Origin of the sequence: Streptomyces sp. NPDC058307 (assembly GCF_042880295.1) — a bacterium.
Taxonomy (GTDB): domain Bacteria; phylum Actinomycetota; class Actinomycetes; order Streptomycetales; family Streptomycetaceae; genus Streptomyces.
Genome location: NZ_JBHVYZ010000002.1, coordinates 87,359 through 202,701, shown reverse-complemented (window position 1 = coordinate 202,701; position 115,343 = coordinate 87,359). Strand labels below are relative to the sequence as shown.

The 115,343-nt window shown below is 70.5% G+C and carries 93 protein-coding genes, 4 tRNA genes and 1 pseudogene (1 of these 98 cut by a window edge); 30 read left to right on the top strand and 68 right to left on the bottom strand.

The window, feature by feature from the left end:
• On the bottom strand, positions 1–777 hold the 5' portion of the coding sequence (gene leuS / locus ACFVYN_RS02755; protein ID WP_389991454.1) for a leucine--tRNA ligase. It extends 2,100 nt beyond the left edge of the window; only the first 777 of its 2,877 coding nucleotides appear in the window; its start codon is at positions 775–777; the stop codon falls past the left edge of the window.
• A gap of 445 nt (positions 778–1,222) precedes the next feature.
• Here leuS and ACFVYN_RS02750 point away from each other — a divergent pair, with 445 nt between their 5' ends.
• Both ACFVYN_RS02750 and ACFVYN_RS02745 read left to right on the top strand, forming a co-directional pair.
• Complete coding sequence (locus ACFVYN_RS02750; protein ID WP_389991451.1) at positions 1,223–2,545, top strand: cytochrome b/b6 domain-containing protein; 1,323 nt, start codon at positions 1,223–1,225, stop codon at positions 2,543–2,545.
• Entirely contained in the window at positions 2,542–4,155 is a 1,614-nt protein-coding gene (locus ACFVYN_RS02745) for an NADH-ubiquinone oxidoreductase-F iron-sulfur binding region domain-containing protein (protein WP_389991449.1), read from the top strand. The genes ACFVYN_RS02750 and ACFVYN_RS02745 overlap by 4 nt, the downstream gene beginning before the upstream one ends.
• Before the next feature lie 126 nt (positions 4,156–4,281).
• Here the strand turns inward: ACFVYN_RS02745 and ACFVYN_RS02740 are convergent.
• From ACFVYN_RS02740 to ACFVYN_RS02725, 4 genes are all read right to left on the bottom strand, one after another.
• A tRNA-Ala gene (locus ACFVYN_RS02740) sits at positions 4,282–4,354 on the bottom strand.
• A 99-nt stretch (positions 4,355–4,453) separates the two neighbouring features.
• Positions 4,454–4,687, bottom strand: a complete 234-nt coding sequence (locus ACFVYN_RS02735) for a hypothetical protein (RefSeq protein ID WP_003976229.1) — start codon at positions 4,685–4,687, stop codon at positions 4,454–4,456.
• 3 nt (positions 4,688–4,690) lie between these two features.
• The gene (locus tag ACFVYN_RS02730) at positions 4,691–4,864 is read right to left on the bottom strand and encodes a hypothetical protein (protein ID WP_352383877.1); all 174 of its coding nucleotides are present in this window, start codon (positions 4,862–4,864) and stop codon (positions 4,691–4,693) included.
• A 69-nt stretch (positions 4,865–4,933) separates the two neighbouring features.
• The gene (locus tag ACFVYN_RS02725; RefSeq protein WP_389991446.1) at positions 4,934–6,301 is read right to left on the bottom strand and encodes an MFS transporter; all 1,368 of its coding nucleotides are present in this window, start codon (positions 6,299–6,301) and stop codon (positions 4,934–4,936) included.
• 237 nt (positions 6,302–6,538) lie between these two features.
• Between ACFVYN_RS02725 and ACFVYN_RS02720 the strand changes: the two genes are divergently transcribed.
• On the top strand, positions 6,539–7,432 hold the full coding sequence (locus ACFVYN_RS02720) for a helix-turn-helix transcriptional regulator (RefSeq protein ID WP_389991443.1): 894 nt from the start codon (positions 6,539–6,541) through the stop codon (positions 7,430–7,432).
• A gap of 55 nt (positions 7,433–7,487) precedes the next feature.
• On the opposite strand, the gene ACFVYN_RS02715 is transcribed toward ACFVYN_RS02720, so the two are convergent.
• The 7 genes from ACFVYN_RS02715 to ACFVYN_RS02685 all read right to left on the bottom strand — a co-directional run bounded on the left by ACFVYN_RS02715 (position 7,488) and on the right by ACFVYN_RS02685 (position 11,864).
• Positions 7,488–7,560: transfer RNA gene (locus tag ACFVYN_RS02715), tRNA-Ala, on the bottom strand.
• An 81-nt stretch (positions 7,561–7,641) separates the two neighbouring features.
• Positions 7,642–8,301 (bottom strand): histidine phosphatase family protein, encoded by a 660-nt coding sequence (locus ACFVYN_RS02710; RefSeq protein WP_389991440.1) that lies wholly within the window; start codon positions 8,299–8,301, stop codon positions 7,642–7,644.
• Complete coding sequence (gene rsfS / locus ACFVYN_RS02705) at positions 8,298–8,741, bottom strand: ribosome silencing factor (protein ID WP_389991437.1); 444 nt, start codon at positions 8,739–8,741, stop codon at positions 8,298–8,300. Before rsfS ends, ACFVYN_RS02710 begins: the two co-directional genes overlap by 4 nt.
• A 113-nt stretch (positions 8,742–8,854) precedes the next feature.
• On the bottom strand, positions 8,855–10,678 hold the full coding sequence (locus ACFVYN_RS02700) for an LCP family protein (RefSeq protein WP_389991435.1): 1,824 nt from the start codon (positions 10,676–10,678) through the stop codon (positions 8,855–8,857).
• Between the two features lie 16 nt (positions 10,679–10,694).
• Positions 10,695–11,333: a nicotinate-nucleotide adenylyltransferase gene (gene nadD, locus ACFVYN_RS02695; protein ID WP_389991432.1), complete on the bottom strand. Its 639-nt coding sequence runs from the start codon at positions 11,331–11,333 to the stop codon at positions 10,695–10,697.
• Positions 11,334–11,411: 78 nt separating this feature from the next.
• Complete coding sequence (locus tag ACFVYN_RS02690; protein WP_389991429.1) at positions 11,412–11,576, bottom strand: hypothetical protein; 165 nt, start codon at positions 11,574–11,576, stop codon at positions 11,412–11,414.
• Positions 11,577–11,705: 129 nt separating this feature from the next.
• Positions 11,706–11,864, bottom strand: coding sequence for a hypothetical protein (locus ACFVYN_RS02685; RefSeq protein WP_088245276.1), 159 nt, complete (start codon positions 11,862–11,864; stop codon positions 11,706–11,708).
• A gap of 146 nt (positions 11,865–12,010) precedes the next feature.
• On the opposite strand from ACFVYN_RS02685, the gene ACFVYN_RS02680 reads away from it, so the two are divergent.
• Positions 12,011–13,111 carry a M48 family metallopeptidase gene (locus ACFVYN_RS02680; RefSeq protein WP_389991426.1) on the top strand — a complete coding sequence of 367 codons (1,101 nt, stop codon included), beginning with the start codon at positions 12,011–12,013 and terminating at the stop codon, positions 13,109–13,111.
• A 102-nt stretch (positions 13,112–13,213) separates the two neighbouring features.
• Here the strand turns inward: ACFVYN_RS02680 and ACFVYN_RS02675 are convergent, their stop codons facing one another.
• From ACFVYN_RS02675 to proB, 5 genes are all read right to left on the bottom strand, one after another.
• Positions 13,214–14,290, bottom strand: coding sequence for a hypothetical protein (locus tag ACFVYN_RS02675; RefSeq protein WP_389991423.1), 1,077 nt, complete (start codon positions 14,288–14,290; stop codon positions 13,214–13,216).
• A gap of 78 nt (positions 14,291–14,368) precedes the next feature.
• Positions 14,369–14,962, bottom strand: a complete 594-nt coding sequence (locus ACFVYN_RS02670; RefSeq protein ID WP_389991420.1) for a hypothetical protein — start codon at positions 14,960–14,962, stop codon at positions 14,369–14,371.
• A gap of 68 nt (positions 14,963–15,030) precedes the next feature.
• Positions 15,031–16,317 (bottom strand): glutamate-5-semialdehyde dehydrogenase, encoded by a 1,287-nt coding sequence (locus ACFVYN_RS02665; RefSeq protein ID WP_389991417.1) that lies wholly within the window; start codon positions 16,315–16,317, stop codon positions 15,031–15,033.
• An 86-nt stretch (positions 16,318–16,403) separates the two neighbouring features.
• The gene (locus tag ACFVYN_RS02660) at positions 16,404–16,958 is read right to left on the bottom strand and encodes a hypothetical protein (protein WP_389991414.1); all 555 of its coding nucleotides are present in this window, start codon (positions 16,956–16,958) and stop codon (positions 16,404–16,406) included.
• Positions 16,959–17,167: 209 nt separating this feature from the next.
• Positions 17,168–18,274: a glutamate 5-kinase gene (proB, locus tag ACFVYN_RS02655; protein ID WP_389991644.1), complete on the bottom strand. Its 1,107-nt coding sequence runs from the start codon at positions 18,272–18,274 to the stop codon at positions 17,168–17,170.
• 330 nt (positions 18,275–18,604) lie between these two features.
• On the opposite strand from proB, the gene ACFVYN_RS02650 reads away from it, so the two are divergent.
• Entirely contained in the window at positions 18,605–20,623 is a 2,019-nt protein-coding gene (locus tag ACFVYN_RS02650; protein ID WP_389991641.1) for a hypothetical protein, read from the top strand.
• Here the strand turns inward: ACFVYN_RS02650 and ACFVYN_RS02645 are convergent.
• The 16 genes from ACFVYN_RS02645 to ACFVYN_RS02570 form a co-directional block, all read right to left on the bottom strand.
• Entirely contained in the window at positions 20,607–21,800 is a 1,194-nt protein-coding gene (locus ACFVYN_RS02645) for a glycosyltransferase family 2 protein (protein ID WP_389991411.1), read from the bottom strand. The two genes, ACFVYN_RS02650 and ACFVYN_RS02645, sit on opposite strands and share 17 nt — an antisense overlap.
• 118 nt (positions 21,801–21,918) lie before the next feature.
• Entirely contained in the window at positions 21,919–23,976 is a 2,058-nt protein-coding gene (locus tag ACFVYN_RS02640; protein WP_389991638.1) for a hypothetical protein, read from the bottom strand.
• Between the two features lie 179 nt (positions 23,977–24,155).
• Positions 24,156–25,655, bottom strand: a complete 1,500-nt coding sequence (locus ACFVYN_RS02635; protein ID WP_389991408.1) for an SDR family NAD(P)-dependent oxidoreductase — start codon at positions 25,653–25,655, stop codon at positions 24,156–24,158.
• Positions 25,656–26,079: 424 nt separating this feature from the next.
• Positions 26,080–27,630: an alkaline phosphatase D family protein gene (locus ACFVYN_RS02630; protein WP_389991405.1), complete on the bottom strand. Its 1,551-nt coding sequence runs from the start codon at positions 27,628–27,630 to the stop codon at positions 26,080–26,082.
• 202 nt (positions 27,631–27,832) lie between these two features.
• A complete protein-coding gene (locus ACFVYN_RS02625) occupies positions 27,833–29,344 on the bottom strand; it encodes an FG-GAP-like repeat-containing protein (protein WP_389991402.1) in 1,512 nt (503 codons plus the stop codon).
• A 103-nt stretch (positions 29,345–29,447) separates the two neighbouring features.
• Positions 29,448–30,884 (bottom strand): GTPase ObgE, encoded by a 1,437-nt coding sequence (obgE, locus tag ACFVYN_RS02620; RefSeq protein ID WP_389991400.1) that lies wholly within the window; start codon positions 30,882–30,884, stop codon positions 29,448–29,450.
• Positions 30,885–30,992: 108 nt separating this feature from the next.
• On the bottom strand, positions 30,993–31,247 hold the full coding sequence (gene rpmA / locus ACFVYN_RS02615; protein ID WP_030961848.1) for a 50S ribosomal protein L27: 255 nt from the start codon (positions 31,245–31,247) through the stop codon (positions 30,993–30,995).
• A 14-nt stretch (positions 31,248–31,261) separates the two neighbouring features.
• Positions 31,262–31,582, bottom strand: a complete 321-nt coding sequence (gene rplU / locus ACFVYN_RS02610) for a 50S ribosomal protein L21 (protein ID WP_030601628.1) — start codon at positions 31,580–31,582, stop codon at positions 31,262–31,264.
• A 208-nt stretch (positions 31,583–31,790) separates the two neighbouring features.
• A complete protein-coding gene (gene rfbC / locus ACFVYN_RS02605) occupies positions 31,791–32,393 on the bottom strand; it encodes a dTDP-4-dehydrorhamnose 3,5-epimerase (RefSeq protein ID WP_389991396.1) in 603 nt (200 codons plus the stop codon).
• An 8-nt stretch (positions 32,394–32,401) separates the two neighbouring features.
• Positions 32,402–34,399 carry a glycosyltransferase family 2 protein gene (locus tag ACFVYN_RS02600; RefSeq protein ID WP_389991393.1) on the bottom strand — a complete coding sequence of 666 codons (1,998 nt, stop codon included), beginning with the start codon at positions 34,397–34,399 and terminating at the stop codon, positions 32,402–32,404.
• The gene (rfbD, locus tag ACFVYN_RS02595) at positions 34,396–35,292 is read right to left on the bottom strand and encodes a dTDP-4-dehydrorhamnose reductase (protein WP_389991390.1); all 897 of its coding nucleotides are present in this window, start codon (positions 35,290–35,292) and stop codon (positions 34,396–34,398) included. Before rfbD ends, ACFVYN_RS02600 begins: the two co-directional genes overlap by 4 nt.
• A complete protein-coding gene (gene rfbB, locus ACFVYN_RS02590; protein ID WP_330266958.1) occupies positions 35,289–36,275 on the bottom strand; it encodes a dTDP-glucose 4,6-dehydratase in 987 nt (328 codons plus the stop codon). Before rfbB ends, rfbD begins: the two co-directional genes overlap by 4 nt.
• The gene (locus ACFVYN_RS02585) at positions 36,272–37,339 is read right to left on the bottom strand and encodes a glucose-1-phosphate thymidylyltransferase (protein ID WP_389991387.1); all 1,068 of its coding nucleotides are present in this window, start codon (positions 37,337–37,339) and stop codon (positions 36,272–36,274) included. The genes rfbB and ACFVYN_RS02585 overlap by 4 nt, the downstream gene beginning before the upstream one ends.
• A gap of 245 nt (positions 37,340–37,584) precedes the next feature.
• On the bottom strand, positions 37,585–41,676 hold the full coding sequence (locus ACFVYN_RS02580; protein ID WP_389991384.1) for an Rne/Rng family ribonuclease: 4,092 nt from the start codon (positions 41,674–41,676) through the stop codon (positions 37,585–37,587).
• A gap of 262 nt (positions 41,677–41,938) precedes the next feature.
• Positions 41,939–42,703, bottom strand: a complete 765-nt coding sequence (locus tag ACFVYN_RS02575; RefSeq protein ID WP_389991381.1) for a TIGR03936 family radical SAM-associated protein — start codon at positions 42,701–42,703, stop codon at positions 41,939–41,941.
• A gap of 48 nt (positions 42,704–42,751) precedes the next feature.
• On the bottom strand, positions 42,752–43,972 hold the full coding sequence (locus ACFVYN_RS02570) for a hypothetical protein (RefSeq protein WP_389991378.1): 1,221 nt from the start codon (positions 43,970–43,972) through the stop codon (positions 42,752–42,754).
• Between the two features lie 135 nt (positions 43,973–44,107).
• Here ACFVYN_RS02570 and ACFVYN_RS02565 point away from each other — a divergent pair, with 135 nt between their 5' ends.
• On the top strand, positions 44,108–44,692 hold the full coding sequence (locus ACFVYN_RS02565) for a TerD family protein (RefSeq protein ID WP_389991375.1): 585 nt from the start codon (positions 44,108–44,110) through the stop codon (positions 44,690–44,692).
• Positions 44,693–44,855: 163 nt separating this feature from the next.
• Positions 44,856–45,548 (top strand): DUF899 domain-containing protein, encoded by a 693-nt coding sequence (locus tag ACFVYN_RS02560; RefSeq protein ID WP_389991372.1) that lies wholly within the window; start codon positions 44,856–44,858, stop codon positions 45,546–45,548.
• Positions 45,549–45,608: 60 nt separating this feature from the next.
• Here ACFVYN_RS02560 and ACFVYN_RS02555 read toward each other — a convergent pair whose 3' ends face one another.
• The 11 genes from ACFVYN_RS02555 to ACFVYN_RS02505 form a co-directional block, all read right to left on the bottom strand.
• Positions 45,609–47,576 carry a TIGR03960 family B12-binding radical SAM protein gene (locus ACFVYN_RS02555; RefSeq protein WP_389991369.1) on the bottom strand — a complete coding sequence of 656 codons (1,968 nt, stop codon included), beginning with the start codon at positions 47,574–47,576 and terminating at the stop codon, positions 45,609–45,611.
• Between the two features lie 76 nt (positions 47,577–47,652).
• The gene (locus tag ACFVYN_RS02550; protein WP_389991366.1) at positions 47,653–49,152 is read right to left on the bottom strand and encodes a CHAD domain-containing protein; all 1,500 of its coding nucleotides are present in this window, start codon (positions 49,150–49,152) and stop codon (positions 47,653–47,655) included.
• A 64-nt stretch (positions 49,153–49,216) separates the two neighbouring features.
• Positions 49,217–50,416: a rod shape-determining protein RodA gene (gene rodA / locus ACFVYN_RS02545; protein WP_389991363.1), complete on the bottom strand. Its 1,200-nt coding sequence runs from the start codon at positions 50,414–50,416 to the stop codon at positions 49,217–49,219.
• Positions 50,413–52,662, bottom strand: a complete 2,250-nt coding sequence (gene mrdA, locus ACFVYN_RS02540) for a penicillin-binding protein 2 (RefSeq protein WP_389991360.1) — start codon at positions 52,660–52,662, stop codon at positions 50,413–50,415. The genes rodA and mrdA overlap by 4 nt, the downstream gene beginning before the upstream one ends.
• Before the next feature lie 80 nt (positions 52,663–52,742).
• Entirely contained in the window at positions 52,743–53,420 is a 678-nt protein-coding gene (mreD, locus tag ACFVYN_RS02535) for a rod shape-determining protein MreD (RefSeq protein WP_389991357.1), read from the bottom strand.
• An 11-nt stretch (positions 53,421–53,431) separates the two neighbouring features.
• Positions 53,432–54,379, bottom strand: coding sequence for a rod shape-determining protein MreC (gene mreC, locus ACFVYN_RS02530; RefSeq protein ID WP_389991354.1), 948 nt, complete (start codon positions 54,377–54,379; stop codon positions 53,432–53,434).
• Between the two features lie 115 nt (positions 54,380–54,494).
• A complete protein-coding gene (locus ACFVYN_RS02525) occupies positions 54,495–55,514 on the bottom strand; it encodes a rod shape-determining protein (RefSeq protein ID WP_352383933.1) in 1,020 nt (339 codons plus the stop codon).
• 320 nt (positions 55,515–55,834) lie between these two features.
• Positions 55,835–56,248: a nucleoside-diphosphate kinase gene (ndk, locus tag ACFVYN_RS02520; protein WP_059205347.1), complete on the bottom strand. Its 414-nt coding sequence runs from the start codon at positions 56,246–56,248 to the stop codon at positions 55,835–55,837.
• Positions 56,249–56,312: 64 nt separating this feature from the next.
• The gene (locus tag ACFVYN_RS02515; protein ID WP_389991350.1) at positions 56,313–56,723 is read right to left on the bottom strand and encodes a DUF4233 domain-containing protein; all 411 of its coding nucleotides are present in this window, start codon (positions 56,721–56,723) and stop codon (positions 56,313–56,315) included.
• Positions 56,724–56,732: 9 nt separating this feature from the next.
• Positions 56,733–58,217 carry a bifunctional folylpolyglutamate synthase/dihydrofolate synthase gene (locus ACFVYN_RS02510; RefSeq protein ID WP_389991347.1) on the bottom strand — a complete coding sequence of 495 codons (1,485 nt, stop codon included), beginning with the start codon at positions 58,215–58,217 and terminating at the stop codon, positions 56,733–56,735.
• Positions 58,218–58,310: 93 nt separating this feature from the next.
• The gene (locus tag ACFVYN_RS02505; protein WP_389991344.1) at positions 58,311–60,935 is read right to left on the bottom strand and encodes a valine--tRNA ligase; all 2,625 of its coding nucleotides are present in this window, start codon (positions 60,933–60,935) and stop codon (positions 58,311–58,313) included.
• 136 nt (positions 60,936–61,071) lie between these two features.
• Here ACFVYN_RS02505 and ACFVYN_RS02500 point away from each other — a divergent pair, with 136 nt between their 5' ends.
• Positions 61,072–62,115 carry a hypothetical protein gene (locus ACFVYN_RS02500; protein ID WP_389991341.1) on the top strand — a complete coding sequence of 348 codons (1,044 nt, stop codon included), beginning with the start codon at positions 61,072–61,074 and terminating at the stop codon, positions 62,113–62,115.
• A 73-nt stretch (positions 62,116–62,188) separates the two neighbouring features.
• Here ACFVYN_RS02500 and clpX read toward each other — a convergent pair whose 3' ends face one another.
• The 5 genes from clpX to ACFVYN_RS02475 all read right to left on the bottom strand — a co-directional run bounded on the left by clpX (position 62,189) and on the right by ACFVYN_RS02475 (position 66,991).
• Positions 62,189–63,475: an ATP-dependent Clp protease ATP-binding subunit ClpX gene (gene clpX, locus ACFVYN_RS02495; RefSeq protein WP_389991338.1), complete on the bottom strand. Its 1,287-nt coding sequence runs from the start codon at positions 63,473–63,475 to the stop codon at positions 62,189–62,191.
• Between the two features lie 160 nt (positions 63,476–63,635).
• Complete coding sequence (locus ACFVYN_RS02490; protein ID WP_389991335.1) at positions 63,636–64,316, bottom strand: ATP-dependent Clp protease proteolytic subunit; 681 nt, start codon at positions 64,314–64,316, stop codon at positions 63,636–63,638.
• A 70-nt stretch (positions 64,317–64,386) separates the two neighbouring features.
• On the bottom strand, positions 64,387–64,992 hold the full coding sequence (locus ACFVYN_RS02485; protein ID WP_389991635.1) for an ATP-dependent Clp protease proteolytic subunit: 606 nt from the start codon (positions 64,990–64,992) through the stop codon (positions 64,387–64,389).
• Positions 64,993–65,321: 329 nt separating this feature from the next.
• On the bottom strand, positions 65,322–66,719 hold the full coding sequence (gene tig, locus ACFVYN_RS02480; protein WP_389991332.1) for a trigger factor: 1,398 nt from the start codon (positions 66,717–66,719) through the stop codon (positions 65,322–65,324).
• 195 nt (positions 66,720–66,914) lie between these two features.
• Positions 66,915–66,991: transfer RNA gene (locus ACFVYN_RS02475), tRNA-Pro, on the bottom strand.
• A 418-nt stretch (positions 66,992–67,409) separates the two neighbouring features.
• Here ACFVYN_RS02475 and ACFVYN_RS02470 point away from each other — a divergent pair.
• Positions 67,410–67,480 (top strand) — tRNA-Gly (locus ACFVYN_RS02470).
• Between the two features lie 245 nt (positions 67,481–67,725).
• Here the strand turns inward: ACFVYN_RS02470 and ACFVYN_RS02465 are convergent.
• Positions 67,726–67,920 (bottom strand): hypothetical protein, encoded by a 195-nt coding sequence (locus ACFVYN_RS02465; RefSeq protein ID WP_381331885.1) that lies wholly within the window; start codon positions 67,918–67,920, stop codon positions 67,726–67,728.
• Between the two features lie 364 nt (positions 67,921–68,284).
• Between ACFVYN_RS02465 and ACFVYN_RS02460 the strand changes: the two are divergent.
• Positions 68,285–69,405 (top strand): annotated as a pseudogene (locus tag ACFVYN_RS02460) (acyltransferase family protein).
• On the opposite strand, the gene ACFVYN_RS02455 reads toward ACFVYN_RS02460, so the two are convergent.
• Together ACFVYN_RS02455 and ACFVYN_RS02450 are read right to left on the bottom strand one after the other, a co-directional pair.
• Positions 69,402–69,857, bottom strand: coding sequence for an HD domain-containing protein (locus ACFVYN_RS02455; protein ID WP_389991329.1), 456 nt, complete (start codon positions 69,855–69,857; stop codon positions 69,402–69,404). The pseudogene ACFVYN_RS02460 and the gene ACFVYN_RS02455 sit on opposite strands and share 4 nt — an antisense overlap.
• A gap of 37 nt (positions 69,858–69,894) precedes the next feature.
• Positions 69,895–71,076, bottom strand: coding sequence for a PP2C family protein-serine/threonine phosphatase (locus ACFVYN_RS02450; RefSeq protein ID WP_389991326.1), 1,182 nt, complete (start codon positions 71,074–71,076; stop codon positions 69,895–69,897).
• Positions 71,077–71,245: 169 nt separating this feature from the next.
• Between ACFVYN_RS02450 and ACFVYN_RS02445 the strand changes: the two genes are divergently transcribed.
• Positions 71,246–72,475: a GNAT family N-acetyltransferase gene (locus tag ACFVYN_RS02445; protein WP_389991323.1), complete on the top strand. Its 1,230-nt coding sequence runs from the start codon at positions 71,246–71,248 to the stop codon at positions 72,473–72,475.
• A 27-nt stretch (positions 72,476–72,502) separates the two neighbouring features.
• Here the strand turns inward: ACFVYN_RS02445 and ACFVYN_RS02440 are convergent, their stop codons facing one another.
• Both ACFVYN_RS02440 and ACFVYN_RS02435 read right to left on the bottom strand, forming a co-directional pair.
• A complete protein-coding gene (locus ACFVYN_RS02440) occupies positions 72,503–73,312 on the bottom strand; it encodes an Fpg/Nei family DNA glycosylase (RefSeq protein WP_389991320.1) in 810 nt (269 codons plus the stop codon).
• Between the two features lie 123 nt (positions 73,313–73,435).
• Positions 73,436–73,921: a ribose-5-phosphate isomerase gene (locus ACFVYN_RS02435; RefSeq protein WP_389991317.1), complete on the bottom strand. Its 486-nt coding sequence runs from the start codon at positions 73,919–73,921 to the stop codon at positions 73,436–73,438.
• 205 nt (positions 73,922–74,126) lie between these two features.
• Between ACFVYN_RS02435 and ACFVYN_RS02430 the strand changes: the two genes are divergently transcribed.
• Positions 74,127–75,539 (top strand): amino acid permease, encoded by a 1,413-nt coding sequence (locus tag ACFVYN_RS02430; protein WP_389991314.1) that lies wholly within the window; start codon positions 74,127–74,129, stop codon positions 75,537–75,539.
• Between the two features lie 77 nt (positions 75,540–75,616).
• On the opposite strand, the gene ACFVYN_RS02425 is transcribed toward ACFVYN_RS02430, so the two are convergent.
• Positions 75,617–78,544: a protein kinase gene (locus tag ACFVYN_RS02425; RefSeq protein ID WP_389991632.1), complete on the bottom strand. Its 2,928-nt coding sequence runs from the start codon at positions 78,542–78,544 to the stop codon at positions 75,617–75,619.
• A gap of 239 nt (positions 78,545–78,783) precedes the next feature.
• On the opposite strand from ACFVYN_RS02425, the gene ACFVYN_RS02420 reads away from it, so the two are divergent.
• Positions 78,784–79,509, top strand: a complete 726-nt coding sequence (locus ACFVYN_RS02420) for a hypothetical protein (protein WP_389991629.1) — start codon at positions 78,784–78,786, stop codon at positions 79,507–79,509.
• A gap of 106 nt (positions 79,510–79,615) precedes the next feature.
• Here ACFVYN_RS02420 and ACFVYN_RS02415 read toward each other — a convergent pair whose 3' ends face one another.
• Entirely contained in the window at positions 79,616–80,206 is a 591-nt protein-coding gene (locus ACFVYN_RS02415) for a biotin transporter BioY (protein WP_389991311.1), read from the bottom strand.
• 441 nt (positions 80,207–80,647) lie between these two features.
• Between ACFVYN_RS02415 and ACFVYN_RS02410 the strand changes: the two genes are divergently transcribed.
• The 8 genes from ACFVYN_RS02410 (at position 80,648) to ACFVYN_RS02375 (ending at position 89,562) form a co-directional block, all read left to right on the top strand.
• Complete coding sequence (locus ACFVYN_RS02410; RefSeq protein ID WP_389991308.1) at positions 80,648–81,892, top strand: ROK family protein; 1,245 nt, start codon at positions 80,648–80,650, stop codon at positions 81,890–81,892.
• 180 nt (positions 81,893–82,072) lie between these two features.
• Positions 82,073–83,185 (top strand): ABC transporter substrate-binding protein, encoded by a 1,113-nt coding sequence (locus ACFVYN_RS02405; RefSeq protein ID WP_389991305.1) that lies wholly within the window; start codon positions 82,073–82,075, stop codon positions 83,183–83,185.
• Positions 83,182–84,027, top strand: coding sequence for an ABC transporter permease (locus ACFVYN_RS02400; protein WP_389991302.1), 846 nt, complete (start codon positions 83,182–83,184; stop codon positions 84,025–84,027). The genes ACFVYN_RS02405 and ACFVYN_RS02400 overlap by 4 nt, the downstream gene beginning before the upstream one ends.
• Positions 84,003–84,707 carry an ABC transporter ATP-binding protein gene (locus tag ACFVYN_RS02395; RefSeq protein WP_389991299.1) on the top strand — a complete coding sequence of 235 codons (705 nt, stop codon included), beginning with the start codon at positions 84,003–84,005 and terminating at the stop codon, positions 84,705–84,707. Before ACFVYN_RS02400 ends, ACFVYN_RS02395 begins: the two co-directional genes overlap by 25 nt.
• 318 nt (positions 84,708–85,025) lie before the next feature.
• The gene (locus ACFVYN_RS02390) at positions 85,026–86,360 is read left to right on the top strand and encodes an LLM class flavin-dependent oxidoreductase (RefSeq protein ID WP_389991296.1); all 1,335 of its coding nucleotides are present in this window, start codon (positions 85,026–85,028) and stop codon (positions 86,358–86,360) included.
• Positions 86,361–86,375: 15 nt separating this feature from the next.
• On the top strand, positions 86,376–87,281 hold the full coding sequence (locus tag ACFVYN_RS02385; protein ID WP_389991293.1) for a TauD/TfdA dioxygenase family protein: 906 nt from the start codon (positions 86,376–86,378) through the stop codon (positions 87,279–87,281).
• A gap of 124 nt (positions 87,282–87,405) precedes the next feature.
• The gene (locus ACFVYN_RS02380; protein WP_389991290.1) at positions 87,406–88,791 is read left to right on the top strand and encodes an amino acid permease; all 1,386 of its coding nucleotides are present in this window, start codon (positions 87,406–87,408) and stop codon (positions 88,789–88,791) included.
• Between the two features lie 129 nt (positions 88,792–88,920).
• Positions 88,921–89,562 (top strand): superoxide dismutase, encoded by a 642-nt coding sequence (locus ACFVYN_RS02375; RefSeq protein WP_389991287.1) that lies wholly within the window; start codon positions 88,921–88,923, stop codon positions 89,560–89,562.
• A 114-nt stretch (positions 89,563–89,676) separates the two neighbouring features.
• Here the strand turns inward: ACFVYN_RS02375 and ACFVYN_RS02370 are convergent, their stop codons facing one another.
• Genes ACFVYN_RS02370 through ACFVYN_RS02360 form a run of 3 tightly spaced genes read right to left on the bottom strand, consistent with a single transcriptional unit; the run spans position 89,677 to position 92,591 of the window.
• Positions 89,677–90,453, bottom strand: a complete 777-nt coding sequence (locus ACFVYN_RS02370; RefSeq protein ID WP_389991284.1) for an SAM-dependent methyltransferase — start codon at positions 90,451–90,453, stop codon at positions 89,677–89,679.
• A 12-nt stretch (positions 90,454–90,465) separates the two neighbouring features.
• On the bottom strand, positions 90,466–91,095 hold the full coding sequence (locus ACFVYN_RS02365; RefSeq protein WP_389991281.1) for a histidine phosphatase family protein: 630 nt from the start codon (positions 91,093–91,095) through the stop codon (positions 90,466–90,468).
• On the bottom strand, positions 91,092–92,591 hold the full coding sequence (locus ACFVYN_RS02360) for an FGGY-family carbohydrate kinase (protein WP_389991626.1): 1,500 nt from the start codon (positions 92,589–92,591) through the stop codon (positions 91,092–91,094). The genes ACFVYN_RS02365 and ACFVYN_RS02360 overlap by 4 nt, the downstream gene beginning before the upstream one ends.
• Before the next feature lie 97 nt (positions 92,592–92,688).
• Here ACFVYN_RS02360 and ACFVYN_RS02355 point away from each other — a divergent pair, with 97 nt between their 5' ends.
• The 3 genes from ACFVYN_RS02355 (at position 92,689) to ACFVYN_RS02345 (ending at position 95,549) form a co-directional block, all read left to right on the top strand.
• Positions 92,689–93,732: a 2-hydroxyacid dehydrogenase gene (locus ACFVYN_RS02355; RefSeq protein WP_389991278.1), complete on the top strand. Its 1,044-nt coding sequence runs from the start codon at positions 92,689–92,691 to the stop codon at positions 93,730–93,732.
• An 18-nt stretch (positions 93,733–93,750) separates the two neighbouring features.
• Positions 93,751–95,178 (top strand): FGGY family carbohydrate kinase, encoded by a 1,428-nt coding sequence (locus ACFVYN_RS02350; protein ID WP_389991275.1) that lies wholly within the window; start codon positions 93,751–93,753, stop codon positions 95,176–95,178.
• Between the two features lie 164 nt (positions 95,179–95,342).
• Positions 95,343–95,549, top strand: coding sequence for a hypothetical protein (locus tag ACFVYN_RS02345; RefSeq protein WP_389991272.1), 207 nt, complete (start codon positions 95,343–95,345; stop codon positions 95,547–95,549).
• Here the strand turns inward: ACFVYN_RS02345 and ACFVYN_RS02340 are convergent, their stop codons facing one another.
• On the bottom strand, positions 95,550–96,212 hold the full coding sequence (locus tag ACFVYN_RS02340) for a DsbA family protein (protein WP_389991269.1): 663 nt from the start codon (positions 96,210–96,212) through the stop codon (positions 95,550–95,552).
• Between the two features lie 137 nt (positions 96,213–96,349).
• Here ACFVYN_RS02340 and pepN (ACFVYN_RS02335) point away from each other — a divergent pair, with 137 nt between their 5' ends.
• Both pepN (ACFVYN_RS02335) and ACFVYN_RS02330 read left to right on the top strand, forming a co-directional pair.
• The gene (gene pepN / locus ACFVYN_RS02335; protein WP_389991267.1) at positions 96,350–98,947 is read left to right on the top strand and encodes an aminopeptidase N; all 2,598 of its coding nucleotides are present in this window, start codon (positions 96,350–96,352) and stop codon (positions 98,945–98,947) included.
• A 206-nt stretch (positions 98,948–99,153) separates the two neighbouring features.
• Complete coding sequence (locus tag ACFVYN_RS02330) at positions 99,154–100,215, top strand: hypothetical protein (protein ID WP_389991264.1); 1,062 nt, start codon at positions 99,154–99,156, stop codon at positions 100,213–100,215.
• An 88-nt stretch (positions 100,216–100,303) separates the two neighbouring features.
• On the opposite strand, the gene ACFVYN_RS02325 is transcribed toward ACFVYN_RS02330, so the two are convergent.
• The 5 genes from ACFVYN_RS02325 to ACFVYN_RS02305 all read right to left on the bottom strand — a co-directional run bounded on the left by ACFVYN_RS02325 (position 100,304) and on the right by ACFVYN_RS02305 (position 105,353).
• Positions 100,304–101,443 (bottom strand): serine hydrolase domain-containing protein, encoded by a 1,140-nt coding sequence (locus ACFVYN_RS02325; RefSeq protein ID WP_389991261.1) that lies wholly within the window; start codon positions 101,441–101,443, stop codon positions 100,304–100,306.
• Between the two features lie 98 nt (positions 101,444–101,541).
• Positions 101,542–103,311, bottom strand: coding sequence for a TIGR03767 family metallophosphoesterase (locus ACFVYN_RS02320; RefSeq protein ID WP_389991258.1), 1,770 nt, complete (start codon positions 103,309–103,311; stop codon positions 101,542–101,544).
• Positions 103,312–103,521: 210 nt separating this feature from the next.
• Positions 103,522–103,989 carry an NUDIX domain-containing protein gene (locus ACFVYN_RS02315; RefSeq protein WP_389991256.1) on the bottom strand — a complete coding sequence of 156 codons (468 nt, stop codon included), beginning with the start codon at positions 103,987–103,989 and terminating at the stop codon, positions 103,522–103,524.
• Positions 103,990–103,998: 9 nt separating this feature from the next.
• Positions 103,999–104,898 carry a pyridoxamine 5'-phosphate oxidase family protein gene (locus ACFVYN_RS02310; RefSeq protein ID WP_389991253.1) on the bottom strand — a complete coding sequence of 300 codons (900 nt, stop codon included), beginning with the start codon at positions 104,896–104,898 and terminating at the stop codon, positions 103,999–104,001.
• Between the two features lie 11 nt (positions 104,899–104,909).
• Complete coding sequence (locus ACFVYN_RS02305; RefSeq protein WP_389991250.1) at positions 104,910–105,353, bottom strand: VOC family protein; 444 nt, start codon at positions 105,351–105,353, stop codon at positions 104,910–104,912.
• Positions 105,354–105,475: 122 nt separating this feature from the next.
• Here ACFVYN_RS02305 and ACFVYN_RS02300 point away from each other — a divergent pair, with 122 nt between their 5' ends.
• Entirely contained in the window at positions 105,476–106,018 is a 543-nt protein-coding gene (locus ACFVYN_RS02300; RefSeq protein WP_389991247.1) for a CGNR zinc finger domain-containing protein, read from the top strand.
• Positions 106,019–106,247: 229 nt separating this feature from the next.
• Positions 106,248–109,541: a S8 family serine peptidase gene (locus tag ACFVYN_RS02295; RefSeq protein WP_389991244.1), complete on the top strand. Its 3,294-nt coding sequence runs from the start codon at positions 106,248–106,250 to the stop codon at positions 109,539–109,541.
• Positions 109,542–109,602: 61 nt separating this feature from the next.
• Here ACFVYN_RS02295 and ACFVYN_RS02290 read toward each other — a convergent pair whose 3' ends face one another.
• Both ACFVYN_RS02290 and ACFVYN_RS02285 read right to left on the bottom strand, forming a co-directional pair.
• The gene (locus tag ACFVYN_RS02290; protein WP_389991241.1) at positions 109,603–110,307 is read right to left on the bottom strand and encodes a hypothetical protein; all 705 of its coding nucleotides are present in this window, start codon (positions 110,305–110,307) and stop codon (positions 109,603–109,605) included.
• A gap of 1 nt (position 110,308) precedes the next feature.
• A complete protein-coding gene (locus ACFVYN_RS02285) occupies positions 110,309–110,836 on the bottom strand; it encodes a sigma-70 family RNA polymerase sigma factor (protein WP_389991623.1) in 528 nt (175 codons plus the stop codon).
• Between the two features lie 208 nt (positions 110,837–111,044).
• Here ACFVYN_RS02285 and ACFVYN_RS02280 point away from each other — a divergent pair, with 208 nt between their 5' ends.
• On the top strand, positions 111,045–112,061 hold the full coding sequence (locus tag ACFVYN_RS02280; protein ID WP_389991238.1) for an aspartate-semialdehyde dehydrogenase: 1,017 nt from the start codon (positions 111,045–111,047) through the stop codon (positions 112,059–112,061).
• Here ACFVYN_RS02280 and ACFVYN_RS02275 read toward each other — a convergent pair.
• The gene (locus ACFVYN_RS02275; RefSeq protein WP_389991235.1) at positions 112,058–112,549 is read right to left on the bottom strand and encodes a DUF1203 domain-containing protein; all 492 of its coding nucleotides are present in this window, start codon (positions 112,547–112,549) and stop codon (positions 112,058–112,060) included. The two genes, ACFVYN_RS02280 and ACFVYN_RS02275, sit on opposite strands and share 4 nt — an antisense overlap.
• Before the next feature lie 150 nt (positions 112,550–112,699).
• Between ACFVYN_RS02275 and pepN (ACFVYN_RS02270) the strand changes: the two genes are divergently transcribed.
• Positions 112,700–115,276, top strand: a complete 2,577-nt coding sequence (gene pepN, locus ACFVYN_RS02270) for an aminopeptidase N (RefSeq protein WP_389991232.1) — start codon at positions 112,700–112,702, stop codon at positions 115,274–115,276.
• Positions 115,277–115,343 lie beyond the last annotated feature (67 nt).

The following is a 115,343-nucleotide window of genomic DNA, read 5'->3' as shown; positions in this document are numbered from 1 at the left end:
GAAGACCGGGAAGTTGCCGCGCTCGGAGCGGCCGTCCGCGGTAACCTCCTCGTTGGCCAGCACGGTGCCCAGGCCCGGGCACCAGTTGACGGGCGCGTCGGAGGCGTACGCCAGGCGGTACTCGCCCAGGACGTCGGCACGCTCGGCGGCGGACAGGGCGTCCCAGGAACGGCCACCGGGAACCGCGCGCTCACCGGACTCGAAGGCGGCGACCAGCTCGGAGATCGGGCGGGCCTTCTTCGCCTCGTCGTCGTACCAGGAGTTGAAGATCTGCAGGAAGATCCACTGGGTCCACTTGTAGTAGTCCGGGTCGATCGTGGCGAACGACCGGCGCTTGTCGTGGCCCAGGCCCAGCCGGCGCAGCTGGGACTTCATGTTGTTGATGGCGGCCTCGGTGGTGACCCGGGGGTGCTCGCCGGTCTGCACGGCGTGCTGCTCGGCGGGCAGGCCGAAGGCGTCGAAGCCCAGGGTGTGCAGGACGTTGTGGCCGGTCATCCGCTGGAAGCGGGCGAAGACGTCGGTGGCGATGTAGCCCAGCGGGTGGCCGACGTGCAGGCCCGCACCGGAGGGGTACGGGAACATGTCCATGATGTACTTCTTGGGCCGCGCGACCAGCTCGGGGTCACCCGCCAGGTCACCCTTGGGGTTGGGCGCCGCGTAGGTGCCGTCGGCGTCCCAGAAGTCCTGCCAGCGTGCCTCGATCTCGGCCGCGACGGCGGCCGTGTAGCGGTGCGGCGCGGCCACCTCGGCGGGGGCAGCGGGGTTCGTCTCGCTCATGGTCCTCAAAGCTCCATCGATCGTCTCTGCCAGCGGCTGTGTCGTCCGGAAACGAAAAATCCCCTCGCACAGGAGGGGACGCCGCGCCGATTCCGACCACGTCTTCACCGGTGGTCGGGACTGATCAGCGCGGCTCACTAAGCAGAAGGCGTACGGCACGCATGGCGTCAGAGTACCGCAGCCGTTGAGCAAGCCGCGACGAGCTTACGTATGCCTCTTTGGCACCGGGTGCCGCACTCGCCGCCGCAGTCGAGAGCACCGTCCGATCCGACAGGAACTGAACCAAGGCCAATGATTACTTCGCGTAACAGCCACTAAGGGGCATCGCACCAGCCCCAAGGCCGTTTGATAACAACGCAATAACTCAAACGCCGTACCCACCGGTATGGCGCCACTTAGAGTGCGGCAGCGGGACCGCCTTCCCGAACCGCTCGGAGTTGCCCCCATGAACCCTCGTAGTAGCAACAGCACGCTCCCCAGGACGGGCCGGTCGGCCTATGGGGTGGCGACGGCTGTCTTTCTGCTGGCCATCCCTCTGGTCGTGGTGTACGGAGGTGTCTGGCTCCAGGACTTCCTCAACTTCGGGGCGGGCGTGGTGACGCTTGTCCTCCTCACCTGCTCCGTGATCTGGGGACTGGTCGCGCAGGACCGGTTGGTCCTCAACACCCGGCAGCGGATCGTCGCCCAGGGCGTGCACCGGATCACCGCCGTGGGCTCGATCGCCTTCCTTCTGCTGCACATCGGGATCAAACTCACCCTCGAGCACACGACGTGGATCGCCGCCTTCATCCCGTTCGGGCTCGGCTTCAGCAGCAGCGGAGGCCTCATAGGCCTCGGCACCCTGGCCGGCCAGCTCATGATCTTCGTCGGCATCACCGGCGCCCTGCGCAACCGGTTCGCGTCCCCGGCCCCGGTCGCGGCCCGCTGGCGGGCGATGCACATGCTGGCCTATCCGGCCTGGTGCGCCGGGCTGATCCACGGCCTGTACGCGGGGCGCGCGGTGAAGGCCCCGATCTTCACCTACATGTACGCGCTCTGCGTGCTCGGCGTCATAGCGGCCCTCGCCCTGCGCGCGGCTCCGCGCCCGTTCAAGCGCAAGGTCACCGACCGGGTCGCCATGCTCCTCGGCGCCGAGGAGCGGCCGGGCCGCGAGGAGCTGGAGGCCAGCCGTGCCAGGAGGGCCGCGGAGAGCGCCGGACCGGGTCGCGAGAGCCGCAGGGCACCCGAGTCCGCCGGCCGCCGCTCGGAGTCCTCCCTGCCCGGCTACGAGGGCCTGACACAGACCGGCTCCATACCCGCCTACCAGGCCCCGGAGCCCGCGGGCAGCGGGTTCGCGGCCGCCTACCGCGCCATGTCGCCGGGCGGACAGCAGCCCTTCGACACCGGCCAGACCGCACGCATGGACCTGCCGATGGACATGCAGGCCGCCACCGACCCCATCGCGCGCGTGGACGGCGGCGGCAGCACCTCCGGCAGCTGGCCGATCCCGTCCCCGCCGCCGGTCGGCGAGGCGCCTCCCTCGGTCTACGACCCACTTCAGGACACGGGGTACAACATCCCGACCTATGGCGGCAATTCGGGCACGGCCAGTTATCTCACTGGTGATGTACGCGACACCGGTGAGACGAACACCCTGTACGGCACGTACAACTCGAATGACACATACAACACCGGTCCCGCCGCTGATCCAACCCCCGGTCAGTCGTACGACTTCGACTCACCGGGTCCGGGCGAACCTTGGAACACGCCTTCCGGAGGCTATAGGTGAACGAGGCCCTGCCCGACGTACCAGAAGTCCGCGTGGTCGGTCTTCCCCAGCTCACGTCGGGCTTCGACCTTGTCGAACGTCTTGACCTGCCCATGCACCTGAAGGTGCACGGGCCGCTCGAACCCATGGGCGGCGAGCAACTCGCGAAGCTCTCCGAGGCCATCAACCTGAAGGGGCGCGGCGGTGCCGGCTTCCCCTTCCACAAGAAGCTGCGCTCGGTCGCCGAAGCGGCGATCAAGCGCGGTGTCCGGCCGGTGGTCGTCGTCAACGGCAGTGAGGACGAACCCGCCTGCCGCAAGGACACGGTCCTCATCAACCGTGCCCCGCACCTCATCCTGGACGGCGCCCTCCTGGCCGCCGAGGCCCTGGGTGCCCGCACGCTCGTGATAGGTGTCACCCGGGAGTCCACACAGCGCTCCATGGAGGCCGCCCTCGCCGAACGCGGCCTCAGCAACGGCCGCCGATCGGTACTACGCGCACGCGTGCAGCGCAATCCCGTCCGTATGGTCACCGGAGCGGCGGCGTCGCTGATCCGTTCCATCGACGGCGGCCCGGCCATCCCGCCCGGCCGCAAGGTCAGCGCCTCGCAGAACGGCGTCGGCGGCGCACCCACCCTTCTGTCCAACGCCGAGACCTTCGCGCAGCTGGCGATCGCCGCGCGCATCGGTCCGGAGCGCTACGGCAACACCGGGCTGTACGACGAGCCGGGCACCGTCCTGCTCACGGTCTCCGGCGCCGTCGCGCGCCCCATGGTGATCGAGGTCCCGACCGGCGTACCCCTGCGCTACGTCCTGCAGTTGGCCGGCGCCCCGCCGGTCCCCCAGGGTGTGCTGACCGGCGGCTACCACGGCAAGTGGATCGACGCGGCGACGGTCAACGAGGCGATCGTCTCCCGCAACTCCCTGGACGCCGTGGGCGGCGCGCTCGGCGCCGGCGCGATCCTGCCGATCACTCAGGAGACCTGCCCGCTGGGTGAGTCGCTGCGGGTGGCGCAGTGGCTGGCCGAGGAGAGCGCGGGCCAGTGCGGCCCCTGCTACCTCGGTCTGCCGGCCGCCGCGCGCGGCATGGAGGACATCCTCAACGGCGGCGGTCCCGCCGCCCTGGAGGCGCTCAAGCAGGTCGCCAAGAACGTGAAGCGGCGCGGCGCGTGCTCGCACCCGGACGGCTCCGCGATGTTCCTGGAGTCGACCATCAAGGCGTTCACGGACGACCTGGCCGCCCATGTCCTCGGAAACGGCTGCGGACGGCCCGTGGAGGGCGTTCTGCCGCTCTTCGAGGGTGGAAGGATGCCCACGGGCATCGCGGGCGGCGGCGAGTCCGAGGAGACCGGCCCCAGCCGTCAGAAGATCTACGTCGACTGGACGCTGTGCCGGGGCCACGGCCTGTGCGCCGACATCCTCCCCGAGGTCTTCGAACTCGGCGCCGACGGTTTCCCGACCGTCGCCCAGGCACAGGTGCCGCGCTACGCCGAGGCGAAGGCTCTACGCGCGGTGCGTCGCTGCCCCGCGCTCGCGCTGCGGCTGGAGGACGAGAGCCCGCGCGACAAGGGCCCCACCCGCAACCTGCCAGTGCTGTCCCAGGGCCGCGGGAGGCGTGCGCTGGGCCGCTGAGCCGACGTCACGAAGGGGGCCGCCCGGAATCGGACGGCCCCCTTCGTCGTATGCGAAGTCTGCGAGCAACTCCCCCTGCAAACGCAGCAATCCCGCCGGACCGAGTGATCTGGCGGGATCTTTCTGTGGAGCTAAGGAGATTTGAACTCCTGACCCCCTGCATGCCATGCAGGTGCTCTACCAACTGAGCTATAGCCCCGTGCTGCGTTCCGCCCGGCTTCCCTGGCGGCGACGCCAACATTACACGGTCCACCGGGTGGAACACCAAATCGTTTCCCTGCGGACAGGAGGGACGACGTCAAGCGGTCACGAACGAGTAGAACCGCTTCAGCGTGCAGTGTTCTTCGAGGAGACGGCCGTAGATCGGCTCACCCTCGAGTTCGCGGTACGTCTCGATGGGGTCGCCTTTTATGATCAGCGCCCGCGCGCACTCCTCGCACCAGTACTGGTAGTCGGGATTGACCGGCTCCATGTCGCGCACGATCGGCGTCCCACTCCCGCACCAGTCGCACTTTCGCCTGTGTGCACCCATCGTTCAGCTCCAGCTGTGGCCGCAGGCCGTGCACACGTAGGAGATTCCGCCGTTGTCGCCGAGTACTTGGGCCACGTGGACAGAACCGCAGGAAGGGCAGATGAGGCGGACCGTCGTGTCCTTCGTCGACGCCGCTTCGCGGAGGTGGCCGCCCTCCACGAGGATGCTCGCAGGCATCACTACTCCCTCCCGTCGGGCCGCGCCCCCTTCCGGCCGTTTGATTCTGCCACGGCCGGACCAATACGGTCAGCGACGCCTGAGTACCAGTCCGGACACGGCGCCCACCGCGGCGGTCGCGGCCAGCGCGAACGTGCACGTCCACAGCGCCTCCGCAGAGGTATACGCCTCGGAGGGGCCGAGTGACTCAAGCCGGTTCAAGAACAGTGTGCCGAAGCCCGCGACACCGATCAGCTGACCGAGCTGGGTGACCGTGGCGAGCAGACCACTGGCATCCGCGGCGTGCCGGGGCTCCACCGTGGCCAGGGCCCCGGTGAGCGTGGGGCTGAAGGCGAGCGCGAGCCCGACGCCCATGCCGACGTACGCCGCGTACAGCGCGACGCCGCCGTCGCCGCCGTCCTTGAGCGCCAGGCCCACGCCCAGCGCGCCCAGCGCGGTGATCAGGAACCCGGCGGGTGCCAGCAGCCGCTGCCAGGACACGGGCCAGCGGCGCCAGGTCAGTCCGACGATGCCGAAGACCACCGCGGTCGGCGCGAAGGAGAGCCCGGCCCGCAGCGCGCTGTAGCCGAGGCTGCCCTGCACGTACAGGGTGAGCACGAAGAGGAAGCCGCCGTTGACGGCCATGACGGCCATGATCCGGAAGACGGCGAGCCCCATGCCGGGATGACGCAGCACGCTCGGTGTGATCAGCGGGGCACCGCCGCGCCGGGCCAGCCGGGACTCGTAGCCGCAGAAGGCGGCGAACAGGATCGCGGCGGCGCCCAGGGACAGCCAGGACCACTGCGGCCAGTCCTCCTCCTGCCCGAGCACCAGCGGCACGGTGCACAGCGACACGGCCGCGCCGAGCAGCACCAGGCCGGGCAGGTCGAAGCCGCGCGCCCGGTCCCGGGGTGTCGGACGGTCCCCGGGCAGCAGGACACGCGCGCCCACGACCAGCAGGACGAGGCCCACCGGTACGTTCACGAGGAACACCGGCCGCCAACTCGTGCCGAACAGGTCGGCACTGACCAGGACTCCGCCGACGACCTGCCCGGCGGCGGCGCCGACCGCGAGGACCGCCGAGTACGCGCCGAGCGCCTTCATCCGGGCCTCGCCGGTGAAGTTGCGCTGGAGCAGGCTGAGCACCTGCGGGATCATCACCGCCGAACCGGCGCCCTGCACCAGCCGGAAGACGATCAGCTCGGTGGCGCCCTGGGCCAGCCCGCAGGCGAGTGAGGCCGCCGTGAACAGGGCGAGCCCGGCGAGGTGGACCCGGCTGTGGCCGAACCGCTCGCCGAGCCGGGCTCCGGTGATCAGCAGCACCGAGTACGTGATGGTGTATCCGGCGACGACCAGCTGGAGTTGGGCGCCCGAGGCGTGCAGCTCGGTGCCGATCGTGGGGGCCGCGACGTTCACGATGAACACGTCGAGCAGCGCCATGAACTGGGCGGCGAGCACGAGCGCGAGCAGCGGCCTGGGCCGGGGGTGCGGTCGGTTGTCAGTGGCGGGTGCTTCACTTTTGGCAGGTGGGAAAACGGACGCGGGATTCGGTCCCGTCCGGGGCGTTGTCGTCATGCCGTCGAGCATGAGGATCTCCCGGTACGAGTGCCGAGAGCCCGCCGATGCTGGTACTGCCAGCACCTGGCAAGCGCCGGGTGCGGCACCGAGGATGGTCGTGACGAGGGGGACGTGACGATGAGGACGACACAGCGACGACGGCCCGAGCTGGCCACGTTCCTGCGCAGCAGGCGGGCCCGGGTGACCCCGGCCGACGTGGGCATGCCGCCGGGTCTCAGGCGCCGCACTCCGGGACTGCGCCGCGAGGAGGTCGCCCAGCTCTCCGGTGTGGGCGTGACCTGGTACACCTGGCTGGAGCAGGGCCGGCCGATCAACGCGTCCGCGCAGGTCCTGGACGCCGTGGCCCGCACCCTGCGGCTCGACCCGCCGGAGCGGGAGCATCTGTACCGCCTGGCGCAGGTTCCGTTCGCCCCGGCGCCGGAGGGTCTGACGCGGTCGGCGGGCCCGGAGGTGCAGGGCATCATCGACGCCCTCGACCCGCTCCCGGCGGTCGTCTACAACTCGCGCTACGACATCCTGGCCACCAACACGGGCTACCGCGACCTGTTCCTGATACCGGAGATCATCGACATCGGGGTGGCCAACGTGCTGTGGACGCTGTTCACGGTGTCCGAAGAGGCCTGCCCCGTGTTGCACCGGGAGCGCGAGCTGCCGGTGATGGTGGCGACGCTGCGGTCCGCGTACGGCAGACATGTGGGCGAGCCGGCCTGGGAGGGGTACATCCGCGGACTGTCGGCGGCCAGCCCGTACTTCGCCGAGCTCTGGGCGAGCGGCCAGGTGGTGCCGCCGGGGCGCCGGGTGAAGACCTTCCGCCACCGGGCGGTGGGCGAGCTGCGGATGACCTCCCAGTCGCTGTCGATCGACGGGATGCCCGAGTGCCGGATCGTGGTCTACACACCGGTGGACGAGGAGACACGGGAGAAAGCGGCACGACTGCGAAAGCAAACGGAACAGGAGCACACAGCGCAAGAACGCACAGCGCAGAGGCACACAGAAAATCCCGCCTCCTGAAGGAGGCGGGACCCTGATGATCACCGATCTTTGACAACTCAACAGAGTGTCGATGTGGAGCTAAGGAGAATTGAACTCCTGACCTCCTGCATGCCATGCAGGCGCTCTACCAACTGAGCTATAGCCCCTTGCGTTCTTCCCGCTCGGCGGGCGAACAAGAAGAACTTTAGCCTGCGACCTGCCGGAAAGTGAAATCCGGTCCGGGGCCCTCAGTCGTCGTCGCCGAGCACCGGCTCGGGGAGGGTTCCGGCGTTGTGCTCCAGGAGGCGCCAGCCTCGGGCGCCCTGGCCGAGGACGGACCAGCAGCAGTTGGAGAGGCCGCCGAGGCTCTCCCAGTGCCGGGAGTCCAGTCCGAGGAGCCGGCCGATGGTGGTGCGGATCGTGCCGCCGTGGCTGACCACGACGAGCGTGCCGTCCTCGGGGAGTTTCTCGGCGTGCCGGAGCACGACGGGGGCGGCGCGGTCGGCCACCTCGGTCTCCAGTTCACCGCCGCCGCGGCGGACCGGCTCACCGCGCTTCCACGCGGCGTACTCCTCGCCGTGCCGGGCGATGATCTCCTCGTGCGTCAGCCCCTGCCAGACGCCCGCGTAGGTCTCCCGCAGGCCCTCGTCATAGGTCACGTCCAGGCCGGTGAGCGCGGCCAGCTCGGCGGCGGTGTTCGCGGCCCGCTGGAGGTCGGAGGCGACGATCGCGTCGGGCTCCAGGGAGGCCAGCAGCCGGGCGGCACGGCGGGCCTGGCCGACACCGGTCTCGGTGAGCTCGACGTCGGTGGTGCCCTGGAAGCGACGCTCCACGTTCCAGGAGGTCTGGCCGTGCCGCCACAGGATGACGCGGCGGCCCCGGCCCTTGCGGTCGGCGGGAGCGGTCACCGCGGCTCCCCGTACTCGGCGTCGTCCTCCTCGTTCCGGAGCGCGGCGTGCTCCTGCGCCTTGCCGCGGGTCGCCTTGGCGTCGGCGGGCAGCTCCAGCTCCGGACAGTCCTTCCACAGCCGCTCCAGGGCGTAGAAGACCCGCTCCTCGCTGTGCTGGACATGGACGACGATGTCCACGTAGTCGAGCAGGACCCAGCGGGCCTCGCGGTCGCCCTCGCGGCGCACCGGCTTGGCGCCGAGCTCCTTCGAGAGCCGCTCCTCGATCTCGTCGACGATGGACTTGACCTGGCGGTCGTTGGGTGCGGACGCCAGCAGGAAGGCGTCGGTGATCGACAGGACGTCGCTGACGTCGTAGGCGATCACGTCATGGGCGAGCTTGTCGGCGGCCGCCTGCGCGGCGGTGTGGACGAGCTCGATGGAACGGTCAGTCGCGGTCACTACAAGGCTTTCGGTCGGCGGTCACTTGACACCAAGGGTCTCACGGACCGCCGACGGCACCCCACGCGATGGCGGAGATCACGCGGGGTGCCGCTGGGGGCCCGGAGCCGGGCCTAGGAAGAGGAGTCGGGTTTGTAGTCCTGGCCGAGGATCACGGAGACGTTCGCGCTCGAGGAGATCGTGCCCTTGCCGACGGCGCTGGTGGGCAGGCCCAGGGTCTTGGCGACCTCGGTGGCGTTCGCCTTGTCGGCGGCGTCGGCGTAGACGACCTTGGAGGTGGCCCGGGCCGAGGAGGGTGTGCCGCCGTCGATGAAGGTGAAGCCGCCGTTGAGGAGGACGACGCGGGCCTTCTCGGTGTTGTCCCTGGTGCCGGTGGCGTTCTGGACCGAGACGCTCACGGCAGCGTCCTTGTCGGGGCTCTTCGCCTTGCCGCCGAGGACGTCCTTGACCACGCTCGCACTGGCCTCCGCACTCAGGGTGCCGTCCTGCTGGACGGGCAGCAGCGCGGTCTTGTAGTCGCCGCTCTTGGCGAGGTCCGCGAGCTTGGCGAGGAAGGTGCCGAGGTCCTTGTCCGTCAGGGACGGGTCGAGGATCTGGGCCAGCGTCTGCACGGTGGTGGTCGCGGCCGTCGGGTCGGAGGACAGCTTGCGCAGGACGCCCTGCAGGACCTGGCCGAACCGCTCCAGCTGGGCGTTCTGGGCCTCGCCGGAGGCACGGTAGGTGGCGTAGGCGACGGCCGTCTTGCCGCTGAGGGTCTGGTCCTTCCCCTTGCTCACCAGGGGCGCCTGGCCCTTCTTCCTGGCGTCCGGATCGGGCACGGCGACGTTGGTGTCGACGTCGATGTTCCCGACGAGGTCGACCAGGTTCTGCAGATAGGGGGTGTCCAGGCGCCAGGTGCCCTCGATGTCGGTGCCGAGGACGGTGTCGAGGGAGTCGACGGTCCCGGAGGAGCCGTCGTCGTCGACGGACTTGGCGAGGGTCGTCGTGGAGCCGTCGTCGGCCGTCAGGGTGAGAGAGTTGGGGATCAGGACGGTGGTGCCCTGCTTGGTGGTGGTGTTGTCGACGAGCAGCGCCGTGGAGGTGCCGCCCTTCGTGGTGTTGTGCAGATGGACGACGATCACGTCGCGGTTCTGGGCGCTCGCCGCGATCGTGGTGCCCTTCTTGCTCTCCGGGTCCGAGAGGCCGGGCAGCTTCCCGGCGTACCAGAGATAACCGACTCCGCCCACCGCGACCAGGGCGAGGACGACAACCAGGGCGACGAGCCGGCTGCGGGCACGGCGCTTGGCCTCCTCGCGGCGCTCGGTGCGGTTCTCGGTGAAGTTGAGCCAGTCGATGACGTCCTCGGAGTCGGTGTCGGGCTCCTCGACGAACGCGAACTGCGCGGTGTGGTACTGCCGTTCGTCCCCGTCGGCGGACTCCGCGCCGGCATGAACCCGCCCCTGACCGACCGGCGCTCCCGCGCCGTGGCCCTGGCCGGGCTGCGTCCCCCCGGCGTACCCCTGGCCGGTCTGTGTCCCCGCGGCCGGTCCGCCCTGCTGCGGGATGTAGGCGGTCTGCTCGGCGACGCGCGGCTGCCGGCCGCTCGCGGCGGCCCGGCCGGAGGGGTCGTACGCCGTCGCCGGACCGCCGCCCTGCCCGCCGCCGTTGGCGTAGGGGTCGTAGGACGGCACGGGCGCCTGCTGACCGGTGTCCGCCGCGTAGGGGTCGTAGGGCGGGACGGGGTTCTGGGTGCCCGTGTCGTACGGCGTGGCCTGCTGCCCCCCGGTGGCGTACGGGTCGTAGCCGTAGCCCTGCTGGGCGTAGGGGTGGTACTGCTGCTGCGGGGCCTGTTGCGGCGGGACCTGCTGGTACACCGGCCGGCCGTACTCGTCGTAGCCGACGAGCTGGTACTGGTTTTCCTGTTCGTCGCCGTAGTCCGCGTCGTATCGGTCGTTCACCGGTGCCCCTCTCGGCTCACTCGCCGCGGTACAGCTCGCGCTTGTCGATGTACCGCACGACTCCGTCCGGCACCAGGTACCAGACGGGGTCGCCCTTGGCGACTCTCGCCCGGCAGTCGGTGGAGGAGATGGCGAGGGCGGGAACCTCGACGAGCGAGACGCCGCCCTCGGGAAGTCCCGGGTCGGCCAGGGTGTGGCCGGGCCGGGTGACCCCGATGAAGTGTGCCAGGGCGAACAGCTCTTCCGTGTCCCGCCAGGTGAGGATCTGGCCGAGGGCGTCGGCGCCGGTGATGAAGAAGAGGTCGGTGTCGGGGTTGAGGGCCTTGAGGTCGCGCAGGGTGTCCGTGGTGTAGGTCGCGCCACCGCGGTCGATGTCGATGCGGCTGACCGAGAACTGCGGGTTCTCGGCGGTCGCGATGACCGTCATCAGATAGCGGTCCTCGGCCGGGGAGACCGCGCGGTGGGTCTTCTGCCACGGCTGGCCCGTCGGTACGAACATCACCTCGTCCAGGTGGAACTGCGCGGCGACCTCGCTGGCCGCCACGAGGTGTCCGTGGTGGATCGGGTCGAACGTTCCGCCCATGACGCCCAGTCGGCGCTTGCCGCGGCTCGACGGGCCGTTGCCCGGGCCGGTAGGCATGTCCTGCTCTCCCATGCGGCAGACCCTACCGGCCCGGTCTGAGGAACCGGGCAGGCGGAGGCCCGCAGTGCCCCGCTTCGGGCACCCGGTGCCTCAGCGGTCGCGGTTGAAACGAGTGGTGATCCACAGCAGGAGCAGCAGGACGAAGAGCGCGCCACCGCCGGTCAGCAGGGGGCTGAGGCTCTCGTGGTTGCCGCCGTGCTCCTCGCCCTCAGCGGCGAGGGTGACCAACTGGGCAGCGGTGCTGTGGAAGCTCATCTTCGGCAGGACCTATCCGGTGGGCGGGATAAAGATGTCGGCTCATGGTAAGGGGGCGCGGTGAGGGCGCTCACGCCGACTCCACCATTGGAGGCCGCGCTCAGGAGGTCGGGGAACCTTCGCCCTTCCTCAGTCGTCCTTCCGCTTGTACCCCCGCAGCAGGAACCACGCGGTGAACGCACAGCCCAGGAACATCACGACCAGTACGACCCGGAGCAGATTTCCGGACCCTTGCTGCTCGGCGGCGCTCGCGGCCTCGGTGAGCCAGGCGGCCCGGGTGTGCTCCATGATGTGGACTCCTTCGCTGTACTGCCCGTCCACGCTATCTCCGCCTAGGCTGGGCTCTGCTTCGGGGGCGCAAAGGGCCGCACAAGGGTCCGCAAAGGATCACATCGGCCGAAGAGGCACAGCCAAAGACGCACATGGGGGAAGACATGTCCGACGACGGCCATCAGCACAACGGACACGAGAACGTGCCGAGCAGGCAGCGCAGGCGTTTCCCGGGTATCTCCTCGCGTGCGTACGAGCACCCCGCCGACCGCTCCGCCCTGGTGGCGCTGCGCAAGCTGAGCGGCTTCGACACGGTGTTCAAGGCGCTCAGCGGCCTGCTCCCCGAGCGGAGCCTGCGGCTGCTGTTCCTGTCCGACTCGGTGCGCGTCTCCGACCAGCAGTTCGCGTATCTCAACGACATGCTGCGGGACGCGTGTTACATCCTGGACCTGGAGAAGGTCCCGCCGATGTACGTCAGCCAGGACCCGCAGCCGAACGCGATGTGCATCGGCCTGGACGAGCCGATCATCGTCGTCACCACGGGGCTGGTCGACCTGCTCGACGAGGAGGAGATGCGGGCGGTCGTCGGCCACGAGGTGGGTCACGCCCTGTCCGGTCACTCGGTCTACCGGACCATCCTGCTGTTCCTGACCAGCCTCGCCCTGAGGGTGGCGTGGATCCCGCTGGGCAACCTCGCGATCATGGCGATCGTGACCGCGCTGCGGGAGTGGTTCCGCAAGTCGGAGCTGTCGGCGGACCGGGCGGGACTCCTGGTCGGCCAGGACCTGAAGGCCTCGATGCGCGGTCTGATGAAGCTGGCGGGCGGTCACCATCTGCACGAGATGAACGTGGACGCGTTCCTGAAGCAGGCCGAGGAGTACGAGGCCGGCGGTGACCTGCGCGACTCCGTGCTGAAGATCCTGAACGTCCTGCCGCGCTCCCACCCCTTCACCACCGTGCGGGCGGCCGAGCTGAAGAAGTGGGCCGAGTCCCGCGACCACCAGCGGATCATGGACGGGCACTACCCACGCCGCACCGAGGACAAGGACACCTCGGTCACGGACTCCTTCCGCGAGTCGGCGGCGAGCTACGCGACCAACGTCAAGAGCTCCAAGGACCCGCTGATGAAGCTGGTCAGCGACATCGCGGGCGGAGCGGGCGACCTGGGTGGCAGGGTGCGCAGGGGCTTCGGCGGCTTCTCGAACCCGACCCCGAGGGACGACGGACGGCCGGCCGAAGGGAACGGACCGGCCCAGGACGACTGACCCCACCCCCGACCGAAGCACCCGACCCCACCGAACCCGCTGCCCCACCGAACCCGCTGCCCCACCGGACCCGCAGCCGGCGAACGACCTCGTGCCCCCCGGTCACACCTTCGGCTGCGCGCTGGTGGCCAGCGACCCGCAGAGCGCCGTCGCGCTTCCCGTCGCATACGGGTCCGTCCCGGCCGGCCCGCCCGCCTTCGCGGTCTGTCCGGCCAGCAACGGATGCAAGCGGTTCGTGGAGTCCTCCGCACACGACAGCGGCCCGGCCTGGACGTAGGACACGACCAGCTGGGCCGTGTGCATCCGCAGATCGTCCCGGTCGAACCGGAAGTGCAGCTCACGCCGGACGGTGAACAGCGACACCTCACCCTGGGCGACCGCGGCCGCGCCGGCCGCCCTCAGCGCGTACACGAACGTGTGGTCCGCCGTGACCTCCAGCGTCGAGGAGTCGGTCTCGGCGGCCTGGAGGCTGCCCTGCACCCGGATCCCGCCGTCGGCCAGCCGCACCTGCGTGGGGTCGAAGCGAACCAGCCACCCGGTCGGCGCGTGCCGTCCGTCGGCGGCGGGGTGGGAGAAACTCTGGTCGAACTGGTCGAGTTGGTCCGTGTCGAGGAGCACCCGTACGGCACGGACCTGGGCGCCGACGAGGACGTCCGGGTCGAGCGAGGACCGCACGATGTAGTCCTTGGCGGTGGTCAGCGCGGACACGACCTGGCTGTCGGAGAAGTGCGCGGTGCGGCGGGAGGCCGGCAGCGGGATGCCCTCGGCGCCGTGCCGGTACTGCGCGGCGGGGCTGTGCGCGTAGAGGTACTCGGCGTCGGGGTGCCCCGGGACCTTGCCTGCGGGGGCGAGCGGGATGACGGTCATCCGCAGGGGTTCGACGGGCTGCCGGATCGCGGCGTTCTGGTAGGGGTGCCGTACGCCCATGTAGATCGCGGTGCCGAAGGCGACGGCGATCAGCAGGACCAGGATCAGCACCTGCCGGGACAGTCCCCGGCGCAGCGGCGGACGGCGGCGGACAGCGGGCGCGTGGTCGGCGATGCGCTCCTGTGCGGAGTACTCCTGGAGGCGGGCAGCACGGACGAACGACTCGTCGAAGACGACGGATCGGTACTCGTCCTCACCACCCACGGGGCCGCCCTCGGGTGTCCCCTCTGGTGGGTCTGCCGGCCCTCCCATATCTTCAGGGTAGGTCTCGGGGAGCTCAGGTAAACGCCGCGCTGTGCGACAAGTTCTGACAGGTTCTCACCAGGAGCGTCAGGGCGTGCGCGGGAACGCGGAGACGGCTGGCTGGGAGTATTCGGCCGACGCCGAGGGCGTCACCGCGCTTCCCTGTTCCAGACCGGTCGAGGCGGGCGGCGGAACCCGGTCGCGGCTGCCGGTGGAGGAACCCCGGTAGACCGCCGTGAAGGCCAGCGCGACCATGCCGATGCCCATGACGAGGGCGAGCATCCAGGCGACGGGGCGGTGCCAGCGGACCTGCCTGCCGTACGTCCCGGGGGCGCCGTAGCGGCCCTCGAGGATGTCGGGGTCGTCCAGGTCGTCGAGTTCGGGATCATGGCCGAAACCGCCGGGTCCGTAGCCGTCGTCGTACCGCTCGGCTCTGGGACGGGCGCGGCGGGCCTCGGCCTCGGAGGCCTCCGCTCTCGCCCGGGCCGCGGCCAGGAGACGCTCGACGGCGGTCGGCTCGTGCACCACGGCCGCCCGTACGAAGGCCTCGTCGAAGACCACGGAGGCGAACTCTTCGTCCGACACCCCGCGGTCGTGGTCGTCGTCGGGCTCCCAGCCGTCAGGGAACGGCGTGCCCCCCACGTCCTCCGGCACGAATCCAGAGTAGACCTGGGGGGTCAATTTGGGCAGACGGTATGGAAATTCATCCACCGTATGAGACACCTCTCGCCCGCCCGGGGCGCCCCGGCTCAGCGGCGGATGTGGCCGTCGCCGGTGACGATGTACTTCGTGCTCGTCAGCTCCGGCAGGCCCATCGGGCCCCGGGCGTGCAGCTTCTGGGTGGAGATGCCGATCTCCGCGCCGAAGCCGAACTGGCCGCCGTCCGTGAAGCGGGTGGAGGCGTTGACCGCGACGGTCGTGGAGTCGACCAGCTGGGTGAAGCGTCGGGCGGCCTGCTGGGAGGTGGTGACGATGGCCTCGGTGTGGCCGGAGCTCCACAGCCGGATGTGCTCGACGGCCTTGTCGAGGGAGTCGACGACGGCGGCGGCGATGTCGTAGGAGAGGTACTCGGTGTCCCAGTCCTCCGGCGTGGCCTCGACGACGGTCACCTTGGTGTCCTTGGCGTACGCCAGCACCCGCTGGTCGGCGTGGACGGTCACCCCGGCCTCGGCGAGGGCGTCCAGGGCGCGCGGCAGGAACTCGGGGGCGATGTCCTGGTGGACCAGGAGGGTCTCGGCGGCGTTGCAGACGCTGACCCGGTGGGCCTTGGAGTTGATCAGGATGTCGATCGCCATGTCGAGGTCGGCCTGGGCGTCGACGTAGACGTGGCAGTTTCCGGTGCCGGTCTCGATGACGGGGACGATCGACTCGGTGACCACGGTCCGGATCAGCGAGGCGCCGCCGCGCGGGATGAGCACGTCGACCAGGCCGCGGGCGCGCATCAGCTCGCGCACGCTCTCGCGGGACTCGCCGGGCACGAGCTGGATGGCGTCGGCGGGCAGTCCGGCGCCGCCCACGGCGTCGCGCAGGACCCGTACGAGGGCGGTGTTCGACTCGTATGCGGAGCCCGAGCCGCGCAGCAGGACGGCGTTGCCGGACTTCAGGCAGAGGGCGGCGGCGTCGACCGTGACGTTCGGGCGGGCCTCGTAGATGATGCCGACCACGCCGAGCGGGACGCGGACCTGGCGCAGGTCGATGCCGTTCGGCAGGGTCGAGCCGCGCACGACCTCGCCAACCGGGTCGGGCAGCGCGACGACGTCCCGGACGTCGGAGGCGATGGCACGCACCCGCTCGGGGGTGAGGGTCAGCCGGTCGATGATCGCCTCGCTGGTGCCGGCCTCGCGGGCCTTGGCGATGTCCTTGGCGTTGGCCTCGACGATCTCGCTCGTGCGGACCTCCAGGGCGTCCGCGATGGCGAGCAGCGCGTCGTCCTTCTCGGCCCTGGGCAGCGGGGCGAGGTCGGCGGCGGCGGCCTTGGCCCGGTAGGCGGCCTGGGTGACCGGGGTCATGGAGTCGTACGGCGAGAGCGAGGTCATACCGGAAGGGTAGTGCGCCGGGCGAGGCCGTCCACCCGTTGTTCCACAGCGCGAGACGGGATCAAAGGGACACCGCCGGGACGTGATCAGAACGGGTGGGCCCCGACCGGCGTGGCCGGCGGCGGGCCGTACCCCTCGGCGATGCGCTGGTGGTAGGTCTGGCGGTCGATGACCTCCAGGCCGACGATCTCCCACGGCGGCAGTCCCGCGGTCTGCCGGTGCTCGCCCCACAGGCGCAGGGCGACGGCGGCCGCGTCGTGCAGGTCGCGGGCCTCCTCCCAGTAGCGGATCTCGGCGTGATCGTTGGCGTAGCGGCTGGTCAGCAGGAAGGGGTGGTCGTGGGCGAGCTGTTCGAGGGCGCGCCGGACCTCTTTCAGCGGGGCCTCGTCACCGGAGACGCTGAGGGTGACATGCCACAGGCGCGGCAGGTCCTGGGGCTCCTCGCCCTGGTAGCGGTCCCCGGCCGCGACGCTGGTCAGGGTCCGCTCCTCACCGGCCGCCCGCTTGGCCGGGCCACCGGTCTCGCCCCCGGCCGGGGCGGAGGAACCGCCGGCCGCCCGCGCCACGGTTCCTGCGGGGCGACCGGACGGAGCCGCCGTACCAGCGCGGGACGCCGCCGCCCCAGGGCGCACTCGTCTCACGACGGCCTCCTTCATGCACAGGTCGACCCCACGGGCCGGGCGGAATGTTGTCCCCGGGACAAAGTTGAGCAGGCCGCAAGGGCTCGTGGGGCGGTTTTGCGGAACGTCCACCTCAGGGCGACGCCCTTGGCAGGGCGTTCACCCCGTTTTCGGGCAGTACCCCGGGCATCCGGGGCCCCGTTCGGCGCCGGGCGGTCCTCGGACGGTCCTCAGGGGTGCAGGATCACCAGATCGTCCCGGTGGACGACCTCCCGCTCGTAGGCCGGCCCCAGCTCGCGTGCCAGCTCCCGGGTGGAGCGGCCGATCAGCCGCGGGATCTCCCTGGCGTCGAAGTTGACGAGCCCGCGGGCCACGGCGTGCCCGGTGCCGTCGCGCAGTTCGACGGGGTCGCCCGCGACGAACTCGCCCTCGACGGAGGCGATCCCGGCCGGCAGCAGCGACGTGCGACGGTCGACGACCGCCTTCACCGCGCCGTCGTCCAGGGTCAGCGCACCCTGCGGGGTGGACGCGTGCTGGAGCCACAGCAGCCGGTCGGCGGAGCGCTTGCCGGCGGGGTGGAAGTAGGTGCCGGTGTCACCGCCGGACAGCGCCTCGGCCGCGTGGACCGTGCTGGTCAGCACCACCGGGATGCCGGCGGCGGCAGCGATCCGGGCGGCCTCGACCTTGGTGACCATGCCGCCGGTGCCGACGCCCGCCTTGCCGGCGCTGCCGATGTCGACGCCCGCCAGGTCCTCGGGTCCGCGCACCTGAGCTATCCGCGAGGTGCCGGGCCTGCTGGGGTCGCCGTCGTAGACGCCGTCGATGTCGGAGAGGAGGACGAGCAGGTCGGCGTGGACCAGGTGGGCCACCAGGGCCGCCAGGCGGTCGTTGTCGCCGAAGCGGATCTCGTCGGTGGCGACGGTGTCGTTCTCGTTGACGATCGGCAGGGCGCCCATCGCGAGGAGCTTGTCGAGGGTACGGGATGCGTTGCGGTGGTGGGCGCGGCGGCTCATGTCGTCGCTGGTCAGCAGCACCTGGCCGACGCGGACGCCGTAGCGCGCGAAGGAGGCGGTGTAGCGGGCGACGAGCAGGCCCTGGCCGACGCTGGCGGCGGCCTGCTGGCGGGCGAGGTCGCGGGGGCGGCGGCGCAGGCCCAGCGGGGCGAGGCCGGCGGCGATGGCTCCGGAGGAGACGAGGACGACCTCCCTCTCACCTCCGCTGCGGCTCTTGGCGAGGACGTCGACGAGCGCGTCGACCCGGTCGGCGTCGAGGCCGCCGGCAGCGGTGGTCAGCGACGAGGAACCGACCTTGACGACGATCCTGCGGGCCTCGCCCACGGCCTGCCTTGCCCCTGCCACCTTGTGTCCTGTCCCCTCGCGCCACCTATGGGTCCTCGTCCGCAATGTACGCGAACGGGACGCGCCGACGCGCATCCGTCCACGTCCCGGACCGTCCGTCCCGCCCCCGAGGATCCCCTGGCCCAGCTCGTCGCCCAGCCGGTCGGCAGCTCGGTCGGATAGGACCGGCACATAGCACCTGGCCGTCCCGGAGGGCAGGGGACACGCGCGTGTCGTCCGGAGGTCGGCACCCGTTAACCAGGGCGTCCGTCTCGCGACGACCTTGGAGTGTCCCCTGTGCGAAAACGCCTCCCCCGCCTCCGGTCCGCGCTGCGGCTGCCGGGACGGCAGACCGCGACGAGAGCGCTCGTCGCCGCCGTCCTGGCAGCCGCCGTCGTCGCCCAGGCCGTCGCCGCCCTGCGTCCGCACGTCCCGCTGCTGCTCGCCGCGACGGCCGCCTCCCTGGCCGTCGAAGGCGTGCTGCACCGCTGGCAGCGCGGCATGGTGTCGCTGTTCGCCAAGTCCCACGCGGACATCACCGTGCGGCACGTCCTGCGCGACCTGCTGCTGGTGCTCGGCCTGCTGCGGCTGACCCCGGAGGACGAGGAGACGGCGTACACCGCGCTGGTGGCCGGGCTGCTCGCCTGCTACGCGCTGCACTGCGCGCTCCAGGCGGCCTCCGTCCTCGTCCGCCGCACCCGCACCCTCCCGGTGGTCACCCGCAACATCGACGCCTCCGCGCTCCGCCTGACCCCGGCCCCGCCCGCCCTGCTGCGCCGACCGGGGCCCCGCCTGCTGGCCCACGGCCTGCCCGCCACGACGGGTCTGCTGGTCACGGCGGCCACCGGCGAGCCCCGCTGCGCGGCCTTCGGCATCGCGATGTCCCTCGGGCTCGCCCTCATGGGCCTGTACGACCTGCTCGTACGGCTGCTGCCGAGCCGGCGTCCGGCGGGCGAGCAGGAGGTGCTGGACTGGTTCGACGCGTGGCTCGCCGCGTACCGGCCGACCGTCGGCCTGTACTTCTCCGGCGGAGTGTCCTCCGCCTACCAGGCCAACATGTGGCTGGAGCCGCTAGCGAAGCTCGACGGGAAGCCGGTCATCATCCTGCGCGAGCGGTTCATGATGCAGAAGATCGCCGCGACCGACCTGCCGATCGTCTGCCTGCCGAAGGTGTCCACGCTGCTGCGCCTGGAGCAGTCCACCCTCCAGGTCCTCGTCCACCCGTCGAACTCCGGCAAGACCTCCCAGGTCCTGCGCATCCCCACGATCAAGCACACCTTCGTCAACCACGGCGAGAGCGACAAGCTGTCCTCCTGCAACCCGTACGCGAAGGCCTACGACGAGGTGTGGGTGGCCGGTCCCGCGGCCCGCGAGCGGTACGCGGCGGCCCAGGTGGGCGTCGAGGACAAGGACGTGGTGGAGATCGGCCGCCCGCAGCTGGAGGCGGTACGGCCGTACGAGGGACCGCCGGCCGGGGCGTACACGACCGTGCTGTACGCGCCGACCTGGGAGGGCTGGGACGGCAACCCCGGCAACACCTCGGTGATCGAGGCGGGCGAGAACATCGTGCGGGCGCTGCTCGCGGATCCGGGGGTGCGGCTGCTGTACAAACCGCACCCGCTGACCGGTTCGGTGGACGCGCGGGCGGGCGCGGCGGACCTGAGGATCCGTGAGCTGGTGCGGGCGGCGAACCGGGAGCGGACCGGGGAACGGCCCGCCGACGACGGTGAACTCTCCCGAAGGACACGGGAGTTGGACCGGCTCACCACCGCGTCCTTCCGGGCCGCCGCGGACTCGGTCGAGCGGATGCTGCTGCAGTCCACGCCGGAGCCGGGCCGGGCCGAGGCGGTGGCCCGGGCGACGGCGGCCTGGGAGCGGGCGTACTGGGCCTCGCTGCCGGAGTGGGAGCACCAGGTCGTCACCGATGCCCGGCCCACCCTGTACGCCTGCTTCAACCGGGCCGACCTGCTGATCAGCGATGTGTCCAGCGTGGCCAGCGACTTCCTGGCGAGCGGGAAGCCGTACGCGGTCGCCAACACCAGCGGGTTGAGCGAGGCCGAGTTCCGCGCGGCGTTCCCCACGGCGGGGGCGGCGACGGTGCTGACTCCGGACGCGGAGGGGGTGCGGGCACTGCTGGATGCCGTACGCCACCCCGAGCTGGACGAACTCGCCGGGGCGCGGGCCAAGTTGAAGCGGCGGCTGCTGGGTCCGGACGAGCCGTCCTCGCAGGAACGGTTCGACAGGGCCGTACAGGCTCTGGGGGCGGCGGCTCGGGCGCGGCGGCTGCCGTGGCAGCGGCGGGAGGAGGAGACCGGGTCGGCCTCCGGGAGGCTCACCCTGTCGGGGTGAGGACCCTGCGTGCCTTGCGTACCGCCCGGCGCAGCAGCTGGTCCATCCCGACCTCCCGGTAGCCCGGCACCTCCCGGGCCTCCCGTGGCTCGGCGAGGTAGACGGAGTCGGGCAGGCCCGTCGAGCGGTCCCGGAAGAACGGGTAGGCGAGATACACCCGGCGGCCGCCCTTCTCCAGCACCGCCTCCGGGGTCTTCTTCGCCCTCTGGAACTCCAGGACCTCCACCAGGAGATCGGGGCGGCCCATCGCCACCAGCTGGAGCCGCAGACGTTCGTGGACGCGGAGGCGGTGGGCCACCTCACCGGTCCAGTAGGCGTCCACCAGGGGCTTCGCCAGCTCCAGCTTCTCCTGGCGGACCGCCTCGCCGTCCTTCAGGAACTTCGGGCCGAACTGCGGGAGCAGGGTGACGAGGAAGGGGCGCACCATCAGCGCGTCACGCCTCGCGCCCGCCGGGACCATGTCGGCGATCAGGTTCATCAGGGCCCGCGCGGAGTCGAAGCGCAGGGTGTGGCTGCCGGTTCTGGTGACGTGCTTGCCGTCCGCGCGGCCCACCAGGTAGTAGCAGGTGTGGTCGGCGATCACGGAGACGCCGTCGGCCCGCAGATAGGCCTCCATGGTGAACAGCGCGTCCTCTCCGGTCCACAGGGACTCGTCGAAGCGCATGCTGTGCCGTTCGAGGAACGTGCGGCGGAACAACTTCTGCGCGCTCAGCGTGAACTTGATGTTGGAGGAGAAGACGTCGGTGCGCTCCAGGGTCTGCCCCCACATCGACGTCGGCGGCTTGCGGTTGACGCCCTCGACCCGGCCGAGGACGACGTCCGTGCCGTTGCGGTCGGCCATCACGACCATCCGCTCCAGGGCCTCGGGGCCGAGCCGGTCGTCGGCGTCGAGGAAGAAGACGTACCGCCCGGTCGCCTTGCCCAGACCGACGTTGCGCGGGCCGCTGGGGCCGCCGGAGTTGTCCTGCCGGATCACCGTGACGTCGAGGGAGGTCCGCTCGGCGAACTCCTCCAGGTACTCCCCGGTGCCGTCCGCCGAACCGTCGTCGACCGCGATGACCTCGACGCGCGCGTGGCCGATGGTCTGTGCCTCCACGGAGGCCAGACAGTCGACCAGATACGGCATCGCCTCATAGGCCCCGATGACCACGGTCACATCAGGCTGCGCAACGGTCACTTCTCCCCCAGCCACGGTCTGTTTCCCGAATCGCTTCCGGCACTGGGACATACGCAGGAAGGGCCCGGATTTTCGGGATCACCCCCGAAAACCGGGCCCTTTCTTTACGAAGGGGAGGTCAGGCCTTGGTCGTGGCCTCCGCCGCCGAGGCCTCCGCCGCCGAGACCGCGGGCCGCGACTCCTGGCCGACATTGCGCGCCTCGGCCTTGATCGCGAGGTTCGCCACCGCGGTGTTGAACTGCTCGATGGAGGGGGGCTCGTCCGGTCCGAGCAGGTACTGCTTGAGCTCCACCCGGTCCTCGGCCAGCGGGTCGGCCGCCGGGTCGCGGACCGCGTCGAGCAGCTCGCCCAGCTCGGTGGCCTTGTTGGACAGGACCGTGGCCGCCCGCACCGCCGTGTTCTGCCGCTTGAACTCCTCCACGCCCAGCTCCGCGGAGTCCGTGACCGCGTACGGCTTGCCGCTCGCGATGAAGTCGGAGACCACGCTGGAGATGTCGGAGACCATCGCGTCGGAGACGTTGAAGCAGTCGTACAGCCGCGGTTCGGCGCCCGTGACCACCCGGTGCTGCCACTGGGGGAAGGAGCGCCAGTACACGTCGTTCCACTCGCCGCGCAGCCGGGCGATCTCCTCGTACTTGGCCACGTCGACCACGCCGTCACGGCTGGCCTCGGCCTCGTCGCCCTTCTCGCCGCCGCTGCCGACCAGGACGGCGAGCCGCGCCTCGATGCGGGCGAGCTCGGCCGTGGCGGCGGCCAGCGCGGCCGCGTCGGTCGGGAAGCGGGGGTCCGTGGCGCGCTCGGCGGCGGCCTGCACGATCAGCGCGGTGACCTTCTCGTGCGCGGCGGCCGCCTTGGGCAGGACCGTGCCGGTGAAGGGGTGCGGCTTGTACAGGACGCGGACCGGCGGGTCCGCCTTCAGCAGCTTCTTCACGATGTTCTCGCCGGCCAGCATCAGCGAGGTGTTGCCCGGGTCGCCGTCCCAGCCCTCCCAGGTGGGCGCGTAGAGCACGGTCGGGCAGTATCCATCAGCGGCTCCGCCGCGGGGGTCCGGCGTCCCCTGCCGCTTCTGGATCGGCGCCAGCTGCGGGCGGCCCACCTCGACGATGTCCTCGTCGCGGACCCCGACGTCGGCGATGGCGTAGCGGTCGCGGCCCGCCCGGCCGGCCACCCACACCTCGTCGTACGCCTTGCTGAACGGGTTGACGCTCGCCAGCTTGTCGCTGTCGCCGTGGCCGATGAAGACGTGCTTCATGGTGGGCACACGCAGCAGGTGGATGTTCTTGCCGACGTTCGCCGCGTACAGCGCGACCCGCACCGTGGACAGGTCCATGTTCATCAGGTGCACCCCTCCGGGCACGCAGATGACGGGGACCGTGGTGGGCGCGAGGTTCTGCAGGATGACGCGCTCACGCAGGATGATCAGCGGCCTGGAGTCCAGCTGCTCCATGGTCTCCAGCCACATGTTGACCTGGTAGACGGAGTCCTTGGAGCCGGAGAAGTAGAGCACCGTCTCCGGCTTGTAGTCGCGCAGCCACTCGTCGACCTTGGCGAGGACCTTCTCGGCGTTCGGCGGGACCTTCTTGCCGCGCACGTACGGCGTCAGCGCCAGGACGTACAGGGAGCCGAGCGCTATCGTCACGCCGATGCCGATGAAGCCCGGCAGCGACGAGTCCAGTGCGGCGGCGACGAGTATGCCGACCACGGCCGCGAGGTCGAGGTGGAGCATCTTCTCGGCCGACCGGTTCAGCATGCCCCACCGTGGGGCGTCCGGGATGCGGAGGCGGGAGGCCAGGTCGACGTTGCGGGTGGCGACCGGGAGCCGGCGGCGGTTGCGGATCAGGGTGACCAGCGCGCCGTGCGGGGCCTGGAGGCCGTAGAACGCGATGAAGCAGGCGGTGGCGCCGTAGAAGATCAGGTTGTTGGAGAGGTCGAGCCGGGCCAGCAGCAGGATCAGCAGGAGCTGCCTGATCAGGAAGCGGATCGACAGTCCGGCGCGCACCTTGCTGAGGCGGTTGATCAGATAACTGCCCTGGCGGTGCAGATAGTGGTCCGCAAGGTACGTGACGGCGGTCGCGGCCGCGAAGGCGGGGACGCTCGGGATGAGCGCGGCCACCATTATGGCGGGGAAGCCCGCCAGCATGAGGACCGCCGCGGCCAGCTCGGCCGCGCTGCCCACCCGGGCGACGCGAATAGCAGTGCTTATCACTGAAAACCTGCTCTGGGAGGGATGCCGGTTGTTTACCAATTAACGCTGCTTGAGGCTTCAGGTGTTGCTTAAGGCTTCAGGCCCCTGTGAATGCACCAGGAACGGGCAGCCACAGAGGCCTGAATTTACCGAAGACTAATTGTTCCTGATTATGCCACGCCGTCCTGACGGTCCAGGACACTGGCCAGCGCGGCCTCGAAGCCGGAGGCCTGGCCCGCGGAGGCCGTCGGGTCCTGCTGGCGGACGTCGATGACATGCCCGGTCAGCTCGGAGAGCAGCACGTCGAGCGAGGTGCGGGCCACCGCCTCGGAGGACAGCAGGCTGCCCGCGGGCTCCTGGCCGAAGGCCTTGGTGCGCATGGGGGTGGCGGTGCGCTCGGGGTTGATGCAGTTCACCCGGACACCGTCACCCGCCCATTCGTCGGACAGGGCCTGCGTCAGGTTGACCATCGCCGCCTTGGTCGAGGAGTACAGGCTGTACTCGGCGCGACCGCGGGTGTAGCTGCTGGAGGTGTACAGCAGCAGCTGGCCCTTGGTCTCCGCCAGGTACTTGTACGAGGAGCGCGCGATCTGCACCGGCGCCAGGTAGTTCACCTTCAGCGCCTCCTCGATGGTGGCGTTGTCGGTCTCCGCCAGCTTTCCGATGCGCAGCACGCCCGCGGTGTTGACGACGTAGTCGATCCGCCCGGTCTCGGCGTACGCCTTGGACAGCGCGTCGTCGACCTCCTCCGGGTTCTCGACGTGGGTGCCGGTGGTGGAGCGGCCCAGCGCGTACACCTTGGCGCCGTAGGACTCGGCGAGCTCGCCGATGTCCTTGCCGATGCCGTAGGAGCCGCCGAAGACGACGACGGTCTTGCCGGTGAGCAGCTCGCGGTAGGCCTCGTCGCTCACCTGCTCGGGGGCCGCGCTCGAGGCGAGCTGGAAGAGCTTGTCGGCGATGAAGACGTCGACGGGCTGGGTGACCTTCATGTTGTACTCGTCGCCCGCGACGACGTGGATCGGCACGTCCGGCAGGTACTTGAGCACGACCGAACAGTCGTCCGTGGCCTGGAAGTTGGGGTCCCCGGCGGCGACCTCGTAGGCGCGCTTGATGGTGGACAGCTTGAAGGCCTGCGGGGTCTGGCCGCGGCGCAGCCGGGAGCGGTCCGGGATCTCGGTGATGAACTCGCCGTCGTCGCCGTGCTTGCGGGTGACGATGATGGTGTCCGCGGACGGGATGGCGACGTCGACGGCCTGGAAGCGCTCCAGGGCGACCACGCAGTCGTCGATGACGCGCCGCGACAGCAGCGGGCGCACCGCGTCGTGGAACAGGACGTTCAGGTCCTCGCCCTCGGCCAGGCCCTCGCCGAGGGCCGCGATGGCGCGCTCGGTGGTCTCGTTCCGGGTGGCACCACCCTCGATGATCTTCTTGACCTTCGTGAACCCGGCCTTGGCGACGATCTTCTCTATGTCCGGAACGTAGCCCGGCGCCATCAGGACGATGATGTCGTCGATGGAGTCGGCCTTCTCAAAGGTGGTCAGGGTGTGCTCGATGACTGCCTTGCCGGCGATCTTCAGCAGCTGCTTGGGGATCGAGAGACCCACACGCTGACCGGTACCACCGGCCAGGATCACTGCGGTGGTACGGGGCTTGGCGATGTGCTGGGACACAGAAGACCTACCTCGGGGCGACAGGGAACGGGGAAATGGTCCCACTTGCGGTTACCGCTGTGCAAGGCGACCGCCGTTCACCGCATATGTGCGCGCCATCTGTCGTTCATCTTGCACTGGAGGTGACGGCGAGCGCCCCGTACAGCGCCCGGGCCGCGGCCTCGGCGGACCGGAGCCTGGGGGGCGCCCATGATCCGCACGCCCATCGGGAGTGAGGATCTTCACGTCGTCGGGTACCGGACCGCACGCGTTCTTCCTATGCATGACGGCCCCGTTGCGGATCGGCTTGGAATACAACTCGTCCGGCAGTCCATTGCCGCGGAATTCCTTGTCAAGATTCCGCAGCTTTTCGGTCTCGGCAAGGGTAAGAGAACGATTCGCGCTGTCCGGAACGGGCTGGAGGAGATTCCCGGGCCACCCGCGCTCACACGGGCCGTACCCCCGGCTTGCCCGCGTCCACCCGCAGCTGTGCCAGCGTGATCGCCGTGGCCTGCGGCCTGAGCACCGTGTCCACGGCCCGGACCTGCGCGTCGATGCCGTGCCGGTCGATGTCGAAGAGGTGGTAGCCGCGGTGGGCGTCGATGAACTTCCAGTGCGGGTTGTCGGCCCGCAGCGGGTCCCACTGGGCGTGGAAGGCGGCCTGGTCCTGGTCGCCGTTGCTGGAGACGGAGGTACCGACGAACTCGGCGCCGACGACCCGGGAGGACGGGTCGGCGTAGTCCTCCTTGAGGTCGCTGATCATCGTGAGGTGGCGGTCGCCGGAGAGCACGACGGGGTTGCGCACGCTCTTGAACTCCTCCAGGAGGGCGTTGCGTTCGACCTGGTAGCCGTCCCAGGCGTCGTAGTACCAGAGCTTGCCCTCGCCGGGCAGGATGTCGGTCTCGGCCATCATGATCTGCGAGGCGATGAGGTTCCAGCGGGCCGGTGAGCCGTGCAGCGAGTCGAGGAGCCACCGCTTCTGCTCGGCGCCGAGCATGGTGAGCGAGGGGTCCTGGGCGGCGGCCTGGCTGGTGACCTGGTCGCTGCGGAACTGCCGGGTGTCGAGCACGTTCAGCCGGACCAGACGGCCGAACTCCAGCCGCCGGTACATCTGGATGTGCGGGCCGTTCGGCACGGCGGTGGCACGCACCGGCATGTGCTCGTAGTACGCCTGGAAGGCCGCCGTGATCCGGGCCACGAACGCGTCGTGCGGCTGCTTCTCCGGGTCCTGCGGGACCTCGCCGGCCCAGTCGTTGTCGACCTCGTGGTCGTCGAAGGTGACCACCCAGGGGGCATTCGCGTGGATCTCGGCGAGGTCCGGGTCGGTGCGGTACTGGGCGTACCGGTTGCGGTACTGGACGAGGGTGTACGGCTCCCCCGTGCCCTCGTGCCGGCGCGGACCGGCCGACGACGGCGCCGACTCGTAGATGTAGTCGCCGACGAACAGCACGACGTCGGGGTCCTGGTCCAGCATGTCGGCGTACGGCGTGAAGTAGCCGTTCTGCCAGTTCTGGCAGGAGGCGAGCGCGAGACGCAGGGTGCCCCGGGAGGTGTGCGGGGCGGGGGCGGTGCGGGTGCGGCCGGTGCGCGAGAGCTGGCCGTCGGCGCGGAAGCGGTACCAGTACGCGCGGCCCGCGCGCAGGCCCCGTACATCGACGTGGACGCTGTGTCCGAGCGTGGGCAGGGCCTGGGCGGTGCCCCGGCGGACCACCTTTTGGAAGCGCTCGTCCTCGGCGAGCTCCCACTCGACCGGCACCACTCTGTCGGGCATGCCTCCCCCGTTCAGCGGATCGGGGGCGAGCCGCGTCCACAGCACGATGCCGTCCGGCAGCGGGTCGCCGGAGGACACCCCGAGGCTGAACACCCCGTCGGGCAGCGGGGTCTCCGCGGCTCGCGCGGTGCCCGGCAGCCACAGCTGCGCGGAGGCGGCGGCGCCGAGCACGGCGGCGCCTGCGGTCAGAAAGCGGCGTCGGCCGGGTGATGCTGCTCCGTACATGGGCGAACTCCCTTGCGTCGCTGACCTCTTGGGCACCCTGGAAGCTCACGCTTCGGGGTGATCCGTGCGTTGAACCAGAGTGTTCGCGTGCATGACAAATAGGTAGACAACAGAAGAGCCGTTGCGACTCGGGTATCACATGATGAACGTGATCCCGGCGCAACGGCCTTCAGGACACTGCCGACTGACGATCTTTTGGGTTCTAGTTGGTGAAGCCCGAGCCCAGACGGGCCTTCGCGGCCGTGGTGCCGAGCAGGGTGTGGCCGAAGGTGAGCGTGCCGTCCGGCCCCAGGACGGTGGCCGGAATCGGCAGGCCGCCGGGCGAGACGACGTACTGGGCCCGGGAGCGGAAGGACCACACGGACCCGGCGCCCGCGTTCTCGCCGGGCGCGCCGACCGCGACGTCGGCCAGTCCGTCACCGTTGGTGTCACCCGCATGGACGGCCCCGCCGAAGGCGTCGCCCTTCTCGGCGGCCCCCGGCACACCCGTGCTGTTCTGCGTGACCACCTGGTGGGAGCCGGCGCCGGTCAGCCCGTCGGCCCGCCCGCTCAGCACGACGACGGATCCCGCGTCGGGCCAGGCGTCCGGGTCGGTGGGGGTGCCCAGGTCCTCGCCGGGCACGCCGGTGACCACGTCGAGGTAGCCGTCCCCGTCGACGTCGGCGAGCTGGACGTCGGTGCCGAAGCGGTCGCCCTTCTCGGCGGTGCCGGGCACGCCGGGGCTGTCCTGGTTGACGAACTGGGCCGACACACCGTCAGGAGCGCCCGAGGTGCCGGGTATCCAGGTGATACGGCCGCCCTTGGCGCGGTAGGTGTCCCCGTCGCTCTCGTAGCCTTCGACGGTCCGGCCCACCACGATGTCGGCGTAGCCGTCCCGGTTCACGTCCCCGACCGCGAGGTTCTCGCCGCCCTGGAGCGCGGCGCCGTCGATGTCGTAGACCAGGGTCCACGGCGTGAGGCCGTCCTTGGTGCCCCACCAGTACGCGATCCGCCGGGAGTCGAATGTGTCGGTGCCGTTCTCGGCGGCCACGACGTCCGTGATCCCGTCGCCGTTGAGGTCGCCGACGGCCAGGTCGAGGACGCGGCTGTCGTATCTGTCCTTCACCACCTGGCGCTCCCCGCCGGCGGAGCCACCGCGGGTGAAGGGGCCGCCGGTCGCCACGAGGTCGTGCTGGTTCACCACGGTCAGCAGGTCGCTCGCGCCGTCCCCGTCGACGTCGCCCGCCGCGAGCCGGCCCTCGGCGCCCAGCCGGTCGTGGGCCGCACCGGAGGCGAGGGTGGCACCGCCCGACAGTCCGCGGGGACCGCCCCAGACGACCTGCACCCGGCCGGACCCGCTGTTCTCGCCCCCCACGCCCACGACCAGGTCGGTGTACCCGTCCCGGTCGAGGTCGGCGGTGGTGAGCGCGCTGCCGAACCGGTCGCCCGCCTCGGCGGTGCCCGGCATCCCGGCGCTGTTCTGGCTGAACACCCGCTTCGTGGAGGCCTTCGGGCCGCTCGCCGAGCCGTACAGCACGCCGACGAACCCGGCCTTCGCCTTCCCGGCGACGGTCCCGTCGGGGGCGGCCACCGCTAGATCCGCGTAGCCGTCCCCGTTGAAGTCGTCCCGCACCGGGTGCGGCGCCGCACCCGCGGTGGCGGGCAGGACCACGGCCCCGCCGACCGCCAGGACGACGGCGAGCCCCGTGCGCCACCCTCTTCGTTGTCCGCGCATGCCGCGTCCCCCTCCTGTGACGGTCGTACGGATTGCTCCGTACGACTCACAGGAAGGGCGGTTGGTTGTCCTGCGGTAGGCCGGGGCGCCGCCCGGTGTTCGCTCAGAAGGGCTCGAAGTCGTCGAACTCCTGGCTCGCCTCGTCCCGTTCGGCCTGCTTGTCGCGGCGGCGCTGGGCGGCGGGCCGGGGCTCCTCGAAGCGGTGGTCCTCACCCCGTCGGCCGAGCATCTCGGCGCCGGCCATGACGGTCGGCTCCCAGTCGAAGACGACCGCGTTGTCCTCGGGGCCGATCGCGACGCCGTCGCCGGAGCGGGCGCCCGCCTTCATCAACGCCTCTTCCACACCGAGGCGGTTGAGGCGGTCGGCGAGGTAGCCGACGGCCTCGTCGTTGCTGAAGTCGGTCTGGCGCACCCAGCGCTCCGGCTTCTCGCCGCGCACCCGGAAGAGGCCGTCCTCCTCGCGGGTAACGGTGAAGCCGGTGTCGTCCACGGCCTTGGGCCGGATGACGATCCGGGTCGCCTCCTCCTTGGGCTTCGCGGCCCGCGCCCTGCCGACCAGGTCGGCGAGTGCGAAGGACAGCTCCTTCAGCCCCGTGTGGGCGACCGCGGACACCTCGAAGACGCGGTAGCCGCGCGCCTCCAGGTCCGGCCGCACCATCTCGGCGAGGTCCTTGCCGTCCGGTACGTCGATCTTGTTCAGGACGACGATGCGGGGACGGTTGCCGAGGCCGCCGTACTCCCTGAGTTCCGCCTCGATGATGTCGAGGTCGGAGATCGGGTCGCGGTCGGACTCCAGCGTGGCGGTGTCCAGGACGTGCACGAGGACACTGCAGCGCTCGACGTGCCGCAGGAACTCGAGGCCCAGGCCCTTGCCCTGGCTGGCGCCCGGGATCAGGCCCGGTACGTCGGCGATGGTGTAGACGGTCTCGCCGGCGGTCACCACACCGAGGTTGGGGACCAGCGTGGTGAAGGGGTAGTCGGCGATCTTCGGCTTGGCCGCGCTCAGTACCGAGATCAGCGAGGACTTGCCCGCGCTCGGGTAGCCGACCAGCGCCACGTCGGCGACGGTCTTGAGCTCCAGGACGATGTCCTGCAGGTCGCCGGGCACGCCGAGCAGCGCGAAGCCGGGGGCCTTGCGGCGGGCGGAGGCCAGCGCCGCGTTGCCGAGGCCGCCGCGGCCGCCCTGGGCGGCGACGAACGAGGTGCCGTGTCCGACCAGGTCGGCGAGGACGTTGCCCGCCCTGTCGAGGACGACGGTGCCGTCCGGGACCGGCAGGACGAGGTCCTGGCCGTCCTTGCCGGAGCGGTTGCCGCCCTCGCCGGGCTTGCCGTTGGTGGCCTTGCGGTGCGGGGAGTGGTGGTAGTCGAGCAGCGTGGTGACGGACTGGTCGACGGTCAGGATGACGTCGCCGCCCCGCCCGCCGTTTCCGCCGTCGGGACCGCCGAGCGGCTTGAACTTCTCCCGGTGGACGGAGGCACAGCCGTGACCTCCGTTACCCGCGGCGACATGCAGTTCGACGCGGTCCACGAAGGTGGTCATGGTTCAGTGCCTCCAGAAAAACGTACGGAATACCTACGGGTACAACACGCGAAAGGCGGACCCGCTTCCCACCAGGGAAGTGAGGTCCGCCTCGCGAAAAGCTTCCGATCAGGCGACCGGAACGATGTTCACGACCTTGCGGCCACGGTGGGTGCCGAACTGCACCGCACCGGCGTTCAGCGCGAACAGCGTGTCGTCGCCGCCGCGGCCGACGCCCGCACCCGGGTGGAAGTGGGTGCCGCGCTGGCGGACCAGGATCTCGCCCGCGTTGACGACCTGACCGCCGAAGCGCTTGACGCCGAGGCGCTGAGCGTTGGAGTCACGACCGTTACGGGTGGACGATGCGCCCTTCTTGTGTGCCATCTCTCCTCAGTCCCTTACTTCGCAGCCGCGGGGATCTCAGTGACCTTGATCGCCGTGTACTGCTGGCGGTGGCCCTGACGACGGCGGTAGCCGGTCTTGTTCTTGTAGCGAAGGATGTCGATCTTGACGCCCTTGTGGTGGTCCACGACCTCGGCCTGGACCTTGATGCCGGCCAGCACCCACGGGTCGCTGGTGACAGCCTCGCCGTCGACAACGAGCAGGGTCGAGAGCTCGACCGTGTCGCCAACCTTGGCAGTGGAAATCTTGTCAACCTCAACGATGTCGCCGACAGCAACCTTGTGCTGGCGACCACCGCTGCGCACGATGGCGTACACGCGGATCTCACTCTCTCGCTCGGGAACGGCACCCCCGCAGTCCAGCCGCCCGGCAGAGCGAACGGCCTCTCCCGGCCAGAACAGCGACCCGAGAGGAAGAGGTTTACGGGGATGTGGCGTGTCACCAGTGGACACGCCGACGCTCCAGGTTACGGGGCCACGGCCGAACGGGTCAAACCGGGCCCCGTCCCACTTCAAACCTGCGGGTTCAGGAACCGAGGGAGCCGAGGCTCTCCCGGTAGGCCACGCACTCCTCGTAGGAGGGCAGCAGCCCCTGCTCACGGGCCTCGGCCAGGGTGGGCGCCTGCTCGTCCTTGGGGGACAGCAGCGGGGCGATCCCCTCGGGCCACTCGATGCCGATCTCCGGGTCGAGCGGGTGGATGCCGTGCTCGCGCTGGGGTGCGTACCCCTCGGAGCACAGGTAGACCACGGTGGCGTCGTCGGTGAGTGCCATGAACCCGTGGCCGAGTCCCTCGGAGAGGTAGACGGCGTGGTGGTCCCGGTCGTCCAGGCGGACGATCTCCCACTGGCCGAAGGTCGGCGAGCCGGTGCGGATGTCCACGATCACGTCGAGGACCGCGCCGCGCACGCACTTGACGTACTTGGCCTGCCCGGGCGGCACGTCGGCGAAGTGGATGCCGCGCAGGGTGCCCCGGCTGGAGACCGACATGTTGGCCTGGGCCAGGCCGAGCGGATGGCCCGCGGCCTCCGCGAAGACCGGGGCCTTGAACCACTCGTGGAAGCTGCCCCGGCCGTCGGGGAAGACCTTCGGCTCGAACACCCAGGCACCGGAGATGGAAAGAGGTCGCATCGCGGGTCTCAGCCCTTCTTCTGGTTGGTCAGGGCGCGCTTGATGCGCCCGGCGGCACGGCGCCACAGCGGGCGCGGCGCGGCCGCCTTCTTCTTCGGGGCGGCAGCGGCCTGCTTCGTGGCCGACGGGGTGTGCCGGTCGATCACCGTGGCGGTGCCGTCGGCGGCGACCACCACGTCCACCGGGAGCCGGGTCCACTTGCGCTCACCGCGGGCCGCGGAGGGCACGCCGATCCGGACCGCCCAGCGCATGCCGGTGAGCTTCTCCAGCGGCAGTTCGGCGGTGACCGTACGGCCGTCCAGGGTGGCGTCGGCCGGGTACTTGCCGACGTTCTTGCGCTCGAAGCGGAGCTGGACCGGGTCCCCGCCACTCGCGGCGACGTGCAGCGGCAGGGGCAGCCGTACGACGGCACCCTCGACCGTGGCGTCGGCGGGCGGCATGACCGTGACCGCCTCGCCCTCCAGCTTGTTCGTGTGCTGGTCGACGTCGAGCGAGAGGTTGCCCGGTCCGTCGGTCCAGTACGGCAGGACGAGCCGCTGGGACTCGCCCGTGAGGGCGGCCAGGCGACCGGCCTCGACGTCCTCGCCGCGCACCGCGCCGAGCCGGGTCTCCTTGCTCCAGCCGCAGGACTTGATCCTGAGGTGCAGGTCCCAGATGCCCTTGTCGAGCGGGGCACCGGAGGCCGCGGTCTCGGGGTCGAGCTCGGCGCGGGCGGAGATCCGCTGCCGGAAGGCACCGTCCCTGGCCGGAACCTCGTGCAGTTCGCTCTTGACGGGGAGGTAGAACTGCCGGGCGTCCTCGCGGTGCCGGACCACGAGGTCGACGTCGCTCTTGGCCAGCGGGGCGTCCAGCGCGATGCCCTGGTCGTCGAGCGCCTTGAGGGCCTCGTCGGACAGCGGCAGGCCGAGCAGCCGTCGCTCGCCCTCCTGACGGAAGGTCATCGGCTCGTCGCCGATGTGCAGTTCGGAGTCGAAGCCGACGCTCAGGGTGCCGTCCCGCCACTCCAGCGAGGTGAGTTCGCCGGTCGGCCTGATCTCGGCCTCCCACTCGGCGAGGGTGCGGATGTCCTGGTAGCGGTCGGCGAAGACCAGCCCGGCGACGACCTTCTGGGTGAGGCCGAGACGGGCCACGACACCGGGTCCGAAGCGCTCGGTGACCACCTTGTGGATCTCGGTGTAGAGCTCCTCGGCGTAGTCCTCGGGCAGCTTGAGGAGGCGCTTGCCGCGCAGCCGCTCGACCATCTCGTTGCGCAGCCAGCGGCTGAACAGCTTGTCGCGCAGCGCGCCTGGCTCGGTCAGCGACTCGACGACGTCGAGGGCCTCGCGCAGGTTGCCGAAGTAGCCGACCGGGTCGAAGCGCTGGAATCCGGCGTTCGAGCCGTCGTCACGGGTGATGTGGTAGTAGCACAGGTAGTCGCCGAGGACGGAGACGTTCTTCGCGCGCAGGTAGGTCTCCACGACGAAGACGTGGTCCTCGAGCCGGCGGCGACCCTCCTTGAAGCGGATCCCGTGCTCGTTGAGGAACTCCCGGCGGAACATCTTGTGCGGGGTGAGGCTGTCGATCAGCGGCGCGTTCGACACGCTGGCACGCGGCCGGTTGACCCGGAACAGCTCCTGCGGGACCGGCCGTCCGATGCCCGCCATCTTTCCTACGACGACGTCGGCCTCGTTGGCCTTGCCGTAGTCGTACATCCGCTCCAGGGCCTCGTCGCCGAGCCAGTCGTCGTGGTCGACGAACATGACGTACTCGCCCCGGGCGGCGTCGATGCCGGTGTTGCGGGGCCTGCCCGACCAGCCGGAGGACTCCTGGTGGATGACGTGGAAGTGCGGGTGCTCGGCGGCGAGCTGGTCCAGGCGGGCCGGGGTCTCGTCGGTGGAGCCGTCGTTGACGAAGAAGACCTCGAACTCGTCCGGGGTCAGGCTCTGCCGGAGCAGGCCCGTGATGCAGTCCTCGACGTATTTGCCGGGGTTGTAGACCGCGATGACGACGCTGACCTTGACCGTCACGCCGTGTTCTCCTTCAGATGGACCCGGTGGATCTCCGGGAAGGCCTCGGTGAGAGCCGTGCGCCAGTCGCGCAGCGGCTCGATGCCGGCCTCGGCGAACCGGCCGTGACCGAGGACGCTGTAGGCGGGGCGGGGAGCGGGCCGCACGAAGGCCTCGCTGGTGGTGGGGCGGACCCGGTCCGGATCGGTGCCGAGCAGGCGGAAGATCTCCTGGGTGAAGCCGTGCCAGGTGGTCTCGCCGGAGTTGGTGCCGTGGTAGACACCGGCCGGGGCGGTACCGGCCAGGGCGCCGAGGCCCAAGTCGACCAGCAGACCCGCGAGATCGGCGCTCCAGGTGGGCTGGCCGCGCTGGTCGTCGACGACGTCGAGGGTGTCCTTGACGCCCTCCAGCTTGATCATCGTGCGGACGAAATTGGGGCCGCCGCTGCCGTAGAGCCAGGCGGTGCGCACGACGTAGCCGCGCTCGGTCGCCAGGACCGCCTTCTCCCCGGCCAGCTTGGTGCGGCCGTAGGCGCTGCGGGGCGCGGTGGGGGCGTCCTCGGCGTACGGCTCGGTGGCGTCCCCGGCGAAGACGTAGTCCGTGGAGACGTGCAGCAGGACGGCGCCGGTGCGGGCGCAGGCCTCGGCGAGGTGACGGGGCCCGTCGCCGTTGATGGCGAGCGCCTCGTCCTCACGGGTCTCGGCGTCATCGACGGCGGTCCAGGCGGCGCAGTTGACGACCACGGCGGGCCGGTGCTCTTCGAGTGCCGCGCTCACGGCGTCGGCGTCGGTGAGGTCCAGCGCCTTGCGGTCGAGGGCGACGAACCGCTCCCCCGACCGGTCCAGCTGGGCCAGGACGTCCTGGCCCAGCATGCCGCCCGCGCCCGTGACCAGCCAGGTGCGGTTGTCGGTCACAGCGCGGCCCGCTCCTTCAGCGGCTCCCACCAGGCACGGTTGTCGCGGTACCACTGCACGGTCTCCGCGAGGCCCTGCTCGAAGCTCTTGCGGGGCTCGTAGCCGAGCTCCTCGCGGATCTTCGTGCAGTCGACGGAGTAACGGCGGTCGTGGCCCTTGCGGTCCTCGACGTACTCGACGCTGGTCTCCCAGTCGGCGCCGCACGCCTTGAGCAGCAGCCCGGTGAGCTCCTTGTTGGAGAGCTCGGTGCCGCCGCCGATGTTGTAGACCTCGCCGGCGCGGCCCTTGGTGCGCACCAGCTCGATGCCCTGGACGTGGTCGTCGATGTGCAGCCAGTCGCGGACGTTGCCGCCGTCGCCGTACAGCGGGACCTTCTTGCCGTCGAGAAGGTTGGTCACGAAGAGCGGGATGACCTTCTCGGGGAAGTGGTGGTGCCCGTAGTTGTTGGAGCAACGGGTCACGCGCACGTCCAGGCCGTGGGTGCGGTGGTACGACAGCGCGATCAGGTCGCTGGACGCCTTCGCCGAGGAGTACGGCGAGTTGGGCTCCAGCGGGTGCGTCTCGGGCCAGGAACCCTCGTCGATCGAGCCGTAGACCTCGTCGGTGGAGATGTGCACGAAGGTCTTGATGCCGGCGCGGTGGGCCGCGTCGATGAGGGTGTGGGTGCCGACCACGTTGGTGCGCACGAACTCGGCGCCGCCGTCGATGGAACGGTCGACGTGCGACTCGGCGGCGAAGTGCACCACCTGGTCGTGCTCGGCCATCAGCTTGCCGACCAGCTCGGGGTCGCAGATGTCGCCCTGCACGAAGGCGAAGCCCGGGTGCTCGCGCACCTCGTCGAGGTTGGCCGGGTTGCCCGCGTAGGTCAGCTTGTCGAGGACGGTGATCGAGACGTCACCGGGGCCCTCGGGGCCGAGCACGGTACGGACGTAGTGCGAGCCGATGAAACCGGCCCCGCCGGTCACCAGAATCCGAGTGGTCATGAAGAGATCTGCACCTTGCTGTGATCACCGAGCACGAGCCGGTGTGCCTTGGGGTTACGGGGCGCGGGCGTGACCTCCACGTCACGTCCGATGAGCGAGGCCTCCACACGGCGCACGCCGGTCACGGACGAGCCACGCAGCACGATGGAGTACTCGATTTCGCTGTCCTCGATCCGGCAGTCCTCGGAGACGGACGTGAACGGGCCGATGTAGGCGTCGTTGACGACCGTGCCGGCGCCGATGATGGCAGGGCCGACGATCCGGCTGCCACGGACGCTGGCGCCCGCCTCGACGCGGACCCGGCCGATGATCTCGCTGGTCTCGTCGACCGTGCCCTCGTTCACCGGCTCGACGGTCTCCAGGACGGACCGGTTGACCTCCAGCATGTCGGTGACGTTGCCGGTGTCCTTCCAGTAGCCGGAGATGGTCGTGGAGCGGACGTCGCGCTTCTGGTCGATCAGCCACTGGATGGCATGGGTGATCTCCAGCTCGCCGCGCCAGGAGGGCTCGATGGAGCGGACGGCCTCGTGTATGGCCGGGGTGAAGAGGTAGACGCCGACGAGGGCGAGGTCGCTCTTGGGCTGCTTCGGCTTCTCCTCCAGGCCCACCACGCGGCCGTTGCCGTCGAGTTCGGCGACTCCGAAGGAGGTGGGATTGGGGACGCGGGTCAGCAGGATCTGCGCCTCGGGCCGCTCGGCGCGGAACTCGTCCACCAGACCGGTGATGCCACCGACGATGAAGTTGTCGCCGAGGTACATGACGAAGTCCTCGTCACCGAGGAACTCCTGCGCGATGAGGACGGCGTGGGCGAGGCCCAGCGGCGCTTCCTGCGGAATGTAGGTGACCTTGATCCCGAACTGGGAGCCGTCACCGACCGCCTCGCGGATCTCGTCCGCGGTGTCGCCGACGACGATGCCGACCTCGCTGATTCCGGCCTCGGCGATCGCCTCCAGGCCGTAGAACAGCACCGGCTTGTTGGCGACCGGCACCAACTGTTTGGCGGAGGTGTGGGTGATCGGGCGGAGGCGGGTGCCCGCTCCCCCGGAGAGCACGAGAGCCTTCACGAAAATCCCTATTTGTCTAAATTAAGTGTCAATCTCGGCTCACATCATAACCCTGAGGCCAGGCCGGGGATTCACCGGCCATTCACACGATTGATCACCGGTTGACAACTTTCCGTCGGACGCAATAGCCACAGAATCACGAAATCCGCCCCCGGCGAACCGGGAGCGGATTTCGATCTTCAGACGGCCGAAACTATTCGGTGACCGTCCGTCAGGCCTCGTCGGCCGTCAGGACTCGTCCGCCGTCAGGACTCCTCCGCCGGGGTCGACACGGACCGCGGCGACTGCTGCTCGGCCGCCACCGTCTTCTTCGACGTCGCCTTCTTCGCGGTCGTCTTCTTGGCGGCGGTCTTCTTCGCGACCGTCTTCTTGGCAACGGCCTTCTTGGTCGCGGCCTTCTTCGCCGTGGCCTTCTTCGCCGTCTTGCGGGCCGTCTTCTTGGCCGGAACCGCCTCCTCGGCGGGCTCCTCGACGTCCACGTCCACGTCGACCGGCGCCTCGGCCGAAGGCACGACCACGACGGCCGCCTCCTCGGACGCGGTGGGAGCGGTCGCCTTGCGGACGGCACGGCGGCGCGGACGGGCCGGGGCGGCGCTCTCGGCGACCGCCTCGGGCTCCGGCTGCACGGCCACCGGGGCCTCCTCGACCACCGGCGCCGTTTCGGCGACCGTCACCACGGCTGCCTCGGCACCCGTCGGGGAACCGGCCGGCGCCGACGCCCTGCGGGTGGCCCGGCGACGCGTACGGCCCTTGGGGGCGGCCTCGTCGGCGGCGGGCTCACTCACGGGAGCGGCCTCGACGACCGGATCCTCCGCCGCGACCGGCTCGGCCTGCACCTCGGCGGCCGGCTCCGGCTGCACGGGACGCTCGGCCTCGGCCTCGGCCGGCACGTCCTGAGCGGTCGGCACCTCGACGTCCTCGAAGACCGGGCTCTCCTGGTCGGCCGGCGCCTCGGCACCGCCCGACCGCCTCGACCCGGCACCCCGCGGGGCACCGGCAGGAGCGGACGCCCGGCGGCCGGCCCTGCGACGGCCACGCCCACGCGTGGCCGCGGCCTCCGCCTCGGCGACGCTGCTGTACAGCTCCTCGTCGGGCGCGAACTCGGCCGGGATGAGCACGATCGGCTCGGCCACCTCGGCGGCGAGCTCCGCCTCGGTCTCGACCTCGAGGTCCTCCTCGGGCGCCTCCAGGACGGCCCCGGCCTCGTGCGTGTGCTCCTGGCCGTCGCCGCCACGCCCGCGCTTCTTGCGCTTGCCGCCGCCACCGGCGGAGGTCGGCGTCTCCATGTGCACGATGACACCGCGGCCGTTGCAGTGGACGCAGGTCTCGGAGAAGGACTCCAGCAGGCCCTGACCGACCCGCTTGCGGGTCATCTGGACCAGGCCCAGCGAAGTGACCTCGGCGACCTGGTGCTTGGTCCGGTCCCGGCCCAGGCACTCCAGCAGACGCCGCAGCACCAGGTCCCGGTTCTGCTCCAGCACCATGTCGATGAAGTCGATCACGATGATGCCGCCGAGGTCGCGCAGCCTGAGCTGACGCACGATCTCCTCGGCCGCCTCCAGGTTGTTCCTGGTGACCGTCTCCTCCAGGTTGCCGCCCTGGCCGGTGAACTTGCCGGTGTTGACGTCGACGACGACCATCGCCTCGGTCCGGTCGATCACCAGCGAACCGCCGCTGGGCAGCCAGACCTTGCGGTCAAGGGCCTTGGCGAGCTGCTCGTCGATCCGGTACGTGGCGAAGACGTCGACCTCGGAGGTCCACTTCGACAGCCGGTCGACCAGGTCGGGCGCGACGTGCGAGACGTATCCGTGGATGGTCTCCCAGCCCTCGTCACCGCTGACGATGACCTTGGAGAAGTCCTCGTTGAAGATGTCGCGGACGACCCGGACGGTCATGTCCGGCTCGCCGTAGAGCAGCGTCGGCGCGTTGCCGCTCTTCGCCTTCCGCTGGATGTCCTCCCACTGCCCCTGGAGCCTCTCGACGTCGCGGCGCAGCTCGTCCTCGCTCGCGCCCTCGGCGGCGGTGCGCACGATGACGCCCGCGTCCTCGGGGACGATCTTCTTGAGGATGGTCTTCAGACGCGCGCGCTCGGTGTCTGGCAGCTTGCGGCTGATGCCGGTCATGGAGCCCTCGGGGACGTACACGAGGTAGCGGCCCGGGAGGGAGACCTGGCTGGTCAGACGCGCGCCCTTGTGCCCGATCGGGTCCTTCGTCACCTGGACGAGCACCGGCTGGCCGGACTTGAGCGCGGACTCGATGCGGCGCGGCCCGTTGGCCATGCCCAGCGCCTCGAAGTTGACCTCACCGGCGTAGAGCACCGCGTTGCGGCCCTTGCCGATGTCGATGAAGGCGGCCTCCATCGACGGCAGCACGTTCTGGACCTTGCCCAGGTAGACGTTGCCGACGTACGAGGTGGCCTGCTCCTTGTTGACGTAGTGCTCGACGAGCACACCGTCCTCGAGGACGCCGATCTGGGTGCGCTCACCGCTCTGCCGGACGACCATCACGCGCTCGACGGCCTCGCGGCGAGCGAGGAACTCGGCCTCGGTGATGATCGGGACGCGACGGCGCCCTTGCTCACGGCCCTCGCGGCGGCGCTGCTTCTTGGCCTCCAGACGGGTCGAGCCCTTGATGGACTGCACCTCGTCGGACGGCTCGGCCTTGGCGCGCGGCTCGCGCACCTTGACGACGGTCCGCTCGGGGTCGTTGTCAGCGGGCTCGATGTCGACGGAGGAGTCACCGGCCCGACGCCTGCGGCGACGGCGGCGACGGCTGGAGCTGGAGCCGCCGGACTCGTCCGAACGGGCGTCCTCGTCGTCCTCGTCGTCCTGCTCGGCGTCGTCGTCCTCCGGCGCGGACTGCACGGCCTGCGTGGACCGCCCGGACCGTCCGGTCTGCTCGGCGTCCTGTTCGTCCAAGTCCTCCGGGTCCTCGTCACCGGACGCCTCGGCGGACTCCCCGCGGCGACGGCGACGGCCACCGCGGCGGCGGCGCCTGCGCGACCCGCTCTCCTCGGCCTCGTCCTCCTCGACGGAGTCCTCGCCGGCGTCGTCCGCCTCTTCGTCGTCCACGACGGTCTCGACAACGGTCTCGGCGGCGGTCTCGGCGACCGTCTCCTGCGCCTCGGGCTCGTCACCAGCACCCCGGCGCCGGCGGCGGCGCCGCGACCCGGTCTGCTCCTCGGTGATCTCCTCGACCGGCTCGACGGACTCGGCCGGCTCGCTCTGCGCGACCTCCGCCTCGGCGGCGGCCTCGGCAGCGGCCCGCTGCGGGGTCTGGAACTGCGGCTCGGTGAAGACCGGCGCCTGGAACACGGCGACCGCGGGCCGGGCCGGCCGACGCGGCGAACCGTCCTCGCCCTCGGCACCGGCAGCGGCGGCGCGCCGCGGGGGCTCGGAGAACCCGGTGGCGGCCTGCCGGACGGACCGCCGACGGCCACGGCGCGGGGCGGCCTCCTCGGCGGCGGGAGCGGAAGCGGGGGCCTCGACGGCGGGCTCCTGCACGGCGCGGGCCTCGGCAGCCGGCTCGGACGGCGCGGCCTCGACGGCCTCGCCCTCCGGGGCACCGGCGGGCGCGGAGACGCGACGCGTGGCGCGGCGGCGGGTACGACGCGGACCCGCGTCCTCGGCATCGGCGCTCTCGGCGGGCACTTCGGCGGCCACCGGCTCGACGGTCTCGGTGACCTCGGCGGCGGCAGGTGCCGCCTCCACGGTCGCGGCGGCCTCAGGGGCACCGGCGGGGGCGGCGGCACGCCGCGAGGCACGGCGACGCGTACGCCCGGCGGGCGCCTCGTCGGCGGTCTCGGCGACAGCAGGCGTCTCGGCGCTCACCGCGGCCTCGGTCTCACCGGCCGCGGAGGCACCGGCGGGCGCGGACACCCGACGGGTCGCGCGCCGACGGGCACGCCCGGCGGGCGGAGCCGCGTCCTCGGCCTCGGTCTCTGCCTCGACGGCGGGCGCCTCGGCGGCGACCACCGGCACCACCGTCTCGGCGGCCTCGGGCGCCGCAGTCGCCCCAGCAGGGGCGGACGCCCGGCGGGTCGCACGGCGACGCGGACGCGCGGCGGGCGCGGCGGCCTCGCCGGGCTCCTGCGCCTCGGCGCTCTCGGTGTTCGCAGTGTTCTCGACGGTCTCGTCGAGCTTCTCCTCCTCGTCCGTGACGAGGTCCTCCGCCTCAGCGACCGGTACGGCCGGAGCGACGACCTCCTCGCCGCCCGGAGCGGCGGCGGCCGGCGGTCCCGCCGGCCTGGACGCGGCACGGCGCCGGCGACGCGGCGGCAGCGTGTCGCTGGGAGTGTTCTGTTCGGAACCCTCGAGGGGTTCGGTCGGCTCGAGCATGCGGGGTGTCTCCCGTCAGGCTCCCGGGCGCCGCACCTGGTCCGGCGAGGATGCCGGTGACGTCCGCGGCTCGCGCGTTGCGCGGTGCCGCCGTCCGGGGCGCGGGCGCCGCACGGGAGCTCTCTGTGTCCTGTCTCGCCGGTTCCGTACGCCCTTGTTGGGTACGGCCTGGCGAAAGTCTTGTGGTCGGTGCGCTGCCCGACCCAGGTGGCTCCCGAGTACGAGGGCTGCGCTACGACGCCCGTCCTTCGCGGGACCTTCCCTACGCCGGCGCCTTCGCGGCGGCAGTCGCTTCGGCCGTTGAGTGGGCCTCGACTGCCTCGCGGTCGGGCGCGAGCGGGTCGGTCACCGTGCCGGTCTCTTCATCGAGCAGCCCCTGCGCCAGCCTGGTCACCGCTGCGGCGACCGGCGGCGCCAGGTCGGCCACGGCGCGGAGACCGGACAGGACGTCGTCGGGTCGAACGGCAGGCGTCACGTGCCGAACAACCAGCCGCAGTATCGCACAGGGCTGGTCGGTCGGCCTATCAGCAGATTCACTGTGCGTTTCAAGTCGCACGACCGCGGGGCGGGCGTCGAAGGTCCGAAGGCCGTTCTTGGTGGTGCGCTGGACCTCGACCGCCTCGGCGGCGTTGAACGCGGCGACCGCGCGCCCGGCCTCCGCCGGGTCCACGCCGTCCAGCCTGAGCTCCCACACGGAAGCGGTGAGCCGGTCGGCGAGTCCCGAGGTCCGGGCCTCGACCGCGTCGACGATGTCGAGCCCGGCGGGCAGCGACTCGTCGAGGAGGAGCCGGAGCTTCTCCGGGTCGCGCGCCTGCGTGAGCGCGATCTCCAGGTACTCCGCCTCACTGCCCGTGCCGGTGGGTGCGGCATTGGCGTACGACACCTTCGGATGCGGCGTGAACCCCGCCGAGTACGCCATGGGCACCTCGGCACGGCGCAGCGCACGCTCGAAGGCGCGCTGGAAGTCACGGTGGCTGGTGAACCGGAGGCGGCCGCGCTTGGTGTAGCGCAGTCGGATGCGCTGCACCGCCGGTGCGGGCGGCGGGCCTTCGGGCTGTCGCTTGCCCAGTGTCGCTCAGTCCTTCGTGAGTGCGGTCGTACTGCTACCTAGAGTACGTGTGTCGGCGCCCGTCGGTTCCCGGGGGGACACCACCTGCGGTTGCCCCCGTTCCCCGAACAGCATGCGCCGGATGTCGGCCCGGGTCTGCCGTACGGACTCCCGGGCGGAGGCGAGCGTGGCCCGGGTGATCCGGCCCACACTGCGCGCGGCCTCGGCGACGGGGCGCAGTACGGCGTCCCGGATCACGTGCCCGACGGGGGTCAGGACCTCTCGGTACACCCAGCGCACCGGCTCGACGAAGATCCACCGGAAGAGGGCCGCGAGGAACCGGCCGACGGCGAGGGAGACGTGCCCGGCGATCCGCCAGGCGTGCCCGAGCGCGTCCCGGACTTCCCGGCCGACGACGACGAGAACCCTTCCCAGGGGCGCGAGGACCCAGCGCCACAGGGCGACCGCGGGCAGCACGAGCAGGATGCGGGCGATCCAGTACAGGGCGAGACCGATGCCGCTGAGGACGGCGCTCACCAGCCATGCGAGCCCTCTGGCACACCAGGCGATCGCACGCCCGACCGGCGTGAAGATCCAGACCAGCAGGGTGCCGGCGCCCTTGAGGAGCCATACGATCCCGTGCCCGACCGGAGTGAACACTCGGGCGTACACCCACGCCAGCGCGGCCAGGATCCCGTGCCCGACCGGGGTGAACGTGCGCGCGTACACCCACGCCAGGCCGGCCCCGATCCCCCGTACGACCCACGCGACGCCGCGCCCGGCCAGTGTGAGAAGCCGGACAAGCCCGGCGCCCAAGCCCTTGAGAAGCCACACCGTGCCCTGCCCGACCGGAGTGAGCACGCGCGCGTACACCCACCCCAGCCCTGCCCCGATGCCCCGCACGACCCACGCGACGCCGCGCCCGACCGGTGTCAGCACAGACCGGTACAGCCACACCAGGGGGATGACGAGGAGCACCTTGCCGAGCCATCCGACCGCTTTGGCGAGGGGCACGACGACGTATCGCCACAGGGCCACGCAGGGCCACACGACCAGGGCCCGCCACAACGGCCGCAGCACGCTGTCCCGCAGGAACCGCCCCACGACGACGAGCGCGTCCCACACGATCCGCACGGGCACGACCAGCACGAGCACGACGATGCGTACGGGGATGCGAATCGCGACAGTGAGACACCCCTCGGGCGGGGGCGGGGGCGCCTGTGGCGCGGGCTGCTTCTCCAGGTCCATAACGACGTAGACGCCTCAGTTCCCCGTCCGGATGCAGTACCGCGGCTCTGTGCCGGGCCGGTTCTGGATTCTCCACCATGCCGTCATGACGGGTCCGCTCGGGGACCTCGGTGAGAGCCCGTGCACTATGTCCCCATGATTACGCTCACGAAGGAAGACGGACCCGCCGACCTGGACGGCGTGACCCACCTGTCCATAGGGGCCTCCTGGGACCCCACCGCGGGCGCCAGCGGCGGGGTGATCGGAAAGCTCCGCCGCAAGACCGGCACCGATCTCGACCTGATCGCCATCGCCATGCACGACGGCGACCCGGTACGCCTGGCGGGCCTCGACTCGCTCGACCCCATCGGCAACGGCTCCCTGCTCCACAGCGGCGACAACCAGACCGGCCACGGGGACGGTGACGACGAGACGGTCACCGTCGAGTTCGCGAAGCTCCCGCCGCACATCACGTCGATCGTCTTCGTCGCCGCCGCCTACAAGAAGGGCAGCGCATTCCAGAAGGCCCGCAACATCAGCTTCAAGGTCTACGACGCCACCGGCGGCAGCTCCCAGCAGGTCGCCGACATCTGGCCCAGCATGCTCACCACGGACAACGGCTGCGCGGTCGCCAAGGCGGTCCGGGTCGGCACCACCTGGAAGCTCGAAGTCATCAACACCACCGGCAAGATCAAGCAGGGCGACGAACTGGCCCTGATGCGCTTCGCCGCGAGCAAGTAGCCGACGCCGGCACGAAGATCCGGGGGAGAGGGCCGGGGGCCACAGCAAGAGCGGCCCTCCCCCTCGCCCCCCGTTCCCCCTCTCCCGACCGATGAGTTCCGAAGCCCGACGGAGTCTGCCTCTGCAGAAGCGAACGTCGCGTACGCACTCTGTGAGGGAACCCATGACCGCACCAGCACTGCCTCCCGTCGTCGACGCCGAGACGTGGGAGCACCGGCTCGGGGAACTGCGAGCCCGGGAGAAGGCCGCCACGCGGGAACTCGACGCCATCGCGGCCGAGCGCCGCCGCCTGCCGATGGTGGAGATGCCCGACTACACACTGCGGGGCGAGGGCGGCCCCGTACGGCTGGCGGACGTCTTCGAGGGCAAGCGGCAACTGATCGTCTACCACCACATGTGGTTCGCGGGCCAGGAGTGGCAGTGCCCGGGCTGCACCGGCTTCACCTCGCAGTACACCCGCCTGGAGTTCCTGGACAACTACGACGCCCGGTTCGTCGTCGTCACCCAGGGCCCGATCGGGGAAGCCCTCGCCTACAAGGAGCGGGTCGGCAACAGGATGCCGTGGTACTCGACCGCGGACAGCCCCTTCGGGACCGACGTCGGCGCCCCGCCCGACGGGGGATTCGCGGTCAACGTCTTCCTGCGGGACGGCGACACCGTCTACCGCACCTGGCACACCAACGGCCGCGGCACCGAGCAACTGGGCCACACCTTCGCCCTGATCGACCTCCTCCCCTACGGCCGCCAGGAGCAATGGCAGGACTCCCCGGAGGGCTGGCCCCAGTCCCCCACCTACAGCCGCTGGGCCACATCGAAGGACATCGCAGCGCTCTACGGCCCGGACTCCCCCCACTGAGGCCCTCAGGACAGCAGAGGCCCCCTCCCGCGCGGGGAGGAGGCCTCGTCGTCACTCACCTCAGTGCGAATGCCCACTCGCGGCAGGGGCCCCCGCGTTCTTGACCGTCAACGGCAACAGCTTCTTCCCCGTCGGTCCGATCTGGATGTGGGTGTCGAGCTGCGGGCACACCCCGCAGTCGAAGCAAGGTGTCCACCGGCAGTCCTCGACCTCTGTCTCGTCGAGGGCGTCCTGCCAGTCCTCCCAGAGCCAGTCCTTGTCGAGGCCGGAGTCGAGGTGGTCCCAGGGGAGGACTTCCTCGTACGTCTTCTCGCGGGTCGTGTACCAGTCGACGTCCACGCCGAACGCGGGCAGCGTCTTGTCGGCGCAGGCCATCCAGCGGTCGTAGGAGAAGTGCTCGCGCCAGCCGTCGAAGCGGCCGCCGTCCTCGTAGACGGCGCGGATCACGGCGCCGATGCGGCGGTCACCGCGAGACAGCAGGCCCTCGACGATGCCCGGCTTGCCGTCGTGGTAGCGGAAGCCGATCGAGCGGCCGTACTTCTTGTCGCCGCGGATCTTGTCGCGGAGCTTCTGCAGGCGGGCGTCCGTCTCCTGGGCGGAGAGCTGCGGGGCCCACTGGAAGGGGGTGTGGGGCTTGGGGACGAAGCCGCCGATCGAGACCGTGCAGCGGATGTCGTTCTGGCCGGAGACCTTGCGGCCCTCGGCGATCACCTTCGTCGCCATGTCCGCGATCTGCAGGACGTCCTCGTCGGTCTCCGTCGGCAGGCCGCACATGAAGTACAGCTTCACCTGGCGCCAGCCGTTGCCGTACGCCGTCGAGACCGTACGGATGAGGTCTTCCTCGGACACCATCTTGTTGATGACCTTGCGCATGCGCTCCGAGCCGCCCTCGGGGGCGAAGGTCAGGCCCGAGCGGCGGCCGTTGCGGGTCAGTTCGTTGGCCAGGTCGACGTTGAAGGCGTCCACGCGGGTGGACGGGAGGGACAGACCGATCTTGTCCTCCTCGTACCGGTCCGCCAGGCCCTTCGCGATGTCGCCGATCTCCGAGTGGTCCGCGGACGACAGGGACAGGAGGCCCACCTCCTCGAAGCCCGTCGCCTTCAGGCCCTTCTCCACCATGTCGCCGATGCCCGTGATGGAGCGCTCGCGGACCGGGCGGGTGATCATGCCCGCCTGGCAGAAGCGGCAGCCGCGGGTGCAGCCGCGGAAGATCTCCACGGACATGCGTTCGTGGACCGTCTCCGCGAGGGGGACGAGGGGCTGCTTGGGGTACGGCCACTCGTCCAGGTCCATGACCGTGTGCTTGGACACGCGCCACGGAACGCCCGACCTGTTGGGGACCACGCGCGCGATACGGCCGTCGGGGAGGTACTCGACGTCGTAGAAGGCCGGGATGTACACCGAGCCCGTCTTGGCGAGGCGGAAGAGGACCTCCTCGCGGCCGCCCGGCCGGCCCTCCGCCTTCCACTCGCGGATGATCTGCGTCATGTCGAGCACGGCCTGCTCGCCGTCGCCGATGATCGCCGCGTCGATGAAGTCCGCGATCGGCTCGGGGTTGAAGGCCGCGTGGCCGCCGGCCAGCACGATCGGGTCGTCGAGGCCGCGGTCCCTGGACTCCAGCGGGATGCCCGCCAGGTCCAGCGCCGTCAGCATGTTGGTGTAGCCCAGCTCGGTGGAGAAGGACAGGCCGAACACGTCGAAGGCGCCCACGGGCCGGTGGCTGTCCACCGTGAACTGCGGGACCCGGTGCTCGCGCATCAGCGCCTCCAGGTCCGGCCACACGCTGTAGGTGCGCTCGGCGAGGACGCCCTCCTGCTCGTTCAGGACCTCGTAGAGGATCATGACGCCCTGGTTGGGCAGCCCCACCTCGTACGCGTCCGGGTACATCAGTGCCCAGCGGACATCGCAGGACTCCCACGGCTTGACGGTGGAGTTGAGCTCACCGCCGACGTACTGGATCGGCTTCTGCACATGCGGGAGCAGAGCTTCGAGCTGCGGGAACACCGACACTGCGGTTTCGGCTGACATCTCGCACTTCCATGGACGGACAGGGGTGACCATCTAGCCTAACGCGGCCGCGGCCACCCCCCGTACGCCCGAAAGGTCACAGGGCGTCCGCCGCCCCCTTGATCCCGTCCCAGAACCCGGGCAGCTCCGTCTCCACCGCCGCCGCCCGCCGCTCCTCGCGCCCGTACAGCAGCCCGTACGTGAAGGCGCTCTCTCCGGCCGCGTGGGCGACCGCGGACAGCTCGCGCAGGGTCTGCCGGGCCATCACGCTGTCCTGGTGCTCGCCCAGCAGGTTCTGGAGCGCCTTCATGGACTTGACCATGGTCTTGGCCGGCTTGCCGAGGGCCGGGCCGGCCGCCTCGGCCGCGTAGCGGGTGCGCTTGGTCTTCTTGCGGGCCTCGTGGATCGCGAGGTCCCGGTCGGTGCCGGGCTCCAGTTCCAGCGCCTGTCCTACGAGCCCGGAGACCTTGCGGAACTCCTTCCGCACGACCTCGGCGATCACCTTGTGAGGCTTCTTCCCGGCCGCCTTGCGCAGTGGCGGGTCCGCGATCAGCGCGTCGAGGCTGTCCAGCAGGGCGAGATGGCGCCGGGAGTCCAGCACCCCGACCAGCCGCGGGCTCACCCCGCCCCGCTTGCCCGCGGACCAGGCGCTCAGGCGTTCGGCGACGGGCCCCGAGACCAGCGTCGCGGGCACCTCGTCGAGGGACGCCGACAGGCGCTCGGCGAGTACCTCGCGGTCCCGGTCCACGCCCAGTTCGCCGGCGAGCCACTTCAGCTCGTCGCCGATCGGGTCGGTGACGGTCCGGTCGAGGACCTTGCCGTACGACGTGAGGGTGCTGCGCAGTCGGCGGGTGGCGACGCGCAGGCCGTGCACGGAGTCCTCGACGCCCTGGCGGACGGCCGGGTCGAGCCCGACGATCACGTCCCGCTGGGCACGGACGTACGCGAGGACATGGTCGCCGGCGGTCACCGGGTCCGCGGTGACGGGGCTTTTCTTCGCGGGCGCGGTCTCCGCGAGGGCCCGGGCCAGCTTCGAGGAGGACCCGGAGGGCCGTACGCCCGCCTTGCGCAGGCGCTTGTCGACCTTGTCGAGGAAGACGGGGTCGCCGCCGTCGGCGAGTTCCACCTCGATCTCGGTCCACTGGGCAGTCCCGACGCCGCCGCTGAGCCGCTCGGCGTGCACGGCGTCGACGCTGACCTCGGCGAGCAGTTCGCCGTCCGCGTCGAGGAGGTGGCGCACATCGCGCTCGGAGCGCAGCCGCACCACGGGCAGCAGTTCCACGTCCCGGACGCGGGAGCGGACCAGGGCGGCGAGTTCGTCGGGGAGGGTGTCGGAGAGCGGGGCCCGGATCTCGTCGCGCACGCCCGGGGAGACGGGGAACTTCAGGTGCCAGCCCGCGTCCGATCCACCCGTGCGGCGGCGCAGGGTGATCGAGGACGCCATGAGACGTTCGTCGGGTGTGTCGTAGTAGGTGGCGTCCAGCCGCGCGACTCCCTTGTCGACGACGGTCTCGACGCCGGCGACTCCGGTCAGGTCGGGCAGGCCGCTGTCCTCGGACTCATATTTGCGTTCGATCTCCCGCTTCGTGTCCGCCATGAGTCGAATCTAGTGGTCGGCCCCGGGTTCCGGCAGAGGGTCACCGCCACCCGGGGCACCCCGGCTACGCCGACATGGGCCGCTGGACCTTGATCGACTGCAGCAGCCCTATGGCCACCCACACCGCGAACATCGACGATCCGCCGTACGACACGAACGGCAGCGGCAGACCGGTGACCGGCATGATCCCGAGGGTCATGCCGATGTTCTCGAAGGCCTGGAAGGCGAACCAGGCGACGATGCCGGCGGCCACGATCGTGCCGTACAGCTCGGTCGTCTCGCGGGCGATCCGGCAGGCCCGCCACAGCACGACCCCGAGCAGGACGATGATCAGGCCCGCGCCGAGGAAGCCCAGTTCCTCGCCGGCGACGGTGAAGACGAAGTCGGTCTGCTGCTCGGGGACGAACTGGCCCGTGGTCTGCGAGCCGTGGAAGAGCCCCGCGCCGGTCAGTCCGCCCGAACCGATGGCGATCCGGGCCTGGTTGGTGTTGTAGCCGACGCCCGCCGGGTCGAGGCTCGGGTTGGCGAAGGCGGCGAAGCGGGCGATCTGGTACTCGTCCAGGATGTGCAGCTGCCAGACGGCGATCGCGCCGGCCGCGCCCGCGCCGAGGAGCCCGAAGACCCAGCGGTTGGAGGCGCCGGAGGCGAGCAGCAGACCGAGCACGATGATGACCATGACCATGACCGACCCGAGGTCGGGCATGAGCATCACGATCAGCATCGGTACGGCGGCCAGGCCCAGCGCCTGGAGCACGGTGCGGTGGTCGGGGTAGGGCTTGTCGCCCGCGTCGACGCGGGCCGAGAGCAGCATCGCCATGCCGAGGATGATCGTGATCTTCACGAACTCCGAGGGCTGGAGCGAGAAGCCGCCGCCGAGCACGATCCAGGAGTGGGCGCCGTTGACCGTGGAGCCCAGCGGGGTCAGGACCAGCAGGATCAGCAGGAGCGAGGCGCCGTAGAGCAGGGGCACGGCGGTGCGCAGCGTGCGGTGGCCGACCCACACCACGCCGATCATCAGGGCGAACCCGATGCCGGTGTTCATGAGGTGCCGGATCAGGAAGTAGTACGGGTCGCCCTGGTTGATCTCGGTGCGGTTGCGGGTCGCCGAGAAGACCAGGACCGAGCCGATCATGGACAGGGCGAGGGCCGAGAACAGTATCGGCCAGTCCAGCCGGCGGGCGAGCGAGTCGCGGGCCAGCAGCCGGGTCCAGCCCGCGCGCGCGGGGCCGTACCCGGAGACCTGGAAGCTGTTCGCTCCGGTCATGTGAGCATCCTCCGGCTCCCCCTGCTGCGGCGCCGCCTTCGGGTGTCACGGTTCCCGTTGGCCGGCGTGTTCACGGTCGCGCCCTGCTGTGTCGCGTCCGGCGCGGGCGTGGCCTCCTGGCTCGCCCGCTGGTCCTTGGCCGGGTCCTTGGAGATCTTCGGGGACTTGATGGTCCCGTCCGTCTGGACCTTGGGCAGGCTCTTCTCCGGGGTGGGCAGCAGCGCGTGCTTCTTGTCGATGGTGCCGTCGGCCGAGACGCCGTACATGGCGTTGTAGATGTGGCGCACGGCCTCACCCGAGGCGCCGGAGCCGGTACCGGCCTGGGCGATCGTCATGACGACCGTGTAGTCCTTGGAGTACGTGGCCAGCCAGGACGTGGTCTGCTTGCCGTAGACCTCGGCGGTGCCGGTCTTGGCGTGCAGCGGGATCTTGTCCTGCGGCCAGCCGCCGAACTTCCAGGCGGCCGTACCGCGGGTGACGACGCCTTCCAGGGCGGTGTCCATGCCCTTGAGGGTGGCCTGGCTGATCGGAAGCCTCCCGGTCGCCTTGGGCTTGATCTCCTGGACGGTCCTGCCGTCGGCGCTGATGATCGCCTTGCCGATGCTCGGCTGGTACATGGTGCCGCCGTTGGCGAGCGCCCCGTAGATCCTGGCCTCCTGGATCGGGGTGACGAGGGTGTCGCCCTGACCGATGGAGTAGTTGATGGAGTCACCCTCGCGCATCTTGTTGCCTTCGAGGCAGTTCTCGTACGCGATCTTCTCGACGTAGCTGCCGTCCTTCTTGCCGGTCCGGCACCAGGCGTCCTTGTTGGCCTTCCAGTAGGACTCCTTCCACTGGCGGTCGGGGACGCGGCCGGTGACCTCGTTGGGGAGGTCGATGCCGGTCTCCTTGCCGAGGCCGAACTGGTGGGCGGCCTTGTAGAAGTAGTCCTTCGGCTCGCCCTTCTTGGGGTTGATGCCGCCGTCCTTCTTCCACTCCCGGTCGGCGAGGCCGTAGAAGACGGTGTCGCAGGAGACCTCCAGGGCGCGGCCGAGGGAGATGGGGCCGAAGTTCTCGCCCTCGAAGTTCTTGAAGACCTGGCCGCCGACCGAGTAGGAGCTGGTGCAGGGGTAGCCGCCGTCCCAGACGTAGCCGGCCTCGACCGCGGCGGCCGTGGAGACGACCTTGAACGTCGAACCGGGTGCTGACTGACCCTGTATGGCCCTGTTGAGCAGCGGGTAGTCGGAGTTCTTGCCGGTGAGCTTCTTGTAGTCCTTGGCGGAGATGCCGCCGACCCAGACGTTCGGGTCGTAGGTCGGGGCGGACGCCATCGCCACGATCCGGCCGGTCTTGGCCTCCATCACGACGACGGCGCCCGAGTCGGCCTTGTAGTTCTCGCCGGTGATCTTGTCGAACTGCTTGCGGGCGGTCTTCATCGCCTGGTTCAGCTCGTACTCGGCGACTCGCTGGACGCGGGAGTCGATGCTGGTGACGAGGTTCGCGCCGGGCTGGGCCGCGTCGGCCTCGGCCTCGCCGATGACACGGCCGAGGTTGTCGACCTCGTAGCGGGTGACGCCCGCCTTGCCGCGCAGCTGCTTGTCGTACTGGCGCTCGAGACCCGAGCGGCCGACCTGGTCGGAGCGCAGGTAGGGCGAGTCGGTGTCCTGGGCCTTGGTGATCTCCTCGTCGGTGACCGGGGAGAGGTAGCCGAGGACCTGGGCGGTGTTGGCCTTGCCGGGGGCGGCGTAGCGGCGCACGGCCTGCGGCTCGGCGCTGATGCCGGGGAAGTCCTCGGCGCGCTCGCGGATCTGCAGGGCCTGCTTGGGGGTGGCCTCGTCGGTGATGGGGATGGGCTGGTACGGCGAGCCGTTCCAGCAGGGCTGGGGGGTCTTCGCGTCGCAGAGCCGGACCTTGAGCATGACGTCCTGGGCGGACATGCCGAGGACCTTGGCCAGCTTGGCGAGGACGGCCTTGCCGTCGTCCCTCATCTTCAGCAGGTCGGTGCGGGAGGCGGAGACCACAAGGCGGGTCTCGTTGTCCGCCAGCGCCACTCCGCGGGCGTCCAGGATGGAGCCGCGCACGGCGGGGTCGACGACCTGCTGGACGTGGTTGCCGGAGGCTTCCTTGGCGTACGCGTCGCCCTCGCGGATCTGGAGGTACCACAGGCGTCCGCCGAGGGTGCCGAGGAGGGACAGCACGAGGATCTGGATGACGACGAGCCGGATCTGGACCCGTGGGGTCCGTCCGGTCTCGGGGATATTGGTCACTGCGGCTGCCGCCCCCTCTCAGTGTGTGTATGTGTCATATACGGCGAAGCTGTGAACGCGGTCCGCCGACTCCCGTGGGGTCACAGCCGCTTGACCCCCTTGACGCGGCCCACCCGCGTGGTACGGGTCCGCGTCCTGGTCTTCAGGCCGCCGAGGCCGCCGCGCTGACCGCCGATCTTCAAGCCGGTGCCCGAGGAGAGCCAGCCCGAGGAGATGTCCGCCGACTTGGCCGATGAACCGGCCTCGGCGAGCGGGTCGTTGTCGGCGCGCCGGGCGAGCGCCATGATGCCGGGCACGACGAACGGGGCGAGCAGCAGGTCGTACAGGGAGGCGGTGAACAGCAGGCTGGGCAGGCCGACATGGCGGGCGGCGGTGTCGCCGACGAGGGCGCCGACACCGGCGTACAGCAGGGTGGTGCCGATGGCGGCGGCGACCACGACGAGCATGGGGCCGGTGGCCGACTTGAGTCTGCCGTTCTCCGGTTTGGCGAGCCCCGCGAGGTAGCCGATGACGCACAGCACCAGGGCGTATCGCCCGGCGGCGTGGTCGGCGGGAGGCGCGAGGTCGGCGAGGAGACCGGCGGCGAAGCCGACGAGGGCGCCGCCGACATGGCCGTAGACCAGGGCGAGGCCGAGGACGGTGAGGAGCAGCAGGTCGGGGACGGCGCCCGGCAGGTGCAGGCGGGCGAGGACGCTCACCTGGATCACCAGGGCGACCACGATCAGGGCGGAGGACAGCAGGATCCTGTTGACGCGCATGACTACAGCTCCTACTGCTGTTGCTGGATCTCGCCGGCGACCGGCGCATTGGCGGACGGGGTGACGGTGACCGTCACGGTCGGCGTGGGCGTCGGTTTCGGTTTGGCGGGCAGCACCGTGTCGCGCGGGTCCTTCTTCGGCGTCTGGACGACGACGCCGACGATGTCGAGCTTGGTGAAGCTGACGTACGGCGTGACGTAGACGGTGCGGGTGAGGTCGCCGCCTGAGGGGTCGACGCGGGAGACCACGCCGACCGGGACGCCGGGCACGAACGGCCTGTCGGCCTGCGAGCCGAAGGTGACCAGGCGGTCGCCCTTCTTGATCTCGGCCTTGCCGTTGAGGAGTTCGACGCGCAGCGGACGGTCGCCCTGGCCGGAGGCGAATCCGAGTTCGTCGGTGGACTCCATGCGGGTGCCGACGGTGAAGTCCGGGTCGTTGGCCAGGAGCACGGTGGCGGTGTTCGGGCCGACGGTGGTGACGCGGCCGACCAGTCCGTCGCCGTTGAGGACGGTCATGTCGCGCCGGATGCCGTCGTTGACGCCGACGTCGATGGTGATGGTCCAGGAGAAGCCCTGGGCCGCTCCTATGGCGATGACCTCGGCGCCCTTGATGCCGTACTGACCCTCGCCGGCGATCTTCAGCATCTTGTCGAGCTGCTTGAGGCGGCTGGAGTTGCGGTCGTCGCTGCCGAGTCGCGCCTTGAGGGCGGCGTTCTCCTTCGTCAGCTCGGCGAGCCGGTCGTACCGCTCGCCGGAGTCGCGGACGGCGGAGACCGCGTTGCCGACCGGGTCGACCGCGGCGGAGACACCGTTCTCGATGGGGCCGAACACGGTGGCCGCGCCTTGGCGGGCACCGTCGACGGGCGAGTCCTCCCCGCCGCGGATGTCCACCGTGATCAGCGCGAACGCGACGGCGATCAGCAGCACCAGGAGCAGCCGGCTCTCTCGTGTGTCCCTCACGTGCGGCGGCCGTGCCCTTCTGATTGGAGTTGCGTTTGTGGGAGCTTATGCCTCTATATCAACGATCCGCCGTACGAGAGGAGATCATCTCGTACGGCGGAATCGACAAGTTACGTCATCTGCGCGGCTGGGCGTCCAGCACCTGCTGGAGCGCCTCGAATTCCTCGACGCACTTCCCGGAGCCGAGCGCGACGCTGTCCAGCGGGTCCTCGGCGATGTGGATCGGCATGCCGGTCTCCCGGCGCAGCCGCTCGTCGAGCCCGCGCAGCAGGGCGCCGCCGCCGGTGAGGACGATGCCGCGGTCCATGATGTCGCCGGAGAGCTCGGGCGGGCACTTGTCGAGGGTCGTCTTGACGGCGTCGACGATGGCGTTGACGGGCTCCTCGATCGCCTTGCGGACTTCGGCGGCCGAGATGACGACGGTCTTGGGCAGCCCGGAGACGAGGTCCCGGCCACGGATTTCGGTGTGTTCGTCATTGTCGAGGTCGTACGCCGAACCGATCGTGATCTTGATCTGTTCGGCCGTCCGCTCACCGAGGAGGAGGGAGTACTCCTTCTTGATGTGCTGGATGATCGCGTTGTCCAGCTCGTCGCCCGCGACGCGGATGGACTGGGCGGTGACGATGCCGCCGAGCGAGATGACCGCGACCTCCGTGGTGCCGCCGCCGATGTCCACCACCATGTTGCCCGTGGCCTCGTGGACCGGCAGGCCGGAGCCGATGGCGGCCGCCATGGGCTCCTCGATGATGTGCACCTGGCGGGCGCCCGCCTGGGACGACGCCTCGATGACGGCGCGGCGCTCGACGCCGGTGATGCCCGAGGGGACACACACGACGACGCGCGGCCTGGCGAGATACCGCCGCTTGTGGATCTTCAGGATGAAGTAGCGCAGCATCCGCTCGGTGATCTCGAAGTCGGCGATCACGCCGTCCTTCAGCGGCCGCACGGCAACGATGTTGCCGGGGGTCCGGCCGATCATCTTCTTCGCTTCGGCGCCTACAGCGAGGATTCCACCGGTGTTCGTGTTGATCGCGACGACGGACGGCTCGTTGAGTACGATCCCGCGACCCCTGACGTACACCAGCGTGTTGGCGGTCCCGAGGTCGACAGCCATGTCACGGCCGATGAACGACATTGAGTTCCCCATCAGGATTCGTCTGGCCTTCCTGGGAGCTTTTGAGGGCTTTTCAGGTCGGCGAAGTGGGTGCTGTGACGTGAAGGCTTCCATCGTAGACGCGCCTGCACGAACACTGCGCGAGGGTCTTCGCCATTGTCAGCAGATCGAACGCCGCCTCGCTTGTGGAGACGGTCCATAGGGGGCACTCGTTCCCCCGATCGGCACGCATATGCCGGAGGACGGCCGAAAACGTACGGCCGCCCCAGGTCAGACAGTCGAGTGAACTGACACCCCGTCAAAAAATGCCACGAAACCCCTACGCGCGGACTATGCGCGGCCTATGCGCGCCCGGGGAAGAAGATCTTCACCTCGCGCTCGGCGGACTCCTCCGAGTCGGAGGCGTGGATCAAATTCTCGCGGACGATGACGCCGAAGTCGCCGCGGATGGAGCCGGGCGCGGCGGCGATCGGGTCGGTCGGGCCGGCGAGCGCGCGGACGCCCTCGATGACCCGCTCGCCCTCGACGATCAGCGCGACGACCGGACCGGAGGCCATGAACTCCACCAGCGGCTCGTAGAAGGGCTTGCCCTTGTGCTCGCCGTAGTGCTGCTCCAGGGTGTCCTGGTCCAGGGTGCGCAGCTCCAGCGCGGTGATCTGCCAGCCGGCCTTGCGCTCGATACGGCTGATGATCTCGCCTGTCAGGCCGCGACGGACTGCGTCGGGCTTGAGGAGGACGAGGGTGCGCTGGCTCACGATGGGCTCCTAACCTGCTGACTTGTGCGGTGGGACGAGGTTACAGGGCGTGTCGGTACGTTCGTCACACAGCGTCAGGTGTAGTGGAGTCCGCCGGGGCGGCTTGGGCGGCCTGCTCCGCCGGGACGGCTGGGGTGGCCTGGTCCGCCTGCGCGGCGAATCTCGCCTTCGCCTCGTCGATCTTCCGGCCGTAGTGCACGGAGGCCCACCACAGCGCCGCGAAGATCGCGCCCATGAAGAACATGGTCGGGATGACGAAGCCGGAGGCGATGAGGGCGATCTGGAGCGCCCAGCCGAGGACGACGCCGCCGGGCCGGGTCACCACCCCGCACAGGGCCAGGCACAGGAACATGGCGATGCCGCTGACCGTCCACACCGTGGACGTGGCCAGGTCGGGGTCCTTCATCGCGACCAGTCCGGCGAAGCCGATGACGAAGAACTCGCCGATCAGGGTCGATGCACAGAGCGTACGCATGGCTGCGGCTCAGCCCCTTCCCAGCAGCAGCCGGGCCTCGCCGACCGTGATGACCGACCCGGTGACCAGCACGCCGCCGCCCGCGAACTCGCCGTCCTGCTCGGCCAGCGTGATCGCCTCCTCCAGGGCGTCCGGCAGCCGCGGCTCGACCTGTACGCGCTCCTCGCCGAACACCTCGACGGCAATCGCGGCGAGCTCGTCGGCGTCCATGGCACGGTGGCTGGAGTTCTGCGTGATCACGACCTCGGCGAAGATCGGCTCGAAGGCCTCCAGGAGCCCCCGCACGTTCTTGTCGCCGCTCGCGCCCACCACACCGATGAGCCGGCTGAAGTCGAAGGCCTCGCCGACCGCCTCGGCCGTCGCGCGGGCGCCAGCCGGGTTGTGGGCGGCGTCCAGGACGACGGTCGGGGAACGCCGTACGACTTCGAGACGGCCCGGGGCGGAGACGGCCGCGAAGGCCTTGCGGACGGTGTCGATGTCGAGGCGGTCCGGGCGCTGGGCCCCCACCCCGAAGAACGCCTCCACCGCGGCGAGCGCCACGGCCGCGTTGTGCGCCTGGTACGGGCCGTGCAGCGGCAGGTACACCTCTTCGTACTCACCGCCCAGGCCGCGCAGGTTCAGCAGTTGCCCGCCGACGGCGACCTGCCGGGACACGACCCCGAACTCCAGCCCCTCGCGCGCGACCGTGGCGTCCACCTCGACGGACTTCTTCAGCAGGACCTGCGCCGCGTCCACGGGCTGCTGGGCCATGATGACGGCCGCGTCCTGCTTGATGATCCCGGACTTCTCGACGGCGATCTCGCCGGGCGTCTCGCCGAGCCGGTCGGTGTGGTCCAGGTCGATGGGCGTGACCACCGCGACATCGCCGTCGATGACGTTGGTGGCGTCCCAGGAGCCGCCCATGCCGACCTCGACGACGGCCACGTCGACGGGCGCGTCCGCGAAGGCGGCGTACGCCATGCCGGTCAGCACCTCGAAGAAGGACAGCCGGTACTGCTGCTGGGCGTCGACCATCTCGATGTACGGCTTGATGTCGTCGTAGGTCTCGATGAACCGCTCGGCCGAGATCGGGGCGCCGTCCAGGCTGATGCGCTCGGTGACCGACTGGACATGGGGGCTGGTGTAGCGGCCCGTGCGCAGTTCGAAGGCGCCGAGGAGGGCCTCGATCATGCGGGCCGTGGAGGTCTTGCCGTTGGTCCCCGTGATGTGGATCGAGGGGTACGACCGCTGCGGCTCGCCCAGCAGGTCCATCAGCGCGGCGATACGGCTGACCGAGGGCTCCAGCTTGGTCTCGCCCCAGCGGCCGGCGAGCTCCGCCTCGACCGCGCGCAGGGCCTTGTCGACCTCCGGGTCCTCAGGGCGTCCGGGCACGTCGGCCTCCGGCGGGGCGCCCTGGGTGCGCAGGGTGCGGCTGCCGGCCTCGATGACCGCGAGGTCGGGGTCTCGGTCGGTCTCGGCGGCGACGATCTCGTCGAAGGGGTCGGTGTCACTCACGGGGTCAGTCTACGGACGGCGACTGACAGAGTGCCCACGGAGTGGGGCCCGGGGTGCAGAACGTGCAGAACACCCCGGAGCCCCCGCCATGCCTTACGCCTGAGGCAGGCCTTCCAGCTGAGCCTTGATCCTCGCGATGTCCTCGTCCGCCTTGGCCAGGCGGCCGCGGATCTTGTCCACCACGTTGTCCGGGGCCTTCGCGAGGAACGCCTCGTTGCCGAGCTTGGCGTTGGCCTGGGCCTTCTCCTTCTCGGCCGCCGCCAGGTCCTTGGCGAGGCGCTTGCGTTCCGCCGCCACGTCGATCGTGCCCGACAGGTCGAGGGCGACCGTGGCACCGGCGACCGGGAGGGTCGCCGTGGCCGCGAAGGACTCGCCCTCCGGCTGGAGACGCAGGAGCTGGCGGATGGCGGCCTCGTGCGGGGCGAGCGCGGTGCCGGTCAGCCCCAGGCGGGCCGGGACCTTCTGGCCGTCCTTGAGGCCCTGGTCCTTGCGGAACCGGCGGACCTCGGTGACGACCCGCTGGACCAGCGCGATCTCGAGCTCGGCGTCCTTGTCGCGGAAGCCGCTGTCGGCCGGCCACTCGCCGACGACCAGGGACTCGCCGCCGGTCAGGGTGGTCCACAGGGCGTCCGTCACGAACGGGATGACCGGGTGCAGCAGCCGCAGCGTCACGTCGAGGACCTCGCCGAGGACCCGCCCCGAGACCCTGGCCTGCTCGCCTCCCGCGAAGAACGTCGTCTTCGACAGCTCGACGTACCAGTCGAAGATCTCGTCCCACGCGAAGTGGTAGAGCGCGTCGGCGAGTTTGGCGAACTGGTAGTCGTCGTAGTACGCGTCGACCTGGGCGACCGTGGTGTTCAGGCGGGACAGGATCCAGCGGTCCGTCGCCGACATCTCGGAGGCGTCGGGGAGCGGGCCCTCGACCGTGGCGCCGTTCATGAGGGCGAAGCGGGTGGCGTTCCAGATCTTGTTGGTGAAGTTCCGGGAGGCCTTGACCCAGTCCTCGCCGATCGGCACGTCCGCGCCCGGGTTGGCGCCGTTGGCGAGGGTGAAGCGCACGGCGTCGGAGCCGTAGGCGTCCATCCAGACCAGCGGGTCCACCGCGTTGGGGTTCGACTTCGACATCTTCTTGCCGAACTCGTCGCGGACCAGGCCGGTCAGCGCGATGGTGTGGAAGGGGGCCTGGCCGTCCATGGCGTAGAGGCCGAACATCATCATCCGGGCGACCCAGAAGAAGATGATGTCGTGGCCGGTGAGCAGGACGTCGGTCGGATAGAACTTCCGCAGGTCCTCGGTCTGTTCGGGCCAGCCGAGCGTGGAGAACGGCCACAGGCCGGAGGAGAACCAGGTGTCCAGGACGTCGGAGTCCTGGGTCCAGCCCTCACCGGTGGGCGGCTCGTCGTCGGGGCCGACGCAGACGACCTCGCCGTCCGGGCCGTACCAGATCGGGATGCGGTGGCCCCACCACAGCTGGCGCGAGATGCACCAGTCGTGCATGTTGTCGACCCAGTCGAAGTAGCGCTTCGACATGTCCTCGGGGTGGATCTTGACGCGGCCGTCGCGGACCGCGTCACCGGCGGCCTTGGCGAGCGGGGCGACCTTGACCCACCACTGCAGGGACAGGCGCGGCTCGACCGTGGTCTTGCAGCGCGAGCAGTGGCCCACGGAGTGCATGTACGGGCGCTTCTCGGCGACGATGCGGCCCTGCTCCTTGAGGGCGCCGACGACGGCCGAGCGGGCCTCGAAGCGGTCCTGCCCGAGGAAGGGTCCGTGGACGGTGATCACGCCGTGCTCGTCCATGATCGTCAGGGACGGCAGGTCGTGACGGCGGCCGATCTCGAAGTCGTTCGGGTCGTGCGCCGGGGTCACCTTGACCGCGCCCGTGCCGAACGCGGGGTCGACGTGGGTGTCGGCGACGACCGGGATGGTGCGGTCGGTGAGCGGGAGCTTGATCTGCTTGCCGATGAGGTGCTGGTACCGCTCGTCGTCGGGGTGGACGGCGACGGCCGTGTCACCGAGCATCGTCTCCGCGCGCGTGGTCGCGACGACGAGGCTGTCCTCGCCCTCGCCGTAGCGGATGGAGACCAACTCGCCCGCGTCCTCCTGGTATTCCACCTCGATGTCGGAGATGGCCGTCAGACAGCGCGGGCACCAGTTGATGATGCGCTCGGCGCGGTAGATCAGCTCGTCCTCGTAGAGCCGCTTGAAGATGGTGAGGACGGCCTTGGACAGGCCCTCGTCCATCGTGAAGCGCTCACGGCTCCAGTCGACGCCGTCACCGAGGCGCCGCATCTGGCCGAGGATCCGGCCGCCGTACTCCTCCTTCCACTGCCAGACGCGCTCGACGAACTCCTCGCGCCCCAGGTCGTGGCGGGACTTGCCCTCCTCGGCGAGCTGCTGCTCGACCTTGTTCTGGGTCGCGATACCGGCGTGGTCCATGCCCGGCAGCCACAGCGCCTCGTAGCCCTGCATGCGCTTGCGGCGCGTCAGCGCGTCCATCAGCGTGTGCTGGAAGGCGTGGCCCAGGTGCAGCGAACCGGTGACGTTCGGCGGCGGGATGACGATGGTGTACGGCGGCTTGTCGCTCTTCGCGTCGGCGGTGAAGTACCCCTTGTCCACCCAGCGCTCGTACAGCGCCCCCTCTACCTCGGCCGGCGCGTACTGGGTCGGCAGTTCGGTGCTGGGCGCTGTGGGCTGCTGCTGAGCGTTCTCGGTCACGGGGTCAGTTTAGGGGTGTCGCGGGCGTCTCCCGAAACGCGTTTGTTCTGTAACGGTGGAGGCCCCGATGCGGTGTGCCGCCTGTGCCTGAACCAGGATGTCGGGAACACATAAGCATCTGGAGGGGAACCCAGGGATGAGTCACAACCAGCCGGGCCCGTACGGGCAGCCCCAGCAGCCCGGGCAGTCGCCGCAGCCCGGGCCGTACGGCCAGCCGGGCCCCTACGGCCAGCCGCCGCAGGCCCCGCAGGCGCCGCAGGGTCAGCCCCAGCCCGGCTACGGCTACCCCCAGCAGGCACCGCCGCCCCAGCAGCAGCCGCCGGGTTACGGCTATCCCCAGCAGCCCGGACAGCAGCCGCAGCAGCCGGGTTACGGCTATCCGCAGCATGGCGGAGTGCCGCCGCAGACCCCGCCGTACGGCCAGCCGCAGGCTCCCTACGGCCAGCAGACGCCGTACGGGCAGCAGCCGCCTTACGGTCAGGCCCCCTACGGCGTCCCGCAGCCGCCCCCGGCCGGCGGCGGCAAGGGGAAGAAGATCGGCATCATCGTCGGCGCGGTGGTGGTCGTCGCCGCGATCGCGGTCGGCGCCTCCCTCGTGTTCGCCGGGGGCGGGTCCGGCGGCGGTTCGGACATCAATGACGACGGGGCGCACAAGCTGGCGACACCGGCGACGATCCTCGGCGGGGAGTACAAGAAGGGCAGCGATACCGGGATCGGCGGGATGACCAAGGACGACATCAACGACGCGGAGTCGTGGGGCGTCAAGAATCCCAAGGGCGTCAGCGCGGGCTACACGGCAGGTTCGGGTCTCACCTCCAAGAACCTGGTGTTCGCCGGTGTGTACGGCACCATCGACAACCCGGAGGGGGTCGTCGATGAGATGTTCAGCCGGGTGACGAAGGACGCCGGGAAGGGCGCCGACAGCAGCAAGGTCGTCGGCAGCCCCAAGGAGTTCAAGCCCGCCGGCTTTGAGAACGGCATCATGAAGTGCCAGGAGATCCAGACCACCGAGGCCGGACAGACCGTGACCATGCCGTTCTGCATCTGGGCCGACCACAGCACGGTCACCTATGTGCTGGCGTTCGACGTGGCCGGCCTCGCCAAGGGCCAGAGCACCTCGATGGACGAAGCTGCCGAACTGACCGCCAAGGTCCGCAACGACGTGCGCGTCAAGGCCTGACGGACGCGCCGGCACCTCAACGGCGAAGGGGCCCCGGTCGGTTGACCGGGGCCCCTTCACATGTCCTGGGGAACTACGCCGTCTTCTGCTCCCCCGGGCCCCGCCCGCGGGCGTCCCTGGGGATGAGCGTCGGGTTGACGTTGGAGTGGACGACGTCCGCCGTGATGACGACGCGGGCCACGTCCTTGCGGGACGGGATCTCGTACATGACGCCCTGCAGGACCTCTTCCATGATGGCGCGCAGGCCGCGCGCGCCGGTCTGGCGGAGGATGGCCTGGTCGGCGATGGCCTCCAGGGCCTCGCGCTCGAAGTCCAGCTCCACGCCGTCGAGTTCGAAGAGGCGCTGGTACTGCTTCACCAGCGCGTTGCGCGGCTCGACCAGGATCTGCAGAAGGGCTTCCCGGTCGAGGTTGTGCACGCTCGTGATGACCGGGAGGCGGCCGATGAACTCGGGGATCATGCCGAACTTGACCAGGTCCTCGGGCATGACGTCCTCGAACTGGTCCTTGGCCTCCAGCTCGCGCTTGGAGCGGATCGTCGCCCCGAAGCCGATGCCCTTGGCGCCCGCCCGGGACTCGATGAGCTTCTCCAGGCCCGCGAAGGCACCGCCCACGATGAACAGGACGTTCGTCGTGTCGATCTGGATGAACTCCTGGTGCGGGTGCTTGCGTCCGCCCTGCGGCGGCACGGAGGCCGTGGTGCCCTCCAGGATCTTCAGCAGGGCCTGCTGCACGCCCTCGCCGCTGACATCGCGGGTGATCGACGGGTTTTCGCTCTTGCGCGCGACCTTGTCGATCTCGTCGATGTAGATGATCCCGGTCTCGGCCTTCTTGACGTCGTAGTCGGCCGCCTGGATCAGCTTCAGCAGAATGTTCTCGACGTCCTCGCCGACGTAGCCCGCCTCGGTGAGCGCGGTCGCGTCGGCGATCGCGAACGGGACGTTGAGCATGCGGGCGAGGGTCTGGGCGAGGAGCGTCTTGCCGGAGCCCGTGGGGCCCAGCAGGAGGATGTTGGACTTCGCCAGCTCGATCGCGTCGTCACGGCTGCTGCCGCCGCCGTTCTCGCCGGCCTGGACGCGCTTGTAGTGGTTGTACACCGCCACGGAGAGGGCCTTCTTGGCCTGCTCCTGGCCCACCACGTAGCCCTCCAGGAACTCGTAGATCTCGCGGGGCTTGGGGAGTTCCTCCCAGCGCACCTCGCTCGTCTCGGCGAGTTCCTCCTCGATGATCTCGTTGCAGAGGTCGATGCACTCGTCGCAGATGTACACACCAGGCCCTGCGATGAGCTTCTTGACCTGCTTCTGGCTCTTGCCGCAGAACGAGCACTTGAGCAGATCGCCGCCGTCACCGATGCGTGCCACGGTGTGCTTCCCCTTCGCCTGGGAGACGCCTAGGTCCAGCGGCTCCTGGTGCTGCCTTATGTCCGACGGTACCTTGCCGGGCCCCCCGTTCGGGCCCCCCTTGGCAGGGTTCACTTCGACGTGCGCTGTACCAAGGGGCGGCATATCCTACGGGTCCGCGTCAGCGGACGGCGGCGTTGTTCATCTTCCGGGTGGAGATGATCTGGTCGATCAGACCGTACGCCAGGGCGTCGTCGGCCGTGAGGATCTTGTCGCGCTCGATGTCCTCGCGGATCTTCTCGATCGGCGTCGTGGAGTGCTTGGCCAGCAGGTCTTCCAGCTGCGCGCGCATCCGGAGGATCTCGTTGGCGGCGATTTCCAGGTCGGAGACCTGACCGCGGCCGGTCTCGCTGTAGGGCTGGTGGATCAGCACGCGCGCGTTGGGCAGCGCCATGCGCTTGCCGGGCGTACCAGCCGCCAGCAGGATCGCGGCGGCGGAGGCCGCCTGACCCATGCAGACCGTCTGGATGTCCGGCTTCACGAACTGCATCGTGTCGTAGATGGCCGTGAGCGCCGTGAAGGAGCCGCCGGGGCTGTTGATGTAGACCGAGATGTCCCGGTCGGGGTCCATCGACTCCAGGCACAGCAGCTGCGCCATGACGTCGTTGGCGGAGGCGTCGTCGATCTGCACGCCGAGGAAGATCACGCGCTCCTCGAAGAGCTTCGCGTACGGGTCGTACTCGCGGACGCCCTGCGAGGTGCGCTCGACGAAGCGGGGGATGACGTAGCGGGACTCGGCACGCGGGCCGGTGTACTCGGCCTCGGTGCGGGCGTAGTGGCCGCTGCCGGGGAAGTCGTTCACTGTCTGTCTCCTAGGGGCTGTGGCGGTCGGCTGAGGGGCTGTGCGGGGGCGTGGTGGCCCCGCATGGGGCTCAGGCCCCGGTGCCGCCACCACCCGGCATGCCGGCGGCCGTGGGAATCACGTCGTCGATGAGGCCGTACTCCTTGGCCTCGAGGGCGTCGAACCAGCGGTCGCGGTCCGAGTCACGGGTGATCTGCTCGATCGTCTGGCCCGTGTGCTGGGAGGTGAGCTCCGCCATGCGCTTCTTGGTGTGCAACAGACGCTCGGCGTGGATCTTGATGTCCGAGGCCGAACCGGCCAGGCCCGCGGAGGGCTGGTGGATCAGGATCTCGGCGTTCGGCAGCGCGAAGCGCTTGCCGGGCGTGCCCGCGCTGAGCAGGAACTGGCCCATCGAGGCGGCGAGGCCCATGGCGATGGTCACCACGTCGTTCTTGATGAACTGCATGGTGTCGTAGATCGCCATGCCGGCCGTGATCGATCCGCCGGGGCTGTTGATGTAAAGGAAGATGTCCTTGTCCGGGTCAGCGGCAAGGAGCAGCAGCTGCGCGGTGATCTTGTTGGCGATGTCGTCGTCGACCGCCTGGCCGAGGAAGATGATCCGCTCGCCGAGCAGCCGGTTGTAGACCTGGTCACCGAGGCCACCACCGATGGAGGGGTCGCCGGCGGCGGAGGGCATCAGATTCGTCACGTATCCACCTGCTCGTCTTACGACGGCACCGGGCCGTCTTACGTGTTCCCGTCCGGGGGCTGGGCAGTTCGAGGGACTTCCCTGCCCTGGTACTCATGGACCCTAACGCGCTGGTCCCCTTGGGGAATCCCGGTAAGGGGGGTGTTCGCCGGGGGCGTAGCGCCGTGGTATCGCCGGTTCGGGGCCGGGCGCGGTCGATCCGTGGCCCGCCGCGCCGCCCCCCGCGGCCCCGGCCGGGTCCTCGGGGCCCATGCGGGAAGGGCCCCGGAGACATGCGTCTCCGGGGCCCTTCCTACGACGTTCGAGGTGCCGTGGGCTCAGCCCTCGGTCTTCTCCTCGGCCTCGGCCGGGGTCTCCTCGGAGGCGGCCTCGACGGCCTCGACGGCCTCGCCCGTCTCGTCCTCGTCGTCGTCCAGGTCGACGACCTCGCCGTTGGTGTCCTTGACCGTGGCGGCCTCGACCACGACGGCCAGGGCCTTGCCGCGGGCGACCTCGCCGACGAGGAGCGGAACCTGACCGCCCTCGACGACCGCCTGGGCGAACTGGTCGGGGGACATGCCGGAGGAAGCGGCACGGCGCATGAGGTGCTCGGTGAGCTCCTCCTGGTTGACGTTCAGCTTCTCGCGCTTGACGAGCTCGTCGAGCACGAACTGGGTCTTGATGCCCTTGACCGCGGCTTCCCTGGTCTCGGTGTCGAACTCCTCGGCCGTCTTGCCCTGGATCTCGAGGTACTTCTCGAGGTCGAGGCCCATCTGGCCGAGCTGGTGGTGCTCCAGGTTGTGCTTGCGGGTGTTGATCTCGTCCTCGAGGAGCTTCTCGGGGACGGGCACCTCGACGAGCTCCAGGAGCTTCTCCAGGACGCGCTCCTGGGCCTGGGTGGCCTGGTCGTACTGCTTCATGTTCTCGAGGCGCTTGCGGCTGTCGGCCTTGAGCTCGTCGAGGGTGTCGAACTCGGAGGCGAGCTGCGCGAACTCGTCGTCCAGCTCGGGCAGTTCGCGGGCGGCGACCTGGGTGACCTTGACGGTGACCTCGGCCTCCTTGCCGGCCGCGGTGCCGCCCTTGAGCTCGGAGGTGAAGGTGGCCTCGCCACCGGCCTCCAGGCCCTTCACGGCGTCGTCGATGCCGTCCAGCAGCTCGCCGGAGCCGATGGTGTAGGAGACGCCGCTCGCGACGCCGTCCTCCAGCACCTCGCCCTCGACCTTGGCCTCCAGGTCGATGGTCACGACGTCGCCGTCCTCGGCGGCACGCTCGACCGGGGAGGTCGAGGCGAAGCGCTCACGCAGCTCGGTCACGGCCTTGTCGACGTCCTCGTCGCTGACCTCGACGGCGTCGACCTCGACCTCGATGCCGGAGTAGTCCGGGATCTCGATGGCGGGGCGGACGTCGACCTCGGCGGTGAAGTTCAGCGTCTCGCCGTCCTTCAGCTCGGTGATGTCGACCTCGGGCTGGCCCAGGACGTCGATCTCGGCCTCGTTGACCGCCTCGGTGTAGAACTTCGGGAGCGCGTCGTTGACCGCCTCCTCCAGGACCGCACCGCGGCCGAACCGCTGGTCGATGACGCGCGCCGGGATCTTGCCCTTCCGGAAGCCCTTCACAGTGACCTGCTGGTTGATCTTCTTGTACGCCGCGTCGAGGCTGTCCTTGAGCTCCTCGAAGGGCACCTCGATGCTGAGCCGAACCCGAGTCGGGTTCAGGGTCTCCACGGCGCTCTTCACGGTTCGGTCTCCTTGGGGGCTGACTTCTTGGTTTCTGCCGGAGCCAGAACGGCTCCGGCGGATTCGCCGCCCGGAGGACTTCCAGTGGAGATCCAGAGGATGAGGCACACGGGCGTGCAGCTTGCATAGTAACGGCAGCGGCGACACGCCCCAAAGGCGATCACTGTGTACGGCCGCGCGAGGTGATCGCGCAGGTGGTCGGGGTGGCGGGATTTGAACCCACGGCCTTCCGCTCCCAAAGCGGACGCGCTACCAAGCTGCGCCACACCCCGTCTGGTGCGACACGTAGGGTACATGCCCGCAGGCAGCGGGGTTTACCGCATTTCCCGCCCCCCGAGCAGAACACACCCCTGCGCGCCCCCTCCCGGCCCCCCGAGAGCCACCCGCCCGGCCCACCACAATCCGCCCGCACACGCGCTCCGTGCCGCGCGCCGGCGGAAACGAAACAGGTACAGCGCGCCTCGGGGGCGGCTCCCTCGTGGGAGCAGTCGCTCACGGCGAGCACTCCCAGGGGGTCGGGCGATCCCGTCGTCACCGGCGCGTGGGCACCAGGGCCACGCCCGTGCGCGCCCCGGTGCGCCCGGTCCCCGCGCCGCGCGGTCGGCGGCAGGGCGGAAGGGGTGTGCGACGAGGGGTGACGACCCGGTACGATGCATGCGTGCCGCCGGTCATCGGGCCGGCGCGTGCTGTGCGGGCGTAGCTCAATGGTAGAGCCCTAGTCTTCCAAACTAGCTACGCGGGTTCGATTCCCGTCGCCCGCTCTGAATGCCGAAGGCCCAGGTAAGAGGCGGATTCCCTCTCCCTGGGCCTTCGATGTCCCCCGGACCGGTTCAGTCCGTCGTGCCCCTCGCGTCTCATGCCGCCCTCCCAGTCCTGAGGGCTGCCGAAGACCCTCCAGAACACGAGGGCGATACCGAGCAGAACGAGTGCCGTGCCGGCGATACGGCTTAATCGAGGACGCATGTGCTCATGATCGTTTGTCGTGGGTGTCCGCCCGTGTTCCGGGCTAGAACTGGATCGAGTTGATGGTCTGCGCTATCGAGTCCAGGAAGCGTTGGATGTCGTCGGCCATGCCGGTCGAGGCGAGGAAGAAGCCGAAGAGCACCGCGACTATGGCGGGGCCGGCCTTGATCGAGCCTCCCCGCATCAACACCACCAGGATGATCCCCAACAGCAGCACCACTGACAGCGAAATGGCCACAACTGATCACACCCTCGGTCGGTCCCGCTCTCCCGGCCCGGGGACGCGACCCCGCGACCCCCGCCAGAACCATCGTGCCACCAACGCGGCCCGCATATGCGGCCGGTGAGCCAACGTTTGGCCATGCCGATACACGCGTCGCCCCCCTTGGCCGGTTCCTTTCGGTCCGCGGTCACGGTGTCCGCACATTCCGTCCGCAGGGAATCCGAGGTATCGGCACAGTTGTGCGACAGGCACGGCAATGCGGCATTTCGAGGGGATTGATGCGGACAATACGGGCTGCTGAAGACGGCTCAGAAGTGCACAACCAGCAACGGGACAGCCGGTTTTACGGACACGCACAGCCGGGGCTAGGGTGCCTCAGATGTTTCCAGCCGCCGCCGACGCAGTCCCCCGTCCGCGCTCGCCGCAGGACCCGCCGCCCGACAAGCAGCGTGACGCCTTCTTCGACAACGCCAAGTACCTGGCGATCGTCCTGGTGGCCGTCGCGCACTCCTGGGAGCCGCTCAAGGGCGACAGCAGGATCCTGGAGGGCGTGTACACGGTGGTGTACTCGTTCCACATGCCGGCGTTCATCGTCATCTCCGGCTTCTTCTCCCGCAGTTTCGACATGCGCGCGGACCGGCTGAAGCGGCTCGTCACCGGCGTCGCGGTGCCGTACATCGTCTTCGAGACGGCGTACTCCCTCTTCAAGCGCTACGCCGACCACGACCCGGGCATGGACATCAGCCTCCTGGACCCGTGGTTCCTGACCTGGTTCCTGGTGGCGCTGTTCATCTGGCGGCTGACCACGCCGGCTGGAAGCTGGTGCGGTGGCCGCTGCCGCTCGCGCTCGGCATCGCGATGCTGGCGTCCGTGACCCCGGACATCGGCGACGACCTGGACCTCCAGCGGGTGCTGCAGTTCCTGCCGTACTTCGTGCTGGGCCTGGTCATGAAGCCCGAGCACTTCCGGATGGTGCGCCGGCGTTCGATGCGGATCGCGGCCGTGCCGGTGTTCGCCGCCGCCCTCGCCGTCGGCTGGTGGGCGGTGCCGCGCATGAACACCGAGTGGTTCTACCACCGCAACGCCGCCCAGGAGATGGGGGCGCCCTGGTGGACGGGACCGGTCATGGTGCTGGCGATGTTCGGCGCTTCGCTGCTGCTGACGGCCTGCTTCTTCGCCTGGGTGCCGGGCCGGCGCATGTGGTTCACCGCGCTCGGCGCGGGCACGCTGTACGGCTATCTGCTGCACGGCTTCCTGATCAAGGGCGCGGGTTTCGCGGGCTGGTTCGACCACGCCTGGCTGCACCGTCCGGCCGGTGAGCTCTTCGTGAGCGCTCTCGCCGCGGTCGCCGTCACCCTGCTGTGCACCGCGCCGGTGCGCCGGGTCTTCCGATGCGTGATGGAGCCCGACATGGAGTGGGCGTTCAGGCGGGAGGCGGCCGAGGTGAAGCGGGGACATGAGCGGAAGGCGGCGGCTCCCCGGGAGAAGGTCGGCGCCTAGCCGGACGCCGGCAGACCGAGAAGCGCGCGCATCCCCGCGTACTTCTCGGTGAGCCGTGTGCGGGTCGCCTCGTCGAGGACCGCCAGGCGGGCCGGGTCCGCGTTGTGCGCCAGGTCGGCCTGTTTGACCAGCAGCGCGCCCGGGGTCGTGAGGATGCGCCCGGCGTACGCCTCGGGCGGCTCTCCGGCCCGCTTGGTGACGGCGAGCACGATGTCCTTCGTACGACGGCTCAGGGCGGCCTCCTCGAGCCACTGCGCGGAGAGCGCGTCGTCCTCGACGGAGTCGTGCAGCCAGGCCGCCGCGATCTGGTCGTCGTCGCCGCCACGCGCGCGTACGCCCTCGGCGACGGCCCGCAGGTGTTCGGCGTAGGGCCGGCCGGCCTTGTCGGTCTGGCCCTCGTGCGCGGTGCGGGCGAGGGCCTCGACCTCGGCCGGTGTCAACTCGTCGGTCATTCTTCCAGTGTGGCGTGCCGCGGTGCGGAAACCGTGCCTAGCGCGGCACCGCCTGGGCCGTCGGGCCCTCGCGGCAGATCAGCAGCAGTGCCCGGTCGTCGTTGACGTCCTTCGCGACCGCCTCGATCAGGTGCCAGGCGGCACCGTGGAAGCCGCCGGCGACATACCGGTCGGCCTCCCCCGTCAGCCGGTCGATGCCCTCGACTATGTCGCGTTCGGACGTCTCCACCAGGCCGTCGGTGAAGAGCATCAGGACATCGCCGGGCCGCAGTGATCCCTTGACCGGGTCGAACTGGGCGCCGTCGTAGACGCCGAGGAGCGGGCCCTCCGCCGCCTTCTCCTCCCAACGGCCGCTGCCCGCGCTGAGCTGCAGCCCCGGCGGGTGGCCGGCCGAGTAGAGCTCGTAGTCGCCGGAGTCCAGGTCCAGGACCAGATGGATCGAGGTCGCGAAGCCCTCGTCCCAGTCCTGGCGGAGCAGATAGCCGTTCGCGGCGGGCAGGAAGGCGTGCGGGGGCAGCGAACCGAGCAGGCCGCCGAACGCCCCCGACAGCAGCAGCGCCCGCGAGCCCGCGTCCATGCCCTTGCCGGAGACGTCGGTCAGCACGACCTCCATCGTCCGGCCGCCGTTCGTACGGGCCGCGACCACGAAGTCGCCTGAGAAGGACTGTCCACCCGCGGGACGCAGTGCCATCTCCCGGTGCCAGCCCTGCGGCAGGTGCGGCAGCTTGCTCTGCACCCGGATGCGTTCGCGCAGGTCGAACAGCATGGTGCCGCCGCGCCGCCAGGGCACCCCGACCCGGCTGCGGAACTGGGCGATCAGCAGACCGAAGAAACCGCAGGCGGCCACGACCAGGACCACGCCCGGGGTGACCCGGGACGGTCCCTCGGTGTACGGCCCCAGCCGCACCGACTCCACGATCAGGGCGGTCGCCGCCGCCGCGTACAGGCCGAGCAGGCTCGCCGGGCGCAGCAGCAGACCGCCGGCGACGATCGGGAGGACCAGCGCGGCCGGTGAGCACCACACCGAGTTCATCAGGGTGACGGACGCGATCACCGGGACGGTCAGGAGCAGGCCGGCCAGCGCGACCCAGTCCGAGCCGTCGCCGCGGAAGTAGTCCACGGCGCTTCTGCGCAGGCCGACGCGGACCCGGTGCCACTGCATCTTCCACCGGGCCGTGAACGTCTCGGCTTCCGCGCGCCGCCCTCGTCCTGCTGCCATTAGTTCGGGACCTTATCCGCCGAACCCCCTGCTTGGCACAGGAGGTACGACTTGTCCCCCGTGCGAGGTTCAACTTCACAGCTGTTCAAGGGCGGTACACACGCCGGCTGACGGCGGGCCCCGGTGAAATTCCCTCGCTCGTCCCGCAATGCCCTGGTAGGCATGGTTCATGGGGACTGACGTGCGGGTGCTTCGGCAGGACGACTGGGACGAGTGGTACGGCAACCTGATCCGCGCCTTCGGCGGGATTCCGGAGTCGGCCGAGGAGCGGGAACTGTGGCGTGAGCTGACCGAGTACGACCGTTCCATAGGCGTCTGGGACGGCGAGCGGTGTGTGGGTACGGCGGGGGCGTTCGGCTTCCGGATCACCGTGCCGGGCGGCGCCTCGGTGCCCGCCGCCGGCGTCACCATGGTCAGCGTGGCCGGCACCCACCGGCGGCGCGGGGTGCTGACCTCGATGATGCGCCGCCAGCTGGACGACGTGCGTTCCTGGGGCGAACCGCTGGCCGTGCTCACGGCCTCGGAGCCGGTGATCTACGGCCGGTTCGGGTACGGCGTCGGCAGCTACAACGTCAACGCCGACATCGACACGACCCGGGTACGGCTGTCCGTACCGCCCGGCACCGACGACGTACGGCTGCGGTACGCGGCGCTCGCCGACGTGCTCGACGCGTGCGAGGCGGTGTACGCCCGCCTCGTGCCCCGGCGGCCCGGGATGGTCGCCCGGATTCCCGGCTGGGAGCGGCTGTGGCTGCTCGATTCGGAGAGCGACCGGAGCGGTGCCTCGCCCCTGCAGTGCGTGGTCGCGGAGCGGGACGGGGAGGTCGTGGGGTTCGTGCGGTACCGGGTCAAGGCGGACTGGGAACCGGCCGGGCCCAGGGGCACGGTGGTGGTCTCCGACCTGGAGGCACTGGATCCGGCCACGCACGGCGCGCTGTGGCGGTTCCTGTTCGACCTCGACCTCACCTCGCGGATCGACGTCCGGCGGCGGCCGGTCGACGAGGCCTGGCAGTACCTCGTGTCCGACGTCCGGCGCTGTTCGCTGCTGGTGCGGGACTCGCTGCACGTACGGCTGGTGGACGTGGGCGCCGCGCTCCAGGCGCGGACCTATCAGGCGCCGGTGGACGTGGTGTTGGAGGTCGAGGACTCCTTCTGCCCCTGGAACGCGGGGCGTTGGCGGCTCAGCGGGGACACGAAGGGCGCGTCGTGCGACCGTACGACGGACCCGGCCGACCTCGCCCTGTCGGTACGGGAGTTGGGGGCGGCCTACCTCGGCGGCGTGAGCCTCGCCGCGCTGGCGGGGGCGGGGCTGGTGCGGGAGCTGCGGCAGGGGTCGCTGGCCGAGGCGGCGGTGGGGTTCGGGTCGGCGGTGGCGCCCTGGCTGCCGCACGGGTTCTAGGTCCCGCTCAAGGTCTCTGGGTCCCGCTCAAGGCCTCTGGCAGGTCGGGCACCAGAAGAGGTTGCGGGCTGCGAGGCCGGCGGTGCGGATCTCGCCGCCGCAGAGGTGACAGGGCAGGGTGGCCCTGCGGTAGACGTAGACCTCGCCGCCGTGGTCGTCGACGCGGGGCGGGCGGCCCATCGCCTCGGGGGTGTGCTCCGGGCGGACGGTGTCGATGCGGTTGTTCCGCACGCCCTCGCGCATGAGCGCGACGAGGTCCGTCCAGATCGCGTCCCACTCGGCGGGGGTGATGTCCTTGCCCGCGCGGTACGGGTCGACGCGGTGCCGGAAGAGGACCTCCGCCCGGTAGACGTTGCCCACGCCCGCGATGACCTTCTGGTCCATCAGCAGGGCGGCGATCGTCGTACGGCTGCGGGAGATCCGCCGGTACGCGGCGTGCGGGTCGGCGTCCTCGCGGAGGGGGTCAGGGCCGAGGCGCTCGTGTATCGACTGCTTCTCGGCGGGGGTGATCAGGGCGCAGGTCGTGGGGCCGCGGAGGTCGACGTACGCCGTGGTGTTCGCGAGGCGGAGGCGGACCGTGTCGGTGGGCGGGGGTGCGGGGGCCGCGCCGAAAGTGACCTTGCCGAAGAGGCCGAGGTGGATGTGGACCCAGTCGGTGTCCCGGAAGCCGAGGAAGAGGTGTTTGCCGTGGGCCTCGGTGCGGGTGAGTTCGGAGCCGGTGAGGAGTGCGGCGGCGTCAGAGAACTTGCCCTGGGGGCTGGTGACGTGGGGTTTCGTGCCGGTGAAGGTTTCGGCGTAGTCCTGTGCCAGGCGGTGGATGGTGTGACCCTCGGGCACGGCGGTTCCTCTTTCGTCACATGCCCAAGGGCTGGATTTCGTGCAGGTCACCCACTCAGGGGCGCGGGGAACTGCGCGACCAGCCCCCACGCACCCGCACCCGACCACGAACCCCGCTGGAGGCTACTGCTGGGGGTGGTGGGCCGGGATCGCCGGCAGGTCGCCCGTCGTCTCGTAGTCGGACAGCATGTCGATCCGGCGCTGGTGGCGCTCGTCGCCGGAGAACGGGGTGGCGAGGAAGGTCTCGACGAACTTCGTCGCCTCCTCCGTGGAGTGCATGCGGGCGCCGACCGCGACGACGTTCGCGTTGTTGTGCTGCCGGCCCAGCGAAGCGGTCTCCTCGCTCCAGGCCAGGGACGCCCGCACACCCTTGACCTTGTTCGCCGCGATCTGCTCGCCGTTGCCGGAACCGCCGATCACGACGCCGAGGGAGTCGGCGTCGGCGGCGGTGCGCTCGGCGGCGCGGAGACAGAAGGGCGGGTAGTCGTCCTGGGCGTCGTAGATGTGGGGGCCGCAGTCGACCACGTCGTGGCCGGCCGCCTTGAGCCAGTCGACAAGGTGGTTCTTGAGTTCGAAGCCCGCATGGTCGGAGCCGAGATACACGCGCATGGAACGAGTGTGACACGGCTGTTTCGGGGCAGCAGCCCCGGGTGTCGGCGAGGAAAACAGTGAGCCTGGCAATGGAACCTCAAGGAAACCTCAAGTAACAATCTGGATTCAAAGGTTCACGAATTTCTTTGCCTCCGATTCACTGGACCGACCCGTACACCGCTCGTACGGGAATCCCCACACCCGGCACGAAGGAATTCCCCGAATGACTGGTCTCCAGGCCGGCCTCAAGAACCGTCACCTCTCGATGATCGCCATCGGCGGTGTCATCGGAGCGGGCCTCTTCGTGGGCTCCAGCTCCGGTATCGCCACCGCCGGACCCGGCATCCTGCTGTCGTACGCGCTCGTCGGCACGCTGGTCGTCCTCGTGATGCGGATGCTCGGTGAGATGTCCGCCGCGAATCCGAACTCCGGCTCCTTCTCGGCCCACGCCGACCGGGCCCTCGGGCGCTGGGCCGGTTTCTCCATCGGCTGGCTGTACTGGTTCTTCTGGGTCGTCGTGCTCGCCGTCGAGGCGACCGCCGGCGCCAAGATCCTCGAAGGGTGGATACCCGCCGTACCGCAGTGGGGGTGGGCGCTGATCGTGATGGTGGTGCTGACCGCCACCAACCTCGTCTCGGTGGGGTCCTACGGCGAGTTCGAGTTCTGGTTCGCCGGGATCAAGGTCGTGGCGATCGGGGCGTTCATCGTCATCGGCCTGCTCGCGGTGTTCGGCGTCCTGCCGGGTGTCAACGCCGACCAGGCGGGGCTCTCCAACCTCACCGACCACGGCGGTTTCCTGCCGCACGGGCCCGGCGCCATCCTCACCGGCGTCCTGCTCGTCGTCTTCTCCTTCATGGGCAGCGAGATCGCGACCCTCGCGGCCGGTGAGTCGGAGGACCCGCAGCGGGCCGTGACCAAGTCGACCAACAGCATCATCTGGCGTATCGCGGTCTTCTACCTGGGTTCCATCTTCGTCGTCGTCACGCTGATCCCGTGGGACTCCAAGTCCATCCAGGACGACGGTTCCTACGTCGCCGCGCTCGACTCCCTCGGGATCGCGCACGCCGGTCAGATCATGAACGTCATCGTGCTGACCTCGGTGCTGTCCTGTCTCAACTCCGGCCTCTACACGGCCTCCCGGATGGCCTTCTCGCTCGGCGAGCGGGGCGATGCGCCGAGGGCGTTCGCGCGGGTCAACGGGCGGGGTGTGCCGATGGCCGCGATCCTCGCGTCGGTGGTGTTCGGCTTCGTCGCCGTGTTCTTCAACTACCTCTCCCCCGACAAGATCTTCCTCTTCCTCGTCAACTCCTCCGGTGCGGTGGCCCTGTTCGTCTGGCTCGTCATCTGCTTCTCGCAGCTGCGGATGCGGAAGATCATCCAGGCCGAGGCGCCGGAGAAGCTGGTCGTGAGGATGTGGCTGTACCCGTATCTGACCTGGGCGACGGCCGCGTTGATCGTTTTCGTCCTCGGCTACATGCTGACCGACACGGAGCACGACGGGCGGGAGACCGTGCTGCTGTCGCTGCTCGTCGCGGCGGTGGTGCTGGTCATCGCCGTGGTGAAGGAGAAGGTCGGGCGCGGGCGTAGGGCTTCGGCGTCGGCCGGTGAGGTGACGGACAAGGTCTCCGTCGGCTGAGCGGACGGCTGAACGGACGTGCGTCAAGGGCCTCGTGGCGTGTGCCGCGGGGCCCTTTCGCCGTTCGCCGTGCCGGTTCACAGCACGGTGAAGCCGGCCTTCACCTTCCCGTACGTCTCGAGGGCCTGCGTCTCGATGTCCGGCTGGTACCAGGTGTTGATCTGGTACGACTTGCCGCCCTCGTTGAAGCCGAGCAGCTGGGCGTGCCACGGGACGCCGCCGAGGGTGAAGGTGTACTCCCAGACGACCGCGGGGTGATCGCGGAACGTCGTCTCCTCCAGGCGGATCTTGGCGTAGTCCTGGCCCTGGTGGGCGTTCTGCTCGGAGGTCCGCCAGGTCTCCATCAAGTCGCCTCGGGCGAGGGAGGACTTGGCCGCGAGTTCCTGCTTTCCGTCGGGCGAGGTGTAGTGGACCTCGGCCCCCGTCTTCACGTCCCGCCGCCAGCCGGTGGGGGTCGCCCACGCGAATCCACCGGCCTCCTCGTGTGCGCCGGGCGGGAGCGAGCGGGGGCGGGAGGTGCCCTCGACGGTGGAGGACGGGGGGCCGGCGGGTGGAGAGGCGCCGGACTCCGGGGCGGAGGCCGAGGCGGACGGGGAGCCGCCCGCCTTGTCGTCGCCGGGCGGGCCGGAGGTGGTGGCGAGGATGATCGCGACCACGGCAGCACCTGCGGCGACCACGCTTCCTGCGGCGACCAGGGTGGTACGACGCCCACCGCGGCGGGGGGTGGTGGGGAGTTCACCCGGGGGCACGCGGTGGGGGTGCGGACCGAGGATCAACGCCGGGGCGGGGTCGGGGTCGGGGTCGGGATCCTGGCCCGGGTGGGGTCGCGTACGGGGATCGGCGGCGGGGTCGTCGGTGCTGCCGGGGTGAGGTCCGGTACGGGGATCGGCGGCAGGGTCCTCGGTGTCGATGCCCTGTCCGCCGCTGCCGGTGCCTCCCTGCGCCGCTCCTTGAGCGGGGCGGGGGGCAGGATCCTGGCCAGCACGGGGTCGGGTACGAGGATCTGCGGCGGGGCCGTCGGTGTCGATGCCCTGTCCGCCGCTGCCGGTGCCTCCCTGCGCCGGCTGCCCCTGCTCGGGGCCGGGAACGAGGTCCTGGCCCGAGTGGTGGGGGCGGCGGTGGGTCGGCGCGTCCGGCATCGGGAAGTACTCCGTGGGGGCGCCCGCCGCGAGGGAGTCCTGGGTGGGGGCGCTCGCGAGGGGCGTACTGGTCGTGGTGGCCCCTGCCCGGAGTACGGCTCCCACCGAGCTCTCGGACGGCACCTCCGACCGAACCTCCGAACGCTCCTCCGAAGCGGCCTCGGTCGAGGCACTGGCGATGTGGTCGGCCGAGGCCTCCTGGGATCCGGACGGCAGGAACGGCCGCGCAGGGGACGGGTGTTCGGGCTGCGCGGCTACGGCCTCGTCACCCGGACCGTCCGGGCCCGCGCCCCCGGTCCCGGCCGACTCCGACGAGCCACGCCCGAGTGCCACGCCATCCGACGGCTCCGCACCCTCGGCGACAGACCGAGGCCCTTCCGGCCCCCGGGACTCACGCCCGACCGGCACGCCATCCGACGGCTCCGTCGGCTCCCTCGGCTCGGCCGCAGACCGGGACTCCTCCGACGCTGAGTCCGAAACCCTCTCAGCACCCGCACCCGCACCCGAGAAGCCCGGCACCGCATCCGACGGCTCCATGACGGCAGGCTCATCCACGGCCGCCTCGGGCCCGGCATCCGGCTCCGGCACCCTCGGATCCCGTACCGCCCGTACGATCCCGTTCTCCAGATAGACCGGTGTGGGCGACTCCCCCGGTGCCCACGGCCCCGGGCTCGGCGAGGTCTCCGAGGAGCGTCCGTCAGTTGACGTATCCGGCGAGTCTCCCCGCGCGTCCTGTGAGGCTCCCGGTGATTTCGGGGTTCCTGGGTCGCCCGGGATACCGGATCCGTCCGGACCTGCCGAAGCGTCTGAACCACCCGCCGTTCCTGGAGCCCCCGCAGTCCCAGAAGTGCCCGGCCCCCTTGGATCACTCGGCTCCCCGTCAGCCGACGCCGGCGCAGAACTCCCCGCTCCCTCCCGTCCCGGCACCGCCTCCGCCAGGTGATCCCCCTCAACCTGCCCGGACCCCGCCGAAGCCCGCGCAGAGTCCTCCCGCTCCCCGTCCGCCCCACCGGCGCCTCCCCCCGGCTCCCTCCACTCACCCCGCTGCAACGGCCCGGTGTCGCCGGTGTCATCCCCCGCCCCCATCCTCAACGTCGGCGTAGGCGCTGGGAACGCGACCGTGTGCAGGGTCGACTCCACCTCGTCCAGGGCCGGGCGTATCGACGGGTCCTTCTCCAGCAGGGCCGTCAGGAGATCGGTCAACGGGCCTGCCACCGCGGGGAGTTCCGGCTCCTCGTAGAGGACGGCGTGCAGCGTGGCCAGGGTGGTGTCGCGGGAGAACGGGGAGCGGCCGCCCAGGGCCGCGCACAGCGTCGCTCCCAGGGACCAGATGTCCGACGGCGGGCCCTGCGGACGGCCCGAGACCCGCTCGGGGGCCATGTAGTCGGGGGAGCCGACGAGCATGCCGACCATGGTCAGCGCCTCGGCGTCCTGCATCGCGGCGATACCGAAGTCGGTGAGCACGATCCGGCGGCCGGTGCGTTCGCCGGACTCCACCAGGACGTTCCCGGGTTTGATGTCCCGGTGCAGGACGCCGCGCGCGTGGACCTGGCGCAGAGCCCGCACCAGCCCCAGGCCGAGCAGCGCCGTTTCGCGCGGGCCCAGTGGGCCGTCCTCCGCCGTCATGCGTTCCAGGGAGCGGCCGTTGACCAACTCCATGACGATCCAAAGGCGTTCGCCCTCGTCCACGACGTCGTAGACCCGTACGACGTTGGGGTGGTCGATGCGGGCCGTGGCCCTGGCCTCGCGCAGGGTCCGTTCACGGCGGGTGCGGGTGTCCTCGGCGTCGAGGCCGTCGATCCGCATCTCCTTGACCGCGACCTGCCGGTCGAGCATTTCGTCGGCGGCCCGCCACACCCGCCCCATTCCCCCCTGGCCGATACTTTCGACGAGGCGATAGCGTCCTGTCACCAGGAGCCCTGGAACTCCGCCGCGCCTCGTATTTCCCGTGTCTCCCGTATTCCCCGGCAATCCGCTGCACCCCCTCAACGATGCCCCGACCGGAACACAATGGTCACACTTCGCGCCGTACCAGCATAGTGCGGAGAAATCTTGTGGTACCTCTTCAAGTACTGCGAATTCAGGCGCAGCCAAGGGGGACGAACATGAGTTCTCGTCGTATGACGACCATCGCCGGATCGCTGGTCACGGCATCCTTCTCGACGGTGATGATCTTTTCCTTCGCCGCGAGCGCGGACGAGGGACCCGCAAGCAGCAAGGGGGGAAAGGCCGTTGACGAGGCGCCGGCGGGCGTGAAGCCGACGACGACACTGCCCGGGACGATCTCCGTCGACAACAACTCGCAGAAGACCGACCTCACGGCCACCGTGAAGAACGACGGGAGCAAGGACAGCGGAAAGATCAGGCTTTTGGTCGTCGGGTTCGACGGCATGACGGTCAAAAACGTTCAAGGCTGCTCTCAGATCGAAGAAAAGGATCTGCCGGAGGGTTCGAACAGCGCTTTCGTCTGCCCCATCGACAATCTCGCGGCCGGTAAGTCGAAGTCGTACGCCGTCGATGCGACATTCGATCTCAAGAAGACCGGAAAGATCTGTCTGCCGGTGCAGGACGGTGACGGGAAGAAGACGTTCTGGCAGCAGGGCCCGGTTCCGTTCGGCACGACGAATCCGTCGCCGAACGCCCCGGCCACTCCGCTGCTGCTGGGCACCGACAACAAGCCGGTGGCGCCCGGTGGTGACACCCCGGGCGAGTTGCCGAAGACCGGTGTCGGGCGGGACCTGTTGCCGCTCGGGACCGCGGGCGCCTCGCTGATGGCGGCGGGCGTGGCGGGGCTGTGGTGGTCGCAGCGGCGGCCGCAGCGCACCGGCTGATCGAGAGCGGGAAAACAGTGGAGGCATGACCTGACGGATCGTCAGGTCATGCCTCCAGCAGGTTCGGCATGCCCCGCATGCCCCGCATGCCCCGCATGAGCACCTTTCAGCGCTTGACGAGCTTCCAGGCGGTGGGCAGGACGCCCATCGCCAGGGCCGCCTTGAGGGCGTCGCCGAGGAGGAAGGGGGTGAGGCCGGCCGCGATCGCGGCGGACAGCGACATGCCGGCGGCGTAGGCGAGGTACGGGACGCCGACCGCGTAGATGATCGCCTCGCCGACCAGCATGGCGCCCGCGGTCCGCCATACGTTCCGGTCGGCGCCGCGGCGGGCCAGGGCGCCGACGGCGGCGGAGGCCAGGATCATGCCGAGGATGTAGCCGAAGGAGACGGAGAACCCGGAGGTGCCCTGGGCGAACCACGGGAGTCCGGCGAGGCCGGCCAGCGCGTACAGGGCGAGGGAGGCGACACCGCGGCGGGCGCCGAGGGTGGTGCCGACGAGCAGCGCGGCGAAGGTCTGGCCGGTCACCGGCACCGGGGAGCCCGGCACGGGCACGGCGAGCTGCGCGGCGAGGCCGGTGAGCGCGGCGCCGCCGGCCACGAGCGCGATGTCCCGGACGCGGGAGGCGGGGATCAGGTCGGCGAGGACCTGGCCGGTGCGGACCTGGCCGGTGCGGGCGGGGGCGACGGCGGTGCTCATGGGGACTCCGCGAGGGTGGGAACGGCGGGGGACATCGTGACGCTATCCCAGCGCGTTCCGGCCGATCACCGTCAGCGCCCGACAAAGGGGGGAGCGAGGGCTTGGTGGGCTCCGGACAAAGGATGCCGGTTACACCTGGTTCGGCGTGATGCCTGTCACTGAGGTGAGGTGGCGCCGGCTACAGGGGCGCGGGGTCGGGCCGCTGTGGGGAATCACCGAACGAACGGAATCGACCGAACGAACCCTAGTGGTCTGGTCGGATTCACCGTTTCTGGCCTACCCTTCCAGGCATGGTCGCCCAGTCCCGGTACTTCTCCTCGCGTCGCCACGTCGACCTGCGACGCGTGGGCACGGCTGTCTGTCGCCGTCCGGTGTGAGGCGGGCTCCGGCGCGCCTCATCCTCCGAGACGTGTCGGCCCCCGTTCCCGAGGACGGTCTTCCATGCCCCGTACCGCGGTACCCCCTGCCACCGGTCCTTCCACTCGCCCTTCCGCTTCCCCCTCCACTCGCCCCTCCGCTTCCCCCTCCACTCCCCCTTCCACCTCCCGGCGCCGTACGAGCGCCAGCGTCGTCCTGCGGTCCGTGCTGGAGCACGGACCGGTGGCGCGCAGCACCATCGCCCGGCTGACCGGACTGTCCCCGGCGTCCGTGACGGACTACTGCTCCCGTTTCACCGAGCTCGGTCTGATCCGTGAGTCGGAGACGCCCCAGCGGTCCCACGGTGTGGGCCGCCCCCATATGCCGGTGGATCTCGACGAGTCACGGTTCGTCGTGGGCGGGGTCCATGTGGCCGTCCCCTACACGACCGTTGCGCTGCTCGATCTGCGCGGCCGGGTGGTGGCCGCACGGGAGCTCCGGCACAACGGGGCCGACGCCTCCGAGATCCTGACGCGAGCCGCCGACGGGCTCGCCGCACTGCTGGGGCGGTCGCCGCGGCTGCGCTGCCTGGGCGTCGGCTTCGCGGCCGGCGGCTGGGTGGACCGGGACTCCGGGACCGTCGTCGAGCACCCCCTGCTGGGCTGGCACGAGGTGCCGGTGCGGGAGGTGCTCGGTGCCCGGACCGGTCTGCCGGTCCATGTGGACGGGCACGCGCGGGCGTTGGTCAACGCGGAGCGGCTGTTCGGGCGGGCGCGCGGCAGCCGGAGCGTGCTGCACCTGTTCGTCGGCAACGTGGTGGACTCGGCGTTCGCCACCAACGACGAGGTGCATCACGGACCGCGCTCCCAGGCGGGCACGATCGCCCATCTGCCGGTGCCGGGCGGCACCGAGCCCTGCGACTGCGGGCGGACCGGGTGCCTGCAGGCCGAGCTGAGCGAGCGGACGCTGTGCCGACGGGCCCGGCAGGCGGGGATCGTCGAGGGCGTGAACCCGATGCACGTGGTCGCGGCGGCGGCCACGGGCGACCCGGCGGCGGCACGGCTGCTGACCGAGCGGGCGCGCGCCGTGGGCCGGGCGGCGCGGCTGCTCCTCGACGTGCTGAACCCGGAGACGGTCGTGGTGACCGAGGTCGGCATCCTCCACCGGGAGGACTGCCTCATCGCCCTGCGCGAGGGCGTCGGCGACGACCGCGCGGCGTCCGTCATTCCGTCGAGTTTCCCGGATTCCGTCCTTGCCGTGGCGGGCGGTTCGGTGGCTCTCGACGTGCTCTACCGGGATCCGTTGGCCGCGTCACCTGAGGCTATTTAATTCAGAAACTCCGAATGTTGACAGGGACTCCTTACGGCCGGGAACATCCTGTTCATGAGCCCGCACCTGTACTGTCGCGCCCTTTGTTGCTGACACGTTGCCCCGCGTGACGCGCTCATTTCCCCTGCATGAACTCATTTCTCCGTGACTTTCTCATGCACTGATTCAGGGAGTCTTCCCATGCCCTTTTCCCGCACGTCTGGAATCAACACGGCCGGAATCAGCACCTCCGGCATCGGCACGTCCGGCATCGACCGGCGGCTGTTCCTCACCTCGGTCCTCGGCGCCGCGGCCGGTGTCGCCGGCCTCAGCGGCTGCGCCGACAGCAGTGCCGCCGCCGACAGCAAGAACGCCCTGTCCGCCCCGCTCTCGGCCAAGGTCCCGGCCGGCACGAGCCTGAAGATCGCCTCGTACTCCGGCACGCAGCAACTACAGCTGAAACTCGGCAAGTTGGGCGCTCCGCCGTTCAAGGTGAGCAGCTGGGCCAATATCAGCGCCGGCCCCGACGTCATCAACGCCTTCCGCGCCGGCTCCCTCGACGTCGCCAACAACGCGGGAATCCCGCCGATCCAGGCGCACTTCCAGGGCTACGACGCGAAGATCGTCGCGATCAACATCACCCGCAAGCCGAACTACCTCTTCGCCACCAAGCCCGGCAGCGACATCCGCTCGGTCGGGGACTTCAAGGGCAAGAAGCTCGCGTTCTCGCAGGGTCAGGCCCAAGGGGTGGTCCTGCTGCGGGCGTTGAAGAAGGCCGGGCTCGCCTACGACGAGGTCAAGCTCGTCCCGCTGACCAGCAACCAGTTCTTCACGGCCCTGCAGTCCGGCCAGGTGGACGTGGCGCCGCTGCCCAACAGCCAGTCGCCCGCCTACTTCCAGCAGTACGGCCACAAGGGCGCCCGCGCCATCACCACCGACGTGGTCGACCTGCTCAACCTGCTGTGGGCGCCGACCTCCGTGCTGAGCGACCCCGCGAAGGCCGCCGCGGTCGCCGCCTACATCCCGTACTGGGCCAAGGGCCAGGTGTGGACGTACGAGAACCCCGACATCTGGAACGAGGAGTTCTACGTCAAGACGCAGAACCTGACCCTCGCCCAGGCGAAGGCCGTCACAGCGCTCGCCAACAAGCCGTTGTTCCCGCCGAGTTGGGACGAGGCGATCAAGTGGGAGCAGGAGACCGCGGATCTGCTGGCCGAGGGCGGCTTCGTGAAGAAGTTCGATGTGGGCGGCCTCTTCGACCACCGTTTCGAGGGCATCGCCGCGAAGGCCGTGCCCGCGGAGTACCGGAGGTGAGCGCCGTGACCACCGCGACCGCCACCACGACCGTGGCCGCCCCGGACGCTCCCCAGGTGCGCAGGCGCCGCCGGCTCTCCCCCGGCAAGCGTCTGCCCGCGGCCCGGCTCGTCGGCCCGGTTCTCTTCCTCGCGCTGTGGGCCGCCGCCTCCGCCGCGGGGCGGCTCGACCCGGCCGCGGTGCCCGCGCCCTGGACCGTGGTCAGGACCGGCGTCCATCTGTGGACCGCCGGGACCCTGCCCACCGACATGCTGACCTCGCTCCAGCGGGCCGCCTCCGGCTTCGCCATCGGTCTGGCCGCCGGTGTGCTGCTGGCCCTGGCCGCCGGGCTCAGCCGGGTCGGCGAGGCACTGATCGACGGGACGGTGAACCTCAACCGGGCGATCCCGACCCTCGGCCTGATCCCGCTGTTCATCCTCTGGCTGGGCATCGGCGAGTCCTTCAAGGTCGCGATCATCGCGATCGTCGTCTACATCCCGATCTATCTGAACACCCATGCCGCACTGGCCGGCATCGACCACCGCTTCGTCGAACTCGCCGAGGTGCAGGGGCTGTCGAGGTTCGCGTTCGTACGGCAGATCGTCATCCCCGGCGCGCTGCCCGGATTCTTCGTGGGACTCCGGCTCGGTGTCACCGGCTCCTGGCTGGGCCTGGTCGTCCTGGAGCAGATCAACGCCACCAGTGGACTCGGCTACATGATGTTCCAGGCCCAGAACTACGGCCAGAGCGATGTGATCCTCGTCGGTCTCGTGGTCTACGGGGTCTTCGGCCTGGTCTCCGACAGCGCGGTCCGTCTCGTCGAACGGAGGGTGCTGTCATGGCGCCGCACACTGAGCAGCTGACCCGGCCGGCCGTACGGATCCGGGGGCTGAGCCGGTCCTTCGACGGGCGTACGGTCCTCGACGGCATCGACCTCGACATCCCGGCCGGACAGTTCGTCGCCCTGCTCGGGCACAGCGGCTCCGGTAAGAGCACGCTGCTGCGGGCGGTGGCGGGGCTGGATCACGAGGTGGTGGGGAGCGGACAGCTGACGGCCCCCGAAAGGGTGTCCGTGGTCTTCCAGGACTCCCGGCTGCTGCCGTGGCGGCGGGTGCTGGACAACGTACTGCTGGGGACCGACGGGGAGGAGCGGGGGCGTGAGGCGCTCGCCGAGGTCGGTCTGAAGGGACGGGAAAGGGCCTGGCCGAACGAGCTGTCCGGCGGTGAGCAACAGCGCGCCGCACTGGCCCGGTCGCTGGTCAGGGAGCCCGAACTCCTCCTGGCCGACGAGCCGTTCGGGGCGCTGGACGCGTTGACCCGGATCAGGATGCACGCACTGCTGCGGGAGCTGTGGAAGCGGCATCAGCCCTCGGTGCTGCTGGTGACGCACGACGTGGACGAGGCGATCGCGCTGGCCGACCGGGTGCTGGTCCTGGAGGAGGGGCGGATCGGCCTCGACGAGACCATCGACCGCGACCGGCCGCGGGAGGAGTACCGGGCGCGGCTGCTGACGGCACTCGGAGTGACCACAGACGTCAGGTGACCGTCACCGGGGCGGTCCCCCGGAACCCGTCGGCCGTCAAGAACCTCGACCTCACCCGCCGGACCGGCCGACAGCAACCGACCGGCACCCAAAGACAAAGAGCCACCCCCGAGCACGGCACTCGAAGTGACCGCAGACGTCAGGTGACCGTCCCTGGGGGCTGCGCCCCCAGACCCCCATCGGCCCTGAAGGGGCCTCGTCCTCAAACGCCGGACGGGCTGAGCGCAGCCGGCCGGCACCCGAAAGCACACCGGACGGGCTGGCAGCAGCCGGCCGGCACCCGAAGCCACTCCCCCGAGCACGCCGCAAAGGACCCCCATGCCCCGCCACCTCCACCTCAACGCCTTCCTCATGAACACCGGCCACCACGAAGCCTCCTGGCGGCTGCCCGAGAGCGATCCCTTCGCGCATGTCTCGCTGGACCACTACGTCCACCTCGCCCGGATCGCCGAGCGCGGGACCTTCGACTCGCTCTTCCTCGCCGACGGGCCGCAGCTGTGGAGCAACCTCGCCCAGCGGCCCGCCGGTGCGCTGGAGCCGCTCACGCTGCTGACCGCGCTGGCGACGGCCACCGAGCACATCGGGCTGATCGCGACCGCCTCCACCTCCTACAACTCGCCCTACAACCTGGCCCGGAAGTTCGCCTCGCTGGACATCATCAGCGGCGGCCGGGCCGGCTGGAACATCGTCACCACGGCCGGCGCGGAGGCCGCCCGCAACTTCGGCCTGGACGCGGAACCCGCGCACGCCGAGCGGTACGCCAGGGCCACCGAGTTCCTCGACGTGGCCCTCAAGCTCTGGGACAGCTGGGAGGACGACGCGATCGTCGGCGACAAGGCGGCCGGCGTCTGGGGCGACGACGAAAAGATCCACCCGCCCCGCCACCGGGGGACGTACTTCAGCGTCGAGGGCGCCCTCAACGTGCCCCGCACACCGCAGGGTTACCCCCTGCTCGTGCAGGCCGGTTCCAGTGAGGACGGCAAGGAGTTCGCGTCCCGGTACGCGGAGGCCGTGTTCACCGCCCAGCAGACCATCGAGGACGCCCGGGCCTTCTACGCCGACCTCAAGGCGCGGACCGCACAAGCCGGTCGCGACCCCGAGCACATCAAGGTGCTGCCCGGCATCGTCCCCGTCATCGGCGCCACGGAGGCCGAGGCGCTCGCGAAGGAACAGGAGCTGGAGGACCACATCGTGCACCGGCACGGCGTGGCCAACCTGGAACGGCTGCTGCAACTGCCCGCGGGCGCCTTGGAGTTGGACCGCCAACTGCCCTCCGACCTGCCACCGGAGTCCGCCGTCGAGGGCGCCAAGAGCCGGTACACGCTCGTCGTGGAGCTGGCCCGGCGCGACCGCCTCACCGTGCGGCAGCTGATCGGACGGCTCGGCGGCGGCCGCGGTCACCTCACCTTCGCCGGCACGCCCGAGCAGGTCGCCGACGCCATCGAGACCTGGTTCACACAGGGCGCCGCCGACGGCTTCAACATCATGCCCCCGGTGCTCCCCTCGGGACTCGACGCCTTCGTCGACCACGTCGTCCCGATCCTGCGCACCCGCGGCCTGCTCCGCACGGAGTACGGACCGCGCCGCACGCTGCGGGAGCGCTACGGCCTCCCCCGTCCCGCCAACCAGCACGTCCAGCCCGTCCACGCCTAGGAAGGACCCATCCCCATGTCCGGTATCGAGATCCGCAAGGTCACCGCGAACATCGGCGCCCACGTCTCCGGTGTCGACCTCTCCAAGCCCCTGGACGAGGACACGGCCACCGCGCTGCGCGACGCCCTCAACACCCACAAGGCGCTGGTCTTCAGCGAGGTGAACCTCGACGACGAGGGCCAGCAGGCCTTCGCCCGGCACTTCGGCGAGCTCACCACCGCCCACCCGACGGTGCCCGCCGTCAACGGCACCCCGAACGTCCTGCCCGTCGACAGCGAGGGCGGCCAGGCCGCCAACCACTGGCACACCGACGTCACCTTCGTCCTCAACCCGCCCCAGGCCAGCACCCTGCGCAGCCTGACGATCCCGCCGTACGGCGGCGAGACACTGATCGCCAACTCGGCGGCCGCGTACCGGAATCTGCCGGAGCCCCTCAGGCGCCTCGCCGACGACCTGTGGGCCGAGCACACCAACGACTACGACTACGCCGTGCCGCGGGAGAGCCTGGACGAGGAACAGGCCGCGCGGCGCGCCCAGTTCACCTCGATCAAGTACCGCACGGTCCACCCGGTGGTCCGGGTGCACCCGCTGACGGGTGAACGCGGGCTGTTCATCGGCGGGTTCGCGCAGCGGATCGTGGGGCTGTCGACGGGTGAGTCCCGCAAGATCCTCGACCTGCTCCAGGCGTACGTGACCCGCCCGGAGAACCTGCTGCGCCACCGCTGGTCGGAGAACCAGCTGGTCCTGTTCGACAACCGCATCACCCAGCACTACGCCGTCGACAACTACGACGGTCTGCCGCGCCGGCTGCACCGGGTGACCGTCGCCGGGGACGTCCCGGTGGGCATCGAGGGCAAGGAGAGCTACTCGATCGAGGGCGACGCCTCGCACTACACGGCCGTAGCCGCCGTAGCCGCGTAGTCACAGCCGGTGCCCGAGCCGTCCACAGTGTGGGCGGTCACCCCTGCGACCAGGGGAGACCGCCCACACTGTGGGCGTTTTTTCCCCTGTCACGCCCGTCTCACGCACTGGACGAACCGCGCCCATGCCCAGCTCCACCGTCAGGACCCCACAAGGGTCCGACGCCTCGCTCTCCCACGGCCTCAAGCAGCGCCATCTGTCGATGATCGCCCTCGGCGGGGTGATCGGCGCCGGGCTGTTCGTCGGTTCCGGCGCGGGGATCGCCGCCGCCGGACCGTCGATCGTCCTCGCCTACACCCTCTCCGGCCTCCTCGTGATGCTGGTGATGCGGATGCTCGGCGAGATGTCGGCCGCGTATCCCTCCTCCGGCTCCTTCTCCGCGCACGCCGAGCGGGCGATCGGCCCCTGGGCGGGCTTCACCGCCGGCTGGTCCTTCTGGATCCTGCTGTGCACGGCCGTGGGCCTGGAGGGCATCGGCGCAGCGAAGATCGTGACCGGCTGGCTGCCGGGGACCCCGGAATGGGCCTGGGTGGCCCTGTTCATGCTGGTCTTCTGCGTCACGAACCTGGCCGCGGTGAAGAACTTCGGCGAGTTCGAGTTCTGGTTCGCGGCCCTGAAGGTCGGCGCGATCGTCCTGTTCCTGGTCCTGGGGGTGCTCGCGGTCGCCGGACTCCTGCCGGGCACGGCGGCCCCGGGCACCGCGAACCTCACCGGCCGCGGGGGTTTCTTCCCGGGCGGCGGCGAGGGCCTGGTCGTCGGCCTGCTCGCCTCCGTCTTCGCGTACGGCGGTCTGGAGACGGTCACCATCGCGGCCGCCGAGTCCGAGGACCCGGTGCGGGGCGTGGCGAGCGCGGTCCGTACGGCGATGTGGCGTATCGCGCTGTTCTACGTCGGCTCGATGGCGGTCATCGTCACGCTGGTCCCCTGGGACGCGAAGGCGGTCGTGGAGAAGGGCCCGTACGTCGCCGCCCTCGACGAACTGGGCATCCCGGGGGCGGGTCAGGTGATGAACGTGATCGTGCTGGTCGCCCTGCTGTCCGCGATGAACGCCAACGTCTACGGCTCCTCGCGCATCGCCTACTCCCTGGTCGAGCGGGGTCTGGGGCCCCGGTTCCTGGGCCGGGTCTCCGGTGGGGTGCCGCGCGTCGCGGTGCTCGCCTCCAGCGTGTTCGGCTTCGTCTGCGTGGTGCTGAGCTACTGGCGCCCCGACGACGTCTTCTCCTGGCTCCTCAACATGATCGGGGCGGTCGTCCTGGTCGTCTGGGGCTTCGTCGCCGTCTCCCAACTGCGGCTGCGCCGCGCCCTGGAGCGCCAGGCGCCCGGGATGCCGACCGTCCGGATGTGGGGCTTCCCGTATCTGACCTGGCTCGCTCTGGCCGGCATGGCGGCGATCCTGGTCCTGATGGCCGGGGAGCCGGGCACCCGCGTGCAGCTGTACGGGACGGGCGGCATGACGCTGGTCCTGGCGGGCGCGGGATACGCCTGGCAGAAGGCGCGCGCCGAGGGCTGACCCCCACGCGCCTCGAAGGCCCGCGGCGCCCCTCCCGAAAGACCCCCCGGTTCACCCGCGGGGGTCTTTTTGTTGCTAGCGTGTAGTTGCAAGCTCTTTGCAATAAGAGGTTCGGAGGGGGACCCACCCATGCCCGTCTACACGTTGCCCGACCTGCCGTACGACTACTCCGCGCTCGCGCCCGTGATCAGTCCCGAGATCATCGAGCTGCATCACGACAAGCACCACGCGGCCTATGTGAAAGGGGCGAACGACACGCTGGAGCAGCTGGCGGAGGCGCGGGACAAGGAGTCCTGGGGAGCGGTCAACGGGCTGGAGAAGAACCTGGCCTTCCACCTGTCCGGGCACATCCTGCACTCCATCTACTGGCACAACATGACCGGCGACGGCGGCGGCGAGCCGCTGGAGGCCGACGGGGTCGGCACGCTCGCCGACGCGATCGCCGAGTCGTTCGGATCGTTCGCGGGCTTCAAGGCCCAGCTCACCAAGGCCGCGGCCACCACGCAGGGCTCCGGCTGGGGGGTGCTCGCCTACGAGCCGCTCAGCGGGCGGCTGGTCGTCGAACAGGTCTACGACCACCAGGGCAACGTCGGCCAGGGCTCGACCCCGATCCTCGTCTTCGACGCCTGGGAGCACGCCTTCTATCTGCAGTACAAGAACCAGAAGGTCGACTTCATCGACGCCATGTGGGCCGTCGTCAACTGGCAGGACGTGGCCCGCCGTTACGAGGCCGCCCGGTCCCGTGCGGATGTGCTGCTCCTGGCGCCCTGACGGGACCGCACCGAAACGTCCCGCCTCGTGATCGTCTTCTCAACCTTCATGCGGGCGGGCGGAATGACCGAAGCCCCCGCGAGGACGTGACTCGCGGGGGCTTCCCAGGTCCGGTCAGGGCTTGCGGGCCAGACCGCCGTGCTGGCCGATGGGTGCGGGGACCGTGTCGCCGTCCGGGCGCCACAGCGGAACGGAGACCACGCCCGGGTCCACCAGCTCCAGGCCCTCGAAGAACGCCTGGATCTTGTCGACCGGACGCAGGAAGTAGGGCACCGCGCCGGTCTCGTTGTAGGCGTCCTGGGCGTGTTCGTAGTCCGGGTCGGTGCCGCGGGAACCGTCGTTGACGCACAGGTAGCTGCCCGAGGGCAGGCCCGCCACCAGGCGGCGGACCAGGTCCCGGGCCAGGTCGTAGTCGGCGACATGGCCCAGCAGGCCGCTGAGGATCAGGGCCGTGGGGCGGGCGAGGTCGAGGGTCCGGGAGGCCGCCTCCAGGATCTTCTCCGGCTCGTAGAGCGTCAGGTCCTCGTACGCCGTCTCGCCCTCCGGTGTGGAGGTGAGCAGGGCGCGGGCGTGGGCGAGGACCAAGGGGTCGTTGTCCACGTAGACGATCTTCGATTCGGGGGCGATGCGCTGGGCGACCTCATGGGTGTTGTCGACCGTGGGCAGCCCGGTCCCGACGTCCAGGAACTGGCGGACGCCCGCCTCCTCGACCAGGTAGCGGATGCTGCGGCCGAGAAAGGCGCGGCTGCTGCGGGCGATCGTGACGATGCCCGGGAAGACGGCGGTGTAGGCGTCGCCGGCCGCCTCGTCGACGGGGTAGTTGTCCTTGCCGCCGAGCCAGTAGTTCCAGATCCGGGCCGAATGCGGCACCGAGGTGTCGATCTCCGTCATGGGCCTATCGTGCTACGACCGGTCCTGTTCGCACGGCACATTGAGGGAGAGAAGTGCGCCGGATCCGTCGTCATCGAGGCGGAGTTCGGTGATCGCCGCGTTGCGCAACCGGGGGAACACTCTGCGGTACTGCCCGAGCGGGATCGACAGCAGTCTGCACAGCACCAGTCGCAGCAGGGTGTTGTGGGCGACGACCAGGACGCGCTCGCCGGGGTGGGCGGCGGCGATGCGGCGCAGGGCGCCGGCTCCACGGACGGCGGCTTCGCGCGGGTCCTCCGCGCCGGGGAAGGGGTACGTCACCGGGTCCGCAATGTAGGCCTCGGCCGCGTCGGGCACCTCGGCGGCGAACTCCGCGAGGGTACGGCCCTCCACCACCCCGAAGTCGCACTCCCTGAGGCCGGGTTCGCGGTGCGGAGAGACGCCGAGGGCACGGCAGGCCGGGTCGGCGGTGGCGATCGCCCGCGACAGGGGGGACGTCCAGATCGCGTCGGGACGGTGTACGGCGGCCCACTGCCCGAGCGCCTCCGCCTGGGCCCGCCCCTCGTCGGTGAGCCCGATGTCGCTCACGCCCGCGTAACGGTTCTCTGCATGCCAGATGGTCTGTCCGTGCCGGACCAGCAGCAGGGTCGTGCTCGTGCTCATGGTGTGGTCCCGTCGGTAGGTGCGGCGCCGTCGTGGTTCCCCGCGCCTCTTGGTGGGTGGGAGCACCGGCCGGTGTCCCGGTCCAGTCGGCTGTGCGCATGGGCCGCGATCGGGGCGGGGAGCCAGCCGCGGCTGGTGAGTTCGTCGACGAGACGGGCGTACGGCTCGGCGAAGAGTGCCGTGCGGCCGGGGCGCGGGTCCACGACCGTGCGGATGCGGACCATGTGCTCGGCGGCCTCCGCCAAGGGGGTGCCGGTCGTGCCGTGCAGCGCCAACGCCGCCATCCCCAGGGCCGGTTCGGTCTGTTCGGGGATCCGGGCCGGGCGGCCGAGGATGTCGGCGCGGAGCTGGTTCCAGTACCGGCTGCGGGCCGCGCCGCCGGTGAGGGTGAGGGGGCCGTCGAGCGGGGCGCCCAGGTGGTGCAGGTAGTCGAGGCAGAGGCGTTCCGCGAACGCGACGCCCTGCAGGAGCCCGGCCCAGCGGTCGGCGTCGTCGGCCGGGGTGCCGAGCTGGAACGCGGTGGCGTCCGGGGCGAGGAAGGGGAACCGCTCCCCTCGCGACACCAACGGGTAGGCCACCGTGCCGGACGGCTCGAACGCGGCCGCCCGTTCGTCCATGCCCCGGGGGTCCGCGTCCCTCGGGAGCGCCCCCGCGCCCACGCTCGACGCCCCGCCGGGCAGCCAGGTGCCGCCCGGCGCACGGTGGTTGTAGACCACGCCGGCCGGGTCCCGGACCGGGTCCGGGGTGGCCCCCTTCAGCACGAGGGTGGTGCCGAGCACCGAGTTCCACGACCCGTGCCGCAGGGCGCCCGCGGCGATCTGGGCCGCGCAGCCGTCGGTCATCCCCGCGATGACGGGCGTGCCGGCGGGGATACCGGTCGCCTCCGCGGCGGCCGCGCAGACCTCGCCGAGCCGGGTGCCGGGGAGGACGACCTCGGGGAGATCCAGGGCGACATCCGGCCAGGCGCCGCGTTCGACGTCGTAGCCCGTCTTGAGCGCGTGGCTGGAGTCGGTGGGCACCGGTCCGCCGGTCAGGCGTGCGGTGACGACGTCCGGCTGGTGGGTGACCCGGCCGCCCTTCCCGCCGTACTCCCGCGCCAGCCACAGCGCCTTCGGCAGCGCCCACGTGTCCTGGACCGCCAGCCCCGCCTCCCGCAGCCCGGCCGCCTCGGCCGCCGCGCGTGCGTCGTCGTACATGAGCGCCGGGCTCACCGGCCGGCCCTCCGCGTCGGTCAGCAGGACCGTCCCGGACGTCCCGCACACCGCGAGGCCGCCGATCCGTACGCCCGTCAGGGTGAGAAGCGCGGACCGGGACGCCGTACGCACCGCCTCCCACCACCGCTCCGGATCCTGCTCGTGCCGCACGCCCTCGCGCCGGCCGCCGAGCGGGGCGGAGCCCTGGCCCAGCACGGTCCCGTCGACCGTGACCGCCAGCGCGCGCACGCTCTGCGTGCCGAGGTCGATCCCCAGCCACGCCGTCTCGTTCTCGTCAGTCATACCGGTCATCGGGGCCTCCCACCCGCACGGGGTCTATGCGTACCCGGGATTCGCGGCTCAACATCGTCTCAGTGAAGCGACGATCCGGAGGTCGACGATGACCCAGAGGACCGATCCCGTACGTGTCGTGGCGGCCGGCGACCACTTCGTCCTGCCGGGGCTGATCGCCGGGGCCGTCGAGGCCGAGCTGGGCGGCATCACCGCGCAGACGAAGGAGCTGACGCTCGGCTGGCCCCTGGAACCCTTCGGGCCCGTGGCGGAGGTGGTGGAGGCGAGCGACGCCGAGGACGAGCTGATCGAGGCGCTGGACGGCGCGGAGGTCCTCGTCACCCAGATGGGCCCGGTCACCGAGCGGGTGCTGAACGCCGCCGACAGCCTGCGGCTGGTCGTCGTGTGCCGGGGCGGCCCGGTCAACGTGAACCTCGACGCGGCCAGGGCCCGTGACGTACGGGTGTGCTTCGCGCCCGGCCGCAACGCCGCCGCCACCGCCGAGTTCACCGTCGGCATGCTGCTGGCCGCCGTGCGCCGCATCCCGCAGGCCCACGACCTGCTTGCCGGACAGGGCAGTTGGGAGGGCGGCGCCGCCTACTACACCTATGAGCACAGCGGCCTGGAGCTGGAGGACCTGCCCGTCGGACTCGTCGGCTACGGCGCCGTCGGCAGCCGGGTCGCGCGCGTGCTGTGCGCCTTCGGTGCGCAGGTCATGGTGTACGACCCCTATGTGCGCGGCGAGATCCACGGCCTGCGCGTGTCCTCCCTCGACCAGCTCCTCACCCGCTCCCGGGTGATCACCCTGCACGCCCGTCTCACCGCCGAGACCCGCGGCCTGATCGGCGCCCGTGAGCTGGCGCTGCTGCCGGAGGGGTCGGTCGTGGTGAACGTGGCCCGCGGACCCCTGGTCGACGAGTCCGCGCTGTGCGACGCCCTCGAAGCCGGCCGGCTCTCGGCGGCCGCCCTCGACACCTACGAGCACGAGCCGCTGCCCCCGGACTCCCGCCTGCGCGCCCTGGCCGACCGGGTCGTGTTGACCCCGCACCTCGGCGGGGCGAGCCGGGCGGTGGCCGAGAAGGCGGCGAGGATCGCGGCGGAGGAGGTGGGCCGCTGGGCGCGCGGGGAGCGGTTGGCGCACTGCTTGACGTGACCTAGGAGGGTTTTCTTCATGTACGTCGGTATCGATGTGGGCACGTCCGTCGTCAAGGCCGCCGCCTTCGACGCCGAGGGCCGTCAGCTGGCCGTCGAGTCGCGCCCGGTGGAGCTCTCCCTGCACGGCGGGTTCGTCGAGCAGGACATGGACGAGGTCTACGACGCCGTCGTCGACGTCCTCGGCAAGCTGACCGGGCGGGTGCCGGGGCCGGTGGAGCTGGCCGGGCTGACCGGTCAGGGCGACGGGGTGTGGCTGGTCGACGGGGAAGGGCGGCCGGTGCGGTCGGCGCTGTCCTGGATGGACGGGCGGGCGCACGAACTGCTCGACCAGTGGCTCGCCGACGGCACCTTCGAGACGGTGTTCCGGCGGACCGGCGGTGCGATGTTCCCGGGCTCGCCGGGACCGTTGCTGGCCTGGCTGGACCGGTACGACCCGAAGTCCCTGGACGCCGCCGCGACCGCCGTGTACTGCAAGGACATGGTCTTCCAGCGGCTCACGGGGGCCGCGCGGGCGACGACGGACGTGTCGGACGCGTCCATGCCTTTCCTCGACCCCCGGACCCGGACGTACGACAACCGGGTGGTGGAGCTGCTGGGACTCACCCGTCGCCGAAGGCTGCTCCCCCCGATCGGCGACCCGATCGCCACGGGTGAGGCGCGGGGTGACGGGCTGCCGTCCGGGACACGGCTCTCGAATGGGCCGTACGATCTGCCGGCCTGCGCGCTGGGCGCGGGGGTGGTGTCGCCGGGCGAGGGACTCCTCATCGTCGGCACATGTCTCGCCGCGCTCGTCGCCACCACCGAGCTGGACCTGACCGGGGAGCCGGCCGGGCTGTACATCAACACCGACCGGCCGGGGCACCGGCTGCGGGCGATGCCGGCGATGGTCGGGACGGCGGCGCTGGACTGGGTGCTGTCGACGACCGGCGTCACCCACGCCGAGGTGGACGACCTGCTGGCGGAGACGCCGCCGGGGGCGCACGGAGTCCGGGTGCTGCCGTATTTCGCCCCCTCGGGAGAGCGGGCCCCGTTCGTCGAGCCCCGTCTGCGGGCCGAGCTCAGCGGTGTCTGCCTGGAGACGACCAAAGCCGACCTGATCCGGGCGACCTGCGAGGGCATCGGCTACGCGGCCCGGCACTGTCTGGAGACCGCGGGGCTGACGGGGTCGTTGGCGGTGTGCGGCGGAGGCACCCGAAGCCCTGCGTGGATGCGGTTGCTGGCGGACGTGCTGGGGCGGCCGTTGCGGGTGGTCGAGGGCGAAGTGGGGGCCCGGGGGGCGGTGCTGGCCGCGGCCGAGCGGTACGGGGTTTCCCTGGACGCGGCTGCCTGGACCGAACCCACGGCGATCGTCGAGCCGGATCCGGGGCGTTCCGCGTACTACGCCAAGGGGTACGAGGAGCACCTGGGCCGACTGGAGGAGGCTCGGGGGCGGGCGAGGCGCTGAACGCGAGCGGGATCAGAAGATGCCAGGCCCTGGAGATGCGAGGAAGCTCGGAGCAAGCCCGGCGCCCATGATGCGGCGGGACCGATTCCGGGCTGACGCCTCGGGCCCGCGAGGACCTAACCTCGCGGGGCCGAGGCGGCCGGCCTCCGGCGACTGGGGGTCACATGCCGAAGATGCCGTGCCCGAACTGCGGCTCGTCCGAGGAGTTCGAACCGCTCAGGAGCGACAAGGAGAGGGCACACGTCCGGGCCAACAAGCCGAAGTGGGCCCCCCTGAACGCGTACCTCCGCTGCTCACGCGGGAGCTGCCGGCGATACCAGCGGCGGGGTGACGTGAACGACGGCGGCACCTTCCCCGAGCCGGAGAAGTGATCACAGGTTGCTGAAGTCCGGACCCTTCGTGCGCGTGCGCTTGAGCTCGTAGAAGCCCGGGACCGAGGCGACCGCGAGCGTGCCGTCCCACAGCCTCGCCGCGTCCTCGCCCTTGGGGGCCGGGGTGACGACCGGGCCGAAGAAGGCGATCTGCTCGCCGTCCGCGCCGGGGACCGCGATGACCGGGGTGCCGACCTCCTGGCCGACCTTCTCGATGCCCTCCTTGTGGGAGGCGCGCAGCTCGGCGTCGAACTCGAAGTCGTCCTGGTCGGCGTAGTCGATGAGGTCGGCGGGCAGGCCCACCTCGTCGAGCGCGGCGGCGATGGCCTCGACGGTCGGACCCTCGCCGTTGTTGTGGAATCGGGTGCCGAGCGCGGTGTAGAGCGGGCCGAGGACATCGGCGCCGTGCTTCTGCCAGGCCGCGGTGACCACCCGGATCGGCTTCCAGGCCTGGGTCGCCAGCATGTCCCGGTACTCCTCCGGCAGCTGGTCGAGCTTGTCCTCGTTGAGCACCGCCAGGCTCATGATGTGCCAGCGCACCTCGATGTCCCGGACCTTCTCGACCTCCAGGACCCAGCGGGAGGTCATCCAGGCCCAGGGGCACAGCGGGTCGAACCAGAAGTCGACGGGGGTCTTGGCGGTGGCGTTCGCGGTCTCGGACATGGGTCTCCTCAGAAGGGTGTTCGCTTCAACCCCAACACCGCTCGTCGCCCGCCCCATTCCCGGCTGACCGATGTCAGGAGCGCATGGCAGGATCGGGCCTGTCCGCATGCTGAACACGACCCGAGGGAGCATCGCCCGTGCCCGGTGAGAATCTGTCCCGTGACGAGGCCCGGGAGCGGGCCGCCCTGCTGTCCGTCGACGGGTACGAGGTGTCCCTCGACCTGCGCTCGGCGGTCGGTGACCAGGCCGGGGACGGTCCGCGCACCTTCCGGTCGGTGACCACGATCCGCTTCCGGTGCAACGAGCCGGGGGCCACGAGCTTCGCGGACCTGATCGCGCCGAGCGTCACGGCCCTCTCGCTGAACGGCCGGGACCTCGATCCCGGCGAGGTCTTCGACGGCTCCCGGATCGCCCTGGAGGACCTGGCCGCCGACAACGAACTGGTCGTCGACGCCCAGTGCGCCTACTCCCGCACCGGCGAGGGCATGCACCGCTTCGTCGACCCCGAGGACGGCGAGGTCTACCTCTACACGCAGTACGAGCCGGCCGACTCCCGCCGCGTCTTCGCGAACTTCGAGCAGCCGGACCTCAAGGCGCCCTTCCGCTTCGAGGTGCGGGCGCCCGAGGGCTGGACGGTGTGGAGCAACGGGGCCGGCTCGGAGAGCGACGGGGTCTGGCGGTTCGCGGAGACGAAGCCGATCTCGACGTACATCACGTGCATGGTGGCGGGGCCGTACCACTACGTGACGGACTCCTACGAGCGCGTCTTCGAGGACGGCACCCGGCTGGAGATCCCCCTCGGTGCCCTGTGCCGCAAGGGGCTCGCCCCCCACTTCGACTCCGACGACGTGTTCCTGGTCACCAAGCAGGGCCTGGACTTCTTCCACGAGCACTTCGACTACCCGTACCCCTTCGGCAAGTACGACCAGGCGTTCGTGCCCGAGTACAACCTCGGCGCGATGGAGAACCCGGGGCTCGTGACCTTCCGCGAGGAGTTCATCTTCCGCGGCAAGGTGACCCAGGCGTCCTACGAGGGCCGGGCCAACGTCATCCTGCACGAGATGGCCCACATGTGGTTCGGCGACCTGGTCACCATGGTGTGGTGGGACGACCTGTGGCTGAAGGAGTCCTTCGCGGACTTCATGGGCACCTTCGCCAACGTCGGCGCGACCCGCTTCACCGACGCCTGGATCACCTTCGCCAACCGCCGCAAGGCCTGGGCCTACCGCGCCGACCAGCTGCCCTCCACACACCCCATCACCGCCGACATCCGCGACCTCCAGGACGCCAAGCTCAACTTCGACGGCATCACGTACGCCAAGGGCGCCTCCGTACTGAAGCAGCTCGTCGCGTACGTCGGCCAGGACGCGTTCCTGGAGGGCGCGCGGCGCTACTTCAAGCGGCACGCGTACGGCAACACGCGCCTCGGCGATCTGCTGTCCGTCCTTGAGGAGACCAGCGGGCGGGACATGGGCGTGTGGGCGCGGTCCTGGCTCCAGACGGCCGGGGTCAACTCCCTCACCCCGCAGGTGCTGTTGAACGCCGAGGGGCGCATCGACGAGCTGGCGGTCCTGCAGGAGGCGGCAGAGTCGCACCCGGAGCTGCGGCCGCACCGGGTGGCGGTTGGCCTGTACCGCCGTACGCCCGAAGGAGCTCTGGAGCGGTACGCGCGCGCCGAGGTGGACGTCGACGGACCGCGGACGGTCGTGGCGGAACTGGCCGGTGCCGAGGCGCCGGAGCTCGTGCTGGTCAACGACGACGACCTGACGTACTGCAAGACCCGCTTCAACGCGGGCTCCCTGGAGACCCTCAAGGCGGGACTCGGTGACCTCACCGACCCGCTCGCCCGCGCCCTGTGCTGGTCGGCGCTGTGGAACATGACGCGGGACGCGCTGCTGCCCGCGCGGGACTTCGTGGAGCTGGTGACGCGGTTCGCGGGGCGCGAGTCGGACATCGGTGTGCTGCAGATGCTGCACGCCTGGGCCGATGCGGCGGTCACGCACTACGCGGCCCCCGACTGGCGCCCGCACGGCGCGGCACTGCTCGCCGAATGTGCCGGGCGCGAGCTGCTGGAGCGGGCCGAGCCGGGCAGCGAGCACCAGCTGGCGTGGGCGCGCTTCTTCGCCCGCACGGCCGAGGGCGCGGGCGGCTTCGACCTGTTGCAGGGGCTGCTGGACGGCACGACGACCGTCCCGGGTCTGAAGGTCGACCAGGAGCTGCGATGGGTGTTCCTGGAGCCGCTCGTCGTGCACGGGTTCGCCGACGAGAAGGCGCTGGAGGCCGAACTGGCCCGTGACGACACCGCGTCCGGCAAGCGCCATCAGGTGCGCTGCCTTGCCGCGCGTCCGTCGGCGGCGGTGAAGGCACAGGGCTGGGCGCAGGTCGTGGAGTCGGACGCGCTGTCCAACGCTCTGGCCGAGGCGACGATCGCGGGCTGGGGACAGCCGACCCAGCGGGAGCTGCTCGCTCCCTACGCGGAGAAGTACTTCGCGGTGATCGAGCGGATCTGGCAAGACCGTTCGATCCAGATCGCGATGAACGTCGTCTCCGGGCTGTTCCCGTCCCTCCAGGACTCGCGGGCGACGCTGGACGCGGCCGACGCGTGGCTGGCGGCGCACGAGGACGCGGCGCCGGCACTGCGCAGGCTGGTGCTGGAGGGGCGGGACGATCTGGCGCGGGCGCTGCGGGGGCAGGAGTGCGATGCGCAGGCCGTCAACCCCGTCAACCACGCGTGACCTTTGGCCTGAGCTTGGGCGCCCGGTAGCCGTTACGAAATCCGTTCCATAGCAGCCGTAACCCCTGGTCCCACCCGAATGGACCAGGGGTTTCCGGCCCCTACTCGGCATCCGAACACCCGTCCTTTAGTACCGCCTTGTCCGTATTTGTCGACAGGCGTGTAACAGCGGTTATCGGGCGGTCCGCAGGCGGGAACCTCCGCTGCATGAACCAGAACACCCCGGTCCCCCCGCTCTCCCCCCGCCCCCTGCGTCACCTCGCCGAGGTGCACCGCCGTGTCGTGACGGCCGGCCGGCTGCGCGCGACCGGCGTCTCGGTCGCCGAGGCCAACGAGCAGTGCCGGCCCGGCGGCCCCTGGCAGCAGCTCCTCCCGGGCGTCTTCCTGCTCCACCCGGGCCCGCCGACCAGCGAGGAGCGGCTGCACGCGGTGCTGATGTACGCGGCACGGGAGCAGAGCGCCGGGGTCCCCCTCCAGCCGGGCACGGAGGAGGAGCCGCACCGCCCGGTGTACGCGGAGGCGATGATCACCGGCCTCGCGGCGCTGACCCTGCACGGCTTCACCTCGACCCCGCCGCTGCTCTCCCTGGACCGGATCGACGTCCTGGTCCCGAGGATGCGCCGGCTGCGCTCGACGGGCGGCGTGCGGACCGTCCGCACCTCGGCGCTCCCCGCCGCCGAACAGGTCACCGGCGTCCCGGTCGCCCCGGTGCCGCGCGCCCTCGCCGACGCGGTCACCGAGCTCACGGACGCGGGCGCGGTACGCCGGCTCCTCACCGAGGCGGTACGCGGCGGCCACTGCGAACCGGCCGCTGTCGTGCGGGAGTTGACCAACGCCAAGCTGCTGAGCCGCCCGCACGTGGTGGACGCGGTGGACTCCCTGCTCGCCGAGGGCCGCGCCATCGCGGAGGACCGCCTGTACCGCATGGTCCAGGAGTACGGCCTGCCCGACCCGGTGTGGAACGTCGACCTGAGGCTGCCGGGCGGCCCCCACCTGGGCGGCCTGGACGCGTACTGGCCGGAGCAGGCGGTGGCGGTGGAACTGGACACCCGGGCTCCCCGCCAGGGCCACCGGGAGGACGACGACGCGCTCTGGTCCGAGTACGCCCGCAAGCGCGAGCACCTGGAGCGGCTCGGCATCACGGTCGTCCACATCACCCCGCGCAAGCTCCGGGACGCGATGGACCAGCAGGCGACGGTGGTCCGCACGGCCCTGATGGCCTCCGGCGACCGGGATCCCGCCGCCTATGTCGTGGTGCTGCCGCGGTAGTGACGGACCGGGGCAGCACCAGGAGGGGAGAGGAGGGGCCACGGCACGAGGGGAGCCGGGGGCCCCTCCTCGTGCGCGTGGCCGGCTCCTACTCTCCGCAGAACTCCGCCTCGATCACCGCGCCGGCGTCCCCCGACCAGTCGCCGTTGAAGTTGAAGGCGACGGAGTGCCTGCCGTCGGCCGTGGTCACGGCCACGGAGCTCGAGCCGTGGATGCCGCCGTCGTGACCCCACACCTGGACCCCGCAGCTCAGCTCGCGCTCCATCAGACCGAGGCCGTAACCGCCCTCCGGGTGCCCCGGGACGGCCACCGTGGTCGACATCTCCTTCAGCTGCTCCGGCGGGAGCAGCCGGCCCTTCAGCAGGGCCGCGTAGAAACGGTCCAGATCGGCCGAGTCGGAGATCATCTCGCCCGCCGAGGAGGCCAGGGAAGGGTTCAGCTCGGTGACGTCGTACGTCGGTCCCGTCGCCGTCTCGGCCAGCTTGCCGTAGGCCCGGCTGCTGGGCCGGGGCACGGTGACGCGGGTGCCGGGGACCGAGGTGGCGGTCAGGTGCAGCGGGTCGATGACGCGGTGCCGGATCTCCTCGCCGTAGGTCCGGCCGGTGACCTTCTGGATCACCATGCCCGCCAGGACGAAGTTGGTGTTGGAGTAGTTCCAGGACGTGCCGGGCGCGAAGTCCGGCTGGTGGGCCATGGCGATCGCGACGAGCTGCTGGGGCGTCTTCGTGTCGTAACGGTGCGCGAAGAAGCCGTCCTTGAGGAAGTACGTGCGCCCGAACGTCTCGTCGGCGGTGTAGTTGAAGATCCCGCTGGTGTGGTTGAGGAGCTGCCGGACGGTGATCCGGCCGCCGTCGTTGCCGTTGCCGTGGACCACGCCGGGCAGCCACTTCTCCACCGTGTCGTCGAGCGAGAGCCGCCCCTCCGCCTCCAGTTGGAGCAGCACGGTGGAGACGAAGGTCTTGGTGATGCTGCCGACGCGGTAGCGGTCGTCCGCCGAACGCGGCGCGTGTGTCCTGAGGTTGCCGACTCCCGCGGTGGTCGACCAGGTGCTCCGGCCGTCCTTCGCGGTGAGCGTCACCCCCGGCACGCCGTCCTGCACGGCGGCGCGGACGGCCTGCCGGGTCGCGCGGTGATGGTCACCGGGCTGCGCCGCCATCGCCGGCGCGGCGAAGCCGGCCGTGAGCGCCACCGCCGTCGTCGCCACCACCACAGTCGTACGTACGGTCATGTCTTCCCCCTGTCCGGACCCGCTCGGCGAGCGTGGTCGGCGGGAGAGACCCTGCCGGGAGGGGAAGGTTGAGGCCGGTACGGCCGGTTGAGCCGTTTTCAGCCCTTCCTGAGGACCAGTTCCGTGTTCCGGTCCCCCGCGGCGCCGCCGAGCTTGTCGCTGGAACCGGGGGCGTTGTAGGCCAGTTCGCGGTAGAGGGCCGCGAGGCCGGTCTGGGAGAGGTCGGTGAAGTCGGTGCGGTGGGGGGCGGCGGACTCGACCAGGGTGGTGAAGACCGAGATCGTGCCGTCCTTGTTGTCGGCCAGCTCGATGACCCGGGCGAGGTGCGGGAAGTCGATGTGGGAGGCGGTGGAGATCTCCCAGAAGGAACGGCCGCCGGGGGCGGAGTGGGCGGTGATCACATTGCGGTGGATGTGGCCGTTGACCCAGGCGAGGACGTTGCTGTGGCCGGCGAGGAGGGAGACGATCTCCTGGCCGTTGTGCCGGCGCTCGCCGGGGTGGGCCGGGTCCGGGCGGGTGTTGTCCATCGAGTCGCTGGTGTGGTGGCTGAAGACGACGGCGAAGGAATCCTTGTTCTCCCGCAGTGTCCGCTCCAGCCACCGCAGCTGCGAGGTACCGACGGAGCCCTGGTAGTGGCCGCCCGGGTCGGTGGTGTCGAGGCTGATGCCGATGACGTCGTCGGCGATGCGGAAGCTGTAGTACTGGGTGCCCGCGTCGAGGTTGGCGGTGGAGTAGCCGTGGCCGACCGGGCCGACGCCCCGGTGCGCGGGGTCGAGGTGGGCCTTGAGGTAGTCGCGGGCGGTGTAGGGGGCGCGCCGCTCGTCGGGGGTGACAGAGCGCATGCTGCGGGCGTGTGCCTTGAGCAGGTCGCGGAAGGCGTGGCCCTGGGGGTCGGAGGCCTTCCTGATCAGGTCCTGGAGCTTCTTCGCCTCGGACGCGGGCAGCGACATGAGCTTCTTGCCGCCGACGGCGTACTCGGCGAGCCAGGAGTCGCCGTGGCCGTAGCAGCCGAGCGGCAGGCTGTCGTGGTTGCCGACCGTGGAGTACCAGGGGATGGCGAGGCCGGGGCTGTTCACCTCCCGGACGGCGGCGGCGAGATAGCCCCGCAGGTGCGGGAAGCCGAGCTGCTTGTCGGCGTCGCGGGTGGTCGATTCGGGCTGCCAGTACTGCTTGAGGCCGCTGTTCTGGACGCCCTCGTAGTGGCGGGGGTCTCCGGAGTTGGGGGTGATTCTGCCGCCGCTCATGACGGTGAGGAACCAGTCGAGCTCGGTGCGCGAGTTGTTGTCCGTGTTGTCGCCGGTCGTCATGGCGAACTGGAGCGGGGCGCCGGTGGCGGGGGCGCCCCGCAGCGTGTTGATCCGCTCGACCAGTGAGATCGCGCCCGGCACGGTCAGCGCCTCCTGGGGCCGCCAGGCGTGCACGTCGGTCGATCGCAGGTATTCGAGGCGCAGCGGGTGCTGGCTGTCCATCAGGTGCAGGTCGGTGAGCTGCACGAACGCGGCCAGGGTGGTACGGCGGCCGGCCCGCCCGGCCTTCGGGGCGGCTAGGTCGGAGCGCACCTTGCGGCTCCAGCCGGGACCGTTGCCGAGGCGCCGGTAGCCGGAGCCGGAGCCGGTGCGCGGCGCGGCGACGGAGGCGACGGTGGTGCCGCGGGTGTACGGGGCGAGGGGGGCCTGGACCGGGGCGGCCCGGTGGACGGACTGGGCCACCTGTGCCTCGGCGGCACCGGCGGTCGTCGCGGCCTGGCTGTCGGTGGGCCGCAGGGCGTAGCCGACGCCTGCGGAGACGGCGGCCGCGCCCGCGGCGGCGAGGACGGTACGGCGGTGGACCACCGGCGTGGCGCCGGCGACAGAGCGTGTGCGCGACATGGCGCGATCTCCCCGAGTGCGAACTGCATCGGCAGTGGTCGCGGGAGCCGCTGGTGCGAATCTCCCGCTCACTCTGGATGCTTGGCACCGGGAATGGCCTGCGCGTGAACGAGACGGCAACGGGCAACGCCGATCACCGTACGTGGATCTTGGCCCACCCCGGGCGTTCGGGAGCGCTCGCCGAACGGCCCGGGGGCGGTCACCGTGTGTTCATCTTCCGGGGTAGGACTCCTGTCCCCCGGGCCGCCCGGTCACCGGCCGCTCCCGCCACAACGCCAGTCCCTGGTCGACAAGGCGGACTCGGTTCAGTGCGGGTACGGCGTCCAGGTCGTGCCACTGGGCCATGTCCGTGGAGCCGCCGACCTCGTAGCGCAGCTCGCCGCCGGTGACGCGGACCTCGTACACGAGCCCCACGCCATGGTGGTCGACGGTGCGGCCGAAGCGGCGGCGGACCGGGAGCCGGCGGGAGCACACGCCGAGCAGGCCGCTCACCTCGACGCGGTAGCCCGTCTCCTCCTCGACCTCCCGCAGGACGGTGTCGTGGAGGTCCTCGCCGTGCTCCATGCCGCCGCCGGGCAGCGTCCACTCCGGCCGGCCGTCCTTGAGCCAGCGGGCGAGCAGGATCTGTCCGTCGCGAACACATATGGCGTAGGCCGCCACCCTCAACGTCTTGCGCATAGGAGGAAGTTAGTGCGCCGGATCCGGATTGGCCGGTGAGTATTGGGGCGCGGACCAGCGCAAAGGAAGCGCGGCCGGGGTCTCGACGGCTTCCCGTACGGTGAAGCGGACCCTGCGGTCCTCGCCGAACCCGGTGCTCGCCTCGCCGGTCAGCTGGAGGGTCGTGCCGGTCGTCCAGTCGAGGAACAGCAGGCCGGCCCGGGGGTCGGCGGCGAGGTTGCCGAGGGTGAGGAACATCGAGTTGCCCGGGTAGTCGCGCCAGCTGAGCTCGCCCGGTGCGTCGACGCGCACGAAGCCGGGGTTGCCGCCCCGGTGGCTGACGTCGGCGCCGCCCCCGTGCACGGAGGCCAGGAAGAAGGTGTCCGCCCGGGAGACGAACTCGGCCTGCTGATCGGTGAGTTCGGCGGTGCGCCTGCTCTCGTCCGGCCGACGGTCCGCCACGACCTCGTACGACTCCCTCTTCTGCAGGTACTTCGGGCAGTTGGAGAACACCTGGTCGGCCTCGATCGCGAACCCCCGTGTAGCGGGCCCGAGTCGGCCATTGAGGCGCATTCGGCGACGGGTGCGGGGGTCGAGGGCGATCGTGCCGACAGGGGTGCCGGGGGTGGTGAACGCGATCGCGAGGGGGTCGGACGAAAGCCATCCGCCCGCGACGGAGACGCGGTGCGGGCCCGTCGCCCTCACGAAGCCCGGCGCCCCCGTGAGCGGGGACGCCCAGACGCGGCCCGTCGAGGGGTCCGCGGCTCCGGCGACCAGCAGCGGCTGGAGCTCCAGGAAGGCCGCGGCGACCTCCCGGATGCCCCGGCCGACCGAGCGGCCCACGTGATCCGCCTGCTCGCGCACTCCCACCCGGTCCTGCACGGCCCGCGAGCCCGCGTGATAGACCCCCACGGCTCCCACGGCTCCCATGGCTCCCATGACTAGAAGAACCCGCAGGTCGGCGCCGTACCGGAGGGCGCCGGCGCCTCCTCGGCGCCGCTCGGCACGGAGATCTCCAGGCGGGTGCCGTCGGGGTCGTGGAAGAAGATGCCGCCCGATCCCGCGCCCTCGCGGTGGGCGACCACACCCTCGTACGCGAAGTCCACCCCGTACGCCCGCAGCTCCTGCTCGTACTCCCTGACCCGGTCGATCGAATCCGCCTCCAGGGCGAGGTGGTGCAGGCCCGCGCGGTCGGGTCCGTACGGCTGTTCCGCCTGCTGCCAGAGGGTCAGGACGAGGGTCTCGCCGTCGCCGAGGAAGGCATATCGGCGGCCCTCCTCCTTGCCCTCGGCGAGGGGCGTGAAGCCGAGGACGTCCCGGTAGAAGGCGAGCGAGCGGTCGAGGTCGGTGACGTTCAGGCCGATGTGGCCGGTGCGCAAGGTCACGGCTGTCCCCTTCAGCTTGGGTAACCCGGATGATTAACCGTTGTAAGCGACTTTAGGGGTTAGAAAGAGTGAGCGCAACCAGTCACGTACGCTTGACCGGTTAGCACCGAAGGGAGCCCCGCATGTCCGCCCCCCGCGATCCCCGCCCGCTCACCGGCGAGCCGCTCGCACTCGATCTGCTCAACACGCGGTGGATGAGCGAGGGAACCCTCCAGGACCTCCTCACCGACGTCGACGGGCTCGCGGTGTGGCTCGACTCGGCCGGACTGGACGGCGGTCACACCCCTGACGGCGCGATGCTGCGACACGTCCGGCAGGCCCGGGAGGCCCTGCGCACGGCGGTGGACGGGTCACTGGAGGAGGGGGCTCCGCTGGTCGACGCCGTACTGGAGCACGGGCGGGTCCGGATCACACTCTCCCCCCGAGGCCCGGTCGAGCACCCCGAGGTGAGCGACCCCGCCTGGGGGCCGGCCTGGCTCGCCGCCCGTGACTACCTGGAGTTGCTCGCCGCCGCGCCGGACCGGATCCGGTCATGCGCCCACGAGTCGTGCGTGCTGCATTTCCTCGACACGTCGAGGAACGGCACCCGGCGCTGGTGCTCTATGGCGACCTGCGGCAACCGGGCCAAGGCGTCCCGGCATTACGCGCGCGTCAAGGACGCCTGAGGGTCACTGGGGCGAATTGCCCGCTTTTTCACAGGACTTCACCGATGTCTCCAAAGGGCATCGCGGGTTTTCCCCATACACCCATATCGATTCGGTCAACTCTCCCTAAACATCCTTCCCATGCGTAAAGCTGTGCGGTCATCCGGGGTCTTCATACCGGATCGCCGTGGTCAGGACCGATCGGTCCCGGTCACACACCCGCTCGTTCCTTTACCTACAAGGGATGCCGATGACCTTCACCCCCCAGCGCCCTCCGATATCGGGCGCGAGACGTGTGGCGCGGATCGCCGCGGCCGCCGGACTGGTCGCCGCGCTCTCCGCGGCGGGGCCGATACCCATGGCCTTCTCCGCGGACGCGGGCACCACCCCCGCGGCGTCGGACCCGGGCCTGAAGTCCGCCGACGAGAAGCTCGGTTCGGACGACGCGGACGCGCTCGCCGAGGCCAAGGCCGACGGCGCCAAGAACATCACGCTGATGGTCGCCACCGCCCCCGGCAAGACCGAGCAGGTCGCCGCGGAGCTGGACGCCGTCAAGGGCGGCCTGGTGGGTCTCACGTACGACAAGCTCGGTTACGTCCGGGCCACCGTCCCCACCGCGAAGGCGGACTCGGCCATCGCCGCCGCCGCGAAGCTGTCCTCCGTGCACGGCATCGACGTCAAGCAGGACATCCCGCTGGACGACCCGACGCCGAGCGCCGACACCGCCAAGGGCGCCGCGCACAAGGCCGCGAAGCCCTACCCGGCGCCAAGCGCGAAGACGCCCGCCGAGAACCCGTACAACCCGTCCTTCGAGACGGGCGCCGTCGACTTCGTGAAGGACCACCCGAAGGCGGACGGCCGCGGTGTCACCATCGGCATCCTGGACTCGGGTGTGGACCTCGGCCACCCGGCGCTGCAGAAGACCACCACCGGTGAGCGGAAGATCGTCGACTGGGTGACGTCGACCGACCCGGTCTCCGACGGTGACGCCACCTGGCGGCGCATGACCACCTCGGTCTCCGGCCCGGGCTTCACCTTCGACGGCCGCACGTGGACCGCGCCCGCCGGGTCGTACCAGGTCAACCTGTTCCGTGAGGCCGCGACCGCGGGCGGCGACGCCAAGGGCGACGCGAACCGGGACGGCGACACCACCGACACCTGGGGCGTGCTGTACGACAAGGCCGCCGGGACCGTCCGGGTCGACCTGAACAACAACCAGAACTTCGCCGACGACACGCCGATGAAGCCGTACAAGGACGGCTTCCAGGTCGGTTACTTCGGCACCGACGACCCGTCGACCGACGTGGCCGAGCGCCAGCCGTTCGTCGTCGAGATCCGCAAGGACGTCGTCTACGACGCCGCGGGCAGCAAGGCCGACTACGTCAACATCGGCGTCATCGAGTCCGAGCACGGCACCCACGTCGCCGGCATCACCGCCGCCAACGGCCTGTTCGGCGGCCGGATGAACGGCGCGGCCCCGGGCGCGAAGCTCGTCTCCTCCCGCGCCTGCACCTGGACCGGCGGCTGCACCAACGTGGCGCTGACCGAGGGCATGATCGACCTCGTCGCCAACCGTGGCGTTGACATCGTGAACATGTCGATCGGCGGTCTGCCGGCGCTGAACGACGGCAGCAACGCGCGCGCCCTGATGTACACACGCCTCATCGACACCTACGGCGTCCAGCTGGTGATCTCCGCGGGCAACTCCGGCCCCGGCGTGAACACCATCGGCGACCCGGGTCTGGCCGACAAGGTCATCTCGGTCGGCGCGACCATCTCCAAGGCGACCTGGGCCTCCAACTACGGTTCCGCCGTGGAGAAGAAGTACGCGATGATGCCGTTCTCCTCGCGCGGTCCGCGTGAGGACGGCGGCTTCACGCCGACCCTGTCCGCCCCGGGCGCCTCCATCAACAGCACGCAGACCTGGCTGCCGGGCTCTCCGGTCGCCGAGTCGGGCTACACGCTGCCGGCCGGCTACTCGATGCTCCAGGGCACCTCGATGGCCTCGCCGCAGGCCACGGGCGCCTCCGCGCTGCTGATCTCGGCCGCCAAGCAGAAGCATCTCGCGCTGACCCCGGCCACCCTGCGCACCGCCCTGACCTCGACCGCCGACCACATCAAGGGTGTGCAGGCGTACGAGGAGGGCGCGGGCCTCATCGACATCGTGGACGCCTGGGACGCCATCAAGGACGGCGCCACGGCCCATGACTACACGGTCAAGGCGCCCGTCGACACCGCGATCGACCAGCTCCTGAAGACCCCGGGCTTCGGCACCGGTCTCTACGACCGCGAGGGCGGTCTGAAGGCCGGCGAGAAGAAGACGTACGACGTCACCATCACCCGTACGTCCGGCGCGGACAAGGCGCTCCCGCACGAGCTGCACTTCGCGAACAACGCCGGTGACACCTTCCGGATCCTCGGCAAGGACGACGTCAGGCTCCCGCTGAACCAGCCGGTGACCGTCAAGGTCCAGGCCCAGCCGAGGTCCGCGGGCGTCAAGAGCGCGATCCTGGAGGTCGACGACCCGAAGACGGAGGGCATCGACCAGCAGATCCTGACCACGGTCGTCGTCTCGGCGCCGGTGAAGTACACCTACACCGCGTCGAACACCGTGCAGCGCAACAGCACCCAGTCGTACTTCGTGACCGTGCCCGCGGGCGCCAAGTCCCTCGAAGTCGCGATCGGCGGGCTCAAGGACAAGAGCCAGACCCGCTTCATCGCCATCCACCCCTACGGCGTCCCGGTCGACAACACCGGCACCCCGTACTGCTACAACAACTACCTCGACGGCAACGGCTGCAAGCCCGACGCCCGTTCCTACGCCGACCCGCAGGCCGGTGTCTGGGAGATCGAGGTCGAGTCGCGCCGCACCTCGCCGCTGCTCGACAACCCGTACAAGCTGGACGTCGCCGTCTACGGCGCGGTCTTCGACCCGGAGACCGTGACCGTCCCCGAGGCCAAGGTCGGCACCCCGGCCACCGCCTCCTGGAAGGTGACCAACACGCTCGCCGCGATCGACGGCAAGCTGGCCGGCGGCCCGCTCGGCTCGTCCAAGACGGCCCGCCCGACCATCGCCCAGGGCGCCACCCAGACCACCACGGTCGAGGTGCCCGCGGGCGCGAAGTCGCTCGACGTCGCCATCGGCAACGTCTCCGACGCCTCCGCCGACCTGGACCTGACGGTCTACAACGCGGCGGGCACCGTGGTCGGCACCTCCGCCGACGGCGACTCGGAGGAGGCCGTCTCGGTCGCCTCGCCCGCCGCCGGCACGTACACCATCGAGGTCGCCGGCTACTCGGTCCCGGCCGGTTCCACCGCGTACGACTACCAGGACGTGTTCTTCTCCAGCACCCTGGGCACCGTCACCGTCCCGGACGCGCCGGTGAAGCTCGCCACGGGCGCCTCGACGACCGTCTCCGGCAGCGTCACCGCCCTGGCGGCCGCGCCGGAGGGCCGTGAGTTCTTCGGCCAGGTCAGCCTCGTCAACGCGCGCGGCACGGTCGCGGGCGTCGGCAACGTGAAGATCGAGAAGGTCACGCCGTAACACTTCTCCGTACGGCGACAAAGGGGCGGGCGTCCGAGGGGCGCCCGCCCTTTCTCGTGCCCTAGCAGGTGAGCCCGCGTGCCTTCGGCAGTGAGGCGGTGATCCAGGCCCGTACCACGGCGATCTCCTGCTCCCCGACCGCCCAGTGGTCGGGGGTGGCCGGTGCCCCCTGGGGCGTGCCGAACAGGACTCGGGTGCCCTTGGCGAGGGGTTCGGGGAGGTCGCCCTCACTGATCACATAGGTGAGGTCCCGGACTCCGAGGGTCGGTTTGTAGTAGTGGGTGACATGCACGGTGACCTGCAGTTTCCCGGGGCCGGGGAGCTCCTTGACCGCGGTGACCTCGCCCTCGGCGACCGTGCTGGCACAGGCCAGGTAGGCCGGGCTGCCGAAGCGGACGCCGGCTTCCGCCTTGGAGGACCCGGAGTCGGCCGAGCTCAGACTGTCCGCACCGCCGTTGTGCCCCACGAGCCAGCCGAGACCCGTGACGACACCGGCGACGGCGGCCACCGCGAGGGTGCCGAAGGCCAGGACACGTGCGCGGCGCCGGGCGCGGGCGGGGCGTCGTAGGGGAACGGGGTTCGCGGCCGGTGCGGCCTCCGTCAATGTCTCGCCGATGATCCGCAGCTGCTCGCGCAGGAGGGCGACATCGGCCCGGGCCGAGCGGTGCTCGGCGAGGAGGGCCGGGTCGTCGGCGGCGCTCTCGGGCAGCGGTTCGTCGGTGATGGCGGCCATCAGGGCGTCGAGACCGTCGTGTTCCGCGGTCATCTCACACCACCTCGTCCTCGTGCAGGCGGGCGCGCAGGGCCCGGACCGCCGTGTGCAGGCGGCTCTTGACCGTGCCCTCCGGGACGCCCAGCTCCTGGGCGATCGAGCGCACCGGCAGGTCGGCGAAGAACCGCAGCACGACGACCTGGCGCTGCTGGTCGGGCAGCTCGTCCAGGCCCTGGGCGACGGCGAGGGAGAGCACGCTGGTGTCCTCCCCGGAGGGGTGCTCGTGCTGGCGCAGCGAGGCCAGCCGCTCCCCCAGCCGGTCCTGGCGCTTCTTGGCCCGGTGCCAGTCCATGGCGAGGTTGGAGGCGACGACGGCGGCCCACGCGGACACGTCCCGTGGCGCCTCGTACCCCTTCGCCGCCCGCTCCAGCAACCGCAGGCGGACCTGCTGCACCCCGTCCGGCAGGTCCGCCTGCGGCACCCCGCCCAGGGCGAGCACGGCCCGCACCCGGCGTTCCTGCGCCGCGTCCAAGGGGTCCTCCCGCTGTTCCCCCCGGCCACGGCGGGTGATTCCGCGCAGCACCGACACTTCTCCCCTCACCGCGTTTCCTCTACGACGCCGCGGGGCCCGGAAACGTTCGGCGGATCCCCGGAAAGTTGTCCCGAGGCGTACATCACACGCTCCGGCGTTCCATTCCTCGGGCATGGGGCGCAAAGAATTGGACAGGGGGCCCCGGGTCGGCCGCATGATGGAAAAGCCTCGGTCACGTGCGTAGAGATAGGGAGTCACCGTGAGGGTCGGAATCGTCGGAGCCACCGGTCAGGTCGGCACGGTCATGCGCGGGATCCTCAAGGAACGGAACTTTCCGGTCACGGAGCTGCGCCTGTTCGCCTCCGCGCGCTCGGCGGGCTCGGTCCTGGACGGTGTGACGGTGGAGGACGCGGCGACGGCCGACTACACCGGCCTGGACATCGTGCTGTTCTCCGCGGGCGGCTCGACCTCGAAGGCGCTGGCCGAGAAGGTCGCCTCGCAGGGCGCGGTCGTGATCGACAACTCCTCGGCCTGGCGCAAGGACCCCCAGGTCCCCCTGGTCGTCTCCGAGGTGAACCCGCACGCCATCGCGGACCGCCCCAAGGGGATCATCGCCAACCCGAACTGCACCACGATGGCCGCGATGCCGGTCCTGAAGGTGCTGGACACCGAGGCGGGCCTCGAGACGCTGATCGCCACCACCTACCAGGCGGTGTCCGGCTCGGGCCTCGCGGGCGTGGCGGAGCTGCACGGCCAGGTGCAGAAGGTCGCCGCCGACGCGGACAAGCTGACCCACGACGGCGGGGCGGTCGACTTCCCCGAGCCGCAGGTCTACAAGCGGCCCATCGCCTTCAACGTCCTGCCCTTCGCGGGCAACCTCGTCGAGGACGGCCTGAACGAGACCGACGAGGAGCAGAAGCTCCGCAACGAGTCCCGCAAGATCCTGGAGCTGCCCGACCTGAAGGTCTCCGGCACCTGCGTGCGCGTCCCGGTCTTCACCGGCCACTCCCTCCAGGTCAACGCCCGCTTCGCCCGCCCGATCTCCCCGGAGCGCGCGACGGAGCTGCTGGCGGGCGCCCCGGGCGTGACCCTCTCGGACATCCCGACCCCCCTGCAGGCCGCCGGCCAGGACGCCTCCTTCGTCGGCCGCATCCGCCGCGACGAGACCGTCGACAACGGCCTCGCCCTGTTCATCTCCAACGACAACCTCCGCAAGGGCGCCGCGCTGAACGCGGTGCAGATCGCGGAGCTGGTGGCGGCGGAGCTCAAGGCCTAGGCCAGGGGCTGGACCGAGGGCCTGCGCACCTCGTAGAGGAAACAGCCGTACTCGACGGCCCGGACGTGGACCAGTGCCACGGACGGGTCGTCGAACGCGTTCCGGAAGGCGTCGTCGTCGGGGGCCTCGACCAGCTCACCGCCGAGGATGCGTCCGTCGGCGGAGTAGCGCCGGACCGTCCGGTGGGCGTTGTCGAAGGGGTACCCGTCGCGCCCGTCCGGCCCCGCGCACTCGTCGGCGTGGATGAAGACGGGCCCCTGTTCGTCGTACGCCCCGGGCTCGGCGCCGGTCTCGGCCGCCCAGCGGCGCAGCGGGGCGTAGGAGACGAGCGCGATCCGCTCACCGGGCCGGCTGCGGCGCAGACAGCAGCGGAGCGGGGCACCGCCCTCCTCGTCCGGGAAGGGGGACAGGGGGCGGCCGGCGTCGTCGGCAGAGCGGAGTTCCTTGAGGACGGCGGGGTCGACGGGGCGTGCGGTGTAGGTCGTCATGAGACCAGGCTGGCGCGGCCCGGCACGGATGACCGGCGGAAATCGGACGGGAAGCCCCCGCAACCGCAGGGTAATCCCCCGATCCGCCGGAGGCAGTTCGTGGAAGGATGACCGAACCGCCGAACCCACACATAACGAGGAGATGACCGCGTGCCTGGCACAAACCTGACTCGCGAAGAGGCACAACAGCGGGCGAAGCTGCTGAGCGTCGAGTCCTACGAGATCGATCTCGACCTCTCCGGCGCGCAGGAGGGCGGTACCTACCGGTCCGTGACCACGGTGCGCTTCGACGTGGCCGAGCACGGCGCCGAGTCCTTCATCGACCTCGTCGCCCCCACGGTCCACGAGGTCACGCTGAACGGGGATCCGCTCGACCCGGCGGAGGTCTTCAAGGACTCCCGGATCGCGCTGCCCGGCCTGCTGGAGGGCCGCAACATCCTGCGGGTCGTCGCCGACGCCGCGTACACCAACACCGGTGAGGGCCTGCACCGCTTCGTCGACCCGGTCGACCAGCAGGCGTACCTCTACACGCAGTTCGAGGTGCCGGACGCCCGCCGCGTCTTCGCCTCCTTCGAGCAGCCGGACCTGAAGGCCACCTTCCAGTTCACCGTGAAGGCGCCGACCGGCTGGACCGTCATCTCCAACTCCCCGACGCCGGAGCCGAAGGACGACGTCTGGGTCTTCGAGCCGACCCCGCGGATCTCGTCGTACATCACGGCCCTGATCGTCGGCCCGTACCACTCCGTGCACAGCGTGTACGAGAAGGACGGCCAGTCGGTCCCGCTGGGCATCTACTGTCGCCCCTCGCTCGCCGAACACCTCGACTCGGACGCCATCTTCGAGGTGACCCGGCAGGGCTTCGAGTGGTTCCAGGAGAAGTTCGACTACGCGTACCCGTTCAAGAAGTACGACCAGCTGTTCGTGCCGGAGTTCAACGCGGGCGCGATGGAGAACGCCGGCGCGGTGACCATCCGCGACCAGTACGTCTTCCGGTCCAAGGTGACCGACGCCGCGTACGAGATGCGCGCCGAGACCATCCTGCACGAGCTGGCCCACATGTGGTTCGGCGACCTCGTGACCATGGAGTGGTGGAACGACCTGTGGCTGAACGAGTCGTTCGCCACCTACACCTCCATCGCCTGCCAGGCGTACGCCCCGGACAGCCGGTGGCCGCACTCCTGGACCACGTTCGCCAACTCCATGAAGACGTGGGCGTACCGCCAGGACCAGCTGCCGTCCACGCACCCGATCATGGCCGAGATCGGCGACCTGGACGACGTGCTGGTCAACTTCGACGGCATCACGTACGCCAAGGGCGCCTCCGTCCTCAAGCAGCTCGTCGCGTACGTCGGCGAGGACGAGTTCTTCGCGGGCGTACAGGCGTACTTCAAGGCGCACGCGTACGGCAACACGCGCCTGTCCGACCTGCTGGGCGCCCTGGAGACCACCTCCGGGCGTGACCTGAAGTCCTGGTCCAAGGCATGGCTGCAGACGGCCGGGATCAACGTCCTGCGCCCCGAGATCGAGACCGACGCGAACGGTGTCATCACCTCCTTCGCGATCCGCCAGGAGGCCCCGGCGCTGCCCGCGGGTGCGAAGGGCGAGCCGACCCTGCGTCCGCACCGCATCGCGGTCGGCCTGTACGAGCTCGACGACGACAGCGGCAAGCTGGTGCGGGACGAGCGGATCGAGCTGGACGTCGACGGCGAGCTGACGGCCGTACCGCAGCTGGTCGGCAAGCGCCGTCCGGCGGTCGTGCTCCTCAACGACGACGACCTGTCGTACGCCAAGGTCCGCCTCGACGAGCAGTCGCTGGCCTTCGTCACCGAGCACCTCGGCGACTTCGCGTCCTCGCTGCCGCGCGCGCTGTGCTGGGCGTCGGCGTGGGACATGACGAGGGACGCGGAGCTCGCGACCCGCGACTACCTGTCCCTCGTGCTGTCGGGCATCGGCAAGGAGTCCGACATCGGTGTCGTGCAGTCGCTGCACCGGCAGGTGAAGCTGGCGATCGAGCTGTACGCCGCCCCCACCGCCCGCGAGACCCTGCTGACCCGCTGGACCGACGCCACGCTGGCCCACCTGCGGTCCGCGGCGGCCGGCAGCGACCACCAGCTGGCGTGGGCGCGGGCGTTCGCGGCGACGGCCCGGACGCCGGAGCAGCTGGACCTCCTGGAGGGGCTGCTCGACGGATCCCAGGTCGTCGAGGGCCTGGCCGTCGACACCGAGCTGCGCTGGGCGCTCGTACAGCGGCTGGCCTCGGTGGGCCGCTACGACGAGTCGGAGATCGCCGCGGAGTACGAGCGGGACAAGACCGCGGCGGGTGAGCGCCACGCGGCGACCGCGCGTGCCTCGCGGCCGACCGAGGAGGCGAAGGCAGAGGCCTGGGCGCAGGTCGTCGAGTCCGACAAGCTGCCCAACGCCGTCCAGGAGGCCGTCATCGGCGGCTTCGTCCAGACCGACCAGCGTGAGCTGCTCGCGCCGTACACGGACAAGTACTTCGAGGTGGTCAAGAACATCTGGGAGTCCCGTTCGCACGAGATCGCCCAGCAGATCGCGGTCGGCCTCTACCCGTCGCTGCAGGTCTCCCAGGAGACCCTGGACAAGACGGACGCCTGGCTGGCCTCGGCCGAGCCGAACGCGGCCCTGCGCCGGCTCGTCTCCGAGTCCCGCGCGGGCGTGGAGCGCGCGCTGAAGGCCCAGGCGGCGGACGCGCAGGCGGCTCAGTAGGACGGCGGGAGGCGGGTGGCCCCGGTCATCCGTCTCCCCCGCAGGCCGGTGGGCCCAGTCATCCGAC

What these genes read in the sequence shown, in the direction of transcription:
- rpmA (WP_030961848.1), bottom strand. Translation starts at nt 31,247, where the DNA reads ATGGCACACAAGAAGGGCGCATCGTCCACCCGTAACGGTCGTGACTCC.
- rodA (WP_389991363.1), bottom strand. Translation starts at nt 50,416, where the DNA reads ATGACCGGAGCGAACAGCTTCCAGGTCTCCGGGTACGGCCCCGCGCGC.
- ACFVYN_RS02385 (WP_389991293.1), top strand. Translation starts at nt 86,376, where the DNA reads ATGTCCGGTATCGAGATCCGCAAGGTCACCGCGAACATCGGCGCCCAC.
- ACFVYN_RS02485 (WP_389991635.1), bottom strand. Translation starts at nt 64,992, where the DNA reads ATGCCCTCCGCCGCCGGCGACCCCTCCATCGGTGGTGGCCTCGGTGAC.
- ACFVYN_RS02720 (WP_389991443.1), top strand. Translation starts at nt 6,539, where the DNA reads ATGAGGACGACACAGCGACGACGGCCCGAGCTGGCCACGTTCCTGCGC.
- ACFVYN_RS02555 (WP_389991369.1), bottom strand. Translation starts at nt 47,576, where the DNA reads ATGTCAGCCGAAACCGCAGTGTCGGTGTTCCCGCAGCTCGAAGCTCTG.
- ACFVYN_RS02665 (WP_389991417.1), bottom strand. Translation starts at nt 16,317, where the DNA reads ATGACCTCGCTCTCGCCGTACGACTCCATGACCCCGGTCACCCAGGCC.
- obgE (WP_389991400.1), bottom strand. Translation starts at nt 30,884, where the DNA reads ATGACCACCTTCGTGGACCGCGTCGAACTGCATGTCGCCGCGGGTAAC.
- nadD (WP_389991432.1), bottom strand. Translation starts at nt 11,333, where the DNA reads ATGGGAGAGCAGGACATGCCTACCGGCCCGGGCAACGGCCCGTCGAGC.
- ACFVYN_RS02565 (WP_389991375.1), top strand. Translation starts at nt 44,108, where the DNA reads ATGATTACGCTCACGAAGGAAGACGGACCCGCCGACCTGGACGGCGTG.
- ACFVYN_RS02370 (WP_389991284.1), bottom strand. Translation starts at nt 90,453, where the DNA reads ATGACGGAGATCGACACCTCGGTGCCGCATTCGGCCCGGATCTGGAAC.
- ACFVYN_RS02445 (WP_389991323.1), top strand. Translation starts at nt 71,246, where the DNA reads ATGGGGACTGACGTGCGGGTGCTTCGGCAGGACGACTGGGACGAGTGG.
- ACFVYN_RS02680 (WP_389991426.1), top strand. Translation starts at nt 12,011, where the DNA reads ATGTCCGACGACGGCCATCAGCACAACGGACACGAGAACGTGCCGAGC.
- ACFVYN_RS02430 (WP_389991314.1), top strand. Translation starts at nt 74,127, where the DNA reads ATGACTGGTCTCCAGGCCGGCCTCAAGAACCGTCACCTCTCGATGATC.
- ACFVYN_RS02630 (WP_389991405.1), bottom strand. Translation starts at nt 27,630, where the DNA reads ATGTACGGAGCAGCATCACCCGGCCGACGCCGCTTTCTGACCGCAGGC.
- ACFVYN_RS02395 (WP_389991299.1), top strand. Translation starts at nt 84,003, where the DNA reads ATGGCGCCGCACACTGAGCAGCTGACCCGGCCGGCCGTACGGATCCGG.
- mreD (WP_389991357.1), bottom strand. Translation starts at nt 53,420, where the DNA reads ATGCGCGTCAACAGGATCCTGCTGTCCTCCGCCCTGATCGTGGTCGCC.
- ACFVYN_RS02315 (WP_389991256.1), bottom strand. Translation starts at nt 103,989, where the DNA reads ATGCGCAAGACGTTGAGGGTGGCGGCCTACGCCATATGTGTTCGCGAC.
- rfbB (WP_330266958.1), bottom strand. Translation starts at nt 36,275, where the DNA reads ATGACCACTCGGATTCTGGTGACCGGCGGGGCCGGTTTCATCGGCTCG.
- ACFVYN_RS02330 (WP_389991264.1), top strand. Translation starts at nt 99,154, where the DNA reads ATGAACCAGAACACCCCGGTCCCCCCGCTCTCCCCCCGCCCCCTGCGT.
- ACFVYN_RS02300 (WP_389991247.1), top strand. Translation starts at nt 105,476, where the DNA reads ATGTCCGCCCCCCGCGATCCCCGCCCGCTCACCGGCGAGCCGCTCGCA.
- ACFVYN_RS02375 (WP_389991287.1), top strand. Translation starts at nt 88,921, where the DNA reads ATGCCCGTCTACACGTTGCCCGACCTGCCGTACGACTACTCCGCGCTC.
- ACFVYN_RS02325 (WP_389991261.1), bottom strand. Translation starts at nt 101,443, where the DNA reads ATGACCGTACGTACGACTGTGGTGGTGGCGACGACGGCGGTGGCGCTC.
- ACFVYN_RS02420 (WP_389991629.1), top strand. Translation starts at nt 78,784, where the DNA reads ATGAGTTCTCGTCGTATGACGACCATCGCCGGATCGCTGGTCACGGCA.
- ACFVYN_RS02515 (WP_389991350.1), bottom strand. Translation starts at nt 56,723, where the DNA reads ATGCGTACGCTCTGTGCATCGACCCTGATCGGCGAGTTCTTCGTCATC.
- ACFVYN_RS02525 (WP_352383933.1), bottom strand. Translation starts at nt 55,514, where the DNA reads ATGTCGTTCATCGGCCGTGACATGGCTGTCGACCTCGGGACCGCCAAC.
- ACFVYN_RS02410 (WP_389991308.1), top strand. Translation starts at nt 80,648, where the DNA reads ATGCCCCGTACCGCGGTACCCCCTGCCACCGGTCCTTCCACTCGCCCT.
- ACFVYN_RS02435 (WP_389991317.1), bottom strand. Translation starts at nt 73,921, where the DNA reads ATGCGCGTGTATCTCGGCTCCGACCATGCGGGCTTCGAACTCAAGAAC.
- ACFVYN_RS02390 (WP_389991296.1), top strand. Translation starts at nt 85,026, where the DNA reads ATGCCCCGCCACCTCCACCTCAACGCCTTCCTCATGAACACCGGCCAC.
- ACFVYN_RS02350 (WP_389991275.1), top strand. Translation starts at nt 93,751, where the DNA reads ATGTACGTCGGTATCGATGTGGGCACGTCCGTCGTCAAGGCCGCCGCC.
- ACFVYN_RS02320 (WP_389991258.1), bottom strand. Translation starts at nt 103,311, where the DNA reads ATGTCGCGCACACGCTCTGTCGCCGGCGCCACGCCGGTGGTCCACCGC.
- ACFVYN_RS02500 (WP_389991341.1), top strand. Translation starts at nt 61,072, where the DNA reads ATGAGTCACAACCAGCCGGGCCCGTACGGGCAGCCCCAGCAGCCCGGG.
- ACFVYN_RS02295 (WP_389991244.1), top strand. Translation starts at nt 106,248, where the DNA reads ATGACCTTCACCCCCCAGCGCCCTCCGATATCGGGCGCGAGACGTGTG.
- ACFVYN_RS02355 (WP_389991278.1), top strand. Translation starts at nt 92,689, where the DNA reads ATGACCCAGAGGACCGATCCCGTACGTGTCGTGGCGGCCGGCGACCAC.
- ACFVYN_RS02290 (WP_389991241.1), bottom strand. Translation starts at nt 110,307, where the DNA reads ATGACCGCGGAACACGACGGTCTCGACGCCCTGATGGCCGCCATCACC.
- ACFVYN_RS02735 (WP_003976229.1), bottom strand. Translation starts at nt 4,687, where the DNA reads ATGGGTGCACACAGGCGAAAGTGCGACTGGTGCGGGAGTGGGACGCCG.
- ACFVYN_RS02455 (WP_389991329.1), bottom strand. Translation starts at nt 69,857, where the DNA reads ATGACCGACGAGTTGACACCGGCCGAGGTCGAGGCCCTCGCCCGCACC.
- ACFVYN_RS02450 (WP_389991326.1), bottom strand. Translation starts at nt 71,076, where the DNA reads ATGGCAGCAGGACGAGGGCGGCGCGCGGAAGCCGAGACGTTCACGGCC.
- ACFVYN_RS02550 (WP_389991366.1), bottom strand. Translation starts at nt 49,152, where the DNA reads ATGGCGGACACGAAGCGGGAGATCGAACGCAAATATGAGTCCGAGGAC.
- ACFVYN_RS02730 (WP_352383877.1), bottom strand. Translation starts at nt 4,864, where the DNA reads ATGCCTGCGAGCATCCTCGTGGAGGGCGGCCACCTCCGCGAAGCGGCG.
- ACFVYN_RS02415 (WP_389991311.1), bottom strand. Translation starts at nt 80,206, where the DNA reads ATGAGCACCGCCGTCGCCCCCGCCCGCACCGGCCAGGTCCGCACCGGC.
- ACFVYN_RS02405 (WP_389991305.1), top strand. Translation starts at nt 82,073, where the DNA reads ATGCCCTTTTCCCGCACGTCTGGAATCAACACGGCCGGAATCAGCACC.
- ACFVYN_RS02675 (WP_389991423.1), bottom strand. Translation starts at nt 14,290, where the DNA reads ATGGGAGGGCCGGCAGACCCACCAGAGGGGACACCCGAGGGCGGCCCC.
- ACFVYN_RS02275 (WP_389991235.1), bottom strand. Translation starts at nt 112,549, where the DNA reads ATGACGACCTACACCGCACGCCCCGTCGACCCCGCCGTCCTCAAGGAA.
- ACFVYN_RS02360 (WP_389991626.1), bottom strand. Translation starts at nt 92,591, where the DNA reads ATGACTGACGAGAACGAGACGGCGTGGCTGGGGATCGACCTCGGCACG.
- ACFVYN_RS02625 (WP_389991402.1), bottom strand. Translation starts at nt 29,344, where the DNA reads ATGCGCGGACAACGAAGAGGGTGGCGCACGGGGCTCGCCGTCGTCCTG.
- ACFVYN_RS02380 (WP_389991290.1), top strand. Translation starts at nt 87,406, where the DNA reads ATGCCCAGCTCCACCGTCAGGACCCCACAAGGGTCCGACGCCTCGCTC.
- ACFVYN_RS02570 (WP_389991378.1), bottom strand. Translation starts at nt 43,972, where the DNA reads ATGGACCTGGAGAAGCAGCCCGCGCCACAGGCGCCCCCGCCCCCGCCC.
- ACFVYN_RS02560 (WP_389991372.1), top strand. Translation starts at nt 44,856, where the DNA reads ATGACCGCACCAGCACTGCCTCCCGTCGTCGACGCCGAGACGTGGGAG.
- ACFVYN_RS02685 (WP_088245276.1), bottom strand. Translation starts at nt 11,864, where the DNA reads ATGGAGCACACCCGGGCCGCCTGGCTCACCGAGGCCGCGAGCGCCGCC.
- ACFVYN_RS02310 (WP_389991253.1), bottom strand. Translation starts at nt 104,898, where the DNA reads ATGGGAGCCGTGGGAGCCGTGGGGGTCTATCACGCGGGCTCGCGGGCC.
- ACFVYN_RS02345 (WP_389991272.1), top strand. Translation starts at nt 95,343, where the DNA reads ATGCCGAAGATGCCGTGCCCGAACTGCGGCTCGTCCGAGGAGTTCGAA.
- ACFVYN_RS02690 (WP_389991429.1), bottom strand. Translation starts at nt 11,576, where the DNA reads ATGAGCTTCCACAGCACCGCTGCCCAGTTGGTCACCCTCGCCGCTGAG.
- rfbC (WP_389991396.1), bottom strand. Translation starts at nt 32,393, where the DNA reads ATGCGACCTCTTTCCATCTCCGGTGCCTGGGTGTTCGAGCCGAAGGTC.
- ACFVYN_RS02340 (WP_389991269.1), bottom strand. Translation starts at nt 96,212, where the DNA reads ATGTCCGAGACCGCGAACGCCACCGCCAAGACCCCCGTCGACTTCTGG.
- ACFVYN_RS02580 (WP_389991384.1), bottom strand. Translation starts at nt 41,676, where the DNA reads ATGCTCGAGCCGACCGAACCCCTCGAGGGTTCCGAACAGAACACTCCC.
- ACFVYN_RS02365 (WP_389991281.1), bottom strand. Translation starts at nt 91,095, where the DNA reads ATGAGCACGAGCACGACCCTGCTGCTGGTCCGGCACGGACAGACCATC.
- ACFVYN_RS02750 (WP_389991451.1), top strand. Translation starts at nt 1,223, where the DNA reads ATGAACCCTCGTAGTAGCAACAGCACGCTCCCCAGGACGGGCCGGTCG.
- ACFVYN_RS02425 (WP_389991632.1), bottom strand. Translation starts at nt 78,544, where the DNA reads ATGGGGCGGGTGTGGCGGGCCGCCGACGAAATGCTCGACCGGCAGGTC.